The organism is Streptomyces sp. NPDC087844, from assembly GCF_044742785.1.
Classification (GTDB): domain Bacteria; phylum Actinomycetota; class Actinomycetes; order Streptomycetales; family Streptomycetaceae; genus Streptomyces.
This window is the reverse complement of sequence record NZ_JBIUVD010000030.1, coordinates 1-105,598: the sequence shown is the minus strand read 5'-3', so window position 1 is coordinate 105,598 and position 105,598 is coordinate 1. Positions and strand designations below refer to the sequence as shown.

Annotated in this window: 94 protein-coding genes and 13 pseudogenes; 57 read left to right on the top strand and 50 right to left on the bottom strand. The window is 69.3% G+C overall.

Annotated elements, in window-relative coordinates; translation table 11 throughout:
• The first annotated feature begins 618 nt into the window (after window positions 1-618).
• On the top strand, window positions 619-2,121 hold the full coding sequence (locus ACIOKD_RS38345; protein ID WP_402092846.1) for a family 43 glycosylhydrolase: 1,503 nt from the start codon (window positions 619-621) through the stop codon (window positions 2,119-2,121).
• A 229-nt stretch (window positions 2,122-2,350) separates the two neighbouring features.
• Here the strand turns inward: ACIOKD_RS38345 and ACIOKD_RS38340 are convergent, their stop codons facing one another.
• Both ACIOKD_RS38340 and ACIOKD_RS38335 read right to left on the bottom strand, forming a co-directional pair.
• The gene (locus tag ACIOKD_RS38340) at window positions 2,351-2,656 is read right to left on the bottom strand and encodes a hypothetical protein (protein WP_402092845.1); all 306 of its coding nucleotides are present in this window, start codon (window positions 2,654-2,656) and stop codon (window positions 2,351-2,353) included.
• Window positions 2,657-2,894: 238 nt separating this feature from the next.
• Window positions 2,895-3,083 (bottom strand): hypothetical protein, encoded by a 189-nt coding sequence (locus ACIOKD_RS38335; protein WP_402092844.1) that lies wholly within the window; start codon window positions 3,081-3,083, stop codon window positions 2,895-2,897.
• Window positions 3,084-3,243: 160 nt separating this feature from the next.
• Between ACIOKD_RS38335 and ACIOKD_RS38330 the strand changes: the two genes are divergently transcribed.
• A complete protein-coding gene (locus ACIOKD_RS38330) occupies window positions 3,244-3,744 on the top strand; it encodes a hypothetical protein (RefSeq protein WP_402092842.1) in 501 nt (166 codons plus the stop codon).
• Window positions 3,723-4,604 carry an NAD-dependent protein deacetylase gene (locus ACIOKD_RS38325; RefSeq protein ID WP_402092840.1) on the top strand — a complete coding sequence of 294 codons (882 nt, stop codon included), beginning with the start codon at window positions 3,723-3,725 and terminating at the stop codon, window positions 4,602-4,604. Before ACIOKD_RS38330 ends, ACIOKD_RS38325 begins: the two co-directional genes overlap by 22 nt.
• 185 nt (window positions 4,605-4,789) lie before the next feature.
• Here ACIOKD_RS38325 and ACIOKD_RS38320 read toward each other — a convergent pair whose 3' ends face one another.
• Both ACIOKD_RS38320 and ACIOKD_RS38315 read right to left on the bottom strand, forming a co-directional pair.
• Window positions 4,790-5,692 carry a TIGR03619 family F420-dependent LLM class oxidoreductase gene (locus tag ACIOKD_RS38320; RefSeq protein ID WP_402092839.1) on the bottom strand — a complete coding sequence of 301 codons (903 nt, stop codon included), beginning with the start codon at window positions 5,690-5,692 and terminating at the stop codon, window positions 4,790-4,792.
• Window positions 5,693-5,980: 288 nt separating this feature from the next.
• Entirely contained in the window at window positions 5,981-6,199 is a 219-nt protein-coding gene (locus ACIOKD_RS38315) for a hypothetical protein (RefSeq protein ID WP_402092838.1), read from the bottom strand.
• A 327-nt stretch (window positions 6,200-6,526) separates the two neighbouring features.
• On the opposite strand from ACIOKD_RS38315, the gene ACIOKD_RS38310 reads away from it, so the two are divergent.
• Genes ACIOKD_RS38310 through ACIOKD_RS38295 form a run of 4 tightly spaced genes read left to right on the top strand, consistent with a single transcriptional unit; the run spans window position 6,527 to window position 10,600 of the window.
• Window positions 6,527-7,096, top strand: a complete 570-nt coding sequence (locus ACIOKD_RS38310) for a hypothetical protein (RefSeq protein ID WP_402092837.1) — start codon at window positions 6,527-6,529, stop codon at window positions 7,094-7,096.
• Window positions 7,093-8,322 carry a lycopene cyclase family protein gene (locus tag ACIOKD_RS38305; RefSeq protein ID WP_402092836.1) on the top strand — a complete coding sequence of 410 codons (1,230 nt, stop codon included), beginning with the start codon at window positions 7,093-7,095 and terminating at the stop codon, window positions 8,320-8,322. Before ACIOKD_RS38310 ends, ACIOKD_RS38305 begins: the two co-directional genes overlap by 4 nt.
• Window positions 8,319-9,050 (top strand): methyltransferase domain-containing protein, encoded by a 732-nt coding sequence (locus ACIOKD_RS38300; RefSeq protein ID WP_402092834.1) that lies wholly within the window; start codon window positions 8,319-8,321, stop codon window positions 9,048-9,050. The genes ACIOKD_RS38305 and ACIOKD_RS38300 overlap by 4 nt, the downstream gene beginning before the upstream one ends.
• Before the next feature lie 53 nt (window positions 9,051-9,103).
• Window positions 9,104-10,600 carry an FAD-dependent oxidoreductase gene (locus tag ACIOKD_RS38295; RefSeq protein WP_402092855.1) on the top strand — a complete coding sequence of 499 codons (1,497 nt, stop codon included), beginning with the start codon at window positions 9,104-9,106 and terminating at the stop codon, window positions 10,598-10,600.
• Window positions 10,601-10,695: 95 nt separating this feature from the next.
• Here ACIOKD_RS38295 and ACIOKD_RS38290 read toward each other — a convergent pair whose 3' ends face one another.
• The 5 genes from ACIOKD_RS38290 to ACIOKD_RS38270 form a co-directional block, all read right to left on the bottom strand.
• Complete coding sequence (locus tag ACIOKD_RS38290) at window positions 10,696-11,703, bottom strand: DUF5914 domain-containing protein (protein WP_402092832.1); 1,008 nt, start codon at window positions 11,701-11,703, stop codon at window positions 10,696-10,698.
• Window positions 11,700-12,695 (bottom strand): phytoene/squalene synthase family protein, encoded by a 996-nt coding sequence (locus ACIOKD_RS38285; protein ID WP_402092831.1) that lies wholly within the window; start codon window positions 12,693-12,695, stop codon window positions 11,700-11,702. The genes ACIOKD_RS38290 and ACIOKD_RS38285 overlap by 4 nt, the downstream gene beginning before the upstream one ends.
• Window positions 12,682-14,265 (bottom strand): phytoene desaturase family protein, encoded by a 1,584-nt coding sequence (gene crtI / locus ACIOKD_RS38280; RefSeq protein ID WP_402092829.1) that lies wholly within the window; start codon window positions 14,263-14,265, stop codon window positions 12,682-12,684. The genes ACIOKD_RS38285 and crtI overlap by 14 nt, the downstream gene beginning before the upstream one ends.
• Window positions 14,262-15,422 (bottom strand): polyprenyl synthetase family protein, encoded by a 1,161-nt coding sequence (locus ACIOKD_RS38275; protein ID WP_402092828.1) that lies wholly within the window; start codon window positions 15,420-15,422, stop codon window positions 14,262-14,264. The genes crtI and ACIOKD_RS38275 overlap by 4 nt, the downstream gene beginning before the upstream one ends.
• Window positions 15,423-15,602: 180 nt before the next feature.
• Entirely contained in the window at window positions 15,603-15,758 is a 156-nt protein-coding gene (locus tag ACIOKD_RS38270; protein WP_402092827.1) for a hypothetical protein, read from the bottom strand.
• 358 nt (window positions 15,759-16,116) lie between these two features.
• Here ACIOKD_RS38270 and ACIOKD_RS38265 point away from each other — a divergent pair.
• Window positions 16,117-16,354, top strand: a pseudogene (locus ACIOKD_RS38265) (aminoglycoside phosphotransferase family protein); the annotation flags it as partial.
• Between the two features lie 63 nt (window positions 16,355-16,417).
• Here ACIOKD_RS38265 and ACIOKD_RS38260 read toward each other — a convergent pair.
• Complete coding sequence (locus ACIOKD_RS38260) at window positions 16,418-16,786, bottom strand: VOC family protein (protein ID WP_402092826.1); 369 nt, start codon at window positions 16,784-16,786, stop codon at window positions 16,418-16,420.
• Window positions 16,787-16,859: 73 nt separating this feature from the next.
• Between ACIOKD_RS38260 and ACIOKD_RS38255 the strand changes: the two genes are divergently transcribed.
• Entirely contained in the window at window positions 16,860-17,312 is a 453-nt protein-coding gene (locus tag ACIOKD_RS38255; RefSeq protein WP_402092825.1) for a MarR family winged helix-turn-helix transcriptional regulator, read from the top strand.
• A 119-nt stretch (window positions 17,313-17,431) separates the two neighbouring features.
• On the opposite strand, the gene ACIOKD_RS38250 is transcribed toward ACIOKD_RS38255, so the two are convergent.
• Window positions 17,432-18,265: a hypothetical protein gene (locus ACIOKD_RS38250; RefSeq protein WP_402092824.1), complete on the bottom strand. Its 834-nt coding sequence runs from the start codon at window positions 18,263-18,265 to the stop codon at window positions 17,432-17,434.
• Between the two features lie 351 nt (window positions 18,266-18,616).
• Between ACIOKD_RS38250 and ACIOKD_RS38245 the strand changes: the two genes are divergently transcribed.
• The 4 genes from ACIOKD_RS38245 (at window position 18,617) to ACIOKD_RS38230 (ending at window position 22,176) form a co-directional block, all read left to right on the top strand.
• Entirely contained in the window at window positions 18,617-19,063 is a 447-nt protein-coding gene (locus tag ACIOKD_RS38245) for a DUF6000 family protein (RefSeq protein WP_402092854.1), read from the top strand.
• A 229-nt stretch (window positions 19,064-19,292) separates the two neighbouring features.
• Window positions 19,293-20,336: a polyprenyl synthetase family protein gene (locus ACIOKD_RS38240; RefSeq protein WP_402092822.1), complete on the top strand. Its 1,044-nt coding sequence runs from the start codon at window positions 19,293-19,295 to the stop codon at window positions 20,334-20,336.
• 239 nt (window positions 20,337-20,575) lie between these two features.
• On the top strand, window positions 20,576-21,418 hold the full coding sequence (locus tag ACIOKD_RS38235; RefSeq protein ID WP_402092821.1) for an ABC transporter ATP-binding protein: 843 nt from the start codon (window positions 20,576-20,578) through the stop codon (window positions 21,416-21,418).
• Window positions 21,415-22,176: an ABC transporter permease gene (locus ACIOKD_RS38230; RefSeq protein ID WP_402092820.1), complete on the top strand. Its 762-nt coding sequence runs from the start codon at window positions 21,415-21,417 to the stop codon at window positions 22,174-22,176. The genes ACIOKD_RS38235 and ACIOKD_RS38230 overlap by 4 nt, the downstream gene beginning before the upstream one ends.
• A 69-nt stretch (window positions 22,177-22,245) precedes the next feature.
• Here ACIOKD_RS38230 and ACIOKD_RS38225 read toward each other — a convergent pair whose 3' ends face one another.
• Window positions 22,246-22,488: a hypothetical protein gene (locus tag ACIOKD_RS38225; protein WP_402092818.1), complete on the bottom strand. Its 243-nt coding sequence runs from the start codon at window positions 22,486-22,488 to the stop codon at window positions 22,246-22,248.
• Between the two features lie 133 nt (window positions 22,489-22,621).
• On the opposite strand from ACIOKD_RS38225, the gene ACIOKD_RS38220 reads away from it, so the two are divergent.
• Window positions 22,622-23,221 (top strand): CAP domain-containing protein, encoded by a 600-nt coding sequence (locus ACIOKD_RS38220; protein WP_402092816.1) that lies wholly within the window; start codon window positions 22,622-22,624, stop codon window positions 23,219-23,221.
• A 3-nt stretch (window positions 23,222-23,224) separates the two neighbouring features.
• Here the strand turns inward: ACIOKD_RS38220 and ACIOKD_RS38215 are convergent.
• Window positions 23,225-23,806: pseudogene (locus ACIOKD_RS38215) on the bottom strand (terpene synthase family protein); the annotation flags it as partial.
• Window positions 23,807-23,837: 31 nt separating this feature from the next.
• Window positions 23,838-24,185, bottom strand: a pseudogene (locus tag ACIOKD_RS38210) (hypothetical protein); the annotation flags it as partial.
• Window positions 24,186-24,515: 330 nt separating this feature from the next.
• On the opposite strand from ACIOKD_RS38210, the gene ACIOKD_RS38205 reads away from it, so the two are divergent.
• Window positions 24,516-24,749 carry a hypothetical protein gene (locus ACIOKD_RS38205; protein WP_402092814.1) on the top strand — a complete coding sequence of 78 codons (234 nt, stop codon included), beginning with the start codon at window positions 24,516-24,518 and terminating at the stop codon, window positions 24,747-24,749.
• A 100-nt stretch (window positions 24,750-24,849) separates the two neighbouring features.
• On the opposite strand, the gene ACIOKD_RS38200 is transcribed toward ACIOKD_RS38205, so the two are convergent.
• From ACIOKD_RS38200 to ACIOKD_RS38180, 5 genes and pseudogenes are all read right to left on the bottom strand, one after another.
• The gene (locus ACIOKD_RS38200) at window positions 24,850-26,073 is read right to left on the bottom strand and encodes a geranylgeranyl reductase family protein (RefSeq protein ID WP_402092812.1); all 1,224 of its coding nucleotides are present in this window, start codon (window positions 26,071-26,073) and stop codon (window positions 24,850-24,852) included.
• A gap of 45 nt (window positions 26,074-26,118) precedes the next feature.
• Window positions 26,119-26,553 carry an acyl carrier protein gene (locus ACIOKD_RS38195; protein ID WP_402092852.1) on the bottom strand — a complete coding sequence of 145 codons (435 nt, stop codon included), beginning with the start codon at window positions 26,551-26,553 and terminating at the stop codon, window positions 26,119-26,121.
• A gap of 135 nt (window positions 26,554-26,688) precedes the next feature.
• A pseudogene (locus ACIOKD_RS38190) lies at window positions 26,689-32,079 on the bottom strand (SDR family NAD(P)-dependent oxidoreductase); the annotation flags it as partial.
• A gap of 38 nt (window positions 32,080-32,117) precedes the next feature.
• Window positions 32,118-32,612 (bottom strand): beta-ketoacyl synthase N-terminal-like domain-containing protein, encoded by a 495-nt coding sequence (locus tag ACIOKD_RS38185; protein ID WP_402092810.1) that lies wholly within the window; start codon window positions 32,610-32,612, stop codon window positions 32,118-32,120.
• 288 nt (window positions 32,613-32,900) lie between these two features.
• The gene (locus ACIOKD_RS38180) at window positions 32,901-33,551 is read right to left on the bottom strand and encodes a TetR/AcrR family transcriptional regulator (RefSeq protein WP_402092809.1); all 651 of its coding nucleotides are present in this window, start codon (window positions 33,549-33,551) and stop codon (window positions 32,901-32,903) included.
• Between the two features lie 141 nt (window positions 33,552-33,692).
• On the opposite strand from ACIOKD_RS38180, the gene ACIOKD_RS38175 reads away from it, so the two are divergent.
• Window positions 33,693-34,058, top strand: coding sequence for a 2'-5' RNA ligase family protein (locus ACIOKD_RS38175; RefSeq protein ID WP_402092807.1), 366 nt, complete (start codon window positions 33,693-33,695; stop codon window positions 34,056-34,058).
• A 74-nt stretch (window positions 34,059-34,132) separates the two neighbouring features.
• On the opposite strand, the gene ACIOKD_RS38170 is transcribed toward ACIOKD_RS38175, so the two are convergent.
• The 4 genes from ACIOKD_RS38170 to ACIOKD_RS38155 all read right to left on the bottom strand — a co-directional run bounded on the left by ACIOKD_RS38170 (window position 34,133) and on the right by ACIOKD_RS38155 (window position 37,366).
• Window positions 34,133-34,312 carry a DUF6480 family protein gene (locus ACIOKD_RS38170; protein WP_107014462.1) on the bottom strand — a complete coding sequence of 60 codons (180 nt, stop codon included), beginning with the start codon at window positions 34,310-34,312 and terminating at the stop codon, window positions 34,133-34,135.
• Between the two features lie 139 nt (window positions 34,313-34,451).
• Window positions 34,452-34,904, bottom strand: a complete 453-nt coding sequence (locus tag ACIOKD_RS38165) for an NUDIX hydrolase (protein WP_402092805.1) — start codon at window positions 34,902-34,904, stop codon at window positions 34,452-34,454.
• A gap of 252 nt (window positions 34,905-35,156) precedes the next feature.
• Entirely contained in the window at window positions 35,157-35,804 is a 648-nt protein-coding gene (locus ACIOKD_RS38160; protein WP_402092804.1) for a dihydrofolate reductase family protein, read from the bottom strand.
• A gap of 218 nt (window positions 35,805-36,022) precedes the next feature.
• Window positions 36,023-37,366: an FG-GAP repeat domain-containing protein gene (locus tag ACIOKD_RS38155; protein ID WP_402092803.1), complete on the bottom strand. Its 1,344-nt coding sequence runs from the start codon at window positions 37,364-37,366 to the stop codon at window positions 36,023-36,025.
• Between the two features lie 418 nt (window positions 37,367-37,784).
• On the opposite strand from ACIOKD_RS38155, the gene ACIOKD_RS38150 reads away from it, so the two are divergent.
• The gene (locus ACIOKD_RS38150; protein ID WP_402092802.1) at window positions 37,785-38,984 is read left to right on the top strand and encodes an oxygenase MpaB family protein; all 1,200 of its coding nucleotides are present in this window, start codon (window positions 37,785-37,787) and stop codon (window positions 38,982-38,984) included.
• 126 nt (window positions 38,985-39,110) lie between these two features.
• Here ACIOKD_RS38150 and ACIOKD_RS38145 read toward each other — a convergent pair whose 3' ends face one another.
• From ACIOKD_RS38145 to ACIOKD_RS38130, 4 genes and pseudogenes are all read right to left on the bottom strand, one after another.
• Window positions 39,111-40,307, bottom strand: coding sequence for a TetR/AcrR family transcriptional regulator (locus ACIOKD_RS38145; protein WP_402092801.1), 1,197 nt, complete (start codon window positions 40,305-40,307; stop codon window positions 39,111-39,113).
• A gap of 340 nt (window positions 40,308-40,647) precedes the next feature.
• A complete protein-coding gene (locus tag ACIOKD_RS38140; RefSeq protein WP_402092799.1) occupies window positions 40,648-41,739 on the bottom strand; it encodes an NAD(P)-dependent alcohol dehydrogenase in 1,092 nt (363 codons plus the stop codon).
• Window positions 41,740-41,834: 95 nt separating this feature from the next.
• Window positions 41,835-42,311 (bottom strand): annotated as a pseudogene (locus tag ACIOKD_RS38135) (DUF4334 domain-containing protein); the annotation flags it as partial.
• Between the two features lie 780 nt (window positions 42,312-43,091).
• Window positions 43,092-44,312 carry a metallophosphoesterase gene (locus ACIOKD_RS38130; protein ID WP_402092797.1) on the bottom strand — a complete coding sequence of 407 codons (1,221 nt, stop codon included), beginning with the start codon at window positions 44,310-44,312 and terminating at the stop codon, window positions 43,092-43,094.
• 419 nt (window positions 44,313-44,731) lie between these two features.
• Here ACIOKD_RS38130 and ACIOKD_RS38125 point away from each other — a divergent pair, with 419 nt between their 5' ends.
• Window positions 44,732-45,175 (top strand): hypothetical protein, encoded by a 444-nt coding sequence (locus tag ACIOKD_RS38125; RefSeq protein ID WP_402092796.1) that lies wholly within the window; start codon window positions 44,732-44,734, stop codon window positions 45,173-45,175.
• Between the two features lie 51 nt (window positions 45,176-45,226).
• Here the strand turns inward: ACIOKD_RS38125 and ACIOKD_RS38120 are convergent, their stop codons facing one another.
• The 3 genes from ACIOKD_RS38120 to ACIOKD_RS38110 all read right to left on the bottom strand — a co-directional run bounded on the left by ACIOKD_RS38120 (window position 45,227) and on the right by ACIOKD_RS38110 (window position 47,672).
• The gene (locus ACIOKD_RS38120; protein ID WP_402092794.1) at window positions 45,227-45,436 is read right to left on the bottom strand and encodes a hypothetical protein; all 210 of its coding nucleotides are present in this window, start codon (window positions 45,434-45,436) and stop codon (window positions 45,227-45,229) included.
• A 161-nt stretch (window positions 45,437-45,597) separates the two neighbouring features.
• Complete coding sequence (locus ACIOKD_RS38115) at window positions 45,598-46,395, bottom strand: hypothetical protein (protein ID WP_402092793.1); 798 nt, start codon at window positions 46,393-46,395, stop codon at window positions 45,598-45,600.
• Between the two features lie 227 nt (window positions 46,396-46,622).
• Complete coding sequence (locus tag ACIOKD_RS38110) at window positions 46,623-47,672, bottom strand: ArsR/SmtB family transcription factor (RefSeq protein ID WP_402092792.1); 1,050 nt, start codon at window positions 47,670-47,672, stop codon at window positions 46,623-46,625.
• Window positions 47,673-48,035: 363 nt separating this feature from the next.
• Between ACIOKD_RS38110 and ACIOKD_RS38105 the strand changes: the two are divergent.
• Window positions 48,036-48,167: pseudogene (locus ACIOKD_RS38105) on the top strand (hypothetical protein); the annotation flags it as partial.
• A 91-nt stretch (window positions 48,168-48,258) separates the two neighbouring features.
• Here ACIOKD_RS38105 and ACIOKD_RS38100 read toward each other — a convergent pair.
• Window positions 48,259-49,920, bottom strand: coding sequence for a PucR family transcriptional regulator (locus ACIOKD_RS38100; RefSeq protein ID WP_402092791.1), 1,662 nt, complete (start codon window positions 49,918-49,920; stop codon window positions 48,259-48,261).
• A gap of 107 nt (window positions 49,921-50,027) precedes the next feature.
• The gene (locus ACIOKD_RS38095; protein ID WP_402092790.1) at window positions 50,028-51,353 is read right to left on the bottom strand and encodes an MFS transporter; all 1,326 of its coding nucleotides are present in this window, start codon (window positions 51,351-51,353) and stop codon (window positions 50,028-50,030) included.
• A 459-nt stretch (window positions 51,354-51,812) separates the two neighbouring features.
• On the opposite strand from ACIOKD_RS38095, the gene ACIOKD_RS38090 reads away from it, so the two are divergent.
• Window positions 51,813-52,118 carry a hypothetical protein gene (locus ACIOKD_RS38090; protein ID WP_402092789.1) on the top strand — a complete coding sequence of 102 codons (306 nt, stop codon included), beginning with the start codon at window positions 51,813-51,815 and terminating at the stop codon, window positions 52,116-52,118.
• A 284-nt stretch (window positions 52,119-52,402) separates the two neighbouring features.
• On the opposite strand, the gene ACIOKD_RS38085 is transcribed toward ACIOKD_RS38090, so the two are convergent.
• Window positions 52,403-52,834 (bottom strand): cupin domain-containing protein, encoded by a 432-nt coding sequence (locus ACIOKD_RS38085; RefSeq protein ID WP_402092787.1) that lies wholly within the window; start codon window positions 52,832-52,834, stop codon window positions 52,403-52,405.
• A gap of 73 nt (window positions 52,835-52,907) precedes the next feature.
• Window positions 52,908-53,870, bottom strand: coding sequence for a hypothetical protein (locus tag ACIOKD_RS38080; RefSeq protein WP_402092786.1), 963 nt, complete (start codon window positions 53,868-53,870; stop codon window positions 52,908-52,910).
• Window positions 53,871-54,102: 232 nt separating this feature from the next.
• Between ACIOKD_RS38080 and ACIOKD_RS38075 the strand changes: the two genes are divergently transcribed.
• Complete coding sequence (locus tag ACIOKD_RS38075) at window positions 54,103-54,381, top strand: hypothetical protein (protein ID WP_402092785.1); 279 nt, start codon at window positions 54,103-54,105, stop codon at window positions 54,379-54,381.
• A gap of 353 nt (window positions 54,382-54,734) precedes the next feature.
• On the opposite strand, the gene ACIOKD_RS38070 is transcribed toward ACIOKD_RS38075, so the two are convergent.
• The 4 genes from ACIOKD_RS38070 to ACIOKD_RS38055 all read right to left on the bottom strand — a co-directional run bounded on the left by ACIOKD_RS38070 (window position 54,735) and on the right by ACIOKD_RS38055 (window position 58,579).
• Window positions 54,735-55,460, bottom strand: coding sequence for a GAF domain-containing protein (locus ACIOKD_RS38070; protein ID WP_402092784.1), 726 nt, complete (start codon window positions 55,458-55,460; stop codon window positions 54,735-54,737).
• 869 nt (window positions 55,461-56,329) lie between these two features.
• Window positions 56,330-56,677, bottom strand: coding sequence for a hypothetical protein (locus ACIOKD_RS38065; protein ID WP_402092781.1), 348 nt, complete (start codon window positions 56,675-56,677; stop codon window positions 56,330-56,332).
• Between the two features lie 525 nt (window positions 56,678-57,202).
• Entirely contained in the window at window positions 57,203-57,595 is a 393-nt protein-coding gene (locus ACIOKD_RS38060; RefSeq protein ID WP_402092778.1) for a VOC family protein, read from the bottom strand.
• Window positions 57,596-58,132: 537 nt separating this feature from the next.
• Complete coding sequence (locus ACIOKD_RS38055) at window positions 58,133-58,579, bottom strand: Rrf2 family transcriptional regulator (protein WP_402092776.1); 447 nt, start codon at window positions 58,577-58,579, stop codon at window positions 58,133-58,135.
• 78 nt (window positions 58,580-58,657) lie between these two features.
• On the opposite strand from ACIOKD_RS38055, the gene ACIOKD_RS38050 reads away from it, so the two are divergent.
• From ACIOKD_RS38050 to ACIOKD_RS38040, 3 genes are all read left to right on the top strand, one after another.
• Window positions 58,658-59,518, top strand: coding sequence for an NAD(P)H-binding protein (locus ACIOKD_RS38050; protein ID WP_402092774.1), 861 nt, complete (start codon window positions 58,658-58,660; stop codon window positions 59,516-59,518).
• 129 nt (window positions 59,519-59,647) lie between these two features.
• Window positions 59,648-60,985: a multidrug effflux MFS transporter gene (locus ACIOKD_RS38045; protein ID WP_402092771.1), complete on the top strand. Its 1,338-nt coding sequence runs from the start codon at window positions 59,648-59,650 to the stop codon at window positions 60,983-60,985.
• Window positions 60,969-61,790: an MBL fold metallo-hydrolase gene (locus tag ACIOKD_RS38040; protein WP_402092767.1), complete on the top strand. Its 822-nt coding sequence runs from the start codon at window positions 60,969-60,971 to the stop codon at window positions 61,788-61,790. The genes ACIOKD_RS38045 and ACIOKD_RS38040 overlap by 17 nt, the downstream gene beginning before the upstream one ends.
• A gap of 285 nt (window positions 61,791-62,075) precedes the next feature.
• Here ACIOKD_RS38040 and ACIOKD_RS38035 read toward each other — a convergent pair whose 3' ends face one another.
• Window positions 62,076-62,978, bottom strand: coding sequence for a helix-turn-helix domain-containing protein (locus ACIOKD_RS38035; protein WP_402092765.1), 903 nt, complete (start codon window positions 62,976-62,978; stop codon window positions 62,076-62,078).
• Between the two features lie 14 nt (window positions 62,979-62,992).
• On the bottom strand, window positions 62,993-63,790 hold the full coding sequence (locus ACIOKD_RS38030; protein WP_402092762.1) for a helix-turn-helix domain-containing protein: 798 nt from the start codon (window positions 63,788-63,790) through the stop codon (window positions 62,993-62,995).
• Window positions 63,791-64,283: 493 nt separating this feature from the next.
• Here ACIOKD_RS38030 and ACIOKD_RS38025 point away from each other — a divergent pair, with 493 nt between their 5' ends.
• The 5 genes and pseudogenes from ACIOKD_RS38025 to ACIOKD_RS38005 all read left to right on the top strand — a co-directional run.
• On the top strand, window positions 64,284-64,673 hold the full coding sequence (locus tag ACIOKD_RS38025) for a peptidoglycan-binding protein (RefSeq protein WP_402092759.1): 390 nt from the start codon (window positions 64,284-64,286) through the stop codon (window positions 64,671-64,673).
• A gap of 445 nt (window positions 64,674-65,118) precedes the next feature.
• Window positions 65,119-65,334 (top strand): hypothetical protein, encoded by a 216-nt coding sequence (locus ACIOKD_RS38020; protein ID WP_402092851.1) that lies wholly within the window; start codon window positions 65,119-65,121, stop codon window positions 65,332-65,334.
• 678 nt (window positions 65,335-66,012) lie between these two features.
• Window positions 66,013-67,149, top strand: coding sequence for a PQQ-dependent sugar dehydrogenase (locus ACIOKD_RS38015; RefSeq protein ID WP_402092757.1), 1,137 nt, complete (start codon window positions 66,013-66,015; stop codon window positions 67,147-67,149).
• A gap of 211 nt (window positions 67,150-67,360) precedes the next feature.
• The gene (locus ACIOKD_RS38010; RefSeq protein ID WP_402092850.1) at window positions 67,361-67,672 is read left to right on the top strand and encodes a helix-turn-helix domain-containing protein; all 312 of its coding nucleotides are present in this window, start codon (window positions 67,361-67,363) and stop codon (window positions 67,670-67,672) included.
• Window positions 67,630-67,994, top strand: a pseudogene (locus ACIOKD_RS38005) (transposase); the annotation flags it as partial. The gene ACIOKD_RS38010 and the pseudogene ACIOKD_RS38005, both read left to right, overlap by 43 nt.
• A 174-nt stretch (window positions 67,995-68,168) precedes the next feature.
• On the opposite strand, the gene ACIOKD_RS38000 reads toward ACIOKD_RS38005, so the two are convergent.
• Window positions 68,169-68,402 carry a hypothetical protein gene (locus tag ACIOKD_RS38000; protein ID WP_402092754.1) on the bottom strand — a complete coding sequence of 78 codons (234 nt, stop codon included), beginning with the start codon at window positions 68,400-68,402 and terminating at the stop codon, window positions 68,169-68,171.
• Window positions 68,403-68,420: 18 nt separating this feature from the next.
• Complete coding sequence (locus tag ACIOKD_RS37995; RefSeq protein ID WP_402092752.1) at window positions 68,421-69,161, bottom strand: GAF and ANTAR domain-containing protein; 741 nt, start codon at window positions 69,159-69,161, stop codon at window positions 68,421-68,423.
• 447 nt (window positions 69,162-69,608) lie between these two features.
• Between ACIOKD_RS37995 and ACIOKD_RS37990 the strand changes: the two genes are divergently transcribed.
• A complete protein-coding gene (locus ACIOKD_RS37990; RefSeq protein WP_402092750.1) occupies window positions 69,609-70,121 on the top strand; it encodes a hypothetical protein in 513 nt (170 codons plus the stop codon).
• Between the two features lie 23 nt (window positions 70,122-70,144).
• Here ACIOKD_RS37990 and ACIOKD_RS37985 read toward each other — a convergent pair.
• A pseudogene (locus ACIOKD_RS37985) lies at window positions 70,145-71,275 on the bottom strand (transposase); the annotation flags it as partial.
• Window positions 71,276-71,481: 206 nt separating this feature from the next.
• On the opposite strand from ACIOKD_RS37985, the gene ACIOKD_RS37980 reads away from it, so the two are divergent.
• The 4 genes from ACIOKD_RS37980 to ACIOKD_RS37965 all read left to right on the top strand — a co-directional run bounded on the left by ACIOKD_RS37980 (window position 71,482) and on the right by ACIOKD_RS37965 (window position 74,824).
• Window positions 71,482-72,783 (top strand): lanthionine synthetase LanC family protein, encoded by a 1,302-nt coding sequence (locus ACIOKD_RS37980; RefSeq protein ID WP_402092748.1) that lies wholly within the window; start codon window positions 71,482-71,484, stop codon window positions 72,781-72,783.
• Between the two features lie 426 nt (window positions 72,784-73,209).
• Complete coding sequence (locus ACIOKD_RS37975) at window positions 73,210-73,335, top strand: hypothetical protein (RefSeq protein WP_402092746.1); 126 nt, start codon at window positions 73,210-73,212, stop codon at window positions 73,333-73,335.
• Between the two features lie 219 nt (window positions 73,336-73,554).
• The gene (locus ACIOKD_RS37970; RefSeq protein ID WP_402092744.1) at window positions 73,555-73,794 is read left to right on the top strand and encodes a hypothetical protein; all 240 of its coding nucleotides are present in this window, start codon (window positions 73,555-73,557) and stop codon (window positions 73,792-73,794) included.
• Between the two features lie 691 nt (window positions 73,795-74,485).
• On the top strand, window positions 74,486-74,824 hold the full coding sequence (locus ACIOKD_RS37965) for a MerR family transcriptional regulator (protein ID WP_402092742.1): 339 nt from the start codon (window positions 74,486-74,488) through the stop codon (window positions 74,822-74,824).
• Between the two features lie 461 nt (window positions 74,825-75,285).
• On the opposite strand, the gene ACIOKD_RS37960 is transcribed toward ACIOKD_RS37965, so the two are convergent.
• The 3 genes from ACIOKD_RS37960 to ACIOKD_RS37950 all read right to left on the bottom strand — a co-directional run bounded on the left by ACIOKD_RS37960 (window position 75,286) and on the right by ACIOKD_RS37950 (window position 79,126).
• On the bottom strand, window positions 75,286-75,903 hold the full coding sequence (locus ACIOKD_RS37960; protein WP_402092741.1) for a DUF305 domain-containing protein: 618 nt from the start codon (window positions 75,901-75,903) through the stop codon (window positions 75,286-75,288).
• Window positions 75,904-75,914: 11 nt separating this feature from the next.
• Window positions 75,915-77,285: a DUF1996 domain-containing protein gene (locus ACIOKD_RS37955; RefSeq protein WP_402092739.1), complete on the bottom strand. Its 1,371-nt coding sequence runs from the start codon at window positions 77,283-77,285 to the stop codon at window positions 75,915-75,917.
• A 122-nt stretch (window positions 77,286-77,407) separates the two neighbouring features.
• Window positions 77,408-79,126, bottom strand: coding sequence for a discoidin domain-containing protein (locus ACIOKD_RS37950; protein ID WP_402092736.1), 1,719 nt, complete (start codon window positions 79,124-79,126; stop codon window positions 77,408-77,410).
• Between the two features lie 328 nt (window positions 79,127-79,454).
• On the opposite strand from ACIOKD_RS37950, the gene ACIOKD_RS37945 reads away from it, so the two are divergent.
• The 7 genes from ACIOKD_RS37945 (at window position 79,455) to ACIOKD_RS37915 (ending at window position 86,751) form a co-directional block, all read left to right on the top strand.
• Entirely contained in the window at window positions 79,455-80,447 is a 993-nt protein-coding gene (locus ACIOKD_RS37945; RefSeq protein WP_402092733.1) for a LacI family DNA-binding transcriptional regulator, read from the top strand.
• A 312-nt stretch (window positions 80,448-80,759) separates the two neighbouring features.
• Window positions 80,760-81,566 (top strand): GNAT family N-acetyltransferase, encoded by an 807-nt coding sequence (locus ACIOKD_RS37940; protein ID WP_402092730.1) that lies wholly within the window; start codon window positions 80,760-80,762, stop codon window positions 81,564-81,566.
• Between the two features lie 523 nt (window positions 81,567-82,089).
• Entirely contained in the window at window positions 82,090-83,019 is a 930-nt protein-coding gene (locus ACIOKD_RS37935) for an ABC transporter ATP-binding protein (protein WP_402092849.1), read from the top strand.
• The gene (locus tag ACIOKD_RS37930) at window positions 83,016-83,843 is read left to right on the top strand and encodes an ABC transporter permease (protein ID WP_402092728.1); all 828 of its coding nucleotides are present in this window, start codon (window positions 83,016-83,018) and stop codon (window positions 83,841-83,843) included. Before ACIOKD_RS37935 ends, ACIOKD_RS37930 begins: the two co-directional genes overlap by 4 nt.
• A 289-nt stretch (window positions 83,844-84,132) precedes the next feature.
• Window positions 84,133-85,491 (top strand): sensor histidine kinase, encoded by a 1,359-nt coding sequence (locus ACIOKD_RS37925; protein ID WP_402092726.1) that lies wholly within the window; start codon window positions 84,133-84,135, stop codon window positions 85,489-85,491.
• On the top strand, window positions 85,488-86,156 hold the full coding sequence (locus ACIOKD_RS37920) for a response regulator (RefSeq protein ID WP_402092725.1): 669 nt from the start codon (window positions 85,488-85,490) through the stop codon (window positions 86,154-86,156). Before ACIOKD_RS37925 ends, ACIOKD_RS37920 begins: the two co-directional genes overlap by 4 nt.
• Window positions 86,157-86,280: 124 nt before the next feature.
• Window positions 86,281-86,751 carry a MarR family winged helix-turn-helix transcriptional regulator gene (locus tag ACIOKD_RS37915; RefSeq protein ID WP_402092724.1) on the top strand — a complete coding sequence of 157 codons (471 nt, stop codon included), beginning with the start codon at window positions 86,281-86,283 and terminating at the stop codon, window positions 86,749-86,751.
• 95 nt (window positions 86,752-86,846) lie between these two features.
• Here ACIOKD_RS37915 and ACIOKD_RS37910 read toward each other — a convergent pair whose 3' ends face one another.
• Window positions 86,847-88,088: a M24 family metallopeptidase gene (locus ACIOKD_RS37910; RefSeq protein WP_402092848.1), complete on the bottom strand. Its 1,242-nt coding sequence runs from the start codon at window positions 88,086-88,088 to the stop codon at window positions 86,847-86,849.
• 282 nt (window positions 88,089-88,370) lie between these two features.
• On the opposite strand from ACIOKD_RS37910, the gene ACIOKD_RS37905 reads away from it, so the two are divergent.
• From ACIOKD_RS37905 to ACIOKD_RS37875, 7 genes are all read left to right on the top strand, one after another.
• On the top strand, window positions 88,371-89,036 hold the full coding sequence (locus tag ACIOKD_RS37905; RefSeq protein WP_402092723.1) for a class II aldolase/adducin family protein: 666 nt from the start codon (window positions 88,371-88,373) through the stop codon (window positions 89,034-89,036).
• Between the two features lie 493 nt (window positions 89,037-89,529).
• Window positions 89,530-90,525 carry a hypothetical protein gene (locus ACIOKD_RS37900; RefSeq protein ID WP_402092721.1) on the top strand — a complete coding sequence of 332 codons (996 nt, stop codon included), beginning with the start codon at window positions 89,530-89,532 and terminating at the stop codon, window positions 90,523-90,525.
• A complete protein-coding gene (locus ACIOKD_RS37895; protein ID WP_402092720.1) occupies window positions 90,522-91,628 on the top strand; it encodes an alcohol dehydrogenase catalytic domain-containing protein in 1,107 nt (368 codons plus the stop codon). The genes ACIOKD_RS37900 and ACIOKD_RS37895 overlap by 4 nt, the downstream gene beginning before the upstream one ends.
• Before the next feature lie 24 nt (window positions 91,629-91,652).
• Window positions 91,653-92,360: an MBL fold metallo-hydrolase gene (locus tag ACIOKD_RS37890; protein WP_402092718.1), complete on the top strand. Its 708-nt coding sequence runs from the start codon at window positions 91,653-91,655 to the stop codon at window positions 92,358-92,360.
• The gene (locus ACIOKD_RS37885; protein WP_402092717.1) at window positions 92,357-93,187 is read left to right on the top strand and encodes an antibiotic biosynthesis monooxygenase family protein; all 831 of its coding nucleotides are present in this window, start codon (window positions 92,357-92,359) and stop codon (window positions 93,185-93,187) included. Before ACIOKD_RS37890 ends, ACIOKD_RS37885 begins: the two co-directional genes overlap by 4 nt.
• Complete coding sequence (locus tag ACIOKD_RS37880; RefSeq protein ID WP_402092715.1) at window positions 93,177-93,413, top strand: hypothetical protein; 237 nt, start codon at window positions 93,177-93,179, stop codon at window positions 93,411-93,413. The genes ACIOKD_RS37885 and ACIOKD_RS37880 overlap by 11 nt, the downstream gene beginning before the upstream one ends.
• Window positions 93,414-93,662: 249 nt before the next feature.
• The gene (locus ACIOKD_RS37875) at window positions 93,663-96,518 is read left to right on the top strand and encodes an MGH1-like glycoside hydrolase domain-containing protein (RefSeq protein WP_402092714.1); all 2,856 of its coding nucleotides are present in this window, start codon (window positions 93,663-93,665) and stop codon (window positions 96,516-96,518) included.
• A gap of 130 nt (window positions 96,519-96,648) precedes the next feature.
• Here the strand turns inward: ACIOKD_RS37875 and ACIOKD_RS37870 are convergent.
• A pseudogene (locus tag ACIOKD_RS37870) lies at window positions 96,649-97,539 on the bottom strand (NADP-dependent oxidoreductase); the annotation flags it as partial.
• 87 nt (window positions 97,540-97,626) lie between these two features.
• On the opposite strand from ACIOKD_RS37870, the gene ACIOKD_RS37865 reads away from it, so the two are divergent.
• From ACIOKD_RS37865 to ACIOKD_RS37855, 3 genes are all read left to right on the top strand, one after another.
• A complete protein-coding gene (locus ACIOKD_RS37865) occupies window positions 97,627-98,232 on the top strand; it encodes a TetR/AcrR family transcriptional regulator (RefSeq protein WP_402092713.1) in 606 nt (201 codons plus the stop codon).
• A 642-nt stretch (window positions 98,233-98,874) separates the two neighbouring features.
• Entirely contained in the window at window positions 98,875-99,051 is a 177-nt protein-coding gene (locus ACIOKD_RS37860; RefSeq protein WP_402092711.1) for a hypothetical protein, read from the top strand.
• Window positions 99,045-99,413, top strand: coding sequence for a hypothetical protein (locus tag ACIOKD_RS37855; RefSeq protein ID WP_402092709.1), 369 nt, complete (start codon window positions 99,045-99,047; stop codon window positions 99,411-99,413). Before ACIOKD_RS37860 ends, ACIOKD_RS37855 begins: the two co-directional genes overlap by 7 nt.
• Window positions 99,414-99,583: 170 nt before the next feature.
• On the opposite strand, the gene ACIOKD_RS37850 is transcribed toward ACIOKD_RS37855, so the two are convergent.
• Window positions 99,584-100,237: a TetR/AcrR family transcriptional regulator gene (locus ACIOKD_RS37850; RefSeq protein WP_402092707.1), complete on the bottom strand. Its 654-nt coding sequence runs from the start codon at window positions 100,235-100,237 to the stop codon at window positions 99,584-99,586.
• Window positions 100,238-100,308: 71 nt separating this feature from the next.
• Between ACIOKD_RS37850 and ACIOKD_RS37845 the strand changes: the two genes are divergently transcribed.
• The 3 genes from ACIOKD_RS37845 (at window position 100,309) to ACIOKD_RS37835 (ending at window position 104,643) form a co-directional block, all read left to right on the top strand.
• Window positions 100,309-101,901, top strand: coding sequence for an APC family permease (locus ACIOKD_RS37845; RefSeq protein ID WP_402092704.1), 1,593 nt, complete (start codon window positions 100,309-100,311; stop codon window positions 101,899-101,901).
• Window positions 101,902-101,984: 83 nt separating this feature from the next.
• The gene (gene hisD, locus ACIOKD_RS37840) at window positions 101,985-103,292 is read left to right on the top strand and encodes a histidinol dehydrogenase (protein WP_402092702.1); all 1,308 of its coding nucleotides are present in this window, start codon (window positions 101,985-101,987) and stop codon (window positions 103,290-103,292) included.
• Between the two features lie 22 nt (window positions 103,293-103,314).
• Window positions 103,315-104,643 (top strand): NAD-binding protein, encoded by a 1,329-nt coding sequence (locus tag ACIOKD_RS37835; protein ID WP_402092699.1) that lies wholly within the window; start codon window positions 103,315-103,317, stop codon window positions 104,641-104,643.
• A 54-nt stretch (window positions 104,644-104,697) separates the two neighbouring features.
• Here the strand turns inward: ACIOKD_RS37835 and ACIOKD_RS37830 are convergent.
• Window positions 104,698-104,928: pseudogene (locus ACIOKD_RS37830) on the bottom strand (ISKra4 family transposase); the annotation flags it as partial.
• A gap of 3 nt (window positions 104,929-104,931) precedes the next feature.
• Between ACIOKD_RS37830 and ACIOKD_RS37825 the strand changes: the two are divergent.
• From ACIOKD_RS37825 to ACIOKD_RS37815, 3 pseudogenes are all read left to right on the top strand, one after another.
• Window positions 104,932-105,108 (top strand): annotated as a pseudogene (locus ACIOKD_RS37825) (transposase); the annotation flags it as partial.
• Window positions 105,100-105,213: pseudogene (locus ACIOKD_RS37820) on the top strand (IS701 family transposase); the annotation flags it as partial. The pseudogenes ACIOKD_RS37825 and ACIOKD_RS37820, both read left to right, overlap by 9 nt.
• A gap of 14 nt (window positions 105,214-105,227) precedes the next feature.
• Window positions 105,228-105,598, top strand: a pseudogene (locus ACIOKD_RS37815) (helix-turn-helix transcriptional regulator); the annotation flags it as partial.

The following is a 105,598-nucleotide window of genomic DNA, read 5'->3' as shown; positions in this document are numbered from 1 at the left end:
GTACTCGCCTATCGGCAGGTACGGCTCGATGAACTCCCATTGCTCGTCGGTGAGTTGCCTACGTGTCACACCCATCGTCCTACCAGGTCCTACCCGCGCACGGGACCAAAACCCGAGATTGATCACGACGTCACACAGGCCCTAGTCGCCGCCGGGCCGACCGGCCACCGTGGGGAGGGTCGGCGCCGTGCCGAGCGGGCCGGCGCCGACCAGGACAAGCCTGGTACCGCGCCCCACGCCGAACTCATGTCAGCGACGGCGCAGCATCATGACAACGGCGATGATGATGATAATGACGACGATGGTGCCCAGGCCGATGTACATGGTGTCTCTCTCCGTCGGAGGCGCGGCACCCGTTGATGTCGCAGAGGCCGAGTGCCCCCGCTGGGCCCGTTCATCCCGTCCGGGCGACCGAGGCCGACAACGCCCCGCTTGACCGGGCGAGGTATGCGCCGCCCTGGCCAGACGGCCGGCGGGCGACGATCCGTGCGCAAAGGGTTTACAGCCCTCTTGCAACGATGTAAAACCTGCGTGCGGCAACCGCATGAGCGTCTTCTCGGTACCGCGCTCTCGACAACGTTGTCTGCCACCGGCTGCCTCACCCCCACGGAGGTTCTCGTGACTGTCCGATCGACCGGGTTGGTCGCCAAGTCCTGGGCCACGCTGCTCGTCGGCGGCCTCGTGGCGATGCTCTCGCCATCGGCCGCCGTCGCCGCGCCCGAGTACTCGACCGCCGAGGCGGGCAACCCTTTCGTCGACGGTTGGTACGCGGACCCCGACATCGCGGTCTACGACGGCAAGTTCTGGGTCTACCCCACGGCGTCCAAGCCCTACGCCGAGCAGACCCACCTCGACGCGTTCTCCTCCACCGACCTGATCCACTGGACCAAGCACAGCAACGTCCTGAAGACGGCGGACGTCTCCTGGGCCGAGTACGCGGTGTGGGCCCCGGCGCCGGTCGAACGGAACGGCAAGTACTACCTGTACTTCGCCGCGAACGACATCCAGAACGACTCCGAACTCGGCGGCATCGGCGTGGCCGTCGCGGACCGCCCCGAGGGCCCCTACAAGGACGCTCTCGGCAAGCCGCTGATCTCGCAGTTCCACAACGGGGCCCAGCCCATCGACCAGGACGTGTTCATCGACGACGACGGTCAGGCGTACATGTACTACGGCGGCTGGCACCACTCCAACGTCGTCAAGCTCAACCCGGACATGACCAGCCTGGGCGCATTCGACGACGGGTCCACCTACAAGGAGATCACCCCCGAGAACTTCACCGAGGGCTCCTACATGTTCAAGCGCGACGGCACGTACTACTTCATGTGGTCGGAGGGCGGCTGGACCGGCCCCGACTACTCGGTGTCGTACGCGATGTCCGACTCACCCACCGGCCCCTTCAAGAAGATCGACAAAGTACTCGCCCAGGATCCTGCGGTCGCCAAGGGGTCCGGCCACAACTCCGTCGTCAACGTCCCCGGCACCGACATCTGGTACATCGTCTACCACCGCCGTCCGCTCAGCGAGAGTGACGGAAACCACCGCCAACTGGCGTACGACCGCCTCCACTTCAATCCTGACGGCACTATCCGGCGTATCGCGATGCAGGTGAAGGACAACTTCGCCGACGCCAACGCGCTGGGCTGGAAGACGTACGGCGGGACATGGTCCGTCAGCGGCGGACAGTACCGGGTGGGGCGGAACCTGGGCGGCAAGGCCCTGCTCGACACGGACTTCGCCGACTTCACCTACGACGCCGACGTCACCGTCACCTCGGGCGGCGGGGACGCGGGCCTGACGTTCAGAGTGAGCGGGCCGTCGGTCGGCTGGGACAGTTACTCGGGCTACTACGCGGGCATCAGCCCGAGCGGCAAGGTGGTCCTCGGCCGGGCGAACGGTTCCTGGACCGAGCTGGCGAGTGCGCGCACGGTCGTCGGCTCCGGCTCCGCCCACCGGATGCGCGTCACCGCCGTCGGCTCCTCGATCAAGGTGTTCGTCGACGACATGACGACGCCCAAGATCTCCGTCAGCGACGGCACCTACCGCAGCGGCGCGAACGGTGTCCGGGTCTTCGACACCGAGGCCGCCTTCGACAATGTGGCCATAGCACCCGCAGGGTGACGACCCGGCGGTCCGGCCGCTGACGGTCCCGCCCCGCCGCGGAGCCGACTGAGCTCCGCGGCGGGGCGGGACATGCATCACTCGGTGCCCCTCGCGGGCGCCTCGACACCATCTCGATGAGTACGGCGACCTTGCCGCCGGGAGCCGGGAGCCGGGAGCCGGGAGCCGGGAGCCGGCGGCGACGTGGCGTGGTCGCACGTCGTGGCTCTGGTCGAGCGGGACGCGGCCGTCAGCCCCCTGGTCGACTGGCGGCCAGCGACACCAGCACCGTGGTGGCCGGCGCGGAGCGTGCGACCATGCCGGACACCGAGGTGTTCTCCGAGCGGGCGTGGGCGCCCGAACCGACCGCCCCGATGCCGTCCAGGACGGGCGTCCCCGCGGCCACGACGAAGTTGCCGTCGCTCGCTCCGCCGACGGACGCCTCCCGCAGGTCCTCCCCGAGCAGCGCCGCGCACCGGCGGGTCAGCTCCGCGAGCGCCGCGACCTGTTCGGTCCGCTCGAAGACGGGCCGGTTCCAGTCCCCGGTGATCTCCACGCGGATGCGCGGATGCGCGGGTGCGCGGGTCGACCGGGCGCAGGGCGGCGAGAGAGTCGCTGATCCGCTGCTGCTCGGCCGCGGAGGCGACACGGATGTCGATGCGGCCGACGGCGCGGCCCGCCGTGACGTTGCTGCGGGTGCCGCCTTCCACCACGCCCATGTTGAGCGAGGTGCCCGCGTCCGGGGCGCAGTTCGGCCAGGCGCAGGATCTGATGGGCGAGTTCGTCCACCGCGCTCACCCCGGCGGTGGGGTCGAGCCGGCGTGGGCCTCGCTGCCGGTGACCGTCAGGGTGAACAGTCCCACTCCCTTGCGGGCCGTCTTGATCGCGCCGTCCGCGGCCGCCTCGAAGGCCATGGCGAGCCTGCTGCCGTGCGACTCGGCGACGATGGCCTCGCGGGAGGCGAGGCAACGCGGGCCGGGCACGGTGGTTCGGTCCGTCCGGTCGCCCGGGTTCGGTCGGCCCGGCGAGGCGGTCCAGCTCCGCCAGCCGCGACTCCGACATCCCGTCCGGGGCGCCCTCCAGTGAGCGCAGGCCGTCCATGACGGTGCGCAGCAGCGGCGTGGGGAGTGCTTCGCGGGCCGCGTGGTCGAACACATCGGCGTAGTGGGTGGTCACCGCGACGGGCCGGTGCCGAACGGCGAGGTCCCGCCAGATCCCGCTGAGGTCCTTCGCCTGCGTACGCAGCCACGCGCTCAGGCGGTCGAAGGCGGCGTCGCGTTCCACCGGATCCGTACCCTGCCGGAAGGGGTGGGGGTCGAAGGCGTCGAAGGCCTCCAGGGTGACGCCGAGCCGGTCGGACACGGCGAGGATCTCACCGGTCAGGCCGGCCATGGCGGGGCGGTGCCGGTCGATGAGGTCGGCCATGAGGGCGTCGGCGAGGGCGGTGGCGGCGAGCATCGCACCGAAGCCGGCCTTGGCCCACAGATATCCCTCGGCTTGTCGCTGGCCACCGCCGGACCCCAGCTCCGCAGGTCGGCGACGATCGAGTGGACGCGGGGGCCGGCCGGGGCGCCGCCGGGTTCGCCGATGACGAGCGCCCGGCGCCTGCCTACTCTGGTGGCATGCGCATGCGCCCCACCTTGAGCTGGACCCCGACCGAAGATCTGCCGCCCGGCACCACGGATCCGCAGCCGGTCGTCGACGCGCTGCGCTTCGGCGGTGTGCTGGTGCTCAGTGGGGCGGGCATCTCCACGGAATCGGGCATCCCCGACTACCGGGGCGAGGGCGGGAGCCTGAGCCGGCACACCCCGATGACCTACCAGGACTTTGTCGGCGGTGCGCAGGCGCGGCGCAGGTACTGGGCGCGCAGCCACCTCGGCTGGCGCACCTTCGGCCGGGCCCGCCCGAACGCAGGGCACCGGGCCGTAGCCGCTTTCGAGCGGCACGGCCTGCTCACGGGTGTGATCACGCAGAACGTCGACGGCCTGCACCAGGCCGCGGGCACCGAGGGCGTCGTGGAGCTGCACGGAAGCCTGGACCGGGTCGTCTGCCTGTCCTGCGGCGCCTTCAGCCCGCGCCGCCGACTCGCCCGTCGGCTGGAAGCGGCGAACGCGGGCTTCGCGCCGGTGGCCGCGGCGATCAACCCCGACGGTGACGCCGACCTCACCGACGAGCAGGTCGGGGACTTCCGCGTGGTGCACTGCGTGCTCTGCGGCGGCATCCTCAAGCCGGACGTGGTGTTCTTCGGCGAGTCCGTGCCTGCCGCTCGGGTCGAGCAGTGCCGCGAACTCGTCCGTGCGGCGACCTCTCTGCTGATCCTCGGCTCCTCGTTGACGGTGATGTCCGGGCTCCGCTTCGTCCGCCAGGCGGCCCAGGACGGGAAGCCGGTGCTGATCGTCAACCGGGACGCGACCCGAGGTGACGTCCACGCCGTCACCCGGATCGCACTTCCTCTGGGGACGACGCTCGGCACTGTGGCCGACCGGCTGGGCATCCCGGTGTAGGGGGAGGCGGCGGCCGGGAGTGGGGGGTGACCGCGCCGTGACGGCAGACCCCTCGGTGAGCCGCGTCGCAGGGTGGCACGCGGACCCGCGTCCGGCATCGGGTCCGGGTCCGGTCGGCCGGGCGAGGTCGCAGCTCACCGAGGGGTTGAGCCGTGTCCCCGCGGATACGGGGGCACGGGCCCGGCTCAGCCTTCGTTCGCCAGGGCGAGGATCTCGGCGGCCAGCTCGATCGAGTCCTCGACCGTGTCGGCGGTGTAGAGGGAGTCGATCATGAAGTGGGAGATTCCGGTGCGCTCGTGCACGGACTTGACGGTGTCGACGACGGCCGAGGCCGGTGTACCGGCGTCGATGTTGACGCGCAGGACGGTGTCGATGGCGGCCGGGTCGCGGCCGGCCTGCTGGGCCTGGCTGTCGATGAGGGCGCGCTGCGCGACGAGTCCGTCGATGTCGACGTAGCTCGGCACCACGCACAGCGGCAGCCAGCCGTCCCCTCGAAGGGCGACCCTGCGCAGGGCGCGCTCGGACATCGCTCCCAGGTAGATGGGCGGCCGCGGGCTCTGGTGGGGCTTGAGCGGGGCGTGGTGCAGTGGCACGGTGAGGTGAGTGCCCTTGTACTCGGCAGGGTCGGTGGTCCATATGGTGTCGAGGACGTCGAGCAGCTCCTCCATCCGCGCGCCGCGCTTGTGGAAGTCCAGTCCGGCCGCCTCGTACTCCTCGGGGGACCAGCCGATGCCGAACCCGGGCAGCAGACGTCCTTCGCTCACCAGGTCGAGGGTGGTCAGCGAGCGGGCGAGCTGGACCGGCGGGTACAGCGGCGCGATCAGTACGTGCATACCCAGCTGGACGCGTTCGGTGACGCTCGCAGCCGCACCAAGCAGGACGAACGGATCGGCGGACGGGTTGAGTTCGGCCGGGATGGTGTCGCCCTGGCCGCCGTAGCCGACCTTCGGGGACACCGCGGCGAGGTTGCGGTCGCCGACCCACAGGCTCGCGGCGCCGGCCTGCTCGACCTCACGGGCGAAGTGAGCGGTGCGGGAGATGCCGAAGGCCTGCTTGTGGAACTGCGGAAGCGCGAAACCGATCTTCATGTTCTTTCTTTCCTTGCTGAGACGCGGCCGGGCAGACCATCGGCCGCCCGGTACGGTCGGGCGGCCGGCTCATGACCACCGGACGCCCGTCGCCAAACCGGCGCACCCACAAGGTAGTTGTCTGTACAACTAGTGCACGCGAAGGCGCGCCGTGGAGCCTCTACGCCCTTCGTCGGGCAGGGCGTGGTGGCCGCGGTACGCGGCCGGGCCGGGCCGGAACTCTCCGTCGGGAGCCCCGGCCCGGCTCGTCACCATGTACTGCTGGCTTCCGGCCCACCCCGGCAGGAGTCAGTCGTTCTGCGACGTGGTCTTCGGCTCCTCGTGGGCGGCGGGCTGCTCCGGCTCCGCCTCTTCGTCGGCAAGATCAGCCGGGTCCGTAGGACCGCTGTCCCACGCGACAGGAGGCGTCGGCACCGGGATCGTCTGCGGTTCATCGGAACCGGGACGGACGCTCGGCTGGGATCCGGGAGCGTGGGGCGTGTGCGTGTCGTCATCATGCTTTGTCATACACGCCGGGTTCCCGCTGTTCCCAGTCGAATGCCTGCGGGCCGGATGCGCGAGCAGCGAGTACCTCGTGGTTCGCCGGAGGTGATGCCGTCGCCGTCGAGCGTGCCGTCGTGGGATCCGTCCAGGGAGCAGGGCACGAAGACCGGGACAGGAGCGAGGCCCGACCCCCCCATACAGGGCGCAGACGCCGTCCGTGACGCGCCGAGTGACATTGTTTGCGGTTGACTTCGATTGGTTCTTGTTCGGCGCATCCATGGGCGGCCGGCTCGCGGAACCACTGGTGTGACAGGGGGCGCAGCCCGCCCGCCTCGTGATCGGGAGTGAGACGTGGATATCAACGGCGCGCGGGTGCCGGTGGGTGAAGCCACCGAAGTCCTCGGCGTCGCGCTCACCGCGCAGCCCGTGGGCCGTGGTGCGCGTCCGGCGCTCGCGGGACGGGATAAAGCGGGCCTCGCCCGTGCTGCCCAGGTCTGCCGGAGTGCTCCTGCTTGCAACACCGTCGCCTTCGGAGGGGTGGCGGTGCTCGGCGACGAGGGCGCCGAGCAGGCGGTGGCGGTCAACGTCCTCGCACCCGCGGCCTCCTTCCGTGCCGCGCTGGCCACCAAGGAACCCGACTGCACGATCGTCGCGTTCACCGGCGTGGTCGCGGAACGCCCGCAGGCAGGAAGGGCCGACTGCAGCGCTTCGAAGGCCGCGCTGAACGCCCGGCTCGGCCCCGCGCGCCGCGAAGCACGAACCGCGGGCATGTGGGTCCTGCCAGTTCTGCCAGTCCGGCCCGGACACCTGGACACCGGCTTCGCCGACCGCGCCGTCGTGGGCACGACCCACCCGTACGCAGTCGTCGTCAGCTGGTCCGGTATCGTGCCGACACCGGTCGTCGAACGGTGCGCCCGGTGACCCGGCGCTCCGGCGTTCCGGACGAGGTGTCCGACGTGATCATCGTGGGCGGCGGCGCGTCCGGGCTCAGCCTCGCGCAGCGCCTGGTGGCGACCGATTCCATGACCGTGACTCTGGTGGAAGCACCGGAAGGTCCGCTGCGAGCGCCTGAGCGGACCTGGTGCTACTGGGATGCGGGCACCCGTGAGCTCGACGAAGCGGTCGACGCGTCCTGGTCGCGGCTTCGCGTTCACGACGCCGACGGCGGCGTGATCACCGTGGATCCCTCCCCGCTGCGCTACCGGATGCTCCGGTCCACGGCCTTCGAGCAGTGGGCGCACTCCAGGATCGCCCGGTCGCCCGGTGCGCGCATCGTGCGTGCGACGGTGGACACGGTGCGCGACACCGTCGGGGGAGGCGGAGCCGAAGTCAGCTGCACGTCGCCCGACGGCCGCACGCTGACACTCCGTGCCCGCCATGTGTTCGACTCCCGCCCCCTCCCGTCCCTGCCGCCGGCCCGGACGCAACTGCTTCAGCACTTCCGCGGCTGGTTCGTGCGCACGGACACGGACCGGTTCGACCCGGCGGTCGCGGACCTGATGGACTTCCGGGTGCCACAGCCGCGCCACGGCCTCGCCTTCGGATACGTACTGCCGCTCGCGCCGGGCCGTGCCCTCGTCGAGTACACCGAGTTCTCCCGGGCCCCGCTGACCCACGCGGCGTACGAGTCGGCGTTGGGACACTACAGCCGGGAGATCCTCGAACTCGGGGCGTTCACCGTCGAGACGGTGGAGCAGGGTGTGATCCCCATGACCGACGCGCGCTTCCCCCGCCGGATCGGCACTGCCGTCTCCCGGATCGGGACCGCCGGCGGTGCCACCCGCCCGGCGACCGGATACACCTTCGCCGCGGTGCAGCGGCAGAGCCGGGCCATCGCCGCCGCCCTGCGGGACGGCCACGCGGTCGCGCCCCGACCGCATGCGCGGCGCGTGCTGGCCATGGACGCGATCCTGCTGCGGGCTCTGGACACCGGACGGATCGACGGCCCCGGCTTCTTCACCGGCCTGTTCCGCCGCGTTCCGCCGGAGCGGCTGCTGCGTTTCCTGGACGGGCGCACCTCACCCTGGGAGGAGTGGGGCATCGGCCTGCGCACCCCCGTAGGTCCCATGCTGCGGACCGCCGTCGAACTCCCTTTCCTGCCGCGCCGTACCCACCCAGCCCCACGAATCGGAGAGAACCACCGATGACCCTGCTGCGTGACCACGACCTGGCACTCGCCTTCGACCACGCCTCGCACAGCTACGACCGCCTCACCGCCCTCAACCCCGGATACCGCACCGATCTCCTGCGTTCGGCGCGACGGCTACGGCTGCCCCGGGCCGGCGCCGGTCTGCACGTTCTCGACCTGGGGTGCGGAACGGGAGCCTCCACCCGGGCCCTGCTCCGGGCCGCGCCCCGCGCCCGCATCACGGCCGTCGACGCGTCGTCCGGCATGCTGACTCGTGCACGGTCCACATCCTGGCCCGCCCGAGTGCGCTTCCAGCACATGACAGCCGAAGCGCTGGCCGCCACGGACGAGGGGCCCTACGACGCGGTGTTCGCCGCCTACCTGATCCGCAACGTCACGGACGCGGACGCAGTGCTCAAGACCGTTCGGACTCTGCTGCGCCCGGGCGGCCGGCTCGCCGTCCACGAGTACAGCCTCAGTGGTTCTGCCGTCCACCGAGCCCTGTGGACGGCTGTCTGCCGCGGCGTGATCATCCCCGCGGGGACGGTCAGCGGCGACCGCGACCTGTGCCGCCACCTGTGGCGAAGCGTCCTCGACTTCGACACGGTCCCCGCTTTCACCGACCGTCTGCGGGGCGCCGGATTCTCGGCCGTGCGCGCCCTGCCCGTCGCCGGGTGGCAGACCGGGATCGTGCACACCTTCCTTGCCCGCGAGGGCTCGGCGGCCACGGGGGAGTACGCACGGTGAACGCCCCGCGACGTGCCGCCCGGCGAGGCCGGGACCGCAAGGCCGAGGTCGTGATGCCCGCGCCCGGCCTGAAACGGTTCGCCTCCGCGGACAGCCCGGGTGTCGCCGTGATCGGTGGGGGGATCGCGGGCCTCGCCGCGGCCACCCTCCTGGCCGAACGAGGCGCCCGCGTGACTCTCTACGAACAGGAGGAGTCGCTCGGCGGCCGGCTCGCCGGCTGGCGCACCCGGCTGGCCGACGGCGGGGAGGTGACCATGAGCCGAGGCTTCCACGCCTTCTTCCGGCAGTACTACAACCTCCGTGGCCTGTTGCGGCGAACGGATCCGGCTCTCGACCGTCTCCAGCAGCTGCCCGACTACCCGCTACGACACAGCGGCGGGCTGACCGACAGCTTCGCCCGCGTACCGCGCACACCACCGTTCAGCGCCCTCGGGTTCGTCGCCCTGAGCCCCACGTTCGGCTGGCGCGACCTCGCCGCGATGGACGCCCGAGCCGCGCTGCCCCTCCTCGACGTCCGCGTACCCGAGGTCTACGAGCGCTTCGACTCGGTCAGCGCGACCCACTTCCTCGAACGCGTCCGCTTCCCCGAAGCCGCGCACCATCTGGCGTTCGAGGTGTTCTCGCGCAGCTTCTTCGCCGACCCGCGTGAACTGTCCGCCGCGGAACTCCTGCTGATGTTCCACATCTACTTCCTCGGTTCGTCCGAGGGCCTGCTCTTCGACGTACCGACCGCTCCCTTTCCCCAGGCGCTGTGGGACCCGCTCGGCGCGTACCTCCAGCGCCTCGGGACGCATATTCGCGCCGGCACGCCGGTGCGCGCCGTCCACCCGTGCGACGCAGGGGGAGTGGAAGTGCGGACGGACATCGCCGTGGACCGTCATGACGCGGCGGTTCTCGCCCTCGACGCCGGCGCCCTGCGGGGCCTTGTCGCGGCGTCGCCCGGCCTGGGCACCGCCGCCTGGCGCGATGACGTCGCCTGCCTGCGCACCGCTCCGCGGTTCCTGGTCTCGCGGCTCTGGCTCGACCGCCCGGTCCGCGCCGACCGCGCCGCGTTCCTCGGCACCAGCGGCTACGACGGCCTCGACAACGTCAGCGTCCTGGAACGCTACGAGGACGAGGCCGCCCGATGGTCGGCCCGTTCCGGCGGCTCGGTGGTGGAACTGCACGCCTACGCCGTTCCCGAGGGCGCGCGGCCCGAAGCCGTCCAGTCGCGCCTCGTCGAGCGCCTGCACCAGGTCTATCCGGAGACACGAAGGGCGCGGATCGTGGACGCCCGACACGAATGGCGCTCCGACTGTCCGCTCTTCCCGGTCGGCACCTACGCCCGGCGGCCCACCGTGTCCACTCCGCACCCGCAGGTGACGCTCGCCGGTGACGCGATCCGCTGCGACCTGCCCGTCGCCCTCATGGAACGCGCCGCCACCACCGGCTTTCTGGCGGCCAATGCCCTGCTGGCCGGCTGGGGAGTCCAGGGCCAGACGCTGTGGACGGTACCCCGAGCGGGCCGTTCACCCGTACTGCGGGCGCTCGGCACGCTAGGGACCCGCTGAGCCGCACTCCTCGTAAAGACATCGAAGACGCCCCTGCCGGAAGACGGTGCCGGCTCGGGATCAGCCCCGCCCGCCGGTCGCTGACACCCCTGCACTCAGCCCGGGAACCGGCCGGTGCTTCGCAACGCCCAGCGCCGCTCCGCGTATGCCAGGTCGTCGCGCCACAACCGGCCGGCCGTCCGGCGCATCAACGGGCGGAGCGCGGGCGCGACAGCCCGTGCCAAGGCGAAACCCCGCCGGTCCGAGGCAGCCACGACCGCTTCGATCACGGCGGTCCGCGGCTGCTTCTCGGCCGCGCCGGTCAGCGGCGTGGCATGGGTCTCGACGACGGAGGTGGTCCCCTCGCCCTCGGTGATGCGCATCACCACGGTACGTGGTCCGGGTGCGGTGAACTCCGCCCGCACCGGGACCACCAGACGGTCGGTCAAGCGGAAGGAGACCTCGACGACGAACGCGTCGTCCGTCTCACCGAGGGGCGGGCGGGTCACTGTCAGGTCGACGAACGAGTAGGGGTGGAACCACGAACCGTGCCACGGGTCCAGCCGGTTGGCGACCACGTCCTGTGGCTCGCACCGACCGACGCCCATGAAGACGGCGTCCACCCCACTGCCCGCCGTCGGCCGCTCCGGCACCACAGGCCGCTCGGACGGCCGCTCGCCGCCCACCGAGTCCAGCCGGACCCATACGAGTACACCGTCGTCGTGGGCGGGGAACGGATCCCAGCCGGCGAACGACCCTCCGTCCAGGGCCAGTCCGTGCCAATGACACACCAGCGTGCCGCACACCACCCGGCTGTCGCGCAGGGGGGCGCCGAGGTGCGGGCAGGCGCCAGGGCCGGCCCGCAGTCGGCCCGTGTCCGACCGCCACAGCACGACTTCGACGCCGCCGACCGTTCTGCCGTAAGGGCGGCCGCCGACGCGCACGTCCCGCGAGGCACCCACGACGAACCAGTTCCCGGACGGGCGGGCGGACGCCCGTTCGAGTGCGTCGGAGATGACCGTCGGGCGTGCCTCCTGCCAAGTCGGCGGCTGCGCCGCCCAGTCCGCCCGGCGCCGCCGCCGCAACGGTGGCGTCCAGCCGGCTCGGTTCGCTCGGTCACTCACCGCACGGGTCCCTTCCGCCGCAGGGGCGTGACGTCCGCCCCTGATGTCCGATCGGAGGCGCGAGCGCCCCATCGCGCCCGCGCGATGCCGACGATCCCCGCGGCGGCCGTCGCCGCACGGCGCCCGCGCGACACGACCGCGCGGCGGTGCAGCACTGTGTAGTCCTGCTCCGCGATCGCGTCGAGGATGCCACCGTAGAGGGTGAACGCGGTGCGGATGCAGGGCCGCGTCCGCGGGTCCAGCATGGCGATGCCCGGTTCCGCCGCCCGGTAGACCTCCCTGGTCATGCCCTCGGCGGCGACGAGCGCCCTGCGAATCCGGGCATCGCGGCGTCCCGTACGGCGGCTCCACAGCAGAAGCGAGCGGTCCACGCCGTGGGCCGCCAGCAGGTCCGTGGGGAGGTAGACGCGGCCCCGGTCCAGGTCCTCGCCGACATCGCGCAGGAAGTTGGTGAGCTGGAAGGCCACACCCAGGTCCGCGGCGTGCGGTGCCGCTTCCTCGCGTGCGGTGACCGTGCCGAGGACGGGCAGCATCTGCAGTCCGATCACCGCGGCCGAGCCGTGCATGTAGGCGCGCAGGTCGGCGTAGGTCGGGTAGTCCGTGATGTGCAGGTCGCTGCGCATCGACGCCAGGAAGTCGGCGAACAGGGTGTGTTCGATGTCGTACCGGCTCGCGGTGTCGGCCACGGCCCGCACCACCGGCTCGTCCCCGGCTCCGGTACGCAGCCCGTGCGAGAGGTCGCTCTCCAGGCACCGCAGCAGCCGGTCGCGCTCGTCGGGAGTGCGGTGCCGGTCGAGGTCGTCCACGATGTCGTCGGCCCAGCGGGCGAAACCGTACAACGCGTGGACCGCGGAGCGGCGTTCCACCGGGAGCAGACGGGTGGCCAGGAAGTAGGTCCGGCCATGGCGGGCGTTGAGCCGCCGGCAGTGCGAATAGGCCACGCGCAGGGCGGGATCGGTGATGTCTGCGGCGTCCAGCTCACGACGCGTCATGAGCGCCTTCCTCGGTGGAGACCGCGGCGGTACGGGTCGCGCGCGGTACGGGACGGATGCGCGGGCCACGGCCTCGGACACCGCTTGTGACACCACCTGTGACGCGTGCGGCGGCGAGCTTTCCGCTGATGAGCACCGTTGGCACACCGACGCCGGGCGTGGTGCCGCAGCCGGCCAGCACGACGTTCTCCAGGCCGCGCACCAGGTTGCGCGGCCGGAACGGGCCTGTCTGGGCGAAGGTGTGGGACACCGAGAACGGGCTGCCCGCCGCGTGCCCCTGCGCCGCCCAGTCCAGCGGCGTCACCAGCAGTTCCTCCTGCACGCTGTCGGCGAATCCGTGCAGACCCCGGCGTTCCAGTTCGGCGACCAGACTGTCGCGGTAGCGGGGGCCGAGGTCCCGCCAGGCCTCGGCGGAGGGGCCGAGGTCGGTGTTCGGGCAGGGGGCGAGCACGTAGTGCAGGTGCTTGCCCGGCGGGGCAAGGGTGGAGTCGTGTGCCGTCGGCCGGGTGATCAGCAGGGACGGGTCGCTCATCACCTTCCCCGACCGGGTCAGCTCCTCGAAGGTGCCCTCCCAGGCCGCGCCGAACGAGAGGGTGTGGTGGGCGAGACCGGGCCAGGTACGGTCGGTCCCCGCGTGCAGCACCACGGCCGACGGTGAGTGCCGCAGCCCCACCGGGCGGCTGGGCGTCCGTCCGACGAGCCGGTGCGCCGTGGACAGCTCGCAGGTCAGCACCACCGCGTCGCAGGGGATCCGCTCGCCCGAGGCGACATGTACGGCACGCACCCGACCGCCGCTGCGTTCGAGCGAGGTCACGTCGGCCGACCAGCGGAAGTCGGCGCCCGCACCGGCCGCCGCGTTCGCCATGCCCCGGGGCAGCGCGTGGATGCCGTTCTTCGGGAACCAGACGCCGGCCACCGTGTCCATGTAGGCGATCACCGCGTACGCCGCGAGGGCCCTGGCCGGGGCGACTCCGGCGTACAGGGCCTGGAAGGAGAAGATACGGCGCAGACGTGGGTCGGAGATGAAGCGGCCGATGCGGCGGTCCAGTCGTCCGAAGCCGCCCAGGGCGGCCAGCCGGGCCAGGTCCGGGTGCAGGAGCTGGAAGGGGGAGTCGAAGTTGGTGTCGATGAAGCGCCGCATCTGCGCCCGGTACAGCCGCTCCAGCCAGTCCCGCAGTTCGCGGTAGCCCGCCGCCTCGGCCGGTCCCGCGAACCGCCGCACCTCCGACTCCATGGCCTCGCCGTCCGTGTGCACGTCGAGTGATGTCCCGTCCGCGAAGCACGCCCGGTAGGCGGGGTGGAGGGCCGTCAGCTCGACGTGCTGGGCGAGGCTGTCACCGACGGCGGCGAAGGCCTCGTCGGCCAGGTGCGGCATGGTCAGCACCGTGGGACCGGTGTCCACTTCGAAACCGCCCATGCGTACGTGACCGGCTCGGCCGCCCGGGCCCGCGTTCCGTTCGACGACGGTCACCCGGCGGCCGGAGCCCAGCAGGTGCAGCGCACACGCGAGGCCGGACAGCCCGGCGCCCACCACGACGACATGATCCGTCCGCCCCGGTACGGTTCTCACGCCGCCTCCCCGGGGTGTCCCAGTGCGACGCCCGAAGCGCGCTCGACCAACGTGGTGAACTCCCGCCGTACGACGGAATCGGCGGTGGCCCCCGCGAAGTGCCGCACGCTCGTCGCCGCCAACTCCGAGATCTTGGACTCCACGACGTCCCTGGCGCCGGTTCGCTCCAGGGCCGCTCGCATCCGGTCCACCGCGTCGTCCGACCGGACGCCTACGCCGACGCCGACGGTGGAGCGGGGGCCGAGGGCGTCGGCTGCCTCCTTGTCACCGGCGGCGTCAGCGAGCCACAGGCCGACCGCGAGGAGATAGGTGAGTTTTCGGGTCCGTAGATCGTCGTCGGCGGGTTTTCCGGTCGTGCTCGGGTCGCCGTAGGTGCCAAGGAGGTCGTCCCGCAGTTGGAAAGCCAGCCCGGCACAGCGCCCGGCCGAGCGGAGGGCGCTCAGGGTGTGTTCGTCGCCGCCGGTCAGGGACGCGCCCAGCGCCAGGGGCCGCTCGACCGTGTACAGGGCGCTCTTGAGCGTGGCGATGCTCACGGCCTCGTCGACGCCGGACGATCCGGCGGCCTGCGCGTGGATGTCGCGGTACTGACCGGCGACCATCTCCGTGCGCATCGCCTGCCACTCGTGGAACAGCCGGGTGCCGTGCGGCGAACCGAGTGCCGTCTCGGTCAGCACGTCGTCCGCCCAGACCAGGGCAAGGTCGCCGGCGAGTATCGCGACGGAGGCCGAGAACGCTTCCGGTGAGCCGGTCATCCGCGCGGCCCGGTGCATACGGGCCAGTTCCACGTGGACAGCCGGTGCGCCGCGGCGGAGGGGCGATCCGTCCATGACGTCGTCGTGTATGAGAGCGCACGCCTGTACGAGTTCGAGCGCGGCTGCGGTCCGCAGGAGCGCGGTGGCGTCGCCCGAGCCGCCCGCGGCCCGCCAACCGCACCACGCGAACGCCGAGCGCAGCCGCTTGCCGCCCCGGCGGACGAACGCGGTCACCCGGCCGGCGACATCCTGTGCGAACACCTGGTCCACGTCGAAAGCCCTGCGCAATTTGGTGTCGAGTACATGCCCGAGCTCCGCCTCGACGGCGCGGACGGCCTCCACGGCCGTGAGCGGACTGTCGACGGGCACAACCGCTTCGGCCGCGGTGGGCCGGAGTCCCAGCATGCACAACTCCTCTTCACTCTCGGTCACCTGCACACCAGTGCTTCTCTCGCCGGCCTGTTGACGGATGCGCTGATTCCTGCCCGCTGCGGGGCCTGTCGCCGGTTGCAGTCACTCCACTGGCGCAGCGCCGCGCGTCACAGGGCGGTGTGCCACGCCCGAGCCGGACGCCGGTGTTGCCGTCTACGTGCCCTGGCCGAGGCGGCGAAGCAGGTACAGGCCGCGGCGGTCGGGGCGCAGCTCGGCGGTGGTGGAATCGTCCACGGTCACAGCGCTGCGGTGTTCCCGGCGGCTGTGGTTGCGGCCCCGTTGCTCCTGGACATCGCCGAGCGGGGTCACCCGGCGGCCCAGGGCACCGCCTTGGGTCTGCTGGCTCGCTCACAGCCCGTCCGCCGGCAGAACCGGTGCAGCGTCGTGGTCTGCGAGCGTCTCGACACGGTCCTGATGTGGCTCGACGGGGTAGGGAACGATTCTCCGATCATTAGGCTGCGGCCATGGTGGAGGGCAGGAGAAGGCCGGTTGTTGCAACTGATGTCCATGACACGGGCTTGGTTCGCCACTCGTGTGTGGGTGGAGGAGCGCCTCCCTTGCGGAGACCCGATTCGTGCTGTCGAAACCCTGCGCGGCGGGTGGACGTCACGGATGCGCCGACTCGATATCGAGGGGAAGGACGAGCCGTACTCCCTCGTGCTGCGGGGTGGAGACGTCCTGGGGGGCCGGCTGACTTGGATGTGGCACACTGCTCCACCGCACTTGCGCTGTTGCACGGAGTGCCTGCCGGTATGCGGCTGGCGGATCACTACACCGCAGCGGGAGGAACGCTCAGCGACAACCCGGACCACCTGTACTGGCGTGTACTGGACGCGCCGGCTTCTGCGCCGGACGCGGAGAAGGTGGCCGGACCGTGGCGGGAACCAGGGAGAGAAGACCTCACTGAGCGGCTGCCTGTCGCCCCCAATAAGTGCCGGCGGCGCAGCTGTCTGTTGGCGTGGTGGGTATCAGGCGCGGTCGTGGAGAGTGACCTGGTAGCCGTCGGGATCGGCGAAGGTGAAGGTGCGGCCGAACGGGCCGTCGATCGGTGCGGAGACGATGGTGTGACCGTCGGCGACGAGAGCGTCGTGGATGGCCTGGACGTCGGTGGCGTGGAGCCAGATCGCGGCACCGATGCCCGGCTGGGTGACGGAGGCGAGATCGGTGCCGGGAACGACGTCGCGGAGTGCGAACGCGATCGGCTTCGTCTCGAAGACGACGGCGTGCGGAGGTCCGGCCGCCGAGCGGACGAGGCCGAGGTACTGCTCGTAGAACGCCTGCGAAGCGTCGAGGTCACGCGCTTGGAGTGAGATGAAGTCGGGGCCGGTGGCGGGCATGATGATGCTCCTTCTCTTCGTGTCAGCTTGTGTCAGCTTTCTGACACAGGTCAACCTATGTCAGAATACTGACATGCAACAAGACGGTGTCGACCTGGAGTCGTCTCTGGGCTACCTGCTCAAAGAGGCGTCGAGCGTCCTGCGCGCAGCGATGGAGGAGGTGCTGCGGCCGCTCGGGATGAGCGTGACGCACTACTCCTGCCTTGAGCTGCTGGCGCAACGGCCGGGCCTGTCTAACTCCGAGCTCGCGCGGGGCGCGTTTGTCACACGACAGTCGATGAACGTGCTGCTCCAGACCCTGGAGCGGGAGGGATACGTGACCAGGCCCGCGGAGGCGACCGTCGGGAAGGTTCTTCCCACGCGGCTCACGCCTCGCGGCCGCCGGAGCCTGGAGAAGGCGACCGCAGCGGTCCGGTCGGTCGAGGTCAGGATGCTGGCCGGTATGACCGAGACGGAGCAGGCGGGCGCGTTCCGGATCTTGCAGAGCATGATTCGTTCCCTGCGTGACGGCAACGACGGTGCATAGCTTCTGAGCCCGTCGCACCACAACAAGCCGCACACAGAACGGCCCACCTGCTTCGGCGCCGGACCTGTGATCACAGCACAAGTGTTCCGTGTCGCGTCTCGGCAGGCCACTTGTCCCGCTCAGTCGCACCAGGTCGCGCGCTCGATCAGCGCAAGGTATGCCGTTCGGACCCGATGCCAACGAACCGTGAGTTCGGCATCGTCGGACCACAGGGGCGTCTCCTTCGCCAGATAGGCAGCGACTGTTGTTGCGACGAAACAGCGCTCGGAGGTAGGCCCGAGAGTTCCCAGGTGCCGGACGTGAGCCTCCAGCACTTCGACCGCCTGTGGGTAGCGGCGGAGAGATGTGCCCATGCCCTCGCAATACGTCATCACGTGCAGGATTCGCCCTGTATGGTCCACGAGTTCAGCGTCAGCCCCGGACTCGGCGATGGCCTCGGGGAGTCCGGCGGCTTCGGCGACACGGTCGGCGAAGTAGCTGTTGAGGAAGTCGCCGTCGGCGGCTCGGCGCAGTAGCCACGGCCGGATGGCCGGGTGGTCGTCCACGTGTCGGCACAGCGTCTCCACCGCGTGGACCCGCCCCCAGGCGGTCACTCGCTCCGCGAGCCAGATCAGCGCGTCGACGCTGTCCGGCAGGCGTGCGAGGGCCTGCACGGCGAGAGGCCCGAAGTCGTTGGAGAAGAGGCCGACCGTCTGGATTCTGGGGATGTCGTCCACCGTGGCGACCTCGGCGAGCAGGGCCAGTCCGAGGGCTACGGCATCTACGTCACTCCCGTGTCGCACCAGCCACCGTCCGGATTCCCGGGCGCCGGCCGCCGGTGCCCTCAGGACGGCAGCGCTGATGTGCTTGTTGCTGCGGACCGGCACGTGGACGCCCTCAAGCCTGGCAGACAGCTCGCGAGGCGAAACGCCTGGACCGGCGAAGAACTCGTCGAGAACGGCAGCGGCGTCCATTCCGACGACCTTGCGGTCGAGCAGGTGTTGCGACCCTGCCCCGCGTCGACGGCGTACCGCATCGGGCAACGCCCCGTGGCGCGGCAGAGGTTGGTTCGGCGTCAGACGGTGCAGCCTGAGGGCGTGCTGAAACAGCGTGGTCGGGGTGCCGGGCAGCCGGGGCCCGGGCGTTTCGCTCACAGGCGGGCGGAAGACTCGATTCTCTTGATCATGTCTCCTAGTCTGCCATCCCGGCACCCGCCACCGTAAGTACTGGCTGGCCTCATTGCACACGGGCAGGGCAGGATCGGCCCCGTGGTGCGCCATGCCCACGAGGATCCCGATCTGCTGGCCCTGGTTCGCCGCTATGTCATGCCCGAGCGGCGGTACATGCAACTCGGCGGCAGCCTGCTGCGCATGCAGAGTCCTGAGTACGACGGATTCGTACGAGATCTCCGCGAGGACGCGGATCTCATCGCGGCGGATGAGATCGCCACGCTCCTGGTCGCATCCGTCGTCGGGTCTGGCGCCGGCGTTCCAGTGCGGGAACCGGGTGCGGTCGTATCCGGTGGGGGACTCGGCGGCCTGCGGCATGGCTTTGACGGCCTTGTCGAGAGGCAGCGTTCTCGCGGCCGCCGCGGGTGCGGACAGGGCCAGGACGCAGGCGGCACCGGTCGCCATGGCGGCGACGCGTGTCAGGTGTGGGATCACGCTGAGCAGGAACATCGGCACGGCCCGCCGACAGGCCGCAGGGCACGCACGGGATCACTCGGTCGGCTGCGGAAGAAACGATGCCGCAACGTCGCGTGCGTCACATGAAGTTGTTGACGTGCGTCCTTGAGAGCCGGTGGCCCGGGGGCGTAAAGCGTCTTCAGGGCGATGGTGATCGTCATGGTCATGCGATGGTCGACTCAGTGAACGGTATGAGATCTGGGCCGCTCCGGTGATCCCTCGGCCCGGCGGTGTGCTGCCCATCCCGATGCAGGTCGGACACCGGTTGACTGGCGCGGGTATCCCTTGTGGCCCCCGCAGTCTTGAGGAGAAGCGCATGTCGCAGGTCACCGGCTCGTCCCCGAGCGTCGCCTTCCCACGCCTGGGCTGGGTCGAGGACTTGCTCGTCCCGGCGCTGCGGGCGGCGGTGGAGGCCCTTCCGGACGTGGAGAGACGGGTAGCGGGCTATCACCGCGGCTGGGTCGAAGCCGACGGCACCCCTGTTCAGGTGGTGTCACAGCGGAGCAAGGCCATCAGGCCGGCGCTGGCACTGCTGTCCGCCATGGCTGTGGGCGGCAGTGCCGGTGACGCGCTGTCCGGTGCGGTGGTGGTGGAACTCGTGCACGACTTCACCCTGCTGCACGACGACGTGATCGACGGTGATGCGCTGCGCCGGCACCGCCCCGCTGCCTGGTCGGTGTTCGGTACGCCCGCGGCCGTCCTCACAGGGGACGCCTTGATGGTCACGGCGATGAGGGTGGTCACCGAGGCGCCCGGGCCGCGGGCGGCCGCGGCGGTGCGGGAACTGGTGACAGCTCTCCTGGAGTTGGTCGAGGGGCAGAGCCTCGATGTCGCTTTCGAGAAGACGCCCGCGGTGTCGGCGGCGCAGTACCTGGCCATGGCCGAGGGCAAGACGGGATCGCTGATGGGCTGTGCGTGCGCGCTGGGCGGGCTGCTGGCCGGCGCCGACGACGAACGGGTGGCCGGTCTGCGGGAGTTCGGCCGGCGGCTCGGCGTCGCCTTTCAGTGTGCCGACGACGTGCTCGGTATCTGGGGCCGCACGACGCGCAGCGGAAAACCGGTCGGGGCCGATCTCGCGGCCCGCAAGAAATCACTCCCCGTGGTGGCCGCGCTCGCCGGCGCCTGTCCGGCGGCGGAACGGCTGCGGGAGTTGTACGAGGCGCCCCGTCCGCTGGACGAGCAGGACGTGGTGACGGCTCGGGAACTGGTGGAGAAGGCCGGTGGGCGGCAGGCTGCCCTGGACGTGGCGCACCGTGAGATGTCGGCGGCGCTGCGCGCCCTGTCGTGCGCCCGGCCGACGGCGGACGCCTACCGGCAGATGCAGGAGATCGCCTGGGCGATGATCTGCAGAGACCGCTGAGCACGCGGGCACGGGCCCGTGCCCGTGCCCGAACCACGTCACAGGGCTGCTGAGCACCGCCGCAATCGGGTAGGGGCGTGACTTCGGACCGGGTACGCCGTTGTCCGTGCAATGGCCGTTCTGCGACTTCTGCCCGGCCACCCCCTGACCCTGCTGGAACAGGGTCCCTCGTGATGAAACGCAGTGAACTTGTGCAGCAGACTCAATCCGGGCCGGCACGTGCGGGCGATCTTCCGGCGGTGTCCGCCCACGGGCTGCAGGTGGTCCGCGGCACCCACCCGGTGCTGTCGAATGTCACCTTCACTCTTCCCCGCGGCTGCATCGTTGGCCTGCTCGGCCCGAGCGGCTGCGGGAAGACGACGCTGCTGCGTTCGGTGATGGGCGTACAGCAGGCCAGTGCCGGTCACGTCCAGGTCCTGGGGTACGCGGCCGGCGCCCAGCAGTTGAAGACCCGCGTCGGCTACGTCACCCAGGCCCCGTCGGTGTATGCGGACCTGACCGTGCTGGAGAACCTGCGCTACTTCGCCTCCGCTCTGGGCATGAAGGGCTGGCGCCGGGAGGACGCCGTGGTCCGCGTGGTCAAGGAGGTCGACCTCGCCGGATATGCCGACAAGCTCGTGGCCCGCCTCTCGGGGGGCCAGTACTCACGTGTGTCCCTGGCCGTGGCACTGCTCAACGAGCCCGACCTGCTGGTCATGGATGAGCCGACTGTCGGGCTCGACCCGATCGTGCGCCGGGAGCTGTGGCTGGTGTTCCAGCGACTGGCGAGAGAGGGCACCACACTGCTGATCTCCAGCCATGTGATGGACGAAGCCGACCGCTGCGACCGGCTGCTGCTGATGCGCTCCGGCAGGCTCCTGGCCAGCGCGGCCCGGACCGCCTTGCTGGAGCACACCGGATGCTCCGACGCGGAGGAGGCGTTCATGCATCTGGTGGAGGCGGCGACCGCGGCGGAGTCGCGCGCCCGCGAGCGGGCCGCGGCTCAGGACCTGTTGTCGCTGCCGGGGCTGTCCGGACTGCTCGACCAGGGCAGTGCGCCCGAGGCCGAGCGGGCGTTCTTCGCCTCGGACGTCCGCTCATGAGCCGCATCCCGCCGACTGAGCGGCTGCCCTTCTCTCCCACGGTCACTGGCGCGACCGCGGTGCGGGTGCTGCACCAGACCTCCCGCGACAAGGGCAGCACCGCCCTGCTGTTGGGCATCCCCTGCATGCTGATGGTGCTGCTCAAGCTGATGTTCTACAGCTCCGACGCGACCTTCCAGCGGGTCGGACCCCAGGTCTTCGGAATCTTCCCGGTCATCGTGATGTATCTGGTGGCGTCCATGTCCACGCTGCGGGAACGCACCACCGGCACCGCCGAACGGCTGCTGACCATGCCGGTACGGCGCCTGGACATCGTGCTCGGGTACAGCATCGCCTTCGCGTTCCTCGCCCTGCTGCAGGCGGTGCTCTCCACCCTGCTGTCCGTCGGCCCGCTCGGGCTGGACATCAAGGGGCCGGCCTACCTGCTGATGGTCATCGCCATGCTCGGCGCCCTGCTCGGTCTGGCCCTGGGACTGCTGGTGAGCGCGTTCGCCCGCAATGAGTTCCAGGCCGTGCAGTTCCTGCCGGCGGCAGTCCTCCCGCAGTTCCTGGTGTGCGGACTGTTCGTGCCCCAGGACCAGATGCAGGGAGCCCTGGCAGCAACAGCCAAGGTCATGCCGATGGCGTACGCCGTCCAGGCCGCCGGCGAGGCCGCCACGCACTCCGGCGTCACCGGGCTGTTCGTCCGCGACGCCCTGCTGACGTTGGGCTGCGTCATCCTGGTGCTCGTCGCCAGTGCCGCCACTCTCAAGCGCTGACCGGAACGGAACACGGGCGGCTTCCTCCCCGTCGGCCTGGGGAGGAAGCCGCCCGCAACAGAACCTTGATCAGTCCCGTACGCCCCACGAGAAACCGCCGGAGACGGTGCCGCTGCGGGGGATCTCGAACGGGCCGAAGTGCAGGGGCGGCTGGCGGTGGTGGTCCGGGCTCGGGTAGCCGTCGATCCCGTCGGCGGCGGGCAGGGTCACGGGCTGTGGGGGCTGTGCGGACGCGGAGGCGACGGTGGCACCTGCCGAGACCGCGAGCACGGTGAGACAGACGGCGGCGAATCGGCGAAGCTGCAATGACATGAAAGCCTCCTGACGACCGGTACATGGGAACGGGCTGGGATGTGATTCGACCTTATCGATCTCCAGGTGCGGGCCGAAATGAGAAATGCCGCATTCCCCCGAACGGGCAAAACAAAGAGAAAGTGGGAAAAGCGTGAACTCGCCTCTCCGGACAACGCTTCTGGCTGCGACCGCCGTACTGGCGACCCTGCTGACGTATGCGTCGGCGGCCCGGGCCGAACCGCCCGTGCCTGAGCCGCCCGCCTACCAGGTGCCGCAATGGCCGACCGCACGCCCCGGTCAGTGGCCTGCTCCGCCGGAAAACGGTGCCGATCCGGATACCGCCGCATCCCGGCCCACCCGTGACCCGTCCGGTCCGGTGGCCGACGTGGTCGCCGAGCTCAACCGGCGCCGGTCCGAAGCGGGATGCTCCCGCGTGCGGCTGCGGGCGTCCCTGTCGCGGGCGGCCCGGGCACACAGCGCGGACATGGCCCGCCACGAGCACCTCGCCCACACCGGATCCGACGGCAGCAGTCCGCAGGAGCGGATGCGGGCCGTCGGTTACCGGCCCGGCCACTCCGGTGAGGTCGTCGCGGTCGGCACGGACACCGCGGAGGCCGCCGTCGCGGTGTGGATGGACAGCCCGCCGCACCGAGACATCATTCTCACCTGCCGGTTCACCGACGCGGGCATCGGCGTCGTGGACAGCCGACGTGGCCCGTGGTGGACCGTGGACCTGGCCGCGCGCCGCTGAGGTTCATCCCAGGTCCGTATCCCACCACCAGGCGATCGAGGGCGCTCCTACCACCGGACCGGGTCGCGGATCGGAGGGCACCTCGGTCCAGGCCAGCGGCGCGTCGTCCCCTTCGTCGGGCCAGTGACCGAAGCTGAGATAGCGGGGCACACGCAGCCCCCACTCGTTGTTGCCGCGCACACCGTGGCGCAGTCCTTGCAGGTAGAGCGCCAGGTCCGCGCCTGCCGTCGGGCGTACCCGGTCGTGCAGGTCCATGAAACGCAGCAGGATGCGGTCACGCAGTCTGTTGGCCTCATCGACCGCCTGCTGCGGACAGAGAGAGCCTCCGGCCATCAGCACCGTGTAGATGTTCTGATCGGCCTGATCTCGGCCGAGTTCCTTGTGCAGCGAGTGCCGGTCGTTATCGAGGGCGGCCACCATGATGGCCATTTCGGTGAGCGCCAGCACTGCCGGACGGTGCAGCTCCTGATCGGGTACCTCGGCCCCGGTGGCCAGTTCCAGCAGGGCGAACGTCGGGTGGCCGCCCGAAGACTGCAGCCGCATCGTCAGGAACTCGTCGAGCTTCGGCATGCGGCCTGCGGCCTGCGGCCTGGTTTCCGACCTGCCAGGCGACCCCGGACAGCCACGTCCGGTGCGCGTGGACGAACCGGGCCACCTGGGTGGACGGCGCCAAGGAGCGCAAACGGCGCATGATGTCCTGCAGGGCGCGGGCGTATCGGTCCTCGGGCTCCGCCAGGCCGGTCTCGCACGCCCGCTGTACCTGGCCGGCCAGGGCGTTGAACTGTGCGGGCCGACTGCTGAGCGGTCCGTTGTCACAGCGCGCGTCGTCGAACGCGAAGCCCCAATACACCCACAACACTGCTGCCAGTAGCCGCTCGTCGTCGGCCACTGGTGCGAAGCGGGCGAAGAAGTCGGCGCTGTGCGTCGCCACGACCCATTCCCTTTCGCGTTCGGACGCGCACATGCCGCTGTCGCCGATCCATTCGACGGCCTTTTTCTCGATCTGCCGGACGCGGGGATGAATGGCGGCTTCCAGCGGGCAGTAAAGAGGGGGCAATTCCACTTCGGTCAGGCGGGTTCCCACGGCAGCGTCAACCTTTCGAGAAACAGTGGAGAGAAGGCACGATCATGTGGGACCGCGTGCGGTGACGCGGCGCGGCATGCCCGTAAGTCGAAGGCGTCAATCGAAGGAATGGCGCAGCACCCGCGGTTGACTCCACGTCCGCCGGTTCCTCCTCAGATCACACTTCCGAAAGACCTGTGACCCGGCGGCAAGCGCCTCGTTGAGGTCGGTATGCGATTTCGTACCTGCCGACGTGCCGCTGTGCTGCTCGTGGTCCTTGCGACGCTTCAGGGCGGCGCGTCCGCCGTTGCCGACGGGGAGGGCGGCCGTCCTCAGGGCGATCCGCCCGCCCACTCCGCGTCCATCGATCCTCTGACACCGTTCGCCCAGGGAGCCTCGGCACTGATGGGCATGGCCGCGCCCTTCGTCGACGCGGCCAGCCAGGCCATGTTCCCGCAGAGCTGACTTACGCACAGCGCGCGGCCCTGCCCGGTTCGGGCAGGGCCGCGCTTCGTGTTTCCCGGGATGAGCACCGGTGTGCGAGTCCAGATGGACACGCAGGTTCTCAGCTGGGGACCGGCTCCCGCGCCGGTGTTCGGGCGGACCCTTGGGGGAGCAGGGCGGCCAGAGCGGTGGCGCCGCGCGCCAGGGGTGTGGTCATGATGCCGGCGACGCTGGTGTGGCCGGCGATGTAGGAGTCGAGACGGCTCCACGCCGGGGGCAGGCGTGTCACAGCGGTGTGGACGAGGCCGGGGTTGCGGGTGAAGAGATTCATCAGCGTGCCGCTGGCGCGCATCTCGGTGCCGAGGATGTCGTCGACCTCCCGTGCGTAGTGGTCGGCGGCGGTGTCTGCCGCTGCCGGGTCGGCGGCGATACGGGCGGCGGCACGGCCCGCGAGGTCTCCTGAGCGCAGGGCGTAGGAGATGCCTTCTCGTGACCAGTGGTCGACGAGTGCCGCGGCGTCACCGGCGACCAGCACGCGCCCGCGGGCCAGCGGGGAGTCGGAGCGGCGGCAGCGGGTCAGGTGGCCCGTGTCATGAAGGGGGCGGGCGGCCGCAAGTCCGTGGCGGGTGAGGAAGGCGTCCTTGTAGGCGCGCAGGGCCACCGGGTTGCCGCGGGCCGCCACGACGCCGGCGGTGCAGACGTCCCCCTTGGGGAAGACCCAGGCGAAGGAACCCGGCAGCGGCCCCCACTCCATCAGCAGACGGCCCCGCCACCGGTCGGCCGTCCGTTCGTCTACCGGTACCTCGACCTCCAGGGCGAGGTCGACCTGCGCGCACTGCACTCCCACGTGACGGGCGACCCTGCTGGCGCTGCCGTCGGCGCCGACGACGGCCCGGGCGCTCAGGACCTCGCCGTGGTTGGTCTTCACGGTGACGGTGCCGTCCTGCTGTTCCAGGGTGGTCAGCGCGGTGCTGTCGCGGACCGTCGCGCCGGCGGCGGCGGCCGCTTCGGTCAGTGCCGCGTCGAGTTCGCTGCGGTAGACCATGGCGATGGTCGGACGGCGGGAGGTGAGGGTGCGCTCCTGGCGGCCGTCGAGGGCGAAGGTGAACTGCCCGGCGACGTCGTAGACCTTCAGGGGCAGGCCCGGGGGCAGGGCGGCGAGGGACGCTCCGATGAGGCCGCCCCCGCAGGTCTTGTAGCGGGGGATGGCTGCGCGTTCCAGCAGCAGTGTCGAGCAGCCCGCGGCGGCGGCGACGCGGGCGGCGGTGGCGCCGGCCGGCCCGGCGCCGACGACGATCACGTCCCAGGTCCGAGGGGTACGGGCGGGAGTGGGGGGAGGGAGCATGCGGTGGTCACCTATGGATCGTTCGGAACAGTGGGGTCGGGGACATCAGCCGGCCCTGGCCGGTTCGGCCCCGGGGCGGGCGTCTTCATGTCCCTGCTCGGGGCTGAGGCGGGCGAGGAGGTAGCGGGTGAGGGCGGAGGCGGTGGGGTGGGTCCACATCACGGTGGTGGGGATGTCCAGGGCCAGTTCGCGCTGCAGACGGTTGCGCAGGGCGATCGCCATGAGGGAGTCCAGGCCGAGCGTGACCAGGGACGTGTTGGCGTCGAACCGGTCCGCCCGCAGACGCAGGACCGTCGCGATGTGCTCGACGACCTGTGGCAGCAGGAGCTGCTGACGCTCCTGCGGGGTGTCCGTGTCCCGCAGGAGCGTCAGCAGGGCGTTACGGGCGCCCGCCGCGTCCGTGCCCGTGGCCGGCGCGGCCAGTTCGGCGAAGAAGGCGGTGCGGGCGGTGTCGGGGTAGGACTCCAGCCACCGCGTCATGTCGAGGGGGGTGTAGGCGGTGCGGGCGCGGTCGTGGGCGAGGAGACACTCCAGAGCGGCGATACCCTCCGCGGGGGCGATCATGGCGTAGCCGCGGTCCGCCATACCGGTGCCGCGGCCGACCTCGGCCCACGGCCCCCAGTTGACGCAGGTGGCCGGCAGGCCATGGGCGCGGCGCCAGGAGGTGAACTCGTCCAGCCAGGCGTTGGCGGCCGCGTAGGCGCCCTGCCCGGGGTTGCCCAGCAGCGAGGCGGCGGAGGAGAAGGTGACCCACCAGTCCAGGCTCTGGCCGACTGTGGCGTGGTGGAGCTTCCAGGCCCCGGTGGCCTTGGGACGCCACACCTTGTCCAGCAGCGTGGGGGAGAGGCCGGAGACCGTGGCGTCCTCGATGACGGCTGCGGCATGGACGACGCCGCGCAGTGGATGGCCCGTGGACGCGGCTGCCTCGACGAGGGCGTCGGCCGTGCCCGGCTCGGCGAGGTCCCCGCACACGACCTCGACGCGGGTGCCGAAGGTGGCGGTGAGGGTGTCCAGGGCGGTGCGGGTGGCCGGGGAGGGGGCGCCGCGGGAGGTGAGAACAACGGCTGCCGCGCCTCGTTCGGCCAGCCACCGGGTGACCAGGAGCCCCAGTCCGCCGAGCCCGCCGGTGATCAGGTAGCTGCCGTCGGGCCGTACGAGAGGAACGTCCTGCGGTCGCACCGGCAGAGTGGTGGTGCCGTCTGTCGGCCAGGTGAGGACGAGTTTGCCGGTGTGCCGGGCGGAGGCCATGGTGTGGAAGGCCGACGACGCCTGGGCGACGGGGTGTTCGGTGACGGGCAGCAGCGGCAGGGTGCCCTGCGCGAGCATGCCGGCCAGTTCGCGGTAGCCCTCGGCGAGCAGCTCGGGCTCCTGCTGCATCATCATCAGCACGTCGATGCCGGTGAAGGTCACGTTGCGGCGGAAGGGCAGCAGCCCCAGACGGGTGTTGGCGTAGATGTCCCGCTTGCCCAGTTCGAGGAACCGGCCCCGGTGTGCGAGCAGATCGAGAGATGCGGCCTGCGCCGGACCGGTCAGGGAGTTGAGGACGACATCGACGCCGTGTCCGCCGATGAGATCGCGGACCTCATCGGCGAAGCCCAGCGTGCGGGAGTCCATGACGTGCTCGACGCCCAGGCCGCGCAGATACGCCCGCTTGGCCTCACTGCCCGCTGTGGCCAGCACGTGCGCGCCACAGGCCTGCGCGAGATTCAGCGCGGCCAGACCGGTGCCGCCGCTCGCCGAGTGGATGAGTACCTTCTCGCCCCGCCGGAGCCGGGCCAGGTGCCGCAGGGCGTACCAGGCGGTCAGGTAGGCGCACGGCAGGGCACCGGCGTTCTGCGCGCTCACGGTGTCGGGCACCGGCAGGAGGCAGTCGGCGCGGACGGTCGCGAAGGAGGACATGAGGCCGGACCCGGTGCTGTCCACGAACATCGCCGCGACCCTGGCGCCCACCGCCACGTCCTGGACGCCGTCGCCGACGGCGGTGACGACGCCCGCCCCGTCGAAGGCACTGACCTCCGGGCGGTCCTCGCCCGTGTCGAAGCGCTGGTAGACGCCCATGGCCTGGAGCACGTTGATGAAGTTGACGCTGGTGACCTCAAGCCGCACCTCGACCTCGCCGGGACCGGGCCGACGGCGGGGCTGGGCGACGAACTCGAAGGAGTCCAGGTCACCGTCGCGCGCCAGACGCAGAGCCACCCGGTCGTGGGCCCGGTCCACAAGGGTCCGGTGGCGCTCCGACTCGTCCAGCGCCGTGTTGCGCAGCCGGGCCAGGTGACGTGTGCCGTTCCGGTAGGCGATCTCGTCCTGCTCGTCGGGGCACGACAGCAGTTCGTCGGCCACGTCCGCGACCGGCGTCCGCGCGTCGATGTCCAGGACGCCGGGGCGCAGTTCGGGGTGTTCGTAGCTCATCACCCGCACCAGGCCGCGCAGGCCGGCCTGGCTCAGGTCCGGCCGGTCCTCCGGGCCGACCTGCTGTGCCGCGCCGGTGACGGTCCACAGTCGCGGTGCCGGATCGCCCGCCGCGAAGACCGCCAGCGAACGGGCTGTCTCCGCCAGGCGGGCGACCTGCTGTCGCGCCGTGCTCTCCGGCGGCACGCTGCCGGTGCCCGGCTCGGACGCCGGCAGGTACACCACGGCCCGCGGGGGCCGGTGGTCGGCCTCCGGAGCAAGTACCGGGGAGCTGCTGGGGTGTTCGTGATCCTGGGTCGTCAGCGTCCGCACGCTCACAGTGGCGCCGCGCTCCCTGAGGGTTGCACCCAGCTCTGCCGCGTACGCTTCGCGCCCGGGTTCCGCCAGGAGGTGCCATGTCCCGGGCGCCGTGCTCGGCGCCGGACGTTCGGCGGGTTCCCAGAAGGTGTGGAGCAGGCGGCTTTCGAAGCGTTCCTCGGCGCTCTCGGCGGGCATGTGGTGGAACTCCACGCCGGTGGCGTCGGCGACCACGGAGCCGGCGTCCGCCCACAGCCGGAAGTCGGCGGTGTACCGGTCGCTGTCCACGCCTGTGAGGGTGACCTGGCAGTACCCGCTGAGCGGCATCGTCTTGTACAGCCGCAGTTCCTCGATGTGCCGAGGCAGGATGCCGCCTTCGGGTACGGCGCCGGTGCGCAGGACAGCGGCTGCGACGGCCTGGAGGCAGGTGTCGAGCATGACGGGGTGACAGTGCAGTACCTGCGCCGCGGCCCGGCCGGCGTCCGGTACCTGTAGCCGGGCCAGCAGACGGGCACCGGCGCGGTCCCTCTCGCCGTCGTCCGTGTGCAGGGACCGCAGACCGAGGAACGGCGGGCCGTGGTGCACGCCGCGTTCCTCCCGCATCTGTCGGTAGACGTCCGTGGCGTCCACGGCATGCGGGAACCGAGCCAGCAACTGCTGGGGATCGCAGCCCCGCGGGGCGGGTTCGTCCTCGCGGGCCAGGTGCAGGCCCGCCTGTGCGTGCCGGACGCGGGCGCCGTCGGGCGTGGTGCTGAGCACCTGCCAGCGGGCGGTGTCCGGGCCGGCCGTCTCGGCGGTGGCGGTGACGGGAGTGCCGTCGTCCGCAGGCAGCAGCAGTACTTCGAGGTCGATACCGGTGACGCTCAGGCGTCCGGGTCCGGTGGCATAGAGGTCGGCGGCGGCCGCGACAGCCATCTCGCACAGTGCCGCACCGGGGATCACGGCGACGTCGTTGACGCGGTGTGCGTCCAGCCAGGGCAGGGTCGCGGGGGTGAGGCGCGTCTGCCACAGGTGGCGGCCCTCGCCGTCGGGGTCCGCGGTGTGCGGTCCGGTCAGCGGGTGCGCGGCGGGGGAAGCATGTGCCCCGGCCGACTGCCGCAGGGGGGAGGGCTCGACGACGTACCGTGTGCGCTGCCAGGTCGTCGCAGGCACGTCGGCCAGGGAGCCGTCGGCGTAGCGGTCGGCCCAGTCCAGCGGATGACCGGCGCAGTGCAGGGCCGCGACATGGGTGTGGAACGCCAGTACGTCGTCGGTGTCGCGCAGCAGGGAAGGCACCACGGCACAGTCGCTGTGACCGTGCGCGGCGAGCGTGGCCAGCACGGGATGGGCCAGCACGGGGTGGGGGCCGATCTCGACGAACAACCGGTGCCCGTCCTCGGCCGCGGCCTGCACCGCGTCGGCGAAGCGCACCACTTCGCGGAGGTTGTCCGACCAGTGGGCGGCGTCGAAGGCGACATCCCGGCGCGGGTCGTCGGTGACGGTGCTGTAGAAGTCCGCTGCCGGCCGGCTGCCGGTGACCTCGGCCAACGCGTCGGCGAGGTCGGGCAGGATGGGGTCCATGTGGGCGGTGTGCGAGGCGACATCCACCTCGATCACCCGGATCCCCACACCGCGCGCGTCCCAGTCCGCGGCCAGGTCCCGGATACGGTCGGCGTCGCCGCCGATGACGGTGTTCTGCGGCGACGCGACGACCGCGACACTCACTCCGCTCACGTCGTCCTGCGCCAGCAGCCGTTCCACCTCTTCGCGGCTCAGGGCGACCGAGGCCATCAGGCCCTGCCCGGCGGTCCGCAGAATCAGACGCGACCGCCGGCAGATCACCCGCACCCCGTCCCGCAGGCTCAGGGCCCCCGCGGCCACCGCGGCGGCGACCTCGCCCATGGAATGGCCGATCACGGCCGCCGGTTCGACGCCGTGAGCGCGCCACATGGCCGCCAGACCCAACTGGATGGCGAAGATCACCGGCTGCACCCGGTCGAACCCGGTCACCACCTCGGGGCGGCACAGGGTCTCACGCAGGGAGAACCCGGACTCCTCGGCCACGAGCGGCTCAAGTTCGTCGATGATCCGGGTGAACTCCGCATCCCGGTCGAGCAGTTGATGGCGCATGCCCGCCCACTGCGAGCCGTGCCCCGAAAAGACCCACACGACTCCCTTTCCGGCGTCCGGCACCGCCCTGCCGGTCGCGACTCCCGCGGCGGGTGCGGTGCCGGCCGCCAGTTCCCGCAACCGGGCCACCAGCTCGGTGCGTCCGGTGGCGACAACAGCGGCTCGTTCCCGGGCGGGCGAGCGCCGCACGGCCAGCGTGTGCGCCACGTCTGCCAGCGGGACCTGCGAGCCCTCGCCCTTCAGCCACTGGGCCAGGCGGCCGGCCGCGGACCGCTGGGCCACAGGCGTGCCGGCGGACAACGGGAACACCCGCGTCGCCCCACTGCCCGGGAGCGCATCACCATCGCCGGACGGCAGCACACGTGCTGCGCGCCGGGCGGACGGGAACACGGGCGCCTGCTCCACCACGACGTGCACATTGGTGCCGCTGATACCGAAGGAGGACACCGCGGCCAGCCGGGTGCGGTCCCGCACGGGCCACTCGGTCGTGTCGGTGGGCACGAACAGCCGGGTGCCTGTGGCATCGATCTGCGGGTTCCAGTCCCTGAAGTGCAGACTGGCCGGCACCATGCCGTGGCGCAGGGAGGCGATCGTCTTGAGCAGACCCGCCACGCCCGACACCGGTTCGGTGTGGCCGATGTTGGTCTTCACCGAACCCAGCGCGCACCGGTCACGGCCCTTGCCCTAGGCGGCGGCCACGGCGGCGAACTCGATCGGATCGCCCACCGCCGTACCCGGGCCGTGAGCCTCCACCATCCCGACATCACCCGGTTCGACGCCCGCGCGCTCCAGCGCCAGACGGTACAGGTCGATCTGCGCGGGCTCGGACGGGGCGCTCAGCCGCGTGCCCCGCCCGTTCTGGTTGACCGCCGTCCCGCGCACCACCGCCAGGATCCGGTCCCCGGCCCGCACCGCGTCCGACAGACGCTTGAGGACGACGACACCGCAGCCCTCGCCGCGTACGTAGCCGTCGGCGCCGGCGTCGAAGGCGTGACAGCGGCCGGTCGGGGAGAACACACCCCACAGAGCCGGGGCGATGACACCCTCCGGCCCCAAGGTCAGCATGGCGGCCCCGGCAAGCGCCACGTCCGACTCACCGGTCCGCAGACTCTGACAGGCAGTGTGCACGGCGAGCAGCCCGGAGGCGCAGGCGCTCTCCACGACCACCTGAGGGCCTTTCAGGTCCAGCATGAAGCCCACGCGACCGGGACCGATGCTGTCGAAGCCGGTTACATCGCATACGCGTTGACCTCCTCCAGGGGCCGCTGTACCCGCAGCATGTAGTCCTTCTGATAGATCCCGAAGAACATGCCGGTCGGTGTGCCAGCCAGCCGTGGAGCCGGAATACCGGCGTGCTCGATGGCCTCCCACACCACCTCCGACAGCAGCCGGTGTTCCGGATCGACCCAGGGCGCTTCCTGCGCGTTGATCCCGAAGAACTCCGGTTCATAGGCGTACACGTCGTCATCGAGAAAGCAGCCGTAGCGCAGCCGCTCCGCGACCTGGGCGGGCAAGCCGGCCAACTCCGCCTGCTCCCAGCGCTCATCGGGCACCTTGCGCACGGTCTCCCGGCGCGCCATCAGCAACCGCCACAGCGAGGCGAGCGAGCGGGCCTCACCGGGAAACCGGCAAGCTGCTCCGACGATCGCGACCGGCTCGTCCTGGCCCGTTCCGAGCCCTTCGAGGCCAGCTTTTTCATGCATGGGCGGTCCGTCCTTCGCCACGAGCAGACTGGGAGGCGCGCACAGTCCGGCACGCACTCCGCCCCGCCACCTGATCGGTCCTGCGAGACACCGGCCATTTCGTCAGTCGGCCGGGCGAACACCAAGGACCTGCGCCCGGTACACGGTGGCGCGTTCGGCGGCAGCGTTGCTCCAACGCACCAGGTTCAGCCGCTTGGGCGGGCTCTTAGAGGATCATCGACGCATGGATCGCGTGCGTCGTCCCGTGGGCAGGCGTACGCGCGGTCGCCCGGACGAACGCCGACGGCAGGTTCTCAGGGCTTCAGTGCTTCAGGGCGAGTAGGGGCCGCGCAGGGCTTGCAGTGGTGTCGCGCGGCGTTGAGCCGGTCGTCGTTGCACGGCATCGGCGATGACTGCTGTCACGAGCTTGTTGACGACTGCCGTGGCCGACGGGCCGGAGTCGCGGTCCGCGAACACGAGATGCCCGCCACCGACCAGCGAGAGGGTGAGGGAGTCGATGTCGGCGTCGGCCGCGATGCGGCCCAGTTCACGCTCGGCGGCCAGATAGGCGGAGATCGCGGTCGCGGCCTCGGCGAGGATCGCGATGCCGCCCCCGGGCCTGGCCTGCCGCAGCCGTGCGCGCAGTTCATCGCGGAAGGTGATGAGCGGGATGATCGCCACCGGAATGGGTCCGAACAGGGCGGCCAACGCGCTGGTGAGGTTGTCGGCCACCGTGCCGGTGCCGGCGGACTCGCGCAGCGCACTCGCCTGCGTCTCAAGCTGCGCGGCCCGGTCGAGCACGAGGCCGACGAGGAAAGCGTCGAAGTCGGAGAAGTGCCGGTGCAGGACACCTTTGGCGCAGCCCGCCTCGTCGGTGACGGCCCGGCTGGTCAACCCGTTCGGCCCGTCCCGCAGCAGCACGCGTTCCGCAGCGTCGAACAGTTGCTGCCGCGCGTCGCGAAGATGCACCCCGGTCGGCATGCACACATCCTCTCGTACGTCGTACCGTCCGCTGGCGACCGTTGCCCAGTGGGCATGTGCCCACTGAGGTGGGCGCATGCCCACTTTACGGGGAGAGCAGCCGGAACCATCCCCCGCGCAGCCGCATGAGGTCCGGCGGGCGTGCGGCTCGAACACGTCCTCGCCGTCCTGCCCGTCCCCCTGCACCTCCACGGAACGGTGCGGTTCACCGGCCGGACGCCTGTCCTGGCCTGGGCGGTCCAGCCCGACGAAGCCTTGCTCCACCTGCAGGAAGCGGTATGGCGCACCCTGCGCGACGCCCCGGCCTGCGGACGGATGAACCCGATCCACGCCCCCGAGCGCTGGAAGCCGCACATCACCCTCGCCCGTGGCCGCGACGCCGGCTGCCCCGGCACTCCGCTGTTCTCCGCGGCAGCCGGCGGACCAGAAGGCATCCTGGCGGGCCAGTGGGTGGGCGCCCGTACGTACGACTCCGTTGTTCGCTCCGCTACCCCGCTGGGGCAATGACCTCAGTCCTGCTTCGAGCGACGCGACGCGACGCTCCGCGGTTGCGGGCGGCGCGCTGTGTCATCCCGGCCGCCTCAGAGAGCGAAGATGCGGGCGATGAAGAAGGCGGCGACGATCACGGCGCCGAGGACGATCAGCCAGACCCAGACGCCGGGGTGTTCCCACATTCCTCCATCCGCGCGTTCCTCGTGTGCCTCGGCGATCGAGCCTTCGGCCGGGGGTGTTTCCTGTGGGGGCACGCGCGGATCTGTCATGACTTCAGGCTCACGCAGGTCACACGTACGCGCATCCGCAGATTCTCTTGAGGTCTTGCGTCCTGCGTCCGCTGGGAACGCAGAAGCGGGGCACGGTCGAGGAAGGCGCCGACGCCCGTAACGTCGTATCGCGAAGGTCTCAGGGGATCATCTCGCCGCGTACCAGGGGCAGGCACACGGGCTGGATGCCCTGGGGGAGGTCATCGGGGCGGCACCAGCGGGCTTCCAGGATCTCGAAGGGGTCGAGGCGCAGTTCACCGCCGAGGAGACGTGCCTCGTAGGCCACTTCCATGCGGGTGCGGAAGCCGCTGTTCAGCATGACCAGGCGGCCCACTTCCGCATCGAGACCGGTCTCCTCCTTGACCTCGCGGACCACGGTGTGCCGGAAGTCCTCATCCTTGTGTGCGAAGCCGCTCGGCAGGCCCCATTGGCGGTTCGGCGGCCACATACGGTGCCGGAGCAGCAGGACCCTGCCCTCGTCGTCGCGCACGACACCGATCACGCCGACCACGAACTTGGCGTTCAGGGACCACACGATGCGGTTCTGAACGGGGCGCAGGAGCCGCCAGAGGCGGGCAAGGAGTCGGTGCACGGGGCCTCGGACGGTCGGGATCAGACGGGACGGCACTGGTTGGAACCGTACAGCCCCGTCTCCGTTCCCAGGACTGCGCGTCCCCTGTTGCTCTTCTCTTCGACCGGCCTGATGCGTTGACCGGGCCCGTGACCGTCTTGGCGGTGTGTGCCGCGTCTGCCGTACCGGCAGAACCGGTCACCCTCGCTGCCTCGGGCATGATGCCGTCGTGGCGTTCAATACCGACGGCGTATGTGTCCATGTCGTTGACGGTCATTTGCGCCAGAAGAGATGGTGGGTGACCCCGCTCGTGCTGGGTACGACTTCCTGGTGGAAGCGCTCCAGTAGCTGGTCGGGGGAGTCCCACAGGCGTAGCCCGGATCCGAGTTCCACCGGTGCGACAGCCACGTGCAGGGTGTCGACGAGGTCGGCGTCGAGGAATTCCCGGATGGTGCTCACGCCGCCGCCGAGCCGGACGTCCTTGCCCTGCGCGGCCTCCCGCGCCTGCGCGAGGACGGTGGCCGGGTCGCTGTCCACGAAATGGAACGTGGTGTCGGAGAGCGTGAACGATGGACGCGTGTGGTGGGTCAGGACGAACACCGGTGTGTGGAAGGGCGGCTCGTCACCCCACCAGCCGCGCCACTGGTGGTCCTGCCAGGGGCCGCGCTGGGGTCCGAACTTGTTGCGGCCCATGATCTCGGCGCCGATGTTGTGGGCGAAGTCCCGGGTGAAGTAGTCGTCGAGGCCGCGGCTTCCTCCGGGCTCGGTGCGGTTGGGCCAGTGTGCCGTGGCGCCGGCCCAGGCGAAGAGCTCTCCCGGATCGATGTGATGGCCGAAGGGCCGCTCCAGGCTCTGGTCCTCGCCGGCGGCGATGCCGTCGCTGGAGATGGTGAAGTTCTGCACGCGCAGCAGCTGATCCATGTGTTCCCTCATCAAATTCTGTCGCCTCCCAGTACGGGGTTGCGTACGGTGTGGCGTCCTACATCGAAGCGTCGAACGGGAACTGGCCGGATCGACAGCGGCGCTCAACTTTTCTCAGAAGCGTGCCCCGCGCGACCGTTCTCGGTGTTGCCGGCTGACGAGGACCGGCCGCAGGCGCCCAACGGCCGACCCGTCGTCACCGGGCAACGAGCATGTGACTACGAGCCTTGTCCCTTGCCGGGGGTGAGCGGAAAGGACGCCTCGTCGCGGTACGTGCCGTCGGTGATCCACCATCTGTCCTCGCCGAGAAGGGCCAGTTCCGCGCGGCCGTCGCCGTCCCAGTCGTGGACGGTGAAGAGCGTGCCGTCGACGGGACCGTCGTCACCCGGCACGGAGCGCTCGGTGGCGCGCCACGGCTTCGACCCGAGCCCGTACTCGGAGCCGCCCCGCAACACCTCGATCCGCGCGTCCCCCGTCTCCTTCTTCCTGGTGAGCTGTACGGCCAGGTCGTCGCAGCCGTCGGCGTCGAAGTCTCCGGCGGCGAGCCGGGCGCCGAAGCCCTCCGCGAAGCCGCCGCCCTCCATGGTCACCCACTTCTCCGGCTCCTGCCCGTAGCGGACGCTGACCTGGCCGCGCCGGTGGGGTGTGTCGATCTCGTCGTCGCTGTCGACGAAGCTCCGCCCGATGGCGACATCCTGCCGCCCGTCGCCGTCGAAGTCGCCGAAGACGACGTTCTCGCCCTCCGGCAGCCGCTCGGGCTCATCGCTCAGGCCGGCGGCGGTACGGGCGCCGCCGGTGAACAGCAGGGGCGGATCCCACGGGGAGTCGTAGAGCGCGAGATCGGTGGCGCGGTCATCGTTCGCGTCCCCGGCGACCAGCACGGGTGACGCGCCCTCGTGGACCGGGCTGGGGATCTCCACGGTCCGGGCGGGGGCGCCGGAGCGCTTGAACGGTCCCTTGAGGACGACCAGTTCCTGATCCTCGTTCGAGAACCTGAAGACAACGAGGTCGGTGTGGCCGTCCGCGTCGAAGTCGCCGGCGATCGGCGCGGTGCCGTACCCGCTGCCCGGCAGGGGGACGCGCCCGCGCGGTCCGTCGGCCCGCGGGCCCTCGGGGCCTCCCCACAGGACCTGGGCGGCACCGCTGACGACGAGGTCGGCGTGGCCGTCCTCGTCCAGGTCGGCGACCGTGGGCTGCCACGGGTCGTCACCCGTCTGGATGTCGTCCGGCACACCGAGGTCGTCCTGGGTGAGGACGGTCGTGCGGCCGTGGTCCGGCCCGTGCTCGGAGCCGGGCACGACGACGACGTCCACCTTCAACGAACGGGAGGAGATCTCGTGCACCAGATCGACGAAGCCGTCCCCGTCGAGGTCGGGGGTCGCGGGAGCGCCCTCGCGCGCCGAACCAGCCGGGCGGCACGGGCTGTTGGGCACCGAGCGCGCGCCGTCGGACGGGAGCAGGACAAGGAGCACCACCACCGCCAGCACGACGAGGGGGGCCGGCACGGCGTGCCATGTACGCAGGTGGCGGAAGATCGGACCGCCTGCTGTCGGAAAGTGCATCAGCCCACTTCACGGGCGTGGAGACGGCCCGCACAAGGAAGCGGATCATTTTGTTACGGGGGTGAAGCACGATGGGCCGGCCCCCGTTCCGGCCCCCGTTCCGGCCCACGGGTACGTACGGTCGTGAGTCAGGCCTCTTCCGGCCGGATCTCGGCATAGATCTCCAGCTGCTCCCCACCACGCTGCGTCGAGCCCCGTCGTGAGGTCCGTCCCAGGGGTCCGGGACGAGTGGCTTCGCCCTGCGTCCCCGCATCGGCGGCGGCCCCTCGGTCAGCACCATTGCCGCCAGCAATACACCTCGCTATGTTAATCACAAATCACATTCCTGCTACTAGACGCAGCACCCTTGAAGCATGCAACTGGCGGTTGCCGGGGCCTGACTCGGTGTCGTCACCCTGGACGGGAAGCAGGTAAGTCAATGGAGAATCTCAGTAGAAGAAGGGCATTGTCCCTCGGTGTCGCACTCGGCCTGGTGGGTGTGGCGAACCCCGCCGGGGCGCTGGCGTCGACGGGCTCGGCGGCGGGCGCCGCCGCGGGGACCGATCCGGCGTGGATCTGGGACGACGCGACGGATCCTCTGATGGTTTCGATGCTGGAGAACGGCCACGTGCCGGCGATCAACACCGCGTGGGCGTCGTGGGTGAACAACAACGACCCGCTGCCCGGCGGCCTCCCGGACGTGTTCGCCGCGCACCTGCGGCAGGTCAACCGTCTGCCTTCCTGGGCGGACCGCGCCAAGCTCGCCCGCGCCGCCGACTTCAACCGGCGCAGGGACACGTACCTCTTCATGCTGTACGGGCTCGGCAGCGGGATCATGAGTACCGTGATCCCGCGTGAGGCCAAGAGTGTCTACTGGTCCGCGGGCGGCGCCGACATGCAGGACCGTGCGGCCAAGACGTTCACCTTCGGCTACGACCTGTCCCAGCTGGGAGCCTTCGAGCCGACGGGGCAGTTCGTCGTCACCGCCAACAAGACGCGCGTGGTGCACGCCGCAGTACGTCACCTGCTGCCGCAGTCCCCGCACTGGAAGGCGGTCGCCGACGAGACGATTCCGATCAGTGTCGCCGACATCCTGGTCACCTTCCACAGCCTGGGCACCTTCGTGTACAGGAAGCTGCTCGACTGGAAGATCCCGTTCCCGGCCGCGGACCAGGAGGCGTTCCTGCACTCGTGGCAGGTCGCCATCCACCTGCTCGGTGTGCCGGACGAGCACATTCCCACAACGTGGGCGGCCGCCGAGAAGCAGGCGGCGCAGGTGCTCACCCCGATCCTCAATCCGTCCACCGAGGGCCTCGCGCTGGCTGAGGACCTGCTGGGCCTGACCGCGCAGATCGACCTCGGCGTCACCCGCGGGTTCCTGAACGAGTTCGTGCGCTATGTCCTCAACGACCAGGTGGGCGACTGGCTGGGGCTGAAACGGGATTACGCGTCGGCCGCCCTGGTCAGGACCGTCTGGCCGGCGTTCATCCTGTTCCGCGAGGGTCTCTCACCCGTCATGCCGAGCAGCTTCTACGTGTTCGACCAGTTCGTGCGCGCCCTGGCCATGCTGTTTCTCAACAAGGGCTCGTCCGGGAGCACCACCCCCATCACGATTCCCACCGGCAACAGAGCGGGCTGAGCTGTCGATCCGATCTCACCTGCCCACCCCGCAACGGACGGGCCGGGGGTCGGTTGGCGGGGTCACCTTCGTACGAGGCGCCGCACGATGCGGCGCCCCCTGTCCCTGCCGGGTTCCGGCGGTCGTTCAGAGCCCCAGTGCCCCCAGCATCAGAGCGGTTACGGCCGCACGACGATCAGGGCTGTCCCGCCACCGCAGTCGGCGTCCCGCCTCGACCACCACTCCGAACCCGGCGTGTACCAGCACCCGGGCCTGGCGCGGGTCCAACTCGGGACGGGCCAGCCGCAGTTCCTGTTCCCAGACGGCGATGTGGTCCCGCTGCGCGAGGACCACGGGCTTTCGCAGTCCGGTCGGCAAGCCGGCCAGTTCGGCTTCTGCGACGCTGTTCAGTTCGGTGTACTCGAAGCTGTAGGCCACATAGGTCGCCGCCAGCGCGACGACGGCTTCGTACGGCCCCGCCACCTCGTGCAGATTGCGCTCCACACCCTGGGCCAGCAGCCCGGCCGCCTGAAGGCATGCGGCTGCCAGGATGTCGATCTTGCCGGGGTAGTGGCGGTAGAGCGCGGACGGGGTCAGTCCCACCGCCTCGGCGATCTGCCCGTTCGTGACGCTGGTGAATCCGTGCCGGGCGAACAGCGGGATGGCGGCCGCGAGTATCTCCGCGCGTCGCGTGCGCGGCACCGGCCGGCCGGGCAGATCGACGGGGTGCGCGCCGGGTCGGCCCGAGGTCGGATCGCTCGCCGCCACGCCCGACGCGGACGCCAGCAGCAGTTCCTCGGCCCGGCGTTGAGCGATGGACGTGTGGTGCATCGTGATGGATCCGATCGCGCCGAGGGCCGCCATGGCCCGCAGTCGCTCGTCGGCCAGTGGGTGCTCGCGTTGTACCGCGTCATCGACCCGCTCGACGAGGTGACCGAACTTCGCCGCGAGACGGTGGCGGTCCTCGCGGCTGAGGTACCGGGCCTCCCAGCGGTACACGCCGCCCGACGCGCGGTGCGCGACGGTGATCCGGGTGATGGCGGTGAGCACGTCCGTCAGGGGCGCTGCGGGCGGCACCTCGTCGAGCGCGGCGACCAGTCCGTCCACCATGACGTCGGCGCACTCGGCGAACAGCGCGTATTTGTTCGGGAAGTGCCGGTACAGGGCGGCCGCGGAGATGCCCACACCGGCAGCGACCTGCTCCATGGACGCCGAGTGGTAGCCCCGCTCGCTGAAGACCCGCCCGGCCGCCTCCACGATGAGCTGTCTGCGGTTGCGGGGCCGAGCGGCCGCGGTGCGGTCGGCGGTCTCGGCCGAACGGGCGGACGGGGAGGCGGAGGCCATGCGAATCAGTCAATCACACGCCGTCAGAAGGCGGGCTCCCTCGACGCCGCCTGCGCCGCCCCAGCCGTCCGGGCTGCCCGCGCCGTCCGCACGGCCCCGCCGCGATGACCGCCTACCAACCGGCTCGCTGTCCCGCAGCGCGCACGGCTCGTGCCGGCTGTCGCCGCGGCGGACAGTCATCGGCCTCCCGTCATCCCGCCGATTCCGGCATCCCGCCATCCCCGCCTTGCGCCGCTCCGGCAGGAATATGCCCCCGGCGCAGCACCGCTCCTGGCGGCGCGCAGGCAGGCAGACAGGCAGGCAGGAAGACAGGCAGGCGGACAGGTCGGAGCGGTCCGTGTCAGGCGAAGGTGAGCACCGGCTTGACCACACCGCCGTCGCCCATGGCGGCCACGGCCGCGCCGATGTCCTCGAAGGGGAACGTGGTGACAAGCCGGTCGAGCGGGAAAAGGCCACGTTCGTAGAGGTCCACCAGTTCGGGTATGAAGCGTGCGGGGTCGGAGTCCCCCTCGATCACCCCGTGCACACGAACCCCCTTGGCGAGCAGGCCCATCACGTCGAACGTCACCTCCCCGCCGAGGCCGACCAGGACGATGTCGCCGCGCGGGCGCAGTGCGCCGACAGCCCGGCGGGCCATCTGCGGACGGCCGGTGGTCTCGACGACGTGGTGCGCGCCACCACCGGTGAGGTCACGGAGCGCCGCTACGAGTCCGTCCCCGGGTGCCAGGGCTGCCCCGGCGCCGAGTGCCATGGCCAGGTCGCGGCGGGAGGCGACCGGGTCGACGGCCACCACCGGGTCGCAGCCCACGGCCACCGCGGCCATCAGCGCGCTCAGACCGACCGCGCCCGCACCGAGGACGACCAGTGACGAGCCCGGTTCCGGGCGCAACCGGTTGAGGACGGTGCCCGCGCCGGTCTGGCCGCTGCAGCCCAGCGGCGCGGCGACCGCGTCCGGCAGGCCGGCCGGCACCCTGATCACACCGCGTTCGTGCACAACGGCGTACGAGGCGAAGCTGGACTGGCCGAAGAAGCCGGCGTGCAGTGGTGTGCCGTCGAGGGAGAGCGGGGTCGTGCCGTCCTCGCGTCCTCCGGAGAGGTTACGGTCCCGCGCGGCGTGGCAGTAGGCCGGGTGGCCCGCCGCGCACTGGTCGCAGGTGCCGCAGCTGGCGAAGGTGAGACAGACACGGTCTCCGGGCGCGAGTCCGGCCACCCCCGCGCCCACCGTCTCGATCCGCCCGGTGCCCTCGTGGCCGAAGACCATCGGAGTGAGCCGAGAGGGCCAACTGTCCTGCATCTGCAGGTCCGTGTGACAGACGCCGACCGCGGACATCCTGACCAGCACCTCATGTGCCCGCGGGTCCTCAAGGTCCGCGGCGCGGACGGTGAACGGGGCGCCCGGCGCCCCGGTGACCGCGGCGCGGACGCGTCTCACGCGTCTTCTCCGGCCTGCGCGCCTCCGCGTTGCGGCTGCGCGCTGTCCTGCGGGGGTAGCGCGGCTTCCCGCGGGGCAGCAGCCGTGCCTTCGCCCGCGGTCTGCGGGACCCGCTCCAGGAAGAAGTAGTAGAAGGGGCCCTCTTCGGGGACCCCCTTGGCACGCATGATCCCCATCAGCGTGGTGTCGTCCACCTGCTTGAAGTGGTCGAAGACCGGCTGTCCGTCGTAGACCATGGTGGCCGTCGTCTCACCGCGGAACTCGACGGTCCACAGGCTGGCCTCTCCTTTGCCGAGTTCACGGTTGGAATACAGCCGGCCCGCCGCGTCACGGCACATCAGCGGCTTGACGTCGTGCACGGAGGTGAAGGTCTTGCCGTACCAACCGGCCTTCTCCAGCTCGCCGTTGAGGGGATGACCCGTATCGAACTCGCCGCCCTTCCACTCGCCGAGTATGTCCTCGGGGCGGACGGTGGCCAATGCCGCCCAGACCGCGTCGAGTTCGCGGGGGCGGACGGGGCCCTTAGTCTCCCGGAGTTCCTGGAACCTGGCGCGGACCTCGAACTTGTCCATGCGGCTTGCCTCTCGTCGTGGGTGCTGACACAGGAAGTCGAACGCGGGGACGCCGGCGCGGGATGCGGCGGGACGGCAGGCCGCAGCGTCACCGGGAGGTGCGTGCAGTGGGCTTCAGGGCTGCGGAGGTTCGCGCCAGGGTGGCCCACGGTGCCGAGACTCAGCGGTACATGGCGCTTGGCGACCTCCTCCGCGCTGAGCGGGCCGGCCACGCGGAAGACGCGGAACCAGTTGGCCACCCCCGGCACATGACGAGCACCGCACGCACCGCGTCGGCCGGGATCGGCGTGGTGAAACGCCCTGAGCACGGCCTGCTTCGACCGTGTCCAGCGGCATGTGCTCCAGATGGTCGCACGGCTACGTAACGGGCCCGGTTCTGGGGCTCCAGGCTGCGGATCCCGGTGTCCGGTACCTGTCTGCGTACCTCCTTCGGTCTGCTTAGCGATCGATCAGTCAAACCGATGTCTGGCGTCTACCTTGACGTCACTTCCCCGGCTTGGGCGCCCAAAGACCAGTATTGCAGCGGAAGTTGCTCGACCGCACCCGTACTGCAGATCTCTTAGCGAACGCTCAGTAGATTCCGGGCCGAGTGCTGGTGGCTCCGTCGTGTGCGCCGCGAGAAGAAGCCCCGTGCCGAACCGGTGGTGGTGGTCGGCGGCCGCTAGTCCGCCCGGGGTACCGTCGCCGAACGCTCCGCCATCGGGATCTGCGTCGCCGACCCGTTCGCGTAGGTGGGGGTCAGTTGACGGCGGCAGGCCGTGGAGGTGACAGGCGGCGCTGCTACGTCGAGGTGGGCCGTTGAGGGGAGCGGAGTACGAGCAGGGTGATCTCGCTGGGGGCGAAGACGCGGAAGGGTGGGCCCCAGAAACCGGTGCCGCGGCTGGTGTAGAGGAGGGTGCGGGGGCCGTGGTGGCTGAGGCCGGCGAGGGCGGGCTGGTCGATGCGGACCAAGTGGTGGAAGGGCCAGATCTGGCCGCCGTGGGTATGGCCGGAGAGTTGGAGGTCGATGCCGCCGGCCACCGCCCGGTCGATGAACTTGGGCTGATGTGCCAGCAGCAGGACGGGTAGACCGGGGTCGGCGCCGCTCAAGGCTCCGGCGAGGTGGGCGCCGTGTCCGGCCAGGCCGGAGGACTCGGCGGTGACGTCGTCCACGCCGGCGACCACAAGGGTGTCGCCTCCGCGTTCCACCAGCAGATGGCGGTTGCGCAGCGGCTCCCAGCCCAGTTCGTCCATCAGGTCGACCCAGCCCTGGGCCTCGCTGTAGTACTCGTGGTTGCCGGTGACGTAGACCCGGGCCTGGCTCGCCTGCACGGTGCCGAGCGGGGCGGCCTGGGCGCGACGGCGTTCGGCCGTGCCGTCCGCGATGTCGCCGGTGTGGCAGACCAGGTCGGCCTCAAGGGTGTTCACCGTCTCGCACACCCGTGCCGACCAGCGTGCGCGATCGAGCGGGCCATAGTGGGTGTCGGTGATGAGAACGACGCGGAGGCCGTCCAACCCGGCACCCAGGCGCGGCAGTTGTACGTCGAGGCGGCGCACACGCGGCACCCGACGGGCTTCGGCGTACCCCCAGGCGAGCAGTACGACGGTCACGCCGAGGACGGCCCACGTGACGATGCGCGCCCGGTCGTGACCCTCGCCGACGCCCAGCACGCCCAGGGCGAGGCGCAGCAGGACGCCGAGTAGAACGGACCAGGTGAACAGGACCCAACTGGCGCCCAGCAGCGTGTCACCGACGATCGCCGCCCAGTCTTGTTGACGCCGGCCGTGGCCACGTGCCATGGCGAGCGGCATGACGAGGAGGCCGAGGGCGAACAGAGCGGTGCCGACCAGTGCGGCGGGCAACGGCCAGTGCTGTCCGCTGTACAGGAGCACCCCGCAGGGCACGGCCCACAGCAGGACGGGGGCGATCAGAGGGAGGTAGCGCATCAGGCGGTGCAGCGGGCTCTGCCGCTCGGCTTGCGCTTCACTGTCGGTGGGCCGGGTGTTACTGGTGTCGGTCACGCTTTCCCTCCTTGGCCGGGCGGCCGTCTCGCGCACTGTATCCGGTAGTCCCTGGCGGGCCGGACGGGGCGTTCATGCTCCGAGATCCCGGACACCGCCATGTCGTCCTCTGGCGACGGGGTTCCCGCCCACGCCTGCTGTTTGGTCAGCGGTGTGTCAGGAACGCAAAGGCCTCCACGGCGTGGCTGGGGTCCTGTGCGGTGTGGTCCTTTTAGCCACGGTGGAAAGGTGTGGCGACGTCCCGGCGTCGGCGGCAGTTTGGAGGAGGCGGGTCACAAGGACGTGTATCGGACGCGTCACGGTTACCGCGGTCGTCCACCGGGGTGCCGGTCTCCTGGATCGGCCAGAAAAGAGGGGTACCCACGCGCCTGTCGCGCACACGGCAAGGCAGGAAAGGCAGCACTGAGAGTAGAGGCAGCATGGAGAGTGCGGGCCCGGCGAGGGCCGTGCGGGCGGCCGTCGCGGCCGTTCTGATGACGGCGGGCCTCGGTCTGGGTGCGAGCGGCACCGCGGTGGCTGCTCCGGCAGCCGGCTGCTCCGGGGCAGGGCCCACCGTGACGGACTTCTTGGGCACCACGTACACGACCACCTACTGCAACGCCTACGAGGGCGGGAATCTGGTGCGGGCCGGCTATCCGGTCTACGTGTACAGCGGCTATCTCTACGCCGGCCGGAACTGGTTCGCCTGCCAGGTGAGGATGGAGGGGGTGGAGAACCCCCCGGTCGGTGAGGCGCGCAACGACTGGTGGCTCTGGACGCAAGGTGACGTTGCCGACGCTGACAACGGCTGGGGGTGGTTCCCCGCCACCAAGGTGTCCGGCGGTGGCAACTACGAACCCGTTCCGGGGCTTCGCACCTGCTGAAGGGGACGCCCAGGCATCCCGGCGTCGGCCGCGGTGGCAGGGCCGGTCCCTCTACGGATCGAGGGTGGCGCGAAGCCGCGCCGCCTCCTGCCGCAACTTGTCGACCTCTTGCGGCAGAAGCCGTCGGAACTGCATGTCCAGCAGCACCCGCGCGGCGGGTTCGGTGACGCCGAAGCGCGCGATGATCCTCTGCAGGGCCAGGTCGGTCGATTCACAACCTGACACGATGTCGACCAGCTCGTGTCTGCGTTCGATCGCCATGAGCAACCCGTCGAGGACATGCAGGCGTTGCCGAAGGGAACGAGTGGAGTCATTCATCTCGGCCCTTTCCCGAAATCCGATGAAGCGCGGTGGCGAGAAAGCAGAGCACCGGTGGGCGCGTAGTGCCGTTCGCGCCCACCAGTGGCTCTGTCACGTGTGCGTCATGGCGAATACTGCCGGAATTCCTGGGAGCCGCCGCCGTCAACGTACCAGCGCCGGGACTCCCAGTTGAAGGCGAACGCCTGGTCGCTGCCGGTCGGAGTGAAACGCAGTCCGATCGCCAAGTAGTTCCACTCGTTCTTGCGCATCTGGGTGACGTTCCCCGGGTAGATCGTGTACCGGCTGGTCTGGTGCGCCGTGTCGCACCTGGGCCAGTCCGCGAGATTGGGGTCGATCTGCCAGTTCAGGTCGGCGTACAGAGTGCAGTCGTGGTTGTTGATGCTGAACGTCGCGCCCGCCCGCGTCGACAGTTCCCCGTCCAGGGTTGTCTCTCCGGTGAAGAAGATGTTGAGGGCGTAGTGCGCGTCCAGCGTGTCCCGCTGCGTGCAGCCTTGCGGATCGCAGTAGCCGAAGATGACCGGCTGGTCCAGACGCCAGGTCCATCTGCTGGTGATCGTGCCGATTCCGTCATTCTCCGGGTCGTTGAGAATGTGGACGTCGCCGGGCGCCTTCGGTGACGACATCAGCGCCCGGAGTGCCGTCTGCAGGCCGTCCTCATGGTTCTTCGCGCGCTGTTTCACATAGCCGCGCGCCTGGGCCACGTCACCGCGCTCGACGGCGGCACGGACCGCACCGATCTCAGGTTTCTCGCCGCCCGTCACCGCGAAAGCCAGGCAGGTTCCCTTGGCGTAGTCCGATGGCGAGCATACGACCCGGTCCTGTGCACTCGCAGCAGCCGGAAAGATACATCCGGTCAGAGCCGCGACCGCCACCAGGACGCCGGCTAAACGTCTGGACATCAGCGAACACCTCGATTCGTGTGGAACTCCAGCAATTGCGCAGGCGATTCCCCTCCTGCCCAGCCCAGGATTTTCACGCCGCACCACCACGGCAACACGTTTCGACGACAGCCAAATACTGCACCGAGATGTCGTGAATTCCGCTGATCAGAGCCCTGACCGTACTCGGGTGATCCCTCGCCGGGGACTCCCCGGCCCATGGCACTACCGGGGTGCGAGCGTGGCGCTCACAGCCCTCTCGGTCGGGCAAGCAGGGAGAGGGTGTCCTGGTGCCGGCGCCCTCCACCTTCGACGAGTGCGCGGCCGAGCCGGGTAGCGCTGTGCAGGACACGTTTTCCGTCACGCCGGCTGGCGATCAGGCCCGCGGCCCGCAGGACGGATATCTGCTGACTCGACGTCGGGAGGGAAACCCCGACACTCCATGCCAGTTCGGACGTCGACTTGCCGACGGCGTCCGCGAGCGACCGCAGGATGGAAGCCCTCGTCCGGCCGAGCAGCGCCGAGAGTGCCGAGAGCGTCGGGTCGTCCGTGTCGTCAGCAGGCGCGGCAAGCAGGCCGACGGCCTGGCGTTGCACGGGGTAGACAAGGGTCGGTGTGAGTGCCTGGTCCACGAGTGTCAGGACTCTTCGCCAGCAGAAGAAGGAGGGCACCAGCCGCAGCCCGCGTCCGGCGAGGTGCAGGTCCCGGTCGGCCGGATAGGGAAAGTGCAGGACCGGAGCTTCCCACCGTGCCGTCGGCAACTCGCGGAGCAGCGCCTCGCTGCCGCCGTCGGCCAACTGGCGTACGCGAAGGAGCACATCGGCGTCGACCTGCCCGCGCAGATCCTGCCAGACCGGGGCCAGTGTGGCGTCGAAGTAGCCGTGCAGCGCCCGTCCGAGCCGGTTGAGAGGCGTCCTCTGCCCGTCGGCCAGCTCCACCGTCCAGGAGGGCAGGGCCGTGACATTGCTGAGCATCGTGAGGTCATGCCGCAAACGCTGCGGGGAGGTGCGCAGCACCGCATCGATCGCGCCCTCCGGATGGACCTCGGGCTCTGCGGGGGTGAGGAAGTCCGGAATGTAGGGCCCCAGCGGTACCAGGGGCCGAAGTACCGCGCGCAGGAGGCCGGAGTCCGGCCGCGACAGTTGGGCCGACGAGTGCCGGCGCCACTTCCCGAAGAAGGCCTCGCCTTCACGGCTCTGCAGTCGGCAGAGGCTGCAGACAACTTCCCACATGGGTTCCGGCTGGTGTGCCAGGCGTATGCGTTGCAGATCGTCAGAAGTGAAGTGGATACGCAACATGAGGTCCCCCGATCCTCGTGCTGACAGCTTGGCCCCCGTGGGCACACAGCGGGAGGCATATTCGCGTCAGAAGGCCCCCGGTCCAGCACCGCACCGGCCAGCAACCCGCCCCGCTCGCGCCATGGTGAGCCTCGTGGCAGTTGCTTCCTGCAGCGTTGTTCGGGCCATCGGGGCAGGTCGACGGGGCAGGTCGTGTTCGCCCGCGCCGCTCATGAGCCCTCCGTGTTGCTCATAGATCTTCCCCCCTCTGAAACGAAGTCCGCGATCACTTCACGTGAGGGAGCGCACTCCTACGGGCAGGAACAGGAAGCGTCATGAGCACCGTCACCTTCGGCGTCACTGCGGGCTACGGCGAGAAGCTGCATGGGCGAGCAGTTCCGCCGTCGCCTCGCCGGCCGAGCGCCGATCTGGACGGAGACCGGCGAAACGGTGCCCGGCCTCGCCGCCGTGCGCGCGGAGATCCGCGTCACCGCCATCGTCGGCTCCGGGAACTGAACCATCACCTGCAGCGGCCGAACCGTAGTCACCAAGCACTGAACCGCGCCGCTTCGTCGCAGGCGCTCACCCGCCTTGAGTCCCGGTGCCGTCACGAGGCCGGGAAGGGGGCTTTCGCGATGGGCCCACCGTTGAGGGCCAGGCGCAGTTGCAGCATGGCTACGAGCCGCTGATCGGGGTCGTCGATGCTGATCCCACTCAGGGCGATCGCCTTGCGCACCCGGTAGCGGAGGGTGTTCGGGTGGACGTTGAGCGCCTCGGCGGTGCGCGCCACGTCTCCGAACCCGTCAAGGTAGGCCAGCAGGGAACGGGCCAGTTCGGATCCCTGCTCGGCGTCGTGAGTGGCGAGTGTCTCCAGACCCGCGTGGCGGGTGTCGGGATGCTCGTCGAGCAGGCGCAGCACGTCCCCCAGAAGCAGGGACGCCTGGAGCTCCGTGTAGGTGGCTACCGCGCGTTCGGGTGTGCGTGCCATCAGCTCCAGGGCGTGATAGCCGCGCATCTTCACCGCGGGAACGGCGTCGAGGTGCGGCGCGGTGCCGGCGAGGGCCGCTTGGACGGACGTACCGGACTGCCGTCGGAGTACGGTGACAAGCTCGGTGGCCCAGCGCACGATCGCGGTGTCGTCGGCGGCGCCCTTCCTCGCGGGAAGCAGCACGTAGATCTGGCCGCAGGCTTGTGTGACTAGGGCGTCGCGGCGAAACGCCGAAGCATGCAGGGAGATGATGCCGGCGGATTCCTCGCGCCGTAGGTCCAGGGCCGCCGAGGCGCCGGGGTGCTGTGGTTCACGCAGGTCGACCCCGAGCACGGTGGCGCCCTGCGCCGGGTCGAGCCCCAGGTGACGGGCGAGGGCCTCGGCGTTGAAGCGTCCGGTCAGCAGAGCGTGGGCGAGGTCGACACGGGAGGCCAACCGGGCGGACGCGTCGCCCTGGTAGTAGTGGTCCACGAGCTGCGGTGCGGCGAGCCGTGCGGCTCCCCGCATGGTCTCGGCGCTGCTCTCGCAGAGCGGACGCTTCCCCTCCTGGACCCATATCGTGCCCAGGGGGCGATGACCGGCGTTGATGCCGATGGCCAGTCGGCGCCGGTAGCCGAGATCGGGCTGCTCCGCGGTTTCCACGACCTCCTCACCGGAGCGGAGCCGCCTGAACACGCCCGATTCGCGAAGCACCTTGAGATACGGTTCGGGGCAGGTGCGCCCCAGAATGGTGAGTCGTCGCAGCTCGTCGGCCTCCTCGCCGGACCTGGAGTAGGCGAGCACATGTCCGGCGGAGTCCTCGATACTGACCACTCCGTGGGTGACCGTGGCCAGGGATTGGGCCAACGAGGAGAGATCGCCCGATGTGCCCGGGGCGGCGGTGCTCCGGGCACTGAGGCGAGTCAGGCCCGCGCGCACCTCTTGTGCCAGTTGGTGCCATCGTGTGTTCTCCGGCACCGCGAGCACCGTGATGTCCGCCTCGCGTGCGGCCTCTCGGAGCTGCGCGGGGAGTCCGTCGGTGTCGGTCTTGACCATCACGGCGGCAGCGCCGGCACGGCCGGCCGCGATGACGACAGGGACCGCTGCCACGCCGCGTGCGCCGACGGCGAGCACCAGTGCTCCGGGCGAGGGCCCGAGATGCTCGCCCGGTTCGGCGACGATCACGTCGGCGATCACAGCCTCGTCTCCCACCACGGCGACGGGCACGGTGAGTGCGGCGAGGATCTGCCTCAGCTGTACGCGATCGCCACCACGCGCAAGGGCGTCAGAGGTGTGGTCCACCGGCTCAGGGTAGGCGGAGTCACGAGTGATGCCCATGAGGAATGCCTCAGCTTCCTTCCGCTGTCCGGCGCGTTCATGCGGGGGTACGGGCATCTGCCGTACGTGTCTCAGACGCGGTCGAGGTCGCGTTCCACGGTCTCGGGGAGCGCGATGATGCAGACGAGGGAGAGCAGAGCCATCGCGCTCATGAACCATCCCCCCACCGACGGACGGTAGTTCTCGGCCAGTGCGGTGACGATGAGCGGTGCGGCCGCACCGCCCAGAACGCCGCCGAGGTTGTAGGAGAAGCCGGCACCGGAGTAGCGCACGCGCGTGGCGAAGAGCTCGGGGAGATACGCGCCGGCCGGGCCGTAGATGATGCCCATGCAGAGCAGGGCGCCGCTCAGCGCGACGGCGATCAGGAAGTAGTTGCGGGTGTCGAGGAGCGGGAAGAGTACCGCTCCCCACACGACGCCGAACGCGGCGCCGGCGATGATCAGCTTGCGGCGGCCGACGCGATCGGACCAACGGGCGACGAAGAACGTCGAGAGTCCGAGGACCGCCACCGCGACCAGAGTGAGAGCGAGCATGTCGTTCTTCGGGATGCCGAGCGTCTTGGTGGTGTACGTCATGCAGTAGGTGGCGGCCGTGTAGAACATCACGTACACGACGGTGATCATCCCCGCACCGAGCAGCATCTCTTTCGGGTGCTTGCGGAACGCCTCCGCGAGCGGGGCCTTGGCGGTCTCGCGGCGTTCGGTGACCTTGGCGAAGGCGGGACTCTCGGCGATCTTCAGGCGGATGACCAGGCCGACGGCGACCAGGACGAAAGAGAGCAGGAAGGGGATGCGCCATCCCCAGCTCCGGAACGCTCCGTCGTCGAGGACGGTGGACATGACCAGGAAGGTGACGGTGGCGGCGAAGTAGCCGACGGGCGAACCCATCTGAGGCGCCGCCGCGTACAGGCCGCGCTTCTTCTTCGGCGCGTGCTCGACGGCGAGCAGGGCCGCTCCGCCCCACTCCCCGCCGAGGCCGAGTCCCTGGACGACGCGTAGCAGCACCAGCAGGACCGGGGCCCAGGCACCGAGTGTGGCGTATCCGGGCAACAGGCCGATGAGACCTGTGGAGAGTCCCATCATCAGCAGCGAGACGACGAGGACGCCCTTGCGGCCCACCCGGTCACCGAAGTGGCCGAAGACCGCGGCCCCCAGCGGGCGGGCGGCGAAGCCGATGGCGAACGTGGACAGGGAGGCCAGCGTGCCTGCCGTTTCGGACAGTTCGGGGAAGAACGCCTCGTTGAGGACGAGGGCTGCGGCGGTTCCGTAGATGTAGTAGTCGTAGAACTCGATCGCCGTGCCGATGAAACTGGCCGTGGCGACCCGACGCATGTTGTTCGGTACCGGCGCTTCCGGTTCGGGAGCGGATGCGGTGGACGCGGGTGGGGTGGTGCTCATGGAATGCTCCGGTGACTCTGGGCGCTGGGCGCTGGGTGCCAGGCGGGTGGGCGTCGCAGAACGCGAACAGAAGGTGAACCTAGGGCCCGCCCGGCCTCCCATGTCTGTCCGATCGGACAGCGTTGCCCCGGGTGGCATGTCCGGTCGGACAACGAGTTCGCCTGCGTCAACGCGGGGGCGCGGCCAGCACTATGAGTTCGGTCCGTTCAGCCGCAGGCAATCCGAGGCGAAGGCGCGGGTCGCCACGGACCGGCCCGGGGCATCGGCACCCGACCGGTCGCCTCGCGCGTCTTGCCCGCGTCCGCGAGCCTGCGCCCCACCTTCGTCCAGCGCACCCTGGACGGCGCGGTGGTCCGCGGGGCTCTCCTCGATCTTGTTGTGCCGCTCGGACTTCTGTTGCGCGGTCACGGTCAGGTGGCGCGGCCTCACCCTCGCGTTGCGGTTCGCAGGTGGGACGTCGTGGGGGAAGCCGCGCCGCCTGCCGGAAGCCTCCGCGCACGAGCACGACGCACGCACGAGCACGGCCTGCGCACGATGGCCTACCGGTCGATCGATGCCACGAGCGCGCAGAACTGTCTGCTTTCCAGGCTCGCGTTGCAGGGCGAGGACTTGACCGACGCCGAACGGGTGGCCGAGCAGTTCAGTCTGGACCAGGCGCGCGAGGACCGGTGGACCGCGGAGGCGGTCAGCGACCGCATCCGCGGGAAGTTCGGGCTCGGTGTGATCGGCCCGGCCGCCATTCTCGATCTCCGCCGCGCCTCCTGACCACCTCCACTCATCGGCGATATCGGTCATATCGGTCTGGGTCGGCGGCCCTGCGCGCGCTGTCGGCCAGGAGCTCGCCGGCCGAGGCATCCCGCCCGGCGCCGTCCGCGTCGAGCGCACCTACCGGTACGGGCAGGACGACCACCTGCCTGGTCCTCAGGCTGTGACGCCGACCGCTGCGTCGTATGCCCAGGCGGCATCAGGTTGGTGTGGCAGGACGACATCTCCGACACCGTTCCGACCAGCTGAATGCTTACGACCTCTGCTGACTCAGAAACAGATTTCTAGCCGTTACCGACGGTCAGGGGACCGATGCGGGTGGCCAGCCAGGCGGGAAGGTCCAGGAGGCGGACGCCCTCCTGCTCCTGTGGGTCGGTTCGGGCGACCAGGCAGACCATGTCCTGGTCGCCGGTGTTCACCGGCAGGTGCGGGGTGTCGGCAGGGATGTGGATGTAGTCGCCGGCGCGCAGGCTGACGTGCTCGGTCAGTTCCGGGCCGTGCCAGACCTCGACCTGTCCGGACTGGATGAAGATGGCTGACTCGTGTCCCTCGTGCAGGTGAGGGCGGCCCCTGCTGCCGGCGGCCATCACCAGCTGGTGGAGGCACAGGGCCCGGGAGTCGGCGGACTGGGCGCTGATGCCGGTGGCAAAGGTGCCGCCCTGGACACCCTGATAGCTGCCGTTTCGTACTACTGTGCACCGCTTTTGATCTGTCACATCCGCAGTACAGCAGCGGTTCCAGAACGTTCGAGCAGTTCACGCCAGCCTGGAGAGCAGCGTCGCGGCGTGCTTATGTGCAGACATTCTGCTTGCGGGTGGGTTCTGGTTTCGGGGCGAGGGTCGGGCTGGGACTCGGATCCGGGCTCGGACTCAGGTCGGGGCTGGGGTCCGGATCCGGGTAGGGGATTGGGCTGGGTGGGGGAGTGGTGGTGGACGTGGGCTGGGGGAAGTCCGCGGGGCAGCCGGTCCGGCCGACGTAATAGATGCACATGCCCGGCTGTGCGGCCGGTCGTTGCCGCACTCCTGCTGCGAGAGCCGGGTGGTGGGCCTGTCGGCTGTGTTCGGCGGGGAGCGAGTGCTGGGTGGCGCCGCCGGTGTATGCGGCCGTGCACAGGCGGGGGCTGCTGGCGTCCAGCGCGAGGATCAGCACGCCCGCGAGGCTCGTGGCTGCCAGTGCCCGGCCTGACTTGGCGAGGGCTCGCGTGGCGAAGTGGCCCGGTTCCGCCGGTGGATGCGGTGTGCTCACGCTCGGCGAAAGAGCTTCGGAGGCGGCCGGTGGCGCCAGCGGTACGGCAGCAGGCTCGGGGGGAGAGTCCTGCGAGTCGTCCGGATCGGCTGGACGCAGCCCGGCCAGTGCCGGTGCCGGCGCCGGTGCGGAGGTCGGCGTACGGGTGGGGGCGGGGCGGTGTCGGCGCGAGCGCAGTTCGGCGATGGTGCGCCACTGCTCGTGCCAGGGGGCGAGGTCGGGATGGGTGCGGTCCGGGGCGGGGCAGGGCTGGCCGTAGGCGTCCCAGGACATGAGGGTGCGCACGAGGACGATCAGCTTGTCGAGGCTGACGTACCGACCGTTGAACGCGGCGTGTTGAGTAGCCGGCGGCAGCGGCACCCCATCGCCGAACAGCTCTCTGGCCCGGGCCTGGATCCTGCGCAGTGGGGGATCACCCCGCTCCACCTTCAACCGCCGCAGCGCCTGCGCCTGGCGTTCCAGATGCTGTTCGTACAGGCCCGCGCCCTCAGCGCCTTCGGCCTTCATGCCGTGCTCGCCCACTGTCACCCATCCCCCGTAAAGCTGTGCTGAGCAGGCTAGAAGGGCTGCGGTGGAACAGCGCCGAACTTGGCCGAACAGCCCGCCGGTGTGACACAGGGGCAACGCTGCGTTCGACCGGATAGGAAAGGTGTTCACTCGCACCGGCCTGTTGATCGGGTGTCATCGGATCCGTTCGGCCCGCGCCCACCGTCGCCCTGCGGGACGGGACGGTTGTGCCATGAGCACTCCTCAGCCCGTCCCGCCCGTCCCCGCCGCCCGTCCCGATGCCGTCGCCTCGTCCGAGCCCGCCGGCCGGTCCGGCCCGGTGCCCGCCTCCACCGGTACCGAGCCGTTCGTGTCTCTGCACACCGCGGTCGTCCTGCTCGCAGCCGCGGTCATCGGCCTGGTGATCGCCACTCTCACCGTTCTGTCCGGCGCGCACCCTGCCACCGCGGCCGTCGCCGGGCTGACCGCCGCCGGCGCCGGCACCACCGTCCTGCGCACTCTCATCCGATGACAGATCCCGCCGGGCCACGAGCCGCCGAAGCCGTCGGCCCGGCACGCCCCAAGTCCTCCGCCCGCAGCCGTCGGTCTACGGACCGATCGGGTACGCCGCAGACAACATCAACCTGCACCACGCCTGGACCAACGTCCTCGGCCGTGACAGGGATAGGGGCCTCTGCGAGAAGTGCGACATTCCGTACGTCACCGGTCCATTGTGGCGGTAGTACGGCTCCACCTGGGGGCGCATCCTGCGCTTCGCCCTGCCGGGGCAGCGAACCGCATGGACGGAGCCGACAAGGTCGGTCGGTGACGTCAACTGTCCTGTCGTTCCAGGGCATGGGCTGTCAAGGGTGGGCGCACATGCGGTCAACCGGACGGAGTGTCGCCGTCGATTTCGAGGCGCAGCTGTCCGCCGAGGATGTCGTTGGCGACGTCTTTGAGAAGTTGTTGGTGGCTGAAGGCGTGGGCGCGCATGCGGGCCAGGGCTTCGGAGACGGGGACGTTGCCGGCTTCGGCGGCGGCGCCGGCTGCCTGGTGCACGAGGGGCGGATAGCCCGCAGGGCCTGTTTCCGAAGGCGCTTGTTCCCAGCCGATCAACATCGGGTGGGCGTCCAGGGTCAGAAGAGCGAGGATCCGGGCGTAGGCGCGGAGCCGGGCCCGGCCCGTCGGGCTGAGGGGAGCGCTGGTGGTGTGGTACAGGTCCATGGCGCCGACCGGGAGGTCGTTGCCGACCAGCAGTGGCACGGCCACCACGCTGCGGATGCCGAGTTCACCGGCCGTCCGCCAGAACACGGGCCACTGCCCGTCGGCGGGCAGGGCGTCGGTTTCTACGATCTGGCGTTGCCGGTAGGCCTCGGTGCACGGGCCTTCCCCCGACACGAGCTGCGCGTCCTCCAGCCGGTAGCTGCGCTCGTCGGAGGCATGGGCCACGGTCCTGATCCGGCCGGAGGTGATCAGGCTGACTCCCAGGCCGTCCGCGCCCACGTCTTTGATGCAAGCCGTCACGGCGGACGGCAACGCCACAGGCCGGCCGACGGCACTCGCGGTATCGACGACGCGTTTCCACGCTGCGGTGTCGTTCTGCACGTCCATGACACAGCCCCAATGTTCGTCTGGAGCGCGGTCAGGCCGTTCGTGCGCTCACCAGTGCAACAAGCGTAGACCCCTCCTATGGGCCCCCCGCAGCGCGAGGCACCGAGTGTCCGCCCCATGGGGCGGTTGGAGCCGCATTACCGACATGCGGCTGCAGCTGCGCGGGCGGATGCCTCGGTGCGCTGGTTGTGCTGCGGTCGGGCCGGTCCACGCCCTGGCGTTGGCGGTCCGTGCCTGTCTACTGTTCGAGCAGAGGCCGGTGCCTGTGCTGATGTTCCGCACGGCCATCGCGCCCGTCAGGCTCCCAGACCCCGGGCTGCACAAGAAACAGGACGGCCCGAAGACGGCCGGGAGCCCTTCATCCTCGCAGCGGACACAAAGGGCCCCGGCACCTGGTCCTCCCCGCCGACCTGGGGCGACTCCCGCGCGCCCCAGCAGGGAGGACCAACCGGCGCGGGGACACCTGCGGAAAACAGGGGAGCCACTGGTGTGCCCGCGCCGGTACGGCGGCTACCGTCGATCGCCGACAACCGTCGGTCGCAGACAACCGGCGGTAGCCGCCCCCACCGGCCACCTCGTCCTGGCGGAAGGACTGCGGACCGCCCCTTTCCTTCGCGGTGAACGGCCCGCTGAAGGTGGTGAACGGGAGTCCGGTTCATAGCCGCCGCGCCGCAGGGGCCTGCGGAGGGCCTCCTTCCAGGGGGCGGGACCCGCAACCGAGAACGGCTGCGGATTCCACCCTCCTAGCTGTGTCTGATGGAGTTCGTATTCGCCGGTGACCGTTCACTGCGCCGCGCACGCCAAGGCGAACCGTGCCCGTGGTCGTGGCGTGTGTTCCTGCGGCCTCCCGCGGCCGCAGGAACACACGTTCAGGCTTCGGCGAGTTGGAGGCGTTGCGTTCCGTGCCAGGCGTGGGCTGTGAGCCGCCTGGGGAGGTCGAGTTCGGGGTGTGTCCGCAGGGTCAGGCGTCCGGGGGATGGCAGGGTGCGGGCGGCGGCGACCAGGGTTTCCAGTGCGCTCTGAGCCAGGTGATCGACGCAGGTGAGGTCGACGGTCACGTCACTGTGCTGACTGCGGCAGGCCTTCAACGCCAGGTACAGCGGGATCTTGTGGGCGCCCATGACGTGGCCGTAGAGCTTGATGCCTGGCTCGTCGACCAGGGGCTCGATGACCAGGAAGTTGTCGGCGAAGTACTGGGACACGAAGTACGGGGACATGGCTGGTCCTGACAGTCATGCACCGCCGGAGGGAAGCAGAGACGACCAGGGCTGTTGAGGGCCGGGGCGCGGTGATTTCTCGTGCGATGCCGAAGGGGCGGGCTCAAGGTCCCGCGGAACACAGCCGCTGACGTAGGGGCGCCTCTTGGGCCCCGAGTGGTCGCCGGACCACGGCGCCGTAGCAACGGACGACCAGCGGTTCACGGACTACCGTCAGCATAGGGGCATATGCCCGCCGCAACAGTCTGTTTCGGGACGGTCAGGTATGGCAGTTCACGGCATTTCGGCGCGCCACGACAGTCCCGTATGCGGCTGATGACAGCCGACGGATTCGGCGGGACGCGCTCGGAGTCTGCACGAGTTCAGGCCTGATATCGCCCCAGCCCGGCCGCGCAACGACGCGACAGACGCCGAGTAGCACCGGGCGCAAGATGTGGAGGCCGTGGACGCGCTCCTCATGGACCTGGTAGAGGTGCTGCCTTCTGCCTCATCGGTCACCGCAGACTCATCACCTGACCAAGTCGTTCAGGCACTTGAGCCGGTGCGTACGAAGAGGCAGAACGGGTGTCCCGCCGGGTCGTGCAGGACCCGTACATCATCCTGCGGCTGAACGTCCGCCACAGTCGCACCGAGGGCAAGGGCACGCTCGACGGCTGATGGCAGATCATTCACTTCGATGTCCAGATGCATCATCATCTGCTGCCCCGACTGTGTGGAAGGCCACCGCGGACGTGTGAAGAGTCGCTCTGTCTGGAACGACAACCCGGCACTGCCGTCGGGCGGTGCGATCTCGACCCAATCCGGTTCTGCTTTCTGAATCGGCCACCCGAGCAAGTCCCGGTAGAACAACGCCAGCTCGTGGGCGTTCGGGGCATCAAGAGTGGTCGCGGCCAACGTGAAACGCGGTGGAAGCTGCATGCAATGCTGCTGCCCAGTTTCGCTTTCGAAAGGCCGGCCGTCGCTCCTTTGGCCGCTTACCGGTGCCTCGCGCTACGTCCGACCTCACTCCGTCCCGTCAGTACCAAAGGAATCGACCTCCGCTTCCTGACCGCGTCCGCTCCGGGTGCCCAGCGTTCGACCGTCGTCCTGGGCCTCGGCGGCGATACCAAGATCTTGGGCAGTGGGGAGCGGTGGATTTGTTTTCTGCGGGGCTCGCGGGGCTCGCGGGGCTCGCGGGGACGCGTGCGACGCCGTCCGGCTCGTCCAGGCAGACTTCGTATCCTTTCGCCGGCCGCGCTACCACACCCAACCGCAACTCCAACTCCAACTCCAACCCCACCTCCAGGGTGGGCTTGCGCCCGCCGGTCTCGATCCGCAGCAGCGTGCTGGGGGAGATGCGCGTCGCGCGGCCGGTACCGGCGAGTGCGAAGCCTCGGGTTCGCGCATGCCCCGGAGCCGGAGCTTCGTCGCCGTCAGCGTCTGGGCCCTGCCGCGCCCGGGCCCGAGCGAACCCGCTCACTCCCCGTTCGGCGACGGTGTCGGCACGGGCAGGCCCGCCAGTGCGTCCCGGACAGTGAACCGTCCGAGTTCGGTTGCCACCGCGCCCGCCACCGATCGGTCGAGCGCCTCCAGGCTCTGCTGTACGCCGCGGCCCACCGCGCATGTCGGGGCAGGCGAGTGCAACCCGAGCACCGGGTCGGACCCCTGCAGCAGCAACCAGACCTGATCGAGCCTGATGTGCGCGGCGTCGGCCGCCAGTTGCCAGCCTCCGTGGACGCCCGGTCGCGACCGGACCAGCCCCGCGCTACGCAATGGTCCGAGCACGCGGCGTACGTACACGGGGTTGACGTTGGTGCTTTCGGAAAGCTCCTCCGAGCTCACTGTGCGGCCTTCGGCGACGCCTGCCAGGTAGGTCAGCACATGGATGGCGACGGCGAACTGGGTGTTGGTGGAACGGGCCATGTGACCATCTTGCCATTCCGTAATCGTTGTGGCTACAGTTTCTTTTCGTAATCACGATGACTACAGATTGGTGCGCGGATGATGATCGGCATTACTGGAGCCTCCGGTCCTCTCGGACGGGCCACCGCCGAGCTGGTGCTACAGGCCGTCGACCCGCGCGACGTCGTGCTCACCAGCCGCAGGCCCGAGGCGCTGGCCGACTTCGCCGCTCGCGGCGCCCGTACAAGGCATGCCGACTTCGATGACGCTCAGACCGTCCGGACCGCTCTCGCGGGGGTCGACCGGCTACTGCTCATCTCCACCGACGCCATAGGCTCCCGTCTCGACCAGCAGCAGGCAGCGGTTTCGGCGGCGGCCGAAGCAGGGGTGTCGCACATCGCGTACACCTCCGTCCCCGCACCCGTGCCCGCCAACCCCGCGCTTGTGGTCGCCGACCACGCAGGCACGGAGCAGGCGCTGCGGGAGAGCGGACTGCGGTGGACGATGCTGCGCAACAACTTGTACGCGCACCTGCAGGTCTCCGTCGTCGAGCGGGCCATCGCCTCGGGCCGGCTGGTCACCAACAGTGGCAGCGGGGCAGCCGCGTATGTCACGCGGGAGGACTGCGCGGCTGCGGCCGCAGCGGTCCTGACCCGGGACGGCTTCGAGAACCGGGTCCTGGACATCACCGGTCCTGAGGCCGTCAGCGCTCTCGACCTGTTGCGCCTCGCGCGAGGGATCGGCGGCCGTGACGTCGAACTCGTCGACGCTGACGATCACGCATTCGCCCTCGGCCTCAAGGAAGCAGGTCTGCCGGAACCGTTCTCGGAGCTGGTCACCTCGTTCGGCGCGTCGACACGCGGCGGGTTCCTCGCGCATGTCAGCGGTGCGGTGGCCGAACTGACAGGCCGCGACCCGAAACGCTTCGAGGACGTGGTACGCGCTGCCGGGAAGTCCTGACCCGGTGGCCGGCAGCGGCGGCGCGACTCTGCCTCCAGCTGACCGGTTGGGTCCGCAGGGAGAAGCGGGCGCCCGGCCACCGATGACCCGGCAGCGAACACTCCCACTTCGAACCAAGGGGAATCAGGCGTGCAGAACGTAGCCGGCGCCGGGGGAGGACGGGCCGGGAGAGGAGGGGCCGTTCGCAGGATCCGCCTGCTGGCGATCCTCGCCGCCCTCAGCGCCCTGGGCCCGCTCTCCATGGACGCCTACGTACCGGGGCTGCCGGAACTGTCCGACAGCCTGCACAGCTCGGCATGGGCCGTCCAGCTCACGGTCACCGCATGCCTGGCGGGCCTCGCGGTCGGCCAACTCCTGGCCGGTCCGATGAGCGACGCGCTCGGCCGGCGTGGACCACTGCTGTTCGGCCTTGCCCTGTACACGGTGGCTGGACTTCTGTGCGGGTTCGCTCCGTCCGTGTGGCTCCTCATCGCGCTCCGCGGCGCGCAAGGACTGGGCGGCGCCTTTGCGCTGGTGATCGCCTACGCGTACGTCAGCGACCTGCACGAGGGCAGGGAGGCGGCCCGCTACTTCTCTGTGCTGACGCTCGTAACAGGCCTGGCGCCGGTGCTCGCTCCGCTCGCGGGAGCGCAGATCCTGCAAGCATGGGGCTGGCGATCGATCTTCGTTGTCATCGCGGCACTCGGCGCCGTCATACTCGCCACGTCCGCGCTCGCGCTGCCGGAAAGCCACCCGCCGCACCTGCGCCCCGAATGGGACCGGCGTCGGGTGGGCTCGGCGTACGGCGGTCTGCTGCGTGACCGTTCCCTGGTGGGCCATGTCCTGGCCAACGCTCTGACGTTCGCCATGATGTTCGCCTACATCTCGGGATCTCCGTTCGTTCTGCAGAGCCGCTACGGGCTCTCTCCGGAGCAGTACAGCCTGGTGTTCGCAGTGAACTCGCTCGGACTCGTAGCTGCCGCCGCAACCAGCGGCGGGCTCGTCGGCCGCCTCGGTGCCCGGCTCCTGCTGCGTGTCGGTGTGGCCGGGGCCGCGGTCGCGAGTGTCGCTCTGCTGGGCTTCGCGCTCGCCGACTCGGGGCTGTGGCCGGTACTGGCGACGCTGTTCGTCGCGATCACCAGCGTGGGTCTGGTGCTGCCGAACGCACCCGCACTGGTTCTGCGGCAACGCCGCTCTCATGCCGGCGCCGCGGCGGCTCTCCTGGGCTGCGGCCAGTTCCTGTTCGGCGCCCTCGCCGCACCCGTGGTGGGGCTCAGGGGATCGGACAGCGCGGTACCCATGGCCACGGTGATGGCCACTCTCGGACTGGCAGCCCTGGCCGTACTCATCACCATGTCTCCTACGACCCGCCCGCGCAGCGAGGACGCAGGCTCCGACGCCCCGCAAGCAACGCCGTTCGCATCCCTTCGCACGCCAACCAGCGGCGACCAGCCGCATAAGGAGTACCACCGTGACCACCGACACTGACACCGACACTCAGACTGAGACCGACACCGACACCGAGACCGACACACTTCATCTGCGCCGCCTTGGGTGGGCAGGCGTCGAGATCCGACTGGGCGGGACGGTTCTGCTGATCGACCCGCTGGAGAACGTTGCCCCGCTTGAACCCGTCCTTGGACCGCCCAGGCGGCCGTTGCCCGCCATCGACGCGCCGACAGGAACGCACGCCCTGATCACGCACCTGCACCCCGACCACTACGATCGCGAACTGATCGCACGCCTGGCTCTCTCCGGGACCGTCGGTTGTCACGCCCCCATCGCACCGGCGCTGGCCCGGGACGGCATCGAAGCCGACTCACAGCGGCTTGGGGAGTCCCGTGGCGTCGGCCCGCTGACAGTCACCCCCGTTGCCTCATTGGACTGGCGGGGTACCGACTCCGACCAGGTCGCCTGGGTCGTGGAAGGTGCCGGGGCGCGGATCATCCACTGCGGGGACACCATGTGGCACGGCAACTGGTGGCAGATCGCCCGCGACCACGGCCCGTTCGACGTCGCGTTCCTGCCGGTCAACGGCGTCATCGCCAAATTCGAGGGTTACGAGGCTGACGTGCCCGTCACGCTGACACCAGAGCAAGCCGTAGAGGCCGCGGCAGCCCTCAATGCCACAGCGGCCTGCGCGATTCACTACGAACTGTTCAACAACCCTCCCGTCTACGTGGAGCAGTCCGACATCAGCGAGCGCTTCAGCCGCGCCGCCGGGGAGAGGGGCATCGTGGCCCATCTCATGGCAGACGGGGAGGCGGTGCCCTTGGCCACCACGGCACATTGACGGTTCGGCTCGGTGCGGCCCCTGCAACCGCATGCGGCCGACACGGGCAGACCGGACTGGACTGGACCGGACCGGACTGAACCGGACCGGACCGGACCGGACCGGCACGACCGGTAGTCCCGGCACTGGCGGGCCTGCTGGCTGCCGTGATCGTGTGGCCGTGTCGGACGCCGAAATGGACTTGATGGGCGGGCGTCCTGGCCGAGGCAGAGTCTCACGAACATGCCGGTTGCCGGGGCGGGTCTGCCGCCTGTTCATAGGTGCCGCCCTCTGACCGCTGTCGGCTCAGTCCTCGGGTGCCACCAGGAAGCAGTCGCGCTCGCCGTCGCGCACGAGGCAGCTCTCGACCTTGGGGACGGCGCGGGAGTTCGCCGCCGCCATCGGCGTCGAAAGGGAGCCCTCCTCGTCGAAGTGGTCCCGGACCTCGCTCTGTTGGGGTGCGATCCCCGGTGCGGTGATCTCGATACGGTCCCCCTCGCGGCCACGGTCGATACGGGCCCATACCGTCCCGCACCTCACGGAGTGGCGCACTTTGACCACCGTGCCGCCGTCGAAGCGCCGCTCGGCCAAGGTGCCCGGCGGGTGCACGGCGGTCGAGCAACTGGTCGACTCCGCGTTCCTGCCGGTGCACGCGTCACCGAAACAGCTCGGTCCGGGTGCGGAACCGCTCGGCGAACCGCTGTCCCTCGCATCGCTGCCATCGCTGCCGAAGCCCCACGTCGCCATGAGCACTCCAGCGGCAACAACCGCGCCACAGACGAGCGCCCCGGCAACGTGGCGCACAGTGCGGTGGCGCCGGTTCGGGAGGTCTGGCTGACCCGGCGGTTCGTCGGCCGCGACTGCCGGGCCCGGTAGGGCTACCTCACTCGCTGCCCCACTCCCGGCCCCCGTCCCGGCCCGCCCGCTCCAAGCCGACTCCGCCAGCTCCCACAGGGCGAGCGGTCGGTCCTGGCGCTCACCCGCGAGGCGGCACAGCTGCTCTACGGCTTGCCGGGGCGGCAGCGCCTTGCCGTTGAGATAGCGCTCCCAGGACGACTTGCTGTACGGGGTCTTCGCCGCCAGCGCGGCCAGGCTCAGCCCTGTCGCGGACCGTAACTCACGTAAAGTACGGGCGAGCCGCTCGCACTGTGCCGACCGCACCACCCGGCTCACCGTCCTTCCCGCACCGTGCGGACGCGTTCCCCCCATCTCCCTCTCCTGGTTCACTTCCGCAGCACCCCCCAGGTGTCCGGCCCGATCTTTCCGTCGACCGCGACCTTCCCCTTCTCCTGTGTGCGCTTCACCGCGCGTTCGGTCGCACTGCCGAAGACTCCGTCGGCCGCACCGGGTGACTGGTGGTGGTATTTGAGGAGACATTGAGCCTCCACCACCGACCACCGGGTGGACGACTGCTGGATGAGCTCTATCCGCGTACGGCTGTAGCCGGCGTAAAGGAGGCCGTCGTTGTCGCGCTTCACCCTGCAGCGGTATTCCTTGCCCGGCTGATAGACGAACTCCCCAAGTTTCGGGTGGGATTCGCCGGTATACGGTTTGTCGTTTCCGCCCTTTTCTCCGTCGTCGTCCTCCCACGGCGCCACCCATGCGAGTACAGCCAGAATCACCAGGGCCGTGGTGGCACTGGACAGCGCTACCGCCAGCCATGGCACCCGTGTGGCGCGGTGACCGGCCACGGCCCCATCGGGCCCTGACTCCCGCTCAGGCCCCGGTCCCGGCAAGAGCCCGGCCTCCGGTGCCGTGCCCCATGCCTCCGCGGCCACCTCCCACTGGGCGACGAGCCGTACCGGGTCGGTGTCGCAGGCCCGGGCCAGAGCCTCGACCGCCTCGGCCGGAGGGAGCGCCTTTCCGTTGAGATAGCGATCCCAGGAGGAGCGGCTGTACGCCGTTCTGCCGGCCAGTGTCGCCAGTCCGAGGCCGCTGTGATCCTTGAGTCTTCGCAGTTGTACGACGAACTGCCGGACTTGCGGGTCGAGCGAGTCGGGCAGCTTCTTCCATCGAGACATGTTCCACCCCACGTCTTGAAGTCCCGCACAGAAAGATGTCGTACTTTCCCGTTCCAGTTCCCTCTCGCGGCAGGGACCGGAGGAGCGACCGAACCGTTTCAGCCGTTTCTGCCCGTCCCGGCGTCCCACTGACGCCGCGTCTCCTCCGGAGTCTCCGCAGGTCGGCCGCCGGGACGTCCCAAGCGCGCCCGAGTCGCTCAACCGCACTGGTGCGGAAGGTGAGTTGGCGCGCAGTGTCTGTGGTGCACAACGGGCGGCGCGGTCCACCCCGCGCCGCTTCATCTCGCTCCGCTCCACCCCGCGCCGGGAAGCGGAGCGGCACCACAGCGGGACCGGCGGTCTGCCACGACGATCCACCGCGCCGCACGCCCCATGGACGGCGCCTCGTCCTCCCCGGGGGAGAGGACGAGGCGTCAAGGGGCAGCGGTCGGTACGCACGACGTCAGCCCCGACAGATGTCGCCCTGTGATCCGAAGGTAAACACACGCGAGTTTTGGCGAGGACACTTGTCAGCGTCACCGCGGCTCTGGGATTTGCCGCAGGCGGCCTGGCCACCGCGGGCGTCGGCTTCGCGGCGTCCGGTCCGAGCGTGAAGTCCGCGGCGATCTCCCAGGAGGCCGCCCCGCTGGCGGTGGTCAACCTCGGCCTGAACACCACGGAGGTCGGGTACGTCCAGTGCTGCCTCAAGGACTTCCGGGTCTACACCGGCGCTATCAAAGAACAAGACCGACAAGACGGACAACTGGGAACCAATAGCTGGAAGGCGATGCAGCACAACCTCACGGCACACCAGGGCTGCGCCGGCCCGATCGCCGGCATCGCCGGATCTGGAACTCGGGCCGCGTTCCAGCGCTTCGCGGCCGACAGCAGGGCGTTCTGCTGAGCGACCGAGTACCGCGGCGCTGAGGCCCGCGATCCGCCGCGGCTCACGCTCGTGATCACCTGCGTGCGGAACCCGGCGAGCACTCATCCGGAAATTCTCAGAATACCCGGAAAACTCGGGCATGGTACGGAAAGCGCACCCCGTGCAAAATGACCCAGGATTTCGGCGCAGCGCATCAGGACCGGTACCGACATCTCGGTGCCGGGCCTGATGCGGCCGTGCACGGGTGGTCCCCGGTTCGCACAGCGTGCGTGCCCGCACCATGGTTCGCTGCATCAGGCTCTGTAGCCTGCCGCCCGAGCATGTGCTCCGCGGGTTTGCACGTGGCATGGGATTCGGTCGTCGAGGCGTGCTTTAGCGCCATTTCGGGGCGTGTGTGCCGACAGACCTCGCAGGTTCGCACTACACCTGAAGGAGCTCGCGCATGACCGGGGAGGGCTGCCCGATGCTACTGACGATCAACGTCGCGGTGCTGTTGGCGCTCATCATCGTCCTGCGGCTGCGACGGCGTACTCAGGCCCGCAGCCGTAACGACGAGAAGCTGACCGTGGTCATCGTGCTCGTCTTCGGCATTCTGATCGCCCCCACGACATTCGGCCAGGGCGTCCTCGACGCCCTGGAACAGTTGGCACAGGGCGTTTCCCGTACCGGCAGTCCGTGACCTGGACACAACCGGCCCCCGAACTCGGCCGACGCGGATTCGGCCTATCGGCTCGTCCTCCGGAGTGGTTGTCCTGCCTCGACAACGCGATCCTGCTCGTGGGCGCTACGGCGGTGGGCCCGGAGTGCGGCCCGTCGGCGGGTTTCAGCACGGCCGTGGCCCGGACTCCGGCCGCGGTGGGCGCCGCTTTCGCTCACCGCTCCGCCGGTGGGCTTCGGCATGGTGATCTGCGCGGTCCTCGCGGTCCTCGCCAGCACCTTCTCGCTCATCTCGGCCACGTCCGGGCCTCCACGAACCAGCTGCTCCCGAAACCCCTGCTGATGGCGGTGCATCGAGCAGAGGTGGCCGAACCGGGCTCCCCGCCCCCGCGCCACCGTCGTGCTGGTGCACCGAACAGGAGCCGCCTCCGACCGCATCACTGGACCGCATCACTGGGCGGAATGGTGCCGGACCGGCGGCGATAGGGGCGACATCACGCGCTGTTGGGTACAGGAACAGGTCGAAGTCGAAGGTAGGCAGTTTTCGCCTCCAACAGCCACGGCAATCCCAGTATCCTCATGCGTTGACAGTAGGACACCATCCCCCCACCCAGGTTGCGTGCCGGCGCGGGTGACACCAACCGCACTCCGCCCCAGCAACTGCGTGACCTACCGATTCGCCGCCTCCAGGAGGATCACGGTGAAAGTTCGCACCAGAAGCTCGGCGGTCGTCGGCAGCCTCTGCCTCCTCGCTTCCCTCGTACTGACCACAGCTTCCGCCGATGAATCCGTATCACCGGATCAGGCCGCGACGGTCGTCCTCACGAGGCTGACCACGGCCCAGAGCCCGACCGCCGGTGCTGCCGGTCCCGACGGCACGGTCTGGATAGCCGAACGCGCGGGAACTGTGAGAGTCCTGGACGATCAGGGTCTCGGCCAGCCCGTCCTCGACGTGTCCGACGAGACCACGACCGACGGCGAACGAGGCTTGCTGGGCATCGCCTTCGACAAGGAGTTCGCGCACTTCTACATCTCGTTCACCGACCTCGAAGGCACCAGCACGGTGGACGAGTTCGCTGTCCAGGAGGGCAGTATCCAGCCGGATACCCGGCGTACGGTCCTCACCCAGACGCAGCCCTATCCGAACCACAATGGCGGCGACATCAAATTCGGCCCCGACGGGTACCTCTACATCGCACTCGGTGACGGTGGTTCAGGCGGTGACCCCCACGGAAACGGGCAGAACCTCGACACGCTGCTCGGCAAGCTGCTGCGGATCGACCCGAAGGGTGGCGAGCCGTACGCGATTCCGCCGGACAACCCGTTCCTTGACGATCCGAACGCGAAGGACGAGATCTGGTCCTACGGCTTGCGCAACCCTTGGCGGTTCTCCTTCGACGAGGGCACGGGCGATCTGCTGATCGGTGACGTCGGTCAGAGCGACTGGGAGGAGATCGACTGGGCCCCGGCCGACAGCGAGGGCGGCGAAAACTACGGATGGTCCCAGATGGAGGGAAACCACCCCTTCCGGGGCGGCACGGAGCCCGAGAACCACGTGCCGCCGGTCTACGAGTACGACCGCAACGGCCTGGGTTGCTCGGTGACCGGTGGATACGTCTATCGAGGCAATGAGATTCCGGACCTCAAGGGGCGGTACGTCTTCAGTGACTACTGTGACGGAACCGTCCGTACGCTACAGATGGAGAACGGCGAGGTCACCGGCGTGAGCGACCTTGAAGTCAACGCCGGTGAAGTGGTCTCGTTCGTTCAGGGCGGCGACAGCGAGCTGTATCTGCTCGCCAGCGGCGGCAGCGTCTTCCGCCTCGACCCCGCGTAACGGCCCCCGGTGTTGGGGCCCGCGCGGGCCCCGATACCGTGCCGCCAGTACTCTGGCGCGCTGCACTTCGAGACGTCTGTGAGTGCGGCGGCAGGCGTTCCTTCAAGGCAGTTCATCATCAACGCTCACTAGAGATCTGCAAGGGTGCGGGTTACGTGGGGTCGTGACGGTTGTCGCGGGCTGCGCCATGCCGGAGGGATGAGGATGAGGTATTCCGACGGCGGAGGAGCGGGTTCGGCGTGAGCGGGTCCGGTTGGCGGCCGCTGATCTGATCGAGGCGGGGGCCAGTGACCGCGAGGTGGCCCGGCAGTTCAGGGTGACCCGGATGTCGGCGAACCGTTGGAGGCGGGCGTTGGCTTCGGGCGGGCGGCAGGCTCTGGTTTCCAAGGGACCTGGTGGTGCCCGCAGCGGTGCCGCTGGGAATTCCCCGCTTCTCGACAGCGCTGGCCGCGCAGACGGCTGGTTCAGAGAAGCGGACACCGAGGGCTGCCGCTGCTCGCCATGGTCACTCCGGCTGACATGACCGACCGCGACGCGGCGAGGGGAGTGCTGTTCCGGCTGCGGCTGATGCGCCCCGAGATCACCATCGTCTGGGCCGACTCCGCCTACGCGGGACAGCTCGTGATCTGGCGAAGACATACCTGAACCTGACGACCAGGACCGTCAGCCGCCCGAAATACGTGCCCGGCTTCGTCGTCCTGCCCCGGCGCTGGGTCGTCGAACGCTCCCACGCCTGGGGCATGCACGCGCGCCGGCACACCTGTGACTACGAACGGCTCATCCAGCATTCGGAGTCACTGATCACCTGGGCCGCGATCACCCTGATGACCAGGCGAATCTCGCGCCGAAGTTCTCGCAGGAGGGGACAGCCGGCCGCCCACGAGGCTCAACGGGACTGATCATCTCGGCGTTGACGATCAGCAGCCCCACGGAGACCCCCCGCGTCCGCAGGCCTTCCCCATCCCGCGCAGGCAGGCCGCGGCTGTCGGTTTGGGCCGACGGCCGCGGGCCCGTCCGGGTCAGGTGTACTTCCCTTTGTCCTGCTCCCGGGAAAACGCGCGGAGCCGTGTGAAGGCCTGCTGGAGGTCGCCGAAGGCGCGCTCTTCGTCGCGCGGGCCGACCCTGGAGGCGGGGAGGCGACTGCCACGCGTGCCGCGGATGCGTGCATGGGTGTCGAAGCGGGTCTGGACCTCTTGGACCATGAACTTCTGCGGGGACAGAGAGGGAAAGGAGGGATCGTATGACGTTGGCATCGCCGGGTTCTTATGACGTTACGTGCTACAGGGTCGGGGAGTTCTCGAACCGGGGGCGGCTTCTGTATCCGGCGCCTTCAGCAGGAGGTCCGTTCCCCGGGGGTCGCTGAGGACCTGCTCGGCGAGAACGGACAACAGCTGCCGACGATGGCGGGCTGTGTCGCGCAGGAGCCTGAAGGCTTCCTCGGGGTCGATGGAGAGGCGTGCGGTGATGAAACCTTTCGCCTGCTGGATCCGGTGGTGGCTCTCCAGCGCCCGGTGGAGCTGACCGTTGAGGGTCACACCCTCCGCGATGGCCCGCTGCTGGAGCAGGCTGATGCCTGCCATGTTCGCCAGACTCTGCGCCAGGTACACATCACGGGCGGCTACCGGATGGTCATGGAAAAGGCTCAGCCCACCGATCGTCTCCTCGCGCAGCCGCATGGGCAGCGTGGTGATGCGCGAATGCCCCAGCGCCTGAAGGTCCGCCGCCACAGCGGGCCAGCGGCGCTCGATGTCGTCCCAGCCGGCTGCCAGAACCGGCTGCTCCGTATGAGAGCAGTCCAGCCAGGGCCCCTGTTCGTGGTGGTAGCGCAGCAGGTCCAGCAGTTCGGTGTCGTCGCCGGAGGCAGCCACCGGTAAAGGCGCGGACTCCTTGCTCCTCAGCACGATTCCGACCTTCGGTACCCCCAGCAGCACAGCGGCTTGGTCCGCCAGGTTCATCAGGAATTCGACGGGGTCGAAGTCGTCGACGAGGGTGTCCGCCGCTTCGAGAAACAAGCGCAGCAGACTACGTTCACGGTCTTCAGGCACAACCACTCACTTCCGGGCCGGCACCGGGACACGAGACGGGCGGAACCCACCCACGCTCACACTCCCGGCCCTCAGCCGCTTCGAACCCCACCCTCCCACCCATCCCACGCCTGCGAGCCGACGCGCCCAATATTGGTACACAAGTAGCAATTTCGAACCTTCAGACACCAGGCTGAGCGACTTTCGCGCAAGCGAGTGATATCAGGGGTCATCGGCGCCGACCTTCGAATGGGCCACGGAGTGACTCCCGAAGTCAGCACGAAACGACTCCCCGAAGAAACCACCACCCGCCACCCGGAAATAGTCCAGTTCGAGTCCTGCGATGGGAAACACGCAGCCAAGCTTTGCGATCAGGCACTCAACTTGAGATTTATCCCGTGGGAGCCTTCGGTGCTTGGCTCGCATACTGGTCTGATGAGCCCGATCTCCACACACCATCGGTTCCGGGACCCGCGCAGCACGAAGTACGACTTTCTCGCGTCGGTCCTCGTGTGCTGTCCCGGCTGCGAGAAGGTCGCGCGCGTCGTGGCAGGTCCGGAGCCGGCCGGGGTGCACGATCCGGAGCTCTTTGCACCAAGGCGTCTCGTCTGCCGGAACTGTGGGGCGGTGAAGGAATGGAGCCGTGGAGGTGTGGCCCTGCACCGGCACCGGGACCGGGACGAGTCGGCCACGGACCCGTACTTCGGCGTTCGCCTGTGGCTGCAGACCGAATCCCGGCACGGGTGGGTATGGGCCTACAGCCTGGAGCACCTGGACCTGATCAGGCGATTCGTGCAGGCGTCGCTGCGTGAAGGGATTCCCTGGCACGACCACGGCCGGAAGATGACCGTGGTGGCCCGCCTGCCTGCATGGATGCAGCAGGCCAAGAACCGCGACGAGGTGCTGCGGGCCATCGCCCGCATCCACGCCTCACTGCTCCGCGCCTGATCCGGGAACACCGAGCCTGCCGCTCATTCCGTGACGCGTCTGGGCTTGGTGCCCTTCTTGTGGTGACTGGGGCGTGAATGCGCTTCTCCGGTCTTGAGGATCAGACCGATGTCCTGAACGGTGGCCCGGCGTCGGTTTTTCACGCCGAGCGGGCGGCCCGGGCCGGGGTGGGTGGGTTTGGGCGCACGGGCTGGCAGGGGGCACTGCATACGGAGGTTCCTGAACCCGCGCCGGACCCGGGCCGGGGTGAGCTTGCTCGGCAGAGCTGGCCGTTCCCAGGGACGACGGAGACCGGTGACCAGGCCGCGGACGAGACGGAGTTGGGTGTGAGCGGCGACGATCAGCCAAGTCCACCGGTCGGCGGCCTCGGGATCACGGAGCTTGGGGCGGGTCCACCCGAGCGTCTGCTTGATCATTCTGAAGGTGCGCTCAAGATCGAATCTGCGCAGGAACGCGTGCCAGAGCCGGTCGGCATCCGTCTCGCTCGCGCCGGTGCCCGACCACCACGGCCAAACTGGTCTGGGGTCCGCTCCGTTGGGCAGGCGGTCGACCTTGAGTCGGATCACGGCGCCCTCGATGATCGGCAGCTCGTCCCGGTGGGTGAGCCAGGCCGCGCGGCGGGTCGGCCGCGGGTGGAGCCGGTCCAAGGAAGTGGCCACCGCGGTGCCGTACCGCTCCGTTTCCATGACTGTCCGGACGTCGGGCTCGCCCCAGGTGTCCGGCTGACCGAATACCAACTCTCCGCCGTGCTTGGGCGGCCGCCCGCCCTTCGGGTCGTAGATCCTCGGCGGCGTGGGCCTGCGCATCACCCGGTCCGACCGTAGTCTGCCCAACAGCTCAAGGGGTAGGTCCGTCAGCAGGAGCGACAGGCGCTGAACGTCGTAACCGGCGTCCAGGACCAAGAGAATGGCCAGGCCGCCGGGCTTCCACTGGCCGGCGGCAACCAGGCGCTCGACGACCTCACGGACCTGGACGGCGGTGACCGCCGCGACGTCGGCGCCCGGCTCCAGCCGGACCGCGTCCAGCAGCGCGGTCCAGGAGGTGCGTCCCACCTCCAGTGCCGCAACGATCGAGTACGGCCAGCCCGGGATCATCCGGTGCTCGTTCTTGCCCCGGCCATAGGTGTGGCAGAACGAACGGTCCGGCGTCGGGTGCTTCCCGGCGCAGGGTGGCGAAGACGAGGGTCTCGAAGGGGAGGCCCACGGCGGCGGGGGCGACAAGTCGCGCACGCTGCGCGTCTGTTGCTGTCGATCTGAACCTTTCGGCTTGGCGGCGGCGTGGCGGCGTGGGGGCATCTTCCGAACTGGAGACGGCTTGATGTGGGTCGTGGGGTGGCTCAGCTCTGTGGAACGCTAGGCCGATGATGACCACTGGTGCACCGGATGACGCGGAGTCGCTTGCCGTCGGGGCCCTTGAGTGGCTGATGAAGGCTGCGCGGGACATCGACGGCGGTGCGGCCTGGCCGAACACTGTCGCCGACGACCAGGTCACGCCACACCTGTACAACGGAAGTTCGGGGGTGCTGCCGACTCTCCTCGACGCATGGCGGTACTTTGCCGACGACCGGTACGCGGACATGGCTCTGCGCGGTGCCCGTAGCGTCGCTGACGCGGTCGACAACTGGGAGGACAGCGGCCTCTACAGCGGAGTGGCCGGCATGGCCGTCGCCCTGCGGGGCGTGCACTGTGTGCTCGGTGACAGCGCGGCGGGGACGGCCGCCGACCGTGCTCTGGACATCCTGCGGTCCCGCTACGACGGCGCAGGGTGGAACAACTGGTTCGAGCTGATCCTCGGCAACGCCGGCATAGCGCTCGCCGCGCTGGAGTGCGGCGATCTCGGCCTCGCCCAGTTGGCGGTCGACCGTTACGCGCTCGCTGCTGAGCCCACCACGGCCGGCGTTCAGTGGAAGATCGAGGCCGACACGGTCCCTCGTATGCATCACATGTCGCACGGCACCCTCGGCATCGTCTACGCGCTCGCTGCCGTGGGCCGGGCCGCCGACCGACCCGACCTCATCGACCTCGCAGTGGCCGGAGCCGCCGACGTCGTCTCCCGCAACGAAGCCGGCCCGGACGGCTTCCTCGTCGGGCACTCCGACCCGCAACAGCAGCACGAGACGATCGCACGCCACAACTACGGCTGGTGCCACGGCCCGACCGGCGACGCACAGGCATTCCGCCTACTGACGCACGTCCTGCCCGACGATCCCGCCTGGCCCGCCCTCGTCGACCGCTGCTGGCACACAGTCGTCAACTCCGGCATCCCACGACGGCTCCGCCCCGGCTTCTGGGACAACAACGGCCGCTGCTGCGGCACCGCAGGCGTCCTCGCCCTCGCCTGCGACCGTCAAGTCGAACGCGGCGACGGCCGTGACTTCGCCGACCTCCTCGTCGCCGACCTCGCGGCCCGCGCGACGACCGACGCCGACGGCACCCGCTGGTCCAACGTCGAACACCGGGCAACACCCAGTGACCTTGCCCCCACCACCGGCTGGGCCATGGGCAACGCGGGCATCATCCGTGAGCTCCTGCGCCACGCCCGCATCACCGCGGACCGCGACCCGCGCTACGCCGTCCCGTTCCCGGACCACCCACCCACCAGCACGTTCAGGACGCTCTCAGCGGCTCGCCCGGCCGAGGACGAGCGGCGGTGGGGCGGGTGAGCCGCCGGAGCATCGGTCTGATCGCCGCGAGTTTTGAGCAGCGCCTCGGCGCTTTCGGGCGGCTGTTCATCGTCCCTGGCCGGCGTCGGGCATGCATCACCCATGCCGGGCAACCCCGGCGGTCAGGAACTCAGCGTCTGCTCGACTTCGCGCAGTGCGGGGTCCGTGGCGCGGTCTCACCTGTTGAGCCACGGTTGATCACGACACCGAGGCAACCGGCCGGAACCGGACCCGGCGCGCCCGTACGGTGATCGTTGCGACCACACGCCGCAGGCCTGAGTGCACCTCATGCGGACGCCGCCTGGTCCGACGCGCTCGGCTGCATCCTGGACCCAGACCCAGGAACCGCAGTCGGGCGGGGGTCACAGGAGTGCGCAGAACGAGCATGCCACCTGGGCCGGCGTTGCGTAGTCCTGGTCGCGCCGGGTGACGAGTGGGGTCTCCGGAGACGGCGACGGACGCCGGCCCAAAGCCGTCCTGGCCGACGGCCCGGAACTGACGGCGCTCTCCGAGCACGTACGTTCCCTCGGCCACACGGTCGCCCACCTGTAAGGCGACCAGCTGCCCACCTGGATCGAAGCAGTCACCTGTACTGCCGACCTGACCAGCCTTCGGAACATCGCCCAGTACCTCGGACGCGAACGCGAACGCGACATGTACGCGGCTGACTAAGTCGGCCTGCTCAAGGTCGAGGACGGCGCTCTGAGCGGTGCGTTCGCTGATCCGGCAGGTGGCGGCGATGTCACGAGCCGGGCGGTCCGTAGGCGTGCGATGACCGGCAGCACCCGTGCCTGGTCGGTGACGGAGTTCCAGCTCACGGCCTGGCTCATGATGCCCGTTGCCTCTTCGCTCACACCCGCTTCTTCGCTCTCACCCGGTCCCGTCCGACTTCTGCGCCCACCGCTGCTTCTCGTGCTGTTCGAGGCCGATTACCCGGCCGTCGAAAACGCGAAAATCTATGTTGGCAAGAGTAGACATTGGGCGGCTGTGTGGGTATGGTTTTTCTCGTAGCCAGAGAGACGGCAAGGCCTGGCAGAGATGAACTGCCGGTCAGTAGTGCGTAGTTGCGGTATGCAGGGCGGTGCGGTGGTGGAGTTCCGGAGCCAGCGGTTGCAGGACGGCGACGGGACTGGCGGCCGTACCGGGTGGCTCGCAGTGATCAGGGGCCGCCGCAAGCAGGACCGCATGTGATGCGGTAGCAGTACCCGCAGGTGAAGTATGCAGAATCCAGCAGTGCAGTACGAGGCAGCACCTCGGTAAAGGCGTCGGCTGCGGGCGCGCGTACCGGGAAGTTCGGCAGTGGGGTTCCAAGCCCGGAGCAGACGCAGGATGGGCGACGGGGCTGGCTGTCGAAGAGCGGCGCTGACGCAGGCCGCCAAGCAGTTCGCACCACCAGTGGTAAAGGCAGTTCCCACGTAGGAAAAGTTGCGCAAGAGGGAAGAAACGGAGGAGCCGAACACCATCAGGATCGCCCGGGCGGAACGTATGGGCCCGGGTACCGCAGGACATCGATAGTGAGGTGGTCTCCGGTCAAGCAACCGCGATCCCAGCAGTCCCGACAGCTGTTCGGTCGGGCATGCGGAAACAGAAGGCCGGCGCAGCACTGAGGCCGGCGGATGGTGTAGCAGTTCCTTCGGGGCCCTGGTGCCATAGGCGCCAGGGCCCCTCAAGCGTGTTCCACAAACAGCACAGAGAGGTGCAAGTGACAGCAGACGACACGTTCGGCCGCCTTGAGGACGAGGACTACCCCGCCTACACGATGGGGCGGGCCGCCGAGATGCTCGGCACCACCCCCGGCTTCCTGCGCGCCATCGGGGAGGCCCGACTGATCACTCCACTGCGTTCCGAGGGCGGCCACCGCCGCTACTCCCGCTATCAGCTGCGCACCGCCGCTCGCGCCCGCGAACTCGTCGACCAGGGCATGCCCGTTGAAGCGGCCTGCCGCATCGTCATCCTTGAGGACCAGCTTGAGGAAGCCCGCCGTATCAACGCCGAGCATCACCGTGCGGCACGAGAACCGCATGCGGGGAAAGTGGCCTGAGCTCTTGGGTCGATTCCTCTTTCGCCGGTGGTCGTACGAACTCCACCGTGTACACCTGGCCGAGATCTACGGCGTGGACATGTCCAAGACGAGCATCAGCACGCACGAGCACCGACAAGGTGATGGATGGCACGACGGGACGGCAGAACCGGCCGCTCGACCGCGTCCGCCCGGTGTCCTCATTGACGCTATCGGTTCTGGAACGCACCGAGGCCCGGGGCAAGAGGTACCCGGCGATCGTGCGTCTCTGGGGGGCCAGCCGGCCCGAGTTCACGCCGTTCCTTCGGTTGCCTTTCCTTCGGTTGGATGCAGCGATACGCCGCATGTGTGCACGACCGACAGCATCGCGATCGTCAACGCGAGCTTCCGCAAAACCGTCCGCTCCCGCGGCCACTTCGAAGCAAGGGGCTGAGAGTGCGCCCCGCCTCGTAGTTCGGCATTGCGCTGGGAGTGCAGCCGGCTCACCTGGTGGTCGCGGTCCTGTGCGGGCCGTCAGGCTTCACTGTGGTCTTGTGGTTACCGGGCGTCGCAGGACGTGCTGCTCGCAGTGTGTCCAGTCCGGAGATCTGTCGGGACGTACTCTTCGCGATGGCCGCGGCCAGTCCCGTCGCCTCGTCGGCCCGGCCCTGGTTCTGCTCGCCGGCACAGAGCATCCGGGACTGCGTGAAGTGGGCCCGCAGCGCGTCGGTGAGGATCCGGTCGAACGGCCGGCCCTTCGCGGCGGCTGCCTTGTCGAGGGTGTCGAGGCCGACCATGCCCGGCATGTTGTGCCCCTCGTGGGGGCGTGTGTCGGGGACGCCTGAGAGCTTCAGCGCGGCGCGCAGGCGACGCAGGTCCTCGCGCAGTGTCGAGCCGGCCTTCGACGCCAGCGTGGCCACGGCCGGGTCTGCCGAGCGGGAGGGCGCCAGGTCGGTCAGCTGCCGGGCACGCTCGGCCATGGGGATCATCAGCAGGATCCAGGCGGTGTCGGTCGCGTTGAAGGCCGATGTCCGCGACGCCGCGGCTCCCGGCGAGGTACCGCCGGTTGTCGGCTGCGCGGTGCAGCCGACAACCAGCAGTGCCACAGCCGCGGCGCACACCGACCACAGGGTCAGAAGGTGCCGGCGGAGTTGCACTTGGCCCTCTGGGTGATGCAGTCCTTCACACGGTGTCCGAGAGCGGCGTTGTCCCAGGCGTTGAAGAAGTCGCCGTGGATGGACGACGCCATGCCCGAGGCCAGCCGGAAGCCCGCGCCGCTGCCGCTGGTCGGGTAGCTGACGACGAAGGAGAGGTTGGGGATGGCCACGGGGTAGGCGCCGCTGCACCTGCCGTCGTACGTGAACGCCACGTGCGACTTGTGGTCGGGGCTGTCGAGGTTCTTGCCGTCCCAGCAGTCGGGGAAGACGAGCTGGTGGGTGAGGTGGGCCTTCGGGGCGCAGACCGGCCAGTTGCCGTCGGCGCTGCGGCCGGTCTCACCGCCCTCGCCGGAGCACCAGTACTGACCGGTCGATCCCGCCGGAGTGGGCGTCTGCGCCTTGGCGTCACCTGCGATCATGCGGAACCCCTCCGGGAAGGGCACGGTCGCCGAAGGGTCGGGGAGCCGGGAACCGTAGTAGACGATCATGCCCTCGGCTTCGACGGCCCTGTCGCCCTCGTAGAGGGTGGGGATCCAGTACGCCGAGAGGTCGTCGGCAGGGGTGCAACTGGTCGGCCTGTTGGCCAGCAGCGACTGGGCCGTGGAGAACGCGTCGGTGCTCTTGTTGCCGAAGAAGCTGTGCATGTGGGACGCACCGGGAAGACCCGGCAGGACGATGGGGTCGTCCGGCTTGGAGTGACTGTAGGTACAGGTGGCGTTGAACTCCGGTACCCGGACCACACCGCCGGGCACCGCGGCCGGCGTCATCGCACGGAACTGACTCAGCTGAGCGTTCCACTCGGCCTGGTTGACGGGGACCCAGCCGGGCGCCGCGCCGCCGCCCTCACCGACGAAGGAGAACCAGTTGATGTTCACGAAGTCACCGGACCCCGTGCCGCGCAACACGGCGAACACCGTCTGCGAACCGGTGGGGTGGCTGGAGACCTCGGTGTCCCGGGTCGCCCAGTTCTGCCAACCACCGGTCGGCGACACCGAGATGACCGCGAGCAGCGGTCCGGTGAGGCTGCCGGTACGCAGCTCCACTGTGCCCGAGCCGACGGCGGAAGCGATCCGGGCCGACACCGTCAGCCGGCCGGCCGTACCGAGGTCGACGTTGTCGAACCGCATCCAGTCGCCGTCGGCGAGGAACGCGGCGTTCTGCCCGCCTCCCATGTCCGCGGTCGCCTCCAGCGCGACGCCCGACTGGGCAGCGTAGGACTCGGCCTGGACGGTGACCGTCGCGGCCTGCGCCCGCTGGGTCGAGACGGTCAGGCTCAGGGCGGCGGCCAACACGACCACCAGGGCGTTCACCAAGAGTGTGTACAGAGGGACGCGATATCTGCGCATCTCACTTCCTCACGAACATCGGGGGTGAAGGGATGGGGCGAAGTACTGGGCGAAAGGGCTGCTGCCTGCCGGAGAGCCGCTCCGCCCGAAGGGACGGAGCGGAGCGGCCCGGGAACCGAGGGCTACTGGTAGACCCGTACGAAGTCGACGAGCATCTTGGACGGGAAGGGAGTGCCGGCATCCGTCGGGCCCGGCCAGTCACCGCCGACCGCGAGGTTGAGGATCATGTAGTGCGGGTGGTCGAAGATCCACGGCCCGCGTGTCTGCTCCACCTGGTCCTTGTCGAGGGAGAAGACGGTCCGGCCGTCCAGGCTGTAGGTGATTCCCTTGCTGTTCCAGTCGGCGGCCCAGGTGTGGAAGTCGTCGGAGAAGTCGGCGTTTCCGGGCAGGGTGTACGGCGAACCGATGCCGCCTCCGCCGTTGTAGGCAGGCGCGTGGACGGTCGAGTACGCGGTCTTCACGTCCTTGCCGAGGACCTCCACGATGTCGATCTCGCCGTTGTACGGCCACGGCCGGCCCGTCAGGAAGTCGGCGCCCATCATCCAGAACGCGGGCCACAGGCCGTTGCCCCTGGGCACCTTGATGCGTGCTTCGACGCGCCCGTAGGTGAACTGGAACGTCGCGCCGGTGTTCATCCGCGCCGAGGTGTACTGGCAGGTGGTGCTGCCGCTCAACGGGTCGCGCGGGCACGACGATCCGGCGGTGGCCTCCTTGCGGGCCTCCATCACCAGGTGTCCCGACCCGTCCAGTGAGGCGTTGCGGTGGTCGGTGTAGTACTCCAGTTCGTTGTTCGGCCCGGTGCCCGGGTCGGCCCGCCACTTCGAGGCGTCGGGCCTGCCGCCCGCGGCGCCCTCGAACTCGTCGCTCCACACCAGCCGCGGCGGGTTCGCGGGGTCGCTCGGCAGGGGCGGGGGCGTGATCGGGTCCCCACCGGTGCCGTACACCTGGAACTCCCACAGCGAGTAGCCGTAGGGGGTGGCGCGTTCCGTGCCGTACATGCGCACGTAGCGGCCGGTGCCCGAGACGGTCAGTGTCTGCTTGAAGCCCGTGCCGGACGTTGTCGAGTAGATCGGCGTCCAGTCGGTGCCGTTCGGTGAGACCTGGATCTGGAAGGACCTGGCGTAGGCGGGATCCCATTGCAGGACGACCTTGTCGATCTGTGCCGTCGCGCCGAGGTCGATGGAGACCCAGCCCGGGTCGGTCCAGCCGGTGGTGGAGCTGGTGGCCCAGCGGGAGGCAGGATCACGGTCGAACGCCCTGGCCGGTGTGCACTCCCAGCAGTTCCCGTCGCTCTGGGAGGAGGAGGCCGCGCCCGGTCTGCCGTAGGAGAGCAGTCTGCCGGGATCGCCACCGGAACCGCCGGCGGTGCCGTACACCTGGAACTCCCACAGCGAGTAGCCGTAGGCGGTGGCACGTTGTGTCCCGTACATACGCACATAGCGGCCCGTGCCGGAGACGGTCAGGTTCTGGGTGCCGCCGGTGCCCGTGGCCGTCTGGTGGACGCTGGTCCATCCCTGCGCGTCGCTCGACACCTCGATTCTGAACGCCGTGCCGTACGCGGCTTCCCAGTTGAGGACGACCCGGCTGATCTCGGCACTTGCCCCGAGGTCGAGCTGGATCCACTGCGGATCGGCGAAGGCGCTGGACCACCGGGTCCCGGGGTCTCCGTCGACGGCACTCCGAGCGTTGAAGACTCCCTCGGTACTTGACGCGGTGGCGGTCTTTCCCTGCGAGAGCAGGACCTCCGCAGCCTGTGCGGAAGGTGCGGGGAGAGCGATGAAAGTGAGTAGTGAGGCCGCAAGTGTCAGAAATAGGGCAAAGCGACGCAGCGGGGCGTGCATGGGCGACTCCTCAAGTGGGGGAGAGGTGAGGGAGCGCTCCCTGAAGGGGAGAATGGAGGGGCGCGTGAAGGCTGTCAAGAGCTGCTTCACCTCGGAAGAACAGCGGTGTAACGCGAACGACTTCTGCAGGGAGCGGTACCTCACGACGCTCGTGGCGCACTGTCGGCCCGAGGGCCGCTCAGAGGGCGAAGGGTGCTTGGACATGCTCATGACGCCCCGGCCTGCGGATACGCTGCTTACAACGTCATGACGCTGAGCCGGAGGTCGCCCTGATGAGAAAACCCGCCCCGTGCACGAACCCGGGCGGCGGCACAGGGGACGGACAGGTATGAAACGCCCCACTCTGGAAGTGGTCGCCGCGCGGGCGGGCGTGTCCAAATCGAGCGTCTCCCGCGTCGTCAACGGCGAGACGACGGTCGCCCCGGAGATCCGGGACGTCGTCATGCGCGCGGTGCACGAACTGGGTTACGTGCCCAACGGAGCGGCCCGCAACCTCGTCACCCGCCGCACCGACACCCTCGCCGTGGTGGTCTCCGACCCGCCGCAGGGAGTCGTCTCCGACGACCCCCTCTTCTCCGCCGTGGTCCGCGCCGTCAGCAGGGAGCTGGAGAAGGCGGGCAAACGGCTCGTGCTGATGCTGGCGGAATCGGACCAGAGCCGGACCCGGGTGGTGCAGTACATCGCCGGCGGACACGTGGACGGCGTGCTCCTGGTCGCCCTGCACGGTACGGATTCCCTGCCGGCCGCGCTCGCCCGGCAGGGTTTGCCCGTCGTGTCCTTCAACCGCACCTCCGCACAGGACGTCCCGTACGTGGCACTGGACAACGCCGGCGGAGCGGCACTGGCCGTACGTCACCTTCTGGAGCGCGGCCGGCGCCGGATCGCCACCATCACCGGGCCGCTCGAACTCTACGAGGCGCGTGAACGCCTCGACGGCTACCGACGGACTCTGCGAGACACCGGCCGTCGATCGATCGTGGCGCTGGGCGACTTCACGAGAGTCTCCGGCGCCGAAGCCATGCGTCAGCTCCTGGAGGACGATCCCGACCTCGACGCGGTGTTCGCGTCCAACGACCTGATGGCGATCGGAGCTCTGCGCACCCTCCAGAAGGCGGGCCGACGCGTTCCCGAGGACGTGGCGGTGATCGGTTTCGACGACATCGAGGCCGCGTCCTACACGAGCCCCGCACTCACTTCGGTACGCAGCCCGATGGCGGACCAGGCGACCGCGGCCGTCCACCTGCTCCTCAGCCTGATAGACGGCGGCCCCACAGACCCGGTGATCATGCCGAACGAACTCGTGGTACGCGAATCGACCTGATCGCGCGACTGATGTCCCGGCAGCACGGCTGCAGGTCCTACGGACCTTTCCGTCGGGTCCTTCCTGGAGCGTGTCCTGCCGCAGAGCACTTGTTCCGAGGTCCCGTGACCAGCCGCAGCGCAGGAGATGGCGGAATCGAGGTGACGGGCCCCTCGATCAGGTGTGCTTCGTACCTCTGACACCATGACCTTCAACGTCGCGGCGACCACGCCGGTCCGCCCGCTCATGTGCCGCAGTCAGCATGGCGCCGCACCGACAGCCGTCCTGCGTCGCCCGACTGCGCAGGCATGCAAGCGGAGAGGAACGCGAAGTATGAGCAAGGATCTTCGTCTTGCGCGCACTGGTGACCCGAGCGGGCTCACCGCCGATACCGACGCGGGAGACAGCGAATCCGCAGTGGTCTCCTTCGCTCCGGGCTATACCCTGACGATTGCCGACCGGCATGAAGTGAGCGAAGCCCAGCAGCTGCGTCACGATGTGTTCGCAGCCGAGTTCGGCACGCACATGTCCACTTTGGTGGGCGGCCTGGATGCCGACGAGTTCGATGCGCATGCCGACCATCTGATCGTGCGTGAGAACAGCAGCCGGAAGATCGTCGGAACATACCGCATGATGTCACCGCGCTGCGCAACCCTCGTGGGGGAGCGGTTCGGGGACCGCACCTTCGATCTCGGTGCCCTGCGACCCATCGCCGCGGATCTGGTGGAAACGGGACGCTCGTGTGTGCACCCCGACCACCGAAACGGCGCGGTCATCAACTTGATCTGGAGCGGCATCGGCCAGTACATGCGCCGGACCGGGCACCGCTGGCTGGGTGGCTGTGCCTGGGTTCACCTGCGGGGCGACGAAGGCCCACCCGCGTTCACCTGGAACGCGATACGCACGAAGTACACGGCCCCGGCCGAATTCCGAGTCACCGCGCATCAGCCGCTTCTGAGTGACGACACCGCCGATGTGGACGGTCTGGTCATGCCACCGTTGCTACGCGGGTACCTGCGGTTGGGCAGCTGGGTGTGTGGTGAGCCGGCGTACGATCCGGACGCCCGAGTGGCCTCGTTCTACGTGCTTCTGTCCCTGGACCATATGAACCCGCGCTACCGCCGCCACTTCTTCGAATAGGGTCGGCGGACAGCGCCGCTGCGATGCGGCGCATGCTCGACGAAACGCCCGCGCTGCGGGAGCACGGGAAGGCGATGAGGCCGGCCACGCTCAGTCGCCGGCGACGGTCGTCGCAGCCGATCCCGCCCTGGCGCAGACCACAACGGCCTGCCGGACGATCCTGAGGTTCGCGGTCGACGCCATCGAGGCGGTCTGGGTGGTCACCGGCCCTTCGCACGAGCCCATCGGACGGCCGCCGGACCCTGGACGTTCGGCATCGCCGACACGACTGGCCCGGGCCGGCACGGCCTGGCAGCCTTTCGATCGACGACGCCGAGCCGGGGTTCACGCGAGCCGGGGATCACGCACGGCGGTGTGCGCGCTCGGGCAGGCGCCGACTGGCGGTGGATCGTTGGTACCCCGGTACCAGTGGCCCGCTGAAGAGTCGCCCCCGGTCCCAACGATCCGGGTTCTCCCGCCCGTAGCTTCGATATCGGTCGCGGCCCGGTCGTGACCGGTATCGAAGCAAGGAAGGGTGATCTTGATGATCGAAGCGCAGGAGCTGACCAAAAAGTATGGAGACAAGACAGTCGTTGATCGGCTGAGCTTTTCCGTCAAACCGGGCGAGGTGACTGGCTTCCTGGGCCCCAACGGTGCGGGCAAGTCGACGACCATGCGCATGATCGTCGGCCTGGACAGCCCCACCGGGGGCTCGGTCACCGTCAACGGGAAAGCCTATGCGAAGCACTCGGCGCCGCTGCACGAGGTCGGCAGTCTTCTGGAAGCGAAGTCCGTCCACCCGGGACGCAGCGCGCGCAACCATCTGCTGGCGCTGGCACACACGCACGGCATCGCGCGCCGCCGGGTGGACGAGGTGCTCGATCTGGCCGGGCTGACCAGTGTGGCCGACAAGCGGGTGGGCGCCTTCTCCCTCGGCATGGGGCAGCGGCTCGGCATCGCCGCGGCACTCCTCGGCGATCCGGACATCGTCATGCTGGACGAGCCGGTCAACGGCCTGGACCCGGAGGGCGTGCGGTGGGTGCGCAACCTCCTGCGCGAGCTCGCCGACGAGGGCCGCGCGGTGATGCTCTCCTCGCACCTGATGAGTGAGATGGCGCTGATCGCCGACCACTTGATCATCGTCGGCCGCGGACGAGTGCTCGTGGACACCACGCTGGATGACTTCATACAGTCGGCCGGTGGAGGAGGCGTGAAGGTCGTCACCGACCAGGCGGCGCGGTTGCGCCCGCTGCTGGAGGGCCCGGATGTGACGATCACCTCCGACTTGGCGGTCGAGTTGGTGGTCACCGGGCGCACCGCCCGGGAGATCGGCACGATCGCAGCCTCCCACGGGGTGCCGCTGTATGAGCTGACCCCGCAGGCCGCTTCCCTGGAGACGGCCTTCATGGACCTGACCCGTGAGGCCGTGGAATACCACAGCGCCCCCGCGGGTACCGACCGAAAGGCCGCATGATGACCACCTCCGCACTTGCCACGACGCCCGGCGCCACGACGACGGTCGGCAAGGTGACGTACCGGGGAGTACTACGTTCGGAGTGGGCCAAGTTCTGGTCGTTGCGCTCCAGTTGGATCACCCTGAGTGTCTCCGTGGTCATACTGGTCATTTTCGGGGTGATGGCCGCCTATACGTACTCCTCGGCCCCGGGAGCGAGCACCGACGGCCCATGGGCCTCCGAAGGCGCCGCTGACGCGGTCAGCCTGGCTCTGATGGGTGCGACGTTCGCGTCGCTGGTCGTGGGCTCGCTCGGAGTGCTGATGTTCGCGGGTGAGTACAGCACGGGCATGATCCGCTCCACTCTCGCCGCCGTTCCCCGACGGCTGCCGGTGCTGTTCGCCAAGATCGCCGTGGTGGGGCCGCTCGTGCTGGTGCTCGCCTCGGTCGGCGCGCTGATGGCGTTCCTGCTGGGCTCGGGCAGCCTGAGCGACGAGCAGATCGCCATGTCGCTGGGAGATGACGGTGTGGTGCGAAGCCTGCTGGGCGCCGGCGTCTACCTGGCCCTCGTAGCGGTGTTCGGTGTGGCCCTGGGTGCGTTGGTGCGCTCTCCTGCCGGGGGCATCACCGCCTTGGTCGGCATCATGATGATCCTGCCCAACCTGATCTCGTTGCTGTCCGACTCGCTCCAGCCGTACTTCCCCAGCAGTGCCGGAGAGGCCGTGTTCTCCTTGCACCAGCAGTCGGGTTCCCTCTCGCCTGCGGCCGGACTCGCGGTGTTCGCCGGCTGGGTCGCCCTCGCCTCGGGCGCAGCGGCCATCCGGCTGCGGCGCACCGACGCCTGAGGACTGTCGGCATGTTCCCCCCCAGCCTTCGGCCGGGAGGTGCCCCCAGCCGGATGTCGCCCGGCAGGGTCCCCCGACCTCAGGCCGGGGGACCCGCTCGCCGCACCGGGCGAAAGCCCACGTACGTCCAGCACGAGGACTTCCGCCCGGCACACTGTCAACACGCACCAGAGGCCCCCCGGCCCACCCGCAGGCCGTCCGGGCCCGCCCAGCGGACGGACGACGGGAACTTGACCGCGGGACCCGGCAGAGAACAGGACCTCGAAGAGAAGTGGGGACAATCGGGCCCATGAGTCCGCACCGCGCGGCCATCGCCGCGAACCAGGTCCAGGGGACGCCGTCGCCGCCCTCCTCTGGGCCCGAGGCTGCCTGGGGGCATCCCCTGCAAGTCGGGCTGCTGCGTTGCCAGCGCCACCTGAAGCAGCTGGATCAGCGGCACCCCTGGCTGCTCGACGCCGCGGTGGTGGTGATCCTCGCGGTGATCGGTGCGGCCGACGCGCTCTCAGACGTCAGCGACGGCCCCTTCGAGGAGACCGGAGTCCGCGACACCCTGCCGGCAGCTGTTCCGTACGTGGTGTCCGCCGCGCTCATCGTGCCGCTGTGGTGGCGCCGCCGCGCCCCGGCCCCCGTGTACTTCGTGATCGCCCTGGTCGCGCTCGTCCAGGGAGTGCTGGGCCTGCAACTGGCAGCCAGCATCGCCGCGCTCATCGCCCTGTACACCCTGGCCCGCTACGACTCCCTGCGGCGGCTGCGCTGGGCCGCCGCCGTGACCATCGCCCAGGTCACCGTTCCGGTCCTCGTCCTGTTGCCGGACGACGGCTGGCTGGAGAGCCTGTTCTTCCAGCTGGCAACGGTCACCGCGGCTGCCGCCCTCGGCCTGACGCTGCGCACCCGCCAGATGTACCTGACCGCGCTGGAGGACCGGGCCCGACGCCTGGAGATCGAACGCGATCAGCGCGAACAACTCGTCGCCGCCGCCGAACGCTCCCGCGTCGCCCGCGAGATGCACGACATCGTCGGCCACAACCTCTCCGTCATGATCAGCGTCGCCGATGGCGCCGCCACCCTCTCCGCCAACAGAGGCGAGCAGTCCCAACAGGCCCTGCGCATCCTCGGTGACACCGGCCGCCAGGCCATGAGCGAACTTCGGCGTGTCCTGGGTGTCCTGCGCGCGGAACAGCACGGCGAACGGCCGCTCAGCCCGCAGCCCGGCATCCGTGATCTGGACGCCCTCCTGGCCCGGGTCCGCGCCGCGGGCCTGTGTGTCACCTACCGCACCGTGGGCGACCTCGACACACTCGGCAGCAGCGTGCAGCTGACCGCCTACCGCATCGTCCAGGAAGCCCTCACCAACACGCTCAAGCACGCCGGTGCCGACTCCACCGCCGAGGTCACCGTGACCGCGGACACCGGGGGAGTCCGCGTCCGTGTCGCCGACACCGGAGCCCCACCGACGGTCCACCGGCCGGAGCCGCCGTCCGACGACCCCGGGCACGGCCTGGTCGGCATCCGCCAGCGGGCCGCCCTGTACGGCGGCACCACCACCATCGGCCCGCGCGACGACCGGCGCGGCTGGATCGTCGACGTCACACTCCACGCATCCGGCGAACCCGCCCCACCGGCACCAGGAGAAGAATCGCCGTCATGACCACCGTGCTGATCGCGGACGACCAGCCCCTGCAGCGCATGGGCTTCCGCATGCTCATCGAGGGCACTCCGGGCCTGACCTGCGCCGGTGAGGCAGAGCACGGCGCGGAGTCCGTACGCATGGCGGCCGACCTGCGCCCCGACGTCGTCCTGATGGACATTCGCATGCCCGGCATGGACGGCCTGGAGGCAACCCGCCGTATCACCGCCGGCGGCGGCCGTACCCGCATTCTCATCGTGACCACCTTCGACCTCGACGAGTACGCCCACGACGGGCTGCGTGCCGGAGCCAGCGGCTTCCTGCTCAAGGACGCCCGACCCGAGGAACTGGTGGCCGGCATCCGCGCGGTCGCCACCGGTGACGCCGTGGTGGCGCCCAGCCTGACCCGGCGCCTGCTGGACGCCTACGCTCACCAGGTCCTCGCCCCGGCCGGCACCGCGCACACCGAGGACCCACGGCTGGCCACCCTCAGCGGCCGTGAACGGGAGGTGCTCGTCGCCATCGGCCGGGGCTGGAACAACACGGAGATCGCCGATCGGCTCGTCCTCACCGAATCCACGGTGAAGAAGCACGTCGGCCGGGTTCTTGCCAAGATCGGAGCCAGGGACCGCATCCAGGCCGTGATCATCGCGTACGACGCGGGGCTGGTTCGGACCCAGCCGTAGCGAAGGCGCGGTTGCGACAGAGGGCCCACCACAGCCTCCGCGCCACACTTGTGTGCCGCGGAGGCACACTGAGGTGGCAGGTCGCAGGCCCATCGGCGGGCCGTTGTATGTCAAACTCCCTGATATGCGTGAGTATGAAGATCAGCCGATGGGCTTTCTGCTTTACCAGGTGATGGCGGCATTGCGTCCCCTTGTGGCCGACGAGCTCCGGCCCTTCGGCATCGGGTTGCCGGAGTTCGTGTGCATGCGAAACCTGTCCATGTTCCCGTCCCAGTCCAATGCCGAACTGGCCCGTCATGCCGGTGTGTCGCCGCAGGCGATGAACAAGGTCGTGAAGGATCTGCAGGAGATGGGCGCGATCGAGCGGCCTGCCGTGGTGCCGACGGGCAGGAGCCTGCCCGCTCAGCTGACGCCCGAGGGCGCTGCCCTGCTCGAACGGGCCGAAGCGGCGGTGCGCGTCGCCGACGACCGTCTGATGACCCACCTCGCGCCCGGCAAGCGGAATGAGTTGAAGAAACTGCTCCACGCGATCGACGCACGTAACGTCGGGAACGGGGGACCGGCTGTTCGGCCACGCCGGAACGCGGCGAAGTAGAGCGGGCTCCAGGTGCGGCGCCGGGTACGCGCGGGTGGTGCGTGACACCTGCCTGCCGGAGGCAGGTGCGTCGCACGCGTACCAGGGACCCGCTGTCAGGCTGTGTCGATGACGGTCAGTTCGCGCGGGCGGGTCCCCAGCCGCTCGGCGCCCTTCTCGGTCACGACGACGGTGTCGCCCCACGTGACATCGTGGGTGCGTGGGGACGGGACGGGCGCCTCGGGCACCTCCAGGAACGGCTTGAGGATGAACGTGGTGTTCGCCGTGATCGGCATGTCGGCCACGCGGGACCGGTCGCGGTTGGGAATGAGCAGCGGTCCGTCGTTGCCGAGTCCCCGGCCGTGGAGGAGGGTCAGCATGTGTCCGTCGTCAGTACCCGCCACGGACTCCACGGCTGCGAAGACATCACCCCACCGTTTCCCCGGCCGCATCGTGTCCAGGGCGATGTCGAAGGCCGCCGCGTTGCGCTCGAAGATCTCTCGCGCGCGGGCCGAGGGGGAGCCGATCACCATGGGCTGGGCCACCTGCGCCTGGTAGCCCCTGATCTCGGGCATCAGTTCCGTGGCGACGTACATGCCCCGCTCAAGGACTCCCGGCGGCGGTGTCACATAGCGGTGCCGCATCGAGCCCCACGGGCCGGGTGCCCAGGCGATGTGCAGCACGTCCGCGCCGGCCCGGACCTGCGCCAACAGCATCTGCCCGAACACCTCGGCCTGGGCCGTGCCCTCTCGGGCCGAGACCGCCATCGCCGCGAGGGATGCCTCGCCCACGCGCACGCCGGCAGCCAGGCGGGCGATCTCCTCCACGCCCTTGACATACCGTGCGCGTCCGAGGATCGCGGTCCCGTCGACGACGTTCTCGGCACCGACGGCTTCCACTATGCGCGACACCGTGGTGTGCGGGGCGTAGCCCTCGGGTTGCCGCACCGACGAGTACTCGTCGCCGCGAAGCCCGGCGATCGCCGTACGTCGGCCCACGAGGCCGCGCCGGCGAAGCACCTCGGAGGTGACCGCCCCGTACTCAGGAGCGGTCGAGCCGAACGGTGACGCGCTCATCCGGTCGTCGACCCAGTGGGGACGCTCGACGGCATAGTTGCTGTGTTCGCCGCCGAGGATCAGGATCGGGTCGCCCGCTCGCGGAAAGATGGTGACGCCGATCGTGTCGGCGATGTAGAGCGAGTCCGAAGTGACCCAGGCTGGCAGCACGATCAGCAACTCCACGCCCTGCTCGTCCATCAGGACCCGCAGCCGCTCCCAGCGCCGATCCCGCTCCGCCGTGCTGAACATCGGTTCGTCGATGGGCGCGGGGATACCCAGAATTCCTTGGACGCCACGCATAGCCTGCACTGCTGTCTCCTTGCTTCCGGGTCTGGCCGGTCTACCGCTCCAAGGTCACGGAGCGCGGTCTCCTGGTGGGCCGGTCGGGCCGACCGGAGACGGTATATCAACTAGGTTGACACATGATGGCGAGCGTTGATAGTCGTTCGGTGCGGCTCGTCGTGCCGCGTCCCGATTCACTCAGTCGCTGTGAGAGGAAACGTCTCGATGTCGCCGGAAAAACGTCATACGACCCCTGGTTCGACTCGCCGCACCCATGAGAGTCATGTCCTTGCCGACGTCGTGAGCGGCAGCCGTGTACTCGCGTCCGTCGGCTTGTCCGACATGGTGTGGGGCCACGCCTCGGTCCGCGATCCCGAGGGGCGCGGCGCCTGGATGAAGGCTTCGGGATTCGGCTTCGAGGAGATCGGCGAGGGCCGGGTCGTCCTGGTCTCGCCTGACGGCAAGGTGTTGTGGGGGGCCGGGAGTCGGCATCTGGAGTTCCCCATCCACACCGAAATCCTCGCTCGCCGTCCAGATGTCGGAGCAGTGGTCCACACACACGCTCCCGCGCTGAACGCCTTCTCCTCGCTGCAGCGCGATCTCCTGCCCATCTCTCACGACGCGGTGCCGTTCACCTATCCTCAGCTGCCACGGTTCACGGCCACGGGAGCACTGATCGCGACCAGGGACCTCGGGCGAGAGCTCGCCGCGGGACTCGGTGACGCCAACGCGATACTGCTGCCGCACCACGGCGCTGTGACGGTCGGTCCGGACATCGGGACGGCCGTCATGTATGCCGTGCTGCTTGAGCGCGCCTGTCGCACCCAACTCCTCGCCGACGCTGCCGGCGGCATACACACGGCATCGGACGAGACGGAGACCCGGTTCAAGCGTGAGCAGATCTGGAATCCACGCCAGATCAACGCCGGGTGGGAGTACTTGGTGCGCCGTGCGCACGGCAAGTGACCCGAACCGGAGGGCCGTTCGAGGTCTGATGCCGTCTTCTCTGCGGGTTGAGGGAGAGGGTGGCGCCTGGTCGGCGGCTCAGGTGAGGACCCCGAGCGGCTCACGGTGAATCATCGGCGAGCGAACCCTGCCGACGGTGTGAGCCGTCGTCCGCCCGCAAGGTGCCCGAACAAGTGCCGGCCGCGCCGAACCCGAGCGGCGCGACGTGGGTCCCGGGCCCTCGGTGGATCTCCGCGACCGGCCGGGGTGGCGGGCCTGATGGCAGCCGGGCGCTCCTGTACGGGCGCGGTGGGGTCGCGGCAGTCGAGGGACCGCGCTTGTGGACTTATATCAACCAGGTTGATATACATGAGGTGTGGCTGCACGACGTGCACAGCACTGGTGACAGACGTCGTGGCCGGGGTCCTGTGAGGTCGCGCCGCGCACTCGATGCCATAGGGCGTCCTGGAGGTTCCGTCGTGGCGCCACCCAATATTCCAAGGAAGAGGCCTTCATGAGGGTCATAGAAGACGTGATGGTCATCGGATCCGATGGGCCGCTGCGCAGTATCGATCGCGACGAGCATCTGCTCCTCGCGTCTCCCTACCCGAGCAAAATACCGGTCAAGCTGTGGAACGAGCACGAGTTCCTGCCCGTCGTCCACTTCCCGCAGGAGTACGTCGAGCAGAGGTTCGCGCCCCCGCGCGGGGTGTACGAGAACGACCAGCTCCGGGTCGAGTGGCAGGTCATGAACGGCCGTCAGCCGTTCTACCACCGCAACTGCGATGTCGATGAGATCTCGTACCAGATCGATGGTGAACGGACGTTGATGACCGAGCTCGGGGTCATCGAGCACCTGCCGGGCGAGTTCTCCCGGATCCCGCGCGGGGTCGGCCACGACAACTACGGCCGCCAGGAGAGCCACCTACTCTTCTACCTCCCTGCCCCGGTCGCCGAACTGGCCGAGCCCGTTCGGACGTCGCAGCCGGTGATGCCGCCGTTCCCCGGCTGGGTGCCCGGCGAGGCCAACGAGGCCGTCACCCAGTGCATGGGGACGGTCGGTCACGACATCGTGGTGTTTCCCACGGACGAGACGTCGCTCCTCGAACGCGTGCACGCCGAGCCCGAGCGGATGCGCGTGCACGCGATCGGTGACGGTGTCACCACCACGTGGATCTACGCCACACCGACGATCCGACTCGGCTACGTCAACATGGCCGCCGATGACGGGAGTCGGCGCTACCGGCGGACGCTCGACGCCGACGAGATCCAGTACCAGGTCTCCGGAATCCGCACCCTCGTGACCCAGCGGGGCATCGTCGAGCTGCATCCGGGCGACTTCGTGCGGATTCCGCTCGGCCTGGCCCACACCGGCATCACGCACGAGCGGTCGACCCACATCTCGCTCCTGTCGCACCTCGAACTTCCGCAGGTTGTCGATGCCACGCGCACTGCGGATCCCTGTACACCCGAGCGGCTGGCGGCAGCCGTCGAAAGGAGCCAGGCATGAAGACCATGCTGGCAACGCGCGCCCATGACGCCGAGAGCGCCCTTGTCGTCGAGGAGGTCCCGGTCCCCGAGCCGGCGTCCGGTGAAGTGATCGTCAAGGTCGAGGCCGCGGGCCTCGCCCCCGGGATGATGTCGCTGCTCAAGATGGGAGCCTTCAAGCAGCTGCCGACAATCGTCGGGCACGAGATGGCGGGCACTGTTTCGGAGGTCGGACCCGGCGTACCGGGATTCACCGGTGGCGAACGTGTCCGGGTGCACCCCCAACTCACCTGTGGCCGCTGTGTCCACTGCCGGTCCGACCGCGAGAACATGTGTGCCCAGTACGCCATGATCGGCCATGCGGCGTTCAGCAACGGTCCGCTGCCGCTGTACGAGCGCTACCACGACGGAGGGCTGGCCGAGTACGTTCGCGTCCCGTTCTGGCTGCTCGACAGGTTGCCCGCCAACGTCAGCTTCGACGTCGGCGCGAAGGTCCATGACCTGGGGAACGCTGTCCGCATACTGAAGGAGTGCCACCTGCCGCAGGCCGCGACCGTGGTCATCACCGCGGCAACGGGCACGATGGGCACCGCGAGTGTCAAGTTCGCCAAGCAGTTCGGTGTCGGCCGGCTGATCCTGGTGGGCCGCAGCGACGAGCGCCTCAAGGACGTCGAGAAGCTGGCAGCGGCCGACGGCATCCTCGTCGACTCCATCGCGACCGAGAACCTGCCCGAGGGATGGGAGGCCAACGGCGGCCTCACCGGCGCGATCCGGCGTCTGGTTCCCCAGGGCGTCGACGCTGTACTCGACTTCGTACCGTCCAGCCCCATCACAGCTCACGCCATGGCGGCACTGGCCACCGGCGGCGTCCTGGCGCACATGGGCGGCAACACCGTTCCGCTGCCCATCCCGCCGATCGCGATCATGGGCAACTGCTGGCGATTCGTCGGCACCAAGGGAGACACCCGCAACGACGTGGTGGACGTACTGAAGTTGCTTGAGATCGGCGCCGTCAAGGTGGACGACTTGATCACACACCATGTTCCGCTCGCCGAGACCGTCACGGCGATCCAGGAAATGCAGCAGCGCAGGAAGCCGATGTGGATGACGATCGTCCACCCGTAATAGACCGCCGGCAAGGAATCACACATGAAGCTGACGCACTACGGACATGCGTGCGTACTGATGGAGCTCCCGGGCGACGGCGGCGTCATCCGCCTCCTCTTCGACCCAGGTGCCTATTCACGGGAATTCGAGGACCAGGTCGGGATCGACGCCGTCCTCCTCACGCACGCGCACCCGGACCACGTGGACGCCGAACGCCTCGGCACACTACTGGCCGCCAACCCGCAGGCCGAGCTCGTACTCAACGCGCACACGCGGACAGCCCTCGCGGGGCTCCTCGACATCGCACCGAGCCGGACGCGCATCGTTGGTCCCGAAGACACGTTCGTCCTTCGCGGTGTCAGCGTCGAGGTCGTCGGCGGGGACCACGCGTGCATCCACGCCGCACTCCCGACCGTGCCGAACAACGGGTACATCATCGACGGCAGCCTGCTGCACCCCGGTGACGCCCTGGACGTTGCGCCCGGACCGGTCGAGGTCCTGCTGCTTCCCGTCGGTGGGCCGTGGATGAAGATCGGCGAGGCGATCGACTACCTGCGGACGACGGCGCCCCGGCTCGCCGTGCCCATCCACCAGGCCGGCCTCGCCCTCGTCCACCAGAAGATGCATTACGGACTGCTGCGCGACCTGGCGCCGGAGGGAACCGAGATCACGGTCCTCGAACACGGAGTTCCTCAGGACGTCAGGGACGCCGCGGTGAGCAGCTCACATAACGAAGGAGACCGCCGATGATCGCACTGAACGATTTCGACGCCCGGGCACCGTTCATGGCCCAGTTGGGTGGGCCCGGAGGCGAACCGGTCACGATCGTGAACACCTTCGTCGCGCCTCCCGGCCGGGACGAGGACGTCGTCGAGGTATGGCGCCTGGACTCGGGGGTCATGAAGACGAAGCAGGGGAACATCTCCCAGCAGCTGTATCGCGGAACGGCCGGCCGCGTGGTCACCAACGTCGCGAGCTGGGAGTCGGTGAAGGATCTGCAGAACGCCTTCATGAGTCCCGAGTTCCAGGGACTGCTCCCGTCCTACCCGGACGGATCGGTGGCGTATCCGCACCTGGTGCGGCCGGTGGAGGTGCCCGGTGTCTGCCTGGGCGCACCGTGGGACCGTGAGCCCGCCCCGGCAGCGGGGGAGTCGGCTTCCGCCGACGTGTCCGAGATGGGGTCCGAGTTCGGGTCCGAGTTCGGGTCCGAGATCGAGTACGTCGACTTGTGTCCGGAGGTTCCGCTCACGGAGCAGTTCCTGTCCACCAGCGGTGCCTTCACCCTGCTGCAGATCTTCGTCGTTCCGGACGGCGCGGTCGATCGAGCCATTCATGCCTACCAGAAGACCGGCGCGTACATGAAGAGCCGCAGCGGGTACATCCAGGCCCAGCTCCACCGGGGTACCGGGGGCAGCAGCGTTCTGATCGACCTGGCTGTCTGGGAGTCCGTGGGCGCCCTGACGGCTGTGCTCACCGACCCGGACTTCCTGGCCGTGTCAGCCCACTACCCTGCCGGAACACGCTGCTTCCGGCAGGTACTCCGCCGCGCCGCCGTGCCCGACGTCTGTGTCGACTAGGCAGCGCAACCTCGCGCAGGTCGTCGGCTCGCCGCCGCATCCTCGGCCCCGGGGCATCGCACATGCGGTACTGCGGGCACGGATGGTCAAGCTGAGCTGGGCAGTGCTGCGGGTGCCGGCGATCGCGGACGAGGTGGGCTGCGGCCAGAACGCGGTACGGCGTCGGCTCAGCACACCGACGGGGCACACCGACGGGACGTACGAAGGGGCGGCGTCAGCCGAGTAGAGGCGGACCGCGCACCGGGTTGACACCTCGATGTGCGACGCCCATCATCGGTTCCACTTCAGAGAGGCGCCTCACGCGCACGTTGTCGTAGCAGACCGGGACGTTTCCGACCATCGAATTGAATCGATTCAGTCGGCTGTCGACCAGAGCGGTTCATCTCCGCACCCGACCCAGGAGGTACTCGTGCGACGCCACCGCCCTTTGCTGTGTCCGGTGCTTCATCCAGGGCGCCTCCTTCGTCTCGCTCCGGTGGTCGGAGCACTGGCCGCAGCACTGGCCGCAGCACTGGTCACGGCTCCCGCACCGGCCACATCGGCGACAGCGGCCGCCCCCGTGGCGGCAACGTCGCCTTCCCGGGCGGAACTTGACGTCCCGAACTACTCACCGACCTCGCGCACCCTCAGGCCGACAGCCGTCCACCGCACGTCCGGTACTGTCGCGAACCCGCAGAACGTCCTTGCCGGACAGTCGACACGGATCTCCGGCTCGCAGTCGGCCGTCACCTTGGACTTCGGGAAGGAGGTCGGCGGTCTGGCAACGTTGTCTTTCGGCGGCACCAGCGACAACGGCCAACGGATCGGCCTGGCCTTCAGCGAGTCGTCCCTGTACGTGGGCAACAACAGCGACCTCAGCAGCGGTCGGGACGGCGGCGACGGAGCCCTCCACGCCGCCGTCACCGCCAACGGCACCTACACCATGCCTGCCGCTCGGCTACGGGGCGGATTCCGGTACTTGACGATCTTCCTGGACACCTCGGGCTGGGTGGATCTGAAGGGTGTCAGCCTCGCGTTCACCGCGGTTCCCGGAAAGGCGAATCCGGCCGACTACACCAACTACTTCTCCTCCAGCGACGAACTGCTCAACCGCATCTGGTACGCCGGCGCGTACACCGTGCAACTCAATACGATCGCCTCCGGCCAAGGCCGCGCCTGGCCCCCGCCCGCTTCGGAGTGGGACAACAGCGCCACGGTCGGTGTGGGTGACTCCATCCTGGTCGACGGAGCCAAGCGCGACCGTACGGTGTGGCCCGGCGACCTGGGCATCGCGGTACCCACGCAGTACGCCTACTCCAACGATCTCCTCCCGACCCGCAACGCGCTCACCACGATGTACGACGCACAGTCGGCCGAGGGGGAGATTCCCTGGTCGGGGCCGCCGTTCAATCTCACTGGGTCGGACACCTACCACACGTGGACGCTGCTCGGCACCTCCACGTACTACACCTACACCGCCGACCGGGCGTGGCTGGACTCCGAATGGGCCAACTACAAGCGCGGGATGGCCTTCGTCGTCAACAAGATCGACAGCAACAACCTGCTGAACGTGACCCGCACCCAGGACTGGGCCCGGGTCGGCCAGGGCGGCGAGAACATCTCCGCGAACGCGCTGCTGTACGCCGCGCTCAAGGGTGGTGCCACCCTGGCCACGGTCAAGGGCGACAGTGCACTCTCGGCGAGCTGGACGGCGAAGGCCGCGGCCCTCAAAACCGCAGCCAACACCCGTCTGTGGGACACCTCGAAGGGGATGTACCAAGACAATCCCACCAGCGGCCTGTATCCGCAGGACGGCAACTCCCTCGCCGTCTGGTACGGGCTGACCGACTCCACTGCGAAATCGAGAAGCGTCATCGCGGGGCTCGGGAAGAACTGGGGCGCGTACGGCCCCACCACGCCCGAATGGGGCAGCAACGTGTCACCGTTCGCCGGTGGCATGGAACTGAACGCCCACTTCACCGCCAATGACGACTACACCGCCCTGGACCAGATCCGCCGTACCTGGGGCCACATGCTGACCAGTGACATCGGCACGAAGAGCACCTTCTGGGAGGGCGTCAAGGCGGACGGCGGCCTCGCCTACGGCGGTTCGTTCATGAGCCTGGCCCACGGATGGTCCACCGCGCCGACCTCCGCGCTCACCTTCGACGTGCTCGGCACCGCACCGGAGTCGGCGACCGGCGCGTACCGCTTCGTCCCGCACCCCGGTGACCTGACCAGCGCCGAGGGCCGTATCACCATGCCTCAGGGCGCCGTCAACGCGTCGTGGTCCCGCAATCCGGCTGCCGGCACCTACACGGCACAGCTCACGAGTCCGGTCGGCACCACCGGCCGCATCGGTGTGCCGAAGTTCGGCGGCACGAACATCTCGGTGTCCGTCAACGGCCATGTCGTATGGAGCAACGGATCCTTCACACCCGCCTCGGGCATCACGGGCGCGAGCCAGGACGACACCTATGTCTACCTCACCGGAGTCGCTCCCGGCGGCTACAGCGTGAGCGCCACCGCACTGGGCAATCCGCCGGCACCCGCTGATCCCGCCACCACGGGTGCGCTGCGTACGGGTTACACCCGGTGTGCGGGCGAGGGCGGCACCTGCACCTTCAGCGGCACCCGCTCGGTGGCATACGGCGCCGGAACGTACACGTACAAGACGGTGACCGGCACCACCGCCTGCACCAGTGCTTCCTTCGGTGGCGACCCGGCGTCGAACCTCGTCAAGTCCTGCTACGTCGCCGACGCCGGCGGACCTTCCGGATACACCGTCTGCGCAGCCGAAGGCGGTACCTGCTCCGTGCCCGGCTACAACCGTGACGTCGTCTACGGTGCCAACGGCAACTTCGCCCATCAGGTAACCAATGGTGCCGTCGCCTGCGGTAACGCACACTTCGGCGATCCCGTCGACGGCGCGGCCAAGTCCTGCTACCTGCCACCCGCCGGAGGCCCGCCCGGCGGCTGGACCAAGTGTGCGGACCAGAACGGCACCTGCCCGGCCGCGGCGGGGCAGCCGGTGATGTACGGCGCTTACGGGGCGTTCGCCACGAAGAGGGCCACCGGCGACACCGCCTGCACCGACGGTACGTTCGGCGACCCGATTCCAGGAGAGTCCAAGTCCTGTTACACGGCCACCGGCGGTCCGGTCGGCTACTCCACTGCCTGCAGCGACGAGGGCGGGACGTGCGCCTTCACCGGACAGCGGACCGTCGCCTACGGCGCTCGGGGCAACTTCGTGTACGAGTCGTTCACAGGCAGTGCCAGTTGTACGGCGGCAGCGGTCGGCGGCACGGATCCGCTGCCCGGAGTACGCAAGGCCTGCTACCTCACGCCCTGACCGGCTGTCAGGGCGTGCGTGCCGACACACCGCATCCGCCTCGGTCGCCCACTGGCCGATCCGCTCAGCACGACCACGACACTTGATCGTTGCCTATCCGGTGGTGGCCTGATACGGGCCCTGATGCTTGGACTACCAGGACCCGCCGTCCGCGTGTGTGACCGGCCTGGCTGTCGAGGTGCGCCGCCGCGGCCTCGGCGAGCGGGTACGACTTGTCGACGGGGATGCGGAGTTTCCCCCGTGAGATGAGGCGGGCGGCCTCGGTGAGCGCTTCCGGCATGTTCCCGGGCCCGCCGGAGAATCGGACACCGAGCTCCTCCGCACCGGGATCGGCGATGGTGATCACCTTCTGCGGGTCCCCGGTCAGCTCGACGAGCTCGCGGAGTACCCCCGAGCCGGCCAGGTCGAGAGCCGCGTCGACACGGCCGAGCTGCCGCACCCGCTCCACCCAGCCCTCGCCGTACGTCGTGGCGACGGCACCCAGGCTGCGCAGGTAGTCCTGGTTCGTGGCGCCGGCCGTGCCGATCACCGTGATGCCGCGGTCGCGGGCGATCTGTAGCACCGCCGATCCAACACCCCCGGACGCACCGCTGACCAGCAGCCTCTGCCCGGCCCGCACCCCGACCTCACGGAGGACCCGCAGCGCGGCCTCCGTCACGGAGGGGTAGCCGGCCGCCTCCTCGAAGGTCAGGCCCTCGGGCATACGGGACCAAACCGACAGCACGGCGAACTCGGCATAGGTGCTCGCACCTGTGCCGAACACGTGGTCGCCGACCTCGACCCCTTCGACACCCTCGCCGACCTCGTCCACCACCCCGGAAGCGTCCTGCCCGACTCCGGCGGGCAGTTCGACCGGATCGAACGTCTGGAACTGGCCCTCGCGAATCCGCCAGTCGACGGGGTTCACACCCGCCGCCCGTACGGCGACGCGTACCCGGCCTGAGGGCGCGTGGGGCTCCTCGGCATCTTTGAGTTGCAGGACGTCCGGACCGCCGAACTCGGCGAAGATTACCTTCTTCATGCCGCTCAACTTAGCACTAACGGTTAGGATTTCAGTGTGGTTAGTGTTTAAGGGTGGTTGCGACTTCATATTTGATAGTGTTCCGTCATGACCGTGACACCCGGACGCCGTGAACGTAAGAAGGCCGCGACCCGGCAGCAGATCGCTGACGCGGCCCTGCGGCTCTTCCTGGAGCGCGGCTACGACGCGGTGGGTATCCGTGACGTGGCCACCGAGGCCGACGTGGCCGTCACCACCGTCTTCTCCCACTTCGCCTCGAAAGAGGCCCTGGTGTTCGATCAGGACGAAGACTTCGAGCAACGCCTCCGGCGGGCGGTCACCGACCGGGCGCCGCACGAGCCGCTCATCCCCGCCCTGCGCCGCGAGATCAAGACCCTGGTGCGCCTCTGTGAGGCGGACAGTGCCGCCCCGATGCGGCGCATGGTCGACGAAACGCCCGCCCTGCGGGAGCACGAGCACGCGATGGGGCTGCGCCACGCGCAGTCGCTGGCGACGGTCATCGCCGCCGATCCCGCCCTCTCGCAGACCTCAATGGCCTGCCGGACGATCGCGAGGTTCGCGGTCGGCGCATACTCGCTGGCCAGGGAGGCTGCCGATCCGGAGGCCGCAGTGGACGAGATCTTCCGGATGATCGAGGCGGCCTGGGAGGTCACCCGCCCCTCGGGCGAGCCCACCGGTACGGCCGGACGGTAGTCGGGACCCGATCCTGTCCGGCGCCGTTTCCCCGCGGACTTCGGCGACAGGGCGGACCCGCGGCCCACTTCTGATCGTTGGCAACGGGCCGGGGATCCCGCATGACGGTGCTCCGCGCTCGGGCAGGCCCCGACTGGGGGTGGCGCCCACTGGTACCCCGGTACCAGTGGCGCGCTGAAGAGTCGCCCCGGCCCCAACGATCCAGGTTCTCCCGCCCGTAGCTTCGATATCGGTCGCGGCCCGTTCGTGACCCTGATGAGCCTGGACCCGACCAGCAAGGGCCGCAAACGCTGGACCGTGGCCGCTGCTGCCGCGGTGTCCGCACAGGTATCCGTTGAGATGTGGCACGCCGGGCGCGGATCGCGTCAAGTCCACACCGGCATCCGACCCCTCACAGCGCCCCAAGGGTTTCATCCACCACAAGGCAGCGGCACGCGCGTGAGCTTCACCTTCGACCCGGCATACGTCGGTCCGGATTCTGTTCTCCCCGCGGACCCTGAGGGCCTCGGCCTGCACGGTCCCTACTGTTCGGAACCGGCAACCTCAGGCCATGTCCTGATCAGGGATGTCCGCAGCGGACAAGCAGTGGACAGGGCGGGATCGGTAGGCGACAACGTCGGCCGTCTCGGACACGGACTGGGCATGCAGCTGACCGAGCCCCCGAGCTACCAGGTCCTGCGGCTGCACGCCCTCGCCGGTGAACACCCGGAGACGACTGTGGCGGTGGGAGACATCAACACCCTCCCCGGACAGGTCGACGTCGTCCCAGGTTCCGAGACCCTCACGATCGACCTGAGGCACCGGACGAGTCAGTGCTGACCAAGGTAGAAGAGGCCACCTGCCCCCTGGCCGAACAGGTGGCCGTCGAGTACGGCTGCGAGCTGGCTTCCTGCGAGCGGATGCCGCGGACAGCACCTGCCGTCTACGCCCCCGAAATGGTCAACCGCGTGGTCGAGCGGCTCGACGCCCGGGGCCTGGCGACGCGTCAACTCTGGTCCGCGGCCGGGCATGATGCACAGCAGCTGGCTGCGATCTCACCGACAGCGATCGTTGACGAGGTCGACTGCCACGTCGCACATGAGCTGGACGCCCAGGGCGCAGTCGTCGGGCAGCGACCACTCCTTGTCCGAGTGTGCGATGCCGTCGCGCTGGCTGCGGACGAACAGGGGCCTCGACCCTAGGAAACGGGAGGCCGGCCGACCCATCCCGCATCGACCGGCAGCCCATACAAGCCGTGCACCTGCGGCACTGAACCGGGGTCACCGGGGTCACTGAAAAGGGGCCGCGGACACGGCACCGTTCATACCGGGCCGCGCCACTGCATCGAGCACCGTCAGCGCTCAACACCGCTTCAGACCGGGCGTTGAACACTTATGTGTTGGTTCGGTGCGCCACGCAGTTCTGGGCACGCAAGCTCCCGGGCTGCAGACCTTCTGAACGCCTGGATCACCTTCTCCGCATCAAGGTCTGAATTCCCACTCACAAGGTGCAGAACAAGGCCGTCCTCAAGGGCGAGCAGTATAGCTGCCACGGACTCGAACGGGTCCTCGATCTGGAAATGTCCCAGTTCGCTGCCCGCACGCAAGATGTCGGCGTACAGCTGGCGCTCCTGGCCCCACAGGTCGGTCATGAGCTGGGCATGACCGGGGCTGCGCCGTGCCAGGCCGTGCATCTCGTAGAGAAGGCGAATCAAGTCTTCATCTGCGTATGGAGGAACGCCGGCGACCATCATGGAGGTGAGTTGTTCCCGCGGGTCCTCAAGGTTTTCCTGGGAAGCGATACGTCCGGCCATGTATCGGTCCACAGCATTGCGGTGCACAGCAAGGACCAACTCGGAATTGTCCGGATAGTGGTACAGCACGGCGGCGGGCGACATGCCGGCCACGCTTGCAATCTCCCGGACCCGTAGCCCTTCCACGCCCCGCTCGGTGACGAGCTGCCCCGTCGCCTCGATCAGGTTGCGCCGGCTCGGCTCCGACCGCCGTGAGCGTCCGCTGTTCGCCATGCACAGAGCATGCCACAGCGTCACCCTGTCGCCGAGCCGCATCCCACATCATCCCAGGCGGTGACGAGGGGTTGACATTTGACCGGCCCGAGTCTGAACATCTGTTCAGACTCAGGCCGGCCCTGAGAACCGGCCAACCAAGGGAGCGCGCCATGGCCGCAGACACCACCCCAGCTACGCACGAACCGCCACGAGACGGTGTCTCTGGAGGCATGCGCAAGAGCCTGGGGCGTTTCGACATCGTCTTTCTGACAATCGGTGCCGTCATCGGCATCGACACGATTGCTCAGATCGCGGCCATCGGCGGCGCACAGGCATTCACCTGGTCCGCGGTCATCTCGGTCACGTTCCTGTTCCCATACGCCCTGGTCATGGCAGAACTTGGAAGTACATTCCGTGAAGAAGGAGGACCCTACGTCTGGGTCCGCATGGCCTTCGGCCGCCTCACCGCCGGAATTTCAACAATGTTCTACTGGGTTACCAACCCCATCTGGCTCGGCGGCTCACTTGCCTTCATCGCCGTGACGACATGGGACACCTACGTCAGCCCCATTTCCGCCGGAAGCCTTGGCGACTACCTGTTCAAAGTTGCGTTCATCTGGCTCGCCATCCTGACGTCCATGGTGGGACTCCAGCACGGAAAATGGGTCATCAACATCGGGGCCATCGTCAAGGTCATCCTGGTACTCACCTTCGTTGTGAGTGTCACCATCTACGCCGTCAAGAACGGAATTCACGGCTACGGCGCAGGAGACTTCTCACCGACCACCGCCGGTTTCCTCGCCGTGACCCCCGTGCTGCTCTTCGCGTTCGTCGGATTCGAGGCCCCCAGCGGCGCAGCCGAAGAGATGCGCAACGCCAAGCGCGACGTCCCGGTGGCCATTGCTTCTTCTGGTGCCATCGCCGTGCTCTGCTACCTGCTCCCGATCTTCGCGATCCTCGCTGTCATCCCGGCTCAGAAGGTCTCCGGCGCCAGTGGCTTCCTCGACGCCGTCAAAACCGTCTTCAGCGTGTACGGCCCCGCCGGCCCGACCATGCTGACCATCGTCGCCGTCGCCTTCATCTTCGTCGTCCTCACCCAGGGCAGCGCCTGGATGGTTGCATCCGACCGCGTGCAGGCCATCGCCGGTGCAGACGGAGCCTTCCCCCGGTGGTTCGGCGCCTTCCACCCCCGCCTGGGCACCCCCGTGCGCGTGAACCTGCTCTCCGGTGCCGTGGCGACCGCGTTCACCCTCCTCGCCACCGCACTGGTCAAGGGCGACACCGCCGACGTCTTCCAGGTCGTACTCACCATCGCCGTCACCACGCTGCTGCTGAGCTACCTGATCATCTTCCTGACCGTTGTCCGGCTGCGCTCCCGGTACGCCCACGTCGAACGGCCCTACCGGATCCCCGGCGGCCGCGCAGGACTGTGGACCTCCACGATTCTCATCTACTGCTGGGTTCTCCTGGGTTCCTGGGTCGCGGTCTTCCCCGGCACCATCGAGATGCTCCTGGGAATCCCCTACGACTTCCACGCGACCTGGGGCGTGAGCCGCCCCGTATTCGAGACCTTCACTCTCGGCACCCTCACAGCGATCGTCGCGATCGCCGTGAGCGGCTACGCCTGGGCCCAGCGGGGCAGCCGATCCGGCCGGATCGCTCACCCATCCGCACAGGACTGAACGCACCACGCCGAGCTGCTCAACCGCGCAACTCCAGACCGCCACCACATCCCTCTGGAATTCCTTACAGCAAGGTGAATCAGATGCAGATCATCGATACCCGGGGCACCTCCTCCGCCGCCGGATTCACCATCCCCCGCGCGGAACTCGACATCGAGGCCGCACTCCCCAAGATCCGGCCCATCATCGAGGAGGTCCGCACCGGTGGCGTCGAAGCCCTGCTGAACATCAGTGAACGGTTCGACGGTGTGCGCCCGCCCCACCTGCGTGTCCCGCGAGCAGAGATGCGTCGCTGTCTCGACGAACTCGACCCCCGGATCCGCACCGCGTTGACCGAGTCGATTCGCCGCGCCCGGCTTGTGCACCAGGACCAGCAGCGGCAGGAACACACCACACAGGTCGACACCGGTGCAACCGTCACGGAGCGCTGGCTTCCCGTCGACCGCGTCGGCCTGTACGTCCCTGGGGGCCGCGCCGTCTACCCCAGCTCTGTGGTGATGAACGTCGTCCCCGCGCAGGAGGCCGGCGTGCGCTCACTGGCAATCGCCTCCCCGCCGCAGCGCGACAACGGCGGCCTGCCCAATGCAACCATCCTGGCGGCGGCCGAACTTCTCGGCGTCGAGGAGGTGTACGCCGTCGGCGGCGCCCAGGCAGTAGCGATGTTCGCGTTCGGAGCACGCGACGCGCAAGGCCGCGAAGAGTGCGCCAAGGTGGACATGGTCACCGGCCCAGGCAACATCTATGTCGCCGCCGCCAAGCGGGCCCTCAAGGGCGTGATCGGCATCGACTCCGAGGCCGGCCCCACCGAGGTCGCCATCCTTGCCGACGAAACGGCCGACGCCCGATGGGTCGCCGCCGACCTCATCAGTCAGGCCGAACACGATGTGATCGCTGCGTCCGTGCTCGTCACCACGAGCGCCGACCTCGCTCAGGCCGTCACCGCAGCGGTGGAGGACCAGACCGCAGCCACGAAGCACACGGCGCGCATCAACGAGGCACTCGCAGGCCCACAGTCCGCCATCGTGATCGTCGAAGACCTCGACACCGGGCTGAAGATCGTCGACCAGTACGCGGCCGAACACCTGGAAATTCACACCGCCGATGCCGTAAACGTCGCCCGGCGCGTCCGCAACGCCGGCGCCATCTTCGTAGGCCCGCATGCACCGGTGTCACTGGGCGACTACTGCGCCGGCTCCAACCACGTGCTTCCCACCGGCGGCTGCGCCTGCCACTCCAGCGGCCTGTCCGTGCAGACCTTCCTGCGCGGCGTCCACCTCATCGAGTACGACCGCGACGCCCTCAGCAAGGTAGCGGAACACGTCATCACGCTGGCCAACGCCGAGGACCTGCCCGCCCACGGCCAGGCAGTCGCCGTCCGGTTCGCCGGCTGACATCCACAAGGACGGCAGCAGCGTGAACCGGACTCGCCGCAAGGCTCTGATCATCGGCGATCTTGAGATCGCGGCCAGAACCTGTGCCGCACTGCGCAGACACCAAGTCGATGTAGCGCACCTGGCCCAGCCCGACGACGAGGAGATTCGCGCCATCCTCAACGACGGCGTCGACGCTGTTGCCGTCCTGGTGCGCAGCGATGTCATCGCACTTCGCTACGCCCTCGCCATCGAACACCTCCGCCCCAGCGTGCCGTTGATCGCAACGGTCTTCGATCGCACGCTGGCTGACCAGCTCACCAGGACCGTCCCTGGCTGCCAGGTGACCTCGCCTGCGGACATCGCGGTGCCGTCACTGGTCAGCGCCTGTTTGGACACCGAGATCCCAACCCGCAAAGAGACCGACAACGCCGTTCCGGCGAGCGCGGGCTCTTCCAACCCGTACGCTTTCGCGCGGCCCACGAGGCAACTGCACCTGGTGCTCAGCCACCTCGGAGGCCAGCTCCGGCCAGCCGACCGAGCAACAAAGATCATGCTTGCCGGCCTGTCCGGGCTGGTGGGGATCCTGGCCCTCGACTTCGTACTCTCCCTGACGGCCCTACACGAACACCCGCTTCACGCTCTCTACGCAGCCACCCAGGTCATCGCCACCGTGGGCCCCGGCACCGACGGACACCTCCCTGCCTGGTATCTCCTCTTCGCGACAATGGCCATGCTGCTCACCATCGTGCTCACTGCCATGTTCACCGCAGGAGCAGTTGAGTGGCTGCTCTCCAGGAGAACCATGGGCCTCATCGGCTCACGCACCATGCCCTCCCACAACCACGTCGTGGTCGTCGGCCTGGGCCAAGTCGGCCTCCGGCTCTGCAGCGAGCTCAAGGCACTCGGCGTTCCCGTCGTGGCCGTTGAGAAGGATCCCGACGCCCGCAACCTCCGACTCGCCAAAGCACTGAAGATCCCAGTCATCATCGCGCACGCCGAGGACCGGGCAACCCTGGAGCGCCTCGCCCTCAAGAGAGCAAGGTCCCTCGCAGCAGTCAGCGCCAACCCTCTGGAGAACGTCGAGATCGCCATCACCACTCTGGCCGTCGCGCCACACGCCCGAGTTGTCATCCGGGCCGGCGGCGACGACGTGATCAACGAGAGCCGATCGCTCTTCCGGATCGGCCCTGTAATCGACGTCGCAGCGCAGACTTCGTCCTCTGTCACGCAGACATTGCTGGGCCACCTCGCCCGCACCGGCCCTGACGCGCAACAGCACGCGGCGAACTACCCAGAAGCAGAACACCTGGCCGCGGCCGATTCCGATCGGTGCAAGTGCATCAGCCTCTCCACGCCCATACCCGGGTGACGGCCCTCGACATACCCGATTGGGTGTAGTTCGCCTCGACGCGGGGAGAGCAGAATCCGGGCTTTCGGTCTGGTCGAAGGTGGCGGCGATCACGTGCTCGGGCGGATGGATGAGGGAGGCGGTGAGCCACTCGCGCTGTGCTCTTGGCCCTGGGCGAGGTGCCCGTGTGGTGCTGCGGCCCTCGGGCGGGGCGATCACATCGTGTGGTCGGCGCGGGGCCGGGTGGGTATCGAAGACGCAGGTCGGCGTGGCCATCCGCTCGCGGTGCGGCTTTTCGCCCGGAGCCCGGGACGCAAGCGGCATCCGGACCGGCTGGTGTTCCAGGGCATCCTGTTCGTGCTGCACACCGGGATCTCCTGGGAACACCTGCCGCAGGAACTCGGCTTCGGGTCGGGCCTGACCTGTTGGCGTCGGCCGGCCGAGTGGACCGAGGCCGGGGTGTGGCCCCGGTTCGCCGAGCTCATCCGTATCGGGGGCAGCCGATGGGCTGTTGCGGAGTGTTTCGAGACCGCGAAGCAGGAGTGCGGCCTGAACGACTACCAGATTCGCCGCTACCCCGGCTGCCGGCGGCGGTGGAGATTCTGTTGGCGGATGTTACGGACGGTCCGGGTGAGGCGGCGTCCGTCGCTGATGAACTGTGGGGCATTGCCAGTGACCATGGTGCCGCGGCTCTGCGTGCCATGGCCGGGCAGGCCGTCGGTGCTGTGCGGCTGGCTGGAGGGGCGGCCGGGGAGGCGCTTCCGCCGTTGCGGGAGGCCGGGCGGTTGTGGCGTGAGCTGGAGGTGCCCTACGAGGCCGCGCGTGTGCGTGTGCTGGTCGGTCTTGCCTGCCGGGCCCTGGGTGACGAGGGGTCGGCGGCGCTCGAACTGGACGCGGCCCGGCAGCTGTTCGAGCAGCTCGGGGCTGGTCCTGAGCTGGCCCGCGTTCAGCGCCTGACCGGCACGGCCCGCTCCCT

Bases quoted from the DNA above. Each gene is read 5' to 3' on its own strand.
- ACIOKD_RS38325 (WP_402092840.1), top strand. From the start codon at position 3,723: ATGCGCATGCGCCCCACCTTGAGCTGGACCCCGACCGAAGATCTGCCG.
- ACIOKD_RS38320 (WP_402092839.1), bottom strand. From the start codon at position 5,692: ATGAAGATCGGTTTCGCGCTTCCGCAGTTCCACAAGCAGGCCTTCGGC.
- ACIOKD_RS38315 (WP_402092838.1), bottom strand. From the start codon at position 6,199: ATGACAAAGCATGATGACGACACGCACACGCCCCACGCTCCCGGATCC.
- ACIOKD_RS38300 (WP_402092834.1), top strand. From the start codon at position 8,319: ATGACCCTGCTGCGTGACCACGACCTGGCACTCGCCTTCGACCACGCC.
- ACIOKD_RS38295 (WP_402092855.1), top strand. From the start codon at position 9,104: ATGCCCGCGCCCGGCCTGAAACGGTTCGCCTCCGCGGACAGCCCGGGT.
- ACIOKD_RS38285 (WP_402092831.1), bottom strand. From the start codon at position 12,695: ATGACGCGTCGTGAGCTGGACGCCGCAGACATCACCGATCCCGCCCTG.
- ACIOKD_RS38275 (WP_402092828.1), bottom strand. From the start codon at position 15,422: ATGCTGGGACTCCGGCCCACCGCGGCCGAAGCGGTTGTGCCCGTCGAC.
- ACIOKD_RS38260 (WP_402092826.1), bottom strand. From the start codon at position 16,786: ATGCCCGCCACCGGCCCCGACTTCATCTCACTCCAAGCGCGTGACCTC.
- ACIOKD_RS38255 (WP_402092825.1), top strand. From the start codon at position 16,860: ATGCAACAAGACGGTGTCGACCTGGAGTCGTCTCTGGGCTACCTGCTC.
- ACIOKD_RS38250 (WP_402092824.1), bottom strand. From the start codon at position 18,265: ATGGACGCCGCTGCCGTTCTCGACGAGTTCTTCGCCGGTCCAGGCGTT.
- ACIOKD_RS38245 (WP_402092854.1), top strand. From the start codon at position 18,617: ATGCCCGAGCGGCGGTACATGCAACTCGGCGGCAGCCTGCTGCGCATG.
- ACIOKD_RS38240 (WP_402092822.1), top strand. From the start codon at position 19,293: ATGTCGCAGGTCACCGGCTCGTCCCCGAGCGTCGCCTTCCCACGCCTG.
- ACIOKD_RS38230 (WP_402092820.1), top strand. From the start codon at position 21,415: ATGAGCCGCATCCCGCCGACTGAGCGGCTGCCCTTCTCTCCCACGGTC.
- ACIOKD_RS38225 (WP_402092818.1), bottom strand. From the start codon at position 22,488: ATGTCATTGCAGCTTCGCCGATTCGCCGCCGTCTGTCTCACCGTGCTC.
- ACIOKD_RS38205 (WP_402092814.1), top strand. From the start codon at position 24,516: ATGCGATTTCGTACCTGCCGACGTGCCGCTGTGCTGCTCGTGGTCCTT.
- ACIOKD_RS38200 (WP_402092812.1), bottom strand. From the start codon at position 26,073: ATGCTCCCTCCCCCCACTCCCGCCCGTACCCCTCGGACCTGGGACGTG.
- ACIOKD_RS38195 (WP_402092852.1), bottom strand. From the start codon at position 26,553: ATGACGCGGTGGCTGGAGTCCTACCCCGACACCGCCCGCACCGCCTTC.
- ACIOKD_RS38180 (WP_402092809.1), bottom strand. From the start codon at position 33,551: ATGCCGACCGGGGTGCATCTTCGCGACGCGCGGCAGCAACTGTTCGAC.
- ACIOKD_RS38170 (WP_107014462.1), bottom strand. From the start codon at position 34,312: ATGACAGATCCGCGCGTGCCCCCACAGGAAACACCCCCGGCCGAAGGC.
- ACIOKD_RS38160 (WP_402092804.1), bottom strand. From the start codon at position 35,804: ATGGATCAGCTGCTGCGCGTGCAGAACTTCACCATCTCCAGCGACGGC.
- ACIOKD_RS38155 (WP_402092803.1), bottom strand. From the start codon at position 37,366: ATGCACTTTCCGACAGCAGGCGGTCCGATCTTCCGCCACCTGCGTACA.
- ACIOKD_RS38150 (WP_402092802.1), top strand. From the start codon at position 37,785: ATGGAGAATCTCAGTAGAAGAAGGGCATTGTCCCTCGGTGTCGCACTC.
- ACIOKD_RS38145 (WP_402092801.1), bottom strand. From the start codon at position 40,307: ATGGCCTCCGCCTCCCCGTCCGCCCGTTCGGCCGAGACCGCCGACCGC.
- ACIOKD_RS38125 (WP_402092796.1), top strand. From the start codon at position 44,732: ATGGAGAGTGCGGGCCCGGCGAGGGCCGTGCGGGCGGCCGTCGCGGCC.
- ACIOKD_RS38120 (WP_402092794.1), bottom strand. From the start codon at position 45,436: ATGGCGATCGAACGCAGACACGAGCTGGTCGACATCGTGTCAGGTTGT.
- ACIOKD_RS38115 (WP_402092793.1), bottom strand. From the start codon at position 46,395: ATGTCCAGACGTTTAGCCGGCGTCCTGGTGGCGGTCGCGGCTCTGACC.
- ACIOKD_RS38110 (WP_402092792.1), bottom strand. From the start codon at position 47,672: ATGTTGCGTATCCACTTCACTTCTGACGATCTGCAACGCATACGCCTG.
- ACIOKD_RS38095 (WP_402092790.1), bottom strand. From the start codon at position 51,353: ATGAGCACCACCCCACCCGCGTCCACCGCATCCGCTCCCGAACCGGAA.
- ACIOKD_RS38080 (WP_402092786.1), bottom strand. From the start codon at position 53,870: ATGAAGGCCGAAGGCGCTGAGGGCGCGGGCCTGTACGAACAGCATCTG.
- ACIOKD_RS38075 (WP_402092785.1), top strand. From the start codon at position 54,103: ATGAGCACTCCTCAGCCCGTCCCGCCCGTCCCCGCCGCCCGTCCCGAT.
- ACIOKD_RS38070 (WP_402092784.1), bottom strand. From the start codon at position 55,460: ATGGACGTGCAGAACGACACCGCAGCGTGGAAACGCGTCGTCGATACC.
- ACIOKD_RS38065 (WP_402092781.1), bottom strand. From the start codon at position 56,677: ATGTCCCCGTACTTCGTGTCCCAGTACTTCGCCGACAACTTCCTGGTC.
- ACIOKD_RS38060 (WP_402092778.1), bottom strand. From the start codon at position 57,595: ATGCAGCTTCCACCGCGTTTCACGTTGGCCGCGACCACTCTTGATGCC.
- ACIOKD_RS38055 (WP_402092776.1), bottom strand. From the start codon at position 58,579: ATGGCCCGTTCCACCAACACCCAGTTCGCCGTCGCCATCCATGTGCTG.
- ACIOKD_RS38050 (WP_402092774.1), top strand. From the start codon at position 58,658: ATGATGATCGGCATTACTGGAGCCTCCGGTCCTCTCGGACGGGCCACC.
- ACIOKD_RS38035 (WP_402092765.1), bottom strand. From the start codon at position 62,978: ATGGGGGGAACGCGTCCGCACGGTGCGGGAAGGACGGTGAGCCGGGTG.
- ACIOKD_RS38030 (WP_402092762.1), bottom strand. From the start codon at position 63,790: ATGTCTCGATGGAAGAAGCTGCCCGACTCGCTCGACCCGCAAGTCCGG.
- ACIOKD_RS38020 (WP_402092851.1), top strand. From the start codon at position 65,119: ATGCTACTGACGATCAACGTCGCGGTGCTGTTGGCGCTCATCATCGTC.
- ACIOKD_RS38000 (WP_402092754.1), bottom strand. From the start codon at position 68,402: ATGCCAACGTCATACGATCCCTCCTTTCCCTCTCTGTCCCCGCAGAAG.
- ACIOKD_RS37990 (WP_402092750.1), top strand. From the start codon at position 69,609: ATGAGCCCGATCTCCACACACCATCGGTTCCGGGACCCGCGCAGCACG.
- ACIOKD_RS37980 (WP_402092748.1), top strand. From the start codon at position 71,482: ATGATGACCACTGGTGCACCGGATGACGCGGAGTCGCTTGCCGTCGGG.
- ACIOKD_RS37970 (WP_402092744.1), top strand. From the start codon at position 73,555: ATGACCGGCAGCACCCGTGCCTGGTCGGTGACGGAGTTCCAGCTCACG.
- ACIOKD_RS37955 (WP_402092739.1), bottom strand. From the start codon at position 77,285: ATGCGCAGATATCGCGTCCCTCTGTACACACTCTTGGTGAACGCCCTG.
- ACIOKD_RS37950 (WP_402092736.1), bottom strand. From the start codon at position 79,126: ATGCACGCCCCGCTGCGTCGCTTTGCCCTATTTCTGACACTTGCGGCC.
- ACIOKD_RS37945 (WP_402092733.1), top strand. From the start codon at position 79,455: ATGAAACGCCCCACTCTGGAAGTGGTCGCCGCGCGGGCGGGCGTGTCC.
- ACIOKD_RS37940 (WP_402092730.1), top strand. From the start codon at position 80,760: ATGAGCAAGGATCTTCGTCTTGCGCGCACTGGTGACCCGAGCGGGCTC.
- ACIOKD_RS37935 (WP_402092849.1), top strand. From the start codon at position 82,090: ATGATCGAAGCGCAGGAGCTGACCAAAAAGTATGGAGACAAGACAGTC.
- ACIOKD_RS37930 (WP_402092728.1), top strand. From the start codon at position 83,016: ATGATGACCACCTCCGCACTTGCCACGACGCCCGGCGCCACGACGACG.
- ACIOKD_RS37925 (WP_402092726.1), top strand. From the start codon at position 84,133: ATGAGTCCGCACCGCGCGGCCATCGCCGCGAACCAGGTCCAGGGGACG.
- ACIOKD_RS37920 (WP_402092725.1), top strand. From the start codon at position 85,488: ATGACCACCGTGCTGATCGCGGACGACCAGCCCCTGCAGCGCATGGGC.
- ACIOKD_RS37915 (WP_402092724.1), top strand. From the start codon at position 86,281: ATGCGTGAGTATGAAGATCAGCCGATGGGCTTTCTGCTTTACCAGGTG.
- ACIOKD_RS37910 (WP_402092848.1), bottom strand. From the start codon at position 88,088: ATGCGTGGCGTCCAAGGAATTCTGGGTATCCCCGCGCCCATCGACGAA.
- ACIOKD_RS37900 (WP_402092721.1), top strand. From the start codon at position 89,530: ATGAGGGTCATAGAAGACGTGATGGTCATCGGATCCGATGGGCCGCTG.
- ACIOKD_RS37895 (WP_402092720.1), top strand. From the start codon at position 90,522: ATGAAGACCATGCTGGCAACGCGCGCCCATGACGCCGAGAGCGCCCTT.
- ACIOKD_RS37890 (WP_402092718.1), top strand. From the start codon at position 91,653: ATGAAGCTGACGCACTACGGACATGCGTGCGTACTGATGGAGCTCCCG.
- ACIOKD_RS37885 (WP_402092717.1), top strand. From the start codon at position 92,357: ATGATCGCACTGAACGATTTCGACGCCCGGGCACCGTTCATGGCCCAG.
- ACIOKD_RS37865 (WP_402092713.1), top strand. From the start codon at position 97,627: ATGACCGTGACACCCGGACGCCGTGAACGTAAGAAGGCCGCGACCCGG.
- ACIOKD_RS37860 (WP_402092711.1), top strand. From the start codon at position 98,875: ATGCAGCTGACCGAGCCCCCGAGCTACCAGGTCCTGCGGCTGCACGCC.
- ACIOKD_RS37850 (WP_402092707.1), bottom strand. From the start codon at position 100,237: ATGGCGAACAGCGGACGCTCACGGCGGTCGGAGCCGAGCCGGCGCAAC.
- hisD (WP_402092702.1), top strand. From the start codon at position 101,985: ATGCAGATCATCGATACCCGGGGCACCTCCTCCGCCGCCGGATTCACC.